Annotated in this window: 113 protein-coding genes (2 of these 113 running past the window's edge); 55 read left to right on the forward strand and 58 right to left on the reverse strand. The window is 58.4% G+C overall.

The annotated features are described in order from the left end of the window. Nucleotides 1–506, forward strand: partial view of an SH3 domain-containing protein gene (locus tag ACR0CZ_RS11875; protein ID WP_170396881.1) — the 3' portion only. It extends 172 nt beyond the left edge of the window; 506 of the gene's 678 nt are visible here — the last part of the coding sequence; the start codon falls outside the window, past its left edge; its stop codon occupies nucleotides 504–506. Here the strand turns inward: ACR0CZ_RS11875 and mfd are convergent. Both mfd and ACR0CZ_RS11885 read right to left on the reverse strand, forming a co-directional pair. Beyond that, nucleotides 503–3,958 (reverse strand): transcription-repair coupling factor, encoded by a 3,456-nt coding sequence (gene mfd, locus ACR0CZ_RS11880; protein WP_170396880.1) that lies wholly within the window; start codon nucleotides 3,956–3,958, stop codon nucleotides 503–505. The two genes, ACR0CZ_RS11875 and mfd, sit on opposite strands and share 4 nt — an antisense overlap. Nucleotides 3,959–3,979: 21 nt before the next feature. Continuing rightward, on the reverse strand, nucleotides 3,980–4,504 hold the full coding sequence (locus ACR0CZ_RS11885; protein WP_170396878.1) for a component of SufBCD complex: 525 nt from the start codon (nucleotides 4,502–4,504) through the stop codon (nucleotides 3,980–3,982). Between the two features lie 120 nt (nucleotides 4,505–4,624). On the opposite strand from ACR0CZ_RS11885, the gene hemB reads away from it, so the two are divergent. The 4 genes from hemB to ACR0CZ_RS11905 all read left to right on the forward strand — a co-directional run bounded on the left by hemB (nucleotide 4,625) and on the right by ACR0CZ_RS11905 (nucleotide 9,465). Continuing rightward, complete coding sequence (gene hemB, locus ACR0CZ_RS11890) at nucleotides 4,625–5,623, forward strand: porphobilinogen synthase (protein WP_170396876.1); 999 nt, start codon at nucleotides 4,625–4,627, stop codon at nucleotides 5,621–5,623. 143 nt (nucleotides 5,624–5,766) lie between these two features. Continuing rightward, a complete protein-coding gene (locus ACR0CZ_RS11895; protein WP_170396874.1) occupies nucleotides 5,767–6,339 on the forward strand; it encodes a lipid-binding SYLF domain-containing protein in 573 nt (190 codons plus the stop codon). A gap of 164 nt (nucleotides 6,340–6,503) precedes the next feature. Further along, nucleotides 6,504–8,966 (forward strand): penicillin acylase family protein, encoded by a 2,463-nt coding sequence (locus ACR0CZ_RS11900; RefSeq protein ID WP_170396872.1) that lies wholly within the window; start codon nucleotides 6,504–6,506, stop codon nucleotides 8,964–8,966. A 103-nt stretch (nucleotides 8,967–9,069) separates the two neighbouring features. Further along, nucleotides 9,070–9,465: a nuclear transport factor 2 family protein gene (locus ACR0CZ_RS11905; protein ID WP_170396870.1), complete on the forward strand. Its 396-nt coding sequence runs from the start codon at nucleotides 9,070–9,072 to the stop codon at nucleotides 9,463–9,465. Here the strand turns inward: ACR0CZ_RS11905 and hflX are convergent. The 4 genes from hflX to trkA form a co-directional block, all read right to left on the reverse strand. Then, nucleotides 9,462–10,733, reverse strand: a complete 1,272-nt coding sequence (gene hflX / locus ACR0CZ_RS11910) for a GTPase HflX (RefSeq protein ID WP_170396869.1) — start codon at nucleotides 10,731–10,733, stop codon at nucleotides 9,462–9,464. The two genes, ACR0CZ_RS11905 and hflX, sit on opposite strands and share 4 nt — an antisense overlap. Continuing rightward, on the reverse strand, nucleotides 10,733–10,972 hold the full coding sequence (gene hfq / locus ACR0CZ_RS11915) for an RNA chaperone Hfq (RefSeq protein ID WP_005982826.1): 240 nt from the start codon (nucleotides 10,970–10,972) through the stop codon (nucleotides 10,733–10,735). Before hfq ends, hflX begins: the two co-directional genes overlap by 1 nt. A gap of 131 nt (nucleotides 10,973–11,103) precedes the next feature. Further along, nucleotides 11,104–12,645, reverse strand: coding sequence for a TrkH family potassium uptake protein (locus ACR0CZ_RS11920; protein ID WP_170396867.1), 1,542 nt, complete (start codon nucleotides 12,643–12,645; stop codon nucleotides 11,104–11,106). Further along, nucleotides 12,645–14,021: a Trk system potassium transporter TrkA gene (trkA, locus tag ACR0CZ_RS11925; protein ID WP_170396865.1), complete on the reverse strand. Its 1,377-nt coding sequence runs from the start codon at nucleotides 14,019–14,021 to the stop codon at nucleotides 12,645–12,647. Before trkA ends, ACR0CZ_RS11920 begins: the two co-directional genes overlap by 1 nt. Nucleotides 14,022–14,117: 96 nt before the next feature. Here trkA and ACR0CZ_RS11930 point away from each other — a divergent pair, with 96 nt between their 5' ends. Further along, nucleotides 14,118–14,597, forward strand: coding sequence for a hypothetical protein (locus tag ACR0CZ_RS11930; protein WP_170396863.1), 480 nt, complete (start codon nucleotides 14,118–14,120; stop codon nucleotides 14,595–14,597). Here ACR0CZ_RS11930 and ACR0CZ_RS11935 read toward each other — a convergent pair. From ACR0CZ_RS11935 to dusB, 7 genes are all read right to left on the reverse strand, one after another. Continuing rightward, nucleotides 14,562–15,755: an MFS transporter gene (locus ACR0CZ_RS11935; RefSeq protein WP_170465308.1), complete on the reverse strand. Its 1,194-nt coding sequence runs from the start codon at nucleotides 15,753–15,755 to the stop codon at nucleotides 14,562–14,564. The two genes, ACR0CZ_RS11930 and ACR0CZ_RS11935, sit on opposite strands and share 36 nt — an antisense overlap. Nucleotides 15,756–15,798: 43 nt before the next feature. Next, the gene (locus tag ACR0CZ_RS11940; RefSeq protein ID WP_170465307.1) at nucleotides 15,799–16,389 is read right to left on the reverse strand and encodes a helix-turn-helix domain-containing protein; all 591 of its coding nucleotides are present in this window, start codon (nucleotides 16,387–16,389) and stop codon (nucleotides 15,799–15,801) included. Continuing rightward, entirely contained in the window at nucleotides 16,386–17,795 is a 1,410-nt protein-coding gene (ntrX, locus tag ACR0CZ_RS11945; protein WP_170396856.1) for a nitrogen assimilation response regulator NtrX, read from the reverse strand. The genes ACR0CZ_RS11940 and ntrX overlap by 4 nt, the downstream gene beginning before the upstream one ends. Then, a complete protein-coding gene (locus ACR0CZ_RS11950; protein ID WP_480453723.1) occupies nucleotides 17,792–20,017 on the reverse strand; it encodes a sensor histidine kinase NtrY-like in 2,226 nt (741 codons plus the stop codon). Before ACR0CZ_RS11950 ends, ntrX begins: the two co-directional genes overlap by 4 nt. 162 nt (nucleotides 20,018–20,179) lie before the next feature. Further along, nucleotides 20,180–21,547, reverse strand: a complete 1,368-nt coding sequence (locus ACR0CZ_RS11955; RefSeq protein ID WP_170396851.1) for a sigma-54-dependent transcriptional regulator — start codon at nucleotides 21,545–21,547, stop codon at nucleotides 20,180–20,182. Then, entirely contained in the window at nucleotides 21,547–22,626 is a 1,080-nt protein-coding gene (locus ACR0CZ_RS11960) for a two-component system sensor histidine kinase NtrB (RefSeq protein ID WP_170396849.1), read from the reverse strand. Before ACR0CZ_RS11960 ends, ACR0CZ_RS11955 begins: the two co-directional genes overlap by 1 nt. Beyond that, entirely contained in the window at nucleotides 22,623–23,552 is a 930-nt protein-coding gene (gene dusB, locus ACR0CZ_RS11965) for a tRNA dihydrouridine synthase DusB (RefSeq protein WP_480536971.1), read from the reverse strand. Before dusB ends, ACR0CZ_RS11960 begins: the two co-directional genes overlap by 4 nt. 233 nt (nucleotides 23,553–23,785) lie before the next feature. On the opposite strand from dusB, the gene ACR0CZ_RS11970 reads away from it, so the two are divergent. The 9 genes from ACR0CZ_RS11970 to ACR0CZ_RS12010 all read left to right on the forward strand — a co-directional run bounded on the left by ACR0CZ_RS11970 (nucleotide 23,786) and on the right by ACR0CZ_RS12010 (nucleotide 32,305). Then, a complete protein-coding gene (locus ACR0CZ_RS11970) occupies nucleotides 23,786–24,916 on the forward strand; it encodes a bifunctional 2-C-methyl-D-erythritol 4-phosphate cytidylyltransferase/2-C-methyl-D-erythritol 2,4-cyclodiphosphate synthase (RefSeq protein ID WP_170396845.1) in 1,131 nt (376 codons plus the stop codon). Beyond that, nucleotides 24,913–25,410: a phosphatidylglycerophosphatase A family protein gene (locus ACR0CZ_RS11975; RefSeq protein WP_170396843.1), complete on the forward strand. Its 498-nt coding sequence runs from the start codon at nucleotides 24,913–24,915 to the stop codon at nucleotides 25,408–25,410. The genes ACR0CZ_RS11970 and ACR0CZ_RS11975 overlap by 4 nt, the downstream gene beginning before the upstream one ends. Continuing rightward, entirely contained in the window at nucleotides 25,407–25,889 is a 483-nt protein-coding gene (locus ACR0CZ_RS11980) for a CinA family protein (RefSeq protein WP_170396841.1), read from the forward strand. Before ACR0CZ_RS11975 ends, ACR0CZ_RS11980 begins: the two co-directional genes overlap by 4 nt. A 330-nt stretch (nucleotides 25,890–26,219) precedes the next feature. Further along, a complete protein-coding gene (locus ACR0CZ_RS11985) occupies nucleotides 26,220–26,897 on the forward strand; it encodes an orotate phosphoribosyltransferase (RefSeq protein WP_170396839.1) in 678 nt (225 codons plus the stop codon). Between the two features lie 201 nt (nucleotides 26,898–27,098). Beyond that, complete coding sequence (locus ACR0CZ_RS11990; RefSeq protein WP_170396837.1) at nucleotides 27,099–28,589, forward strand: replicative DNA helicase; 1,491 nt, start codon at nucleotides 27,099–27,101, stop codon at nucleotides 28,587–28,589. Nucleotides 28,590–28,762: 173 nt separating this feature from the next. After that, nucleotides 28,763–29,701: an isopenicillin N synthase family oxygenase gene (locus ACR0CZ_RS11995; RefSeq protein ID WP_170396835.1), complete on the forward strand. Its 939-nt coding sequence runs from the start codon at nucleotides 28,763–28,765 to the stop codon at nucleotides 29,699–29,701. A gap of 47 nt (nucleotides 29,702–29,748) precedes the next feature. After that, nucleotides 29,749–30,783: an alanine racemase gene (alr, locus tag ACR0CZ_RS12000; RefSeq protein ID WP_170396833.1), complete on the forward strand. Its 1,035-nt coding sequence runs from the start codon at nucleotides 29,749–29,751 to the stop codon at nucleotides 30,781–30,783. Continuing rightward, nucleotides 30,780–31,562 carry an MlaE family ABC transporter permease gene (locus ACR0CZ_RS12005; RefSeq protein ID WP_170396831.1) on the forward strand — a complete coding sequence of 261 codons (783 nt, stop codon included), beginning with the start codon at nucleotides 30,780–30,782 and terminating at the stop codon, nucleotides 31,560–31,562. The genes alr and ACR0CZ_RS12005 overlap by 4 nt, the downstream gene beginning before the upstream one ends. Continuing rightward, nucleotides 31,559–32,305 carry an ATP-binding cassette domain-containing protein gene (locus ACR0CZ_RS12010; protein WP_170396829.1) on the forward strand — a complete coding sequence of 249 codons (747 nt, stop codon included), beginning with the start codon at nucleotides 31,559–31,561 and terminating at the stop codon, nucleotides 32,303–32,305. Before ACR0CZ_RS12005 ends, ACR0CZ_RS12010 begins: the two co-directional genes overlap by 4 nt. On the opposite strand, the gene ACR0CZ_RS12015 is transcribed toward ACR0CZ_RS12010, so the two are convergent. After that, nucleotides 32,302–32,694 carry a hypothetical protein gene (locus tag ACR0CZ_RS12015; protein WP_170396827.1) on the reverse strand — a complete coding sequence of 131 codons (393 nt, stop codon included), beginning with the start codon at nucleotides 32,692–32,694 and terminating at the stop codon, nucleotides 32,302–32,304. The genes ACR0CZ_RS12010 and ACR0CZ_RS12015 overlap by 4 nt on opposite strands. A gap of 145 nt (nucleotides 32,695–32,839) precedes the next feature. Here ACR0CZ_RS12015 and ACR0CZ_RS12020 point away from each other — a divergent pair, with 145 nt between their 5' ends. The 8 genes from ACR0CZ_RS12020 (at nucleotide 32,840) to ACR0CZ_RS12055 (ending at nucleotide 39,655) form a co-directional block, all read left to right on the forward strand. Next, nucleotides 32,840–33,292, forward strand: a complete 453-nt coding sequence (locus tag ACR0CZ_RS12020) for a paraquat-inducible protein A (RefSeq protein ID WP_170465294.1) — start codon at nucleotides 32,840–32,842, stop codon at nucleotides 33,290–33,292. A gap of 148 nt (nucleotides 33,293–33,440) precedes the next feature. Then, nucleotides 33,441–34,217, forward strand: a complete 777-nt coding sequence (locus ACR0CZ_RS12025; RefSeq protein ID WP_170465292.1) for a DNA repair protein — start codon at nucleotides 33,441–33,443, stop codon at nucleotides 34,215–34,217. Between the two features lie 121 nt (nucleotides 34,218–34,338). Beyond that, nucleotides 34,339–35,703 carry a DNA repair protein RadA gene (radA, locus tag ACR0CZ_RS12030; RefSeq protein ID WP_170406458.1) on the forward strand — a complete coding sequence of 455 codons (1,365 nt, stop codon included), beginning with the start codon at nucleotides 34,339–34,341 and terminating at the stop codon, nucleotides 35,701–35,703. A 40-nt stretch (nucleotides 35,704–35,743) separates the two neighbouring features. Beyond that, the gene (locus tag ACR0CZ_RS12035) at nucleotides 35,744–36,316 is read left to right on the forward strand and encodes a CvpA family protein (RefSeq protein ID WP_170396819.1); all 573 of its coding nucleotides are present in this window, start codon (nucleotides 35,744–35,746) and stop codon (nucleotides 36,314–36,316) included. Between the two features lie 472 nt (nucleotides 36,317–36,788). Continuing rightward, nucleotides 36,789–36,944 (forward strand): hypothetical protein, encoded by a 156-nt coding sequence (locus ACR0CZ_RS12040; RefSeq protein WP_170396817.1) that lies wholly within the window; start codon nucleotides 36,789–36,791, stop codon nucleotides 36,942–36,944. Between the two features lie 16 nt (nucleotides 36,945–36,960). Continuing rightward, nucleotides 36,961–38,481 carry an amidophosphoribosyltransferase gene (purF, locus tag ACR0CZ_RS12045; RefSeq protein ID WP_170396815.1) on the forward strand — a complete coding sequence of 507 codons (1,521 nt, stop codon included), beginning with the start codon at nucleotides 36,961–36,963 and terminating at the stop codon, nucleotides 38,479–38,481. Between the two features lie 238 nt (nucleotides 38,482–38,719). Beyond that, nucleotides 38,720–38,968 (forward strand): hypothetical protein, encoded by a 249-nt coding sequence (locus ACR0CZ_RS12050; RefSeq protein WP_170396813.1) that lies wholly within the window; start codon nucleotides 38,720–38,722, stop codon nucleotides 38,966–38,968. Nucleotides 38,969–39,010: 42 nt separating this feature from the next. After that, on the forward strand, nucleotides 39,011–39,655 hold the full coding sequence (locus ACR0CZ_RS12055) for an SDR family NAD(P)-dependent oxidoreductase (protein ID WP_170396811.1): 645 nt from the start codon (nucleotides 39,011–39,013) through the stop codon (nucleotides 39,653–39,655). Between the two features lie 61 nt (nucleotides 39,656–39,716). Here ACR0CZ_RS12055 and ACR0CZ_RS12060 read toward each other — a convergent pair whose 3' ends face one another. From ACR0CZ_RS12060 to ACR0CZ_RS12075, 4 genes are all read right to left on the reverse strand, one after another. Then, nucleotides 39,717–40,559, reverse strand: coding sequence for an ATP-binding protein (locus ACR0CZ_RS12060; protein ID WP_170396985.1), 843 nt, complete (start codon nucleotides 40,557–40,559; stop codon nucleotides 39,717–39,719). Nucleotides 40,560–40,674: 115 nt separating this feature from the next. Beyond that, nucleotides 40,675–41,553 carry a twin-arginine translocase subunit TatC gene (tatC, locus tag ACR0CZ_RS12065; protein ID WP_170396809.1) on the reverse strand — a complete coding sequence of 293 codons (879 nt, stop codon included), beginning with the start codon at nucleotides 41,551–41,553 and terminating at the stop codon, nucleotides 40,675–40,677. Beyond that, nucleotides 41,550–42,008: a Sec-independent protein translocase protein TatB gene (gene tatB, locus ACR0CZ_RS12070; RefSeq protein WP_170396807.1), complete on the reverse strand. Its 459-nt coding sequence runs from the start codon at nucleotides 42,006–42,008 to the stop codon at nucleotides 41,550–41,552. Before tatB ends, tatC begins: the two co-directional genes overlap by 4 nt. Nucleotides 42,009–42,014: 6 nt before the next feature. Continuing rightward, nucleotides 42,015–42,230: a twin-arginine translocase TatA/TatE family subunit gene (locus ACR0CZ_RS12075; protein ID WP_010440381.1), complete on the reverse strand. Its 216-nt coding sequence runs from the start codon at nucleotides 42,228–42,230 to the stop codon at nucleotides 42,015–42,017. 218 nt (nucleotides 42,231–42,448) lie between these two features. Between ACR0CZ_RS12075 and ACR0CZ_RS12080 the strand changes: the two genes are divergently transcribed. Then, entirely contained in the window at nucleotides 42,449–42,754 is a 306-nt protein-coding gene (locus ACR0CZ_RS12080; RefSeq protein WP_480536931.1) for a hypothetical protein, read from the forward strand. 21 nt (nucleotides 42,755–42,775) lie between these two features. Next, nucleotides 42,776–43,447: a helix-turn-helix transcriptional regulator gene (locus tag ACR0CZ_RS12085; RefSeq protein WP_170396803.1), complete on the forward strand. Its 672-nt coding sequence runs from the start codon at nucleotides 42,776–42,778 to the stop codon at nucleotides 43,445–43,447. 63 nt (nucleotides 43,448–43,510) lie between these two features. On the opposite strand, the gene ACR0CZ_RS12090 is transcribed toward ACR0CZ_RS12085, so the two are convergent. From ACR0CZ_RS12090 to ACR0CZ_RS12125, 8 genes are all read right to left on the reverse strand, one after another. Beyond that, nucleotides 43,511–44,674 carry a peptidoglycan DD-metalloendopeptidase family protein gene (locus ACR0CZ_RS12090; RefSeq protein WP_170396801.1) on the reverse strand — a complete coding sequence of 388 codons (1,164 nt, stop codon included), beginning with the start codon at nucleotides 44,672–44,674 and terminating at the stop codon, nucleotides 43,511–43,513. 58 nt (nucleotides 44,675–44,732) lie between these two features. After that, a complete protein-coding gene (locus ACR0CZ_RS12095; RefSeq protein WP_170396799.1) occupies nucleotides 44,733–45,383 on the reverse strand; it encodes a protein-L-isoaspartate(D-aspartate) O-methyltransferase in 651 nt (216 codons plus the stop codon). Next, nucleotides 45,380–46,162, reverse strand: a complete 783-nt coding sequence (gene surE / locus ACR0CZ_RS12100; RefSeq protein ID WP_170396797.1) for a 5'/3'-nucleotidase SurE — start codon at nucleotides 46,160–46,162, stop codon at nucleotides 45,380–45,382. Before surE ends, ACR0CZ_RS12095 begins: the two co-directional genes overlap by 4 nt. 118 nt (nucleotides 46,163–46,280) lie before the next feature. After that, nucleotides 46,281–47,366, reverse strand: a complete 1,086-nt coding sequence (locus ACR0CZ_RS12105) for an ABC transporter ATP-binding protein (RefSeq protein ID WP_170396795.1) — start codon at nucleotides 47,364–47,366, stop codon at nucleotides 46,281–46,283. An 80-nt stretch (nucleotides 47,367–47,446) separates the two neighbouring features. After that, nucleotides 47,447–48,493 (reverse strand): methyltransferase domain-containing protein, encoded by a 1,047-nt coding sequence (locus ACR0CZ_RS12110; protein ID WP_170396793.1) that lies wholly within the window; start codon nucleotides 48,491–48,493, stop codon nucleotides 47,447–47,449. A gap of 96 nt (nucleotides 48,494–48,589) precedes the next feature. Then, nucleotides 48,590–49,702 (reverse strand): hypothetical protein, encoded by a 1,113-nt coding sequence (locus ACR0CZ_RS12115; protein ID WP_170396791.1) that lies wholly within the window; start codon nucleotides 49,700–49,702, stop codon nucleotides 48,590–48,592. Nucleotides 49,703–49,704: 2 nt separating this feature from the next. After that, complete coding sequence (locus ACR0CZ_RS12120) at nucleotides 49,705–50,484, reverse strand: SDR family oxidoreductase (RefSeq protein ID WP_170396789.1); 780 nt, start codon at nucleotides 50,482–50,484, stop codon at nucleotides 49,705–49,707. Nucleotides 50,485–50,556: 72 nt separating this feature from the next. Next, complete coding sequence (locus ACR0CZ_RS12125; protein WP_170396787.1) at nucleotides 50,557–50,919, reverse strand: SnoaL-like domain-containing protein; 363 nt, start codon at nucleotides 50,917–50,919, stop codon at nucleotides 50,557–50,559. Between the two features lie 109 nt (nucleotides 50,920–51,028). On the opposite strand from ACR0CZ_RS12125, the gene ACR0CZ_RS12130 reads away from it, so the two are divergent. The 3 genes from ACR0CZ_RS12130 to ACR0CZ_RS12140 all read left to right on the forward strand — a co-directional run bounded on the left by ACR0CZ_RS12130 (nucleotide 51,029) and on the right by ACR0CZ_RS12140 (nucleotide 55,116). Continuing rightward, the gene (locus ACR0CZ_RS12130; RefSeq protein WP_170396785.1) at nucleotides 51,029–52,633 is read left to right on the forward strand and encodes a peptide chain release factor 3; all 1,605 of its coding nucleotides are present in this window, start codon (nucleotides 51,029–51,031) and stop codon (nucleotides 52,631–52,633) included. A 23-nt stretch (nucleotides 52,634–52,656) separates the two neighbouring features. Continuing rightward, the gene (locus tag ACR0CZ_RS12135) at nucleotides 52,657–53,580 is read left to right on the forward strand and encodes a glycosyltransferase family 2 protein (RefSeq protein WP_480503298.1); all 924 of its coding nucleotides are present in this window, start codon (nucleotides 52,657–52,659) and stop codon (nucleotides 53,578–53,580) included. Between the two features lie 183 nt (nucleotides 53,581–53,763). Further along, complete coding sequence (locus ACR0CZ_RS12140; protein WP_170396782.1) at nucleotides 53,764–55,116, forward strand: DEAD/DEAH box helicase; 1,353 nt, start codon at nucleotides 53,764–53,766, stop codon at nucleotides 55,114–55,116. Here the strand turns inward: ACR0CZ_RS12140 and ACR0CZ_RS12145 are convergent. Genes ACR0CZ_RS12145 through ACR0CZ_RS12155 form a run of 3 tightly spaced genes read right to left on the reverse strand, consistent with a single transcriptional unit; the run spans nucleotide 55,113 to nucleotide 57,135 of the window. Further along, on the reverse strand, nucleotides 55,113–56,015 hold the full coding sequence (locus ACR0CZ_RS12145) for a DMT family transporter (protein ID WP_170396780.1): 903 nt from the start codon (nucleotides 56,013–56,015) through the stop codon (nucleotides 55,113–55,115). The genes ACR0CZ_RS12140 and ACR0CZ_RS12145 overlap by 4 nt on opposite strands. A gap of 21 nt (nucleotides 56,016–56,036) precedes the next feature. After that, nucleotides 56,037–56,939, reverse strand: a complete 903-nt coding sequence (locus ACR0CZ_RS12150) for a fatty acid desaturase (RefSeq protein ID WP_170396778.1) — start codon at nucleotides 56,937–56,939, stop codon at nucleotides 56,037–56,039. Further along, nucleotides 56,932–57,135 (reverse strand): DUF2061 domain-containing protein, encoded by a 204-nt coding sequence (locus tag ACR0CZ_RS12155; protein WP_170396775.1) that lies wholly within the window; start codon nucleotides 57,133–57,135, stop codon nucleotides 56,932–56,934. The genes ACR0CZ_RS12150 and ACR0CZ_RS12155 overlap by 8 nt, the downstream gene beginning before the upstream one ends. Nucleotides 57,136–57,243: 108 nt before the next feature. Between ACR0CZ_RS12155 and ACR0CZ_RS12160 the strand changes: the two genes are divergently transcribed. Then, complete coding sequence (locus ACR0CZ_RS12160; RefSeq protein ID WP_170396773.1) at nucleotides 57,244–58,110, forward strand: helix-turn-helix domain-containing protein; 867 nt, start codon at nucleotides 57,244–57,246, stop codon at nucleotides 58,108–58,110. A gap of 76 nt (nucleotides 58,111–58,186) precedes the next feature. Beyond that, the gene (locus ACR0CZ_RS12165; protein ID WP_170396771.1) at nucleotides 58,187–58,369 is read left to right on the forward strand and encodes a hypothetical protein; all 183 of its coding nucleotides are present in this window, start codon (nucleotides 58,187–58,189) and stop codon (nucleotides 58,367–58,369) included. A gap of 1 nt (nucleotide 58,370) precedes the next feature. Here ACR0CZ_RS12165 and ACR0CZ_RS12170 read toward each other — a convergent pair whose 3' ends face one another. From ACR0CZ_RS12170 to bcoG, 3 genes are all read right to left on the reverse strand, one after another. After that, nucleotides 58,371–59,132, reverse strand: a complete 762-nt coding sequence (locus ACR0CZ_RS12170; protein WP_170396769.1) for an SDR family oxidoreductase — start codon at nucleotides 59,130–59,132, stop codon at nucleotides 58,371–58,373. Further along, nucleotides 59,129–60,610: a carnitine 3-dehydrogenase gene (locus ACR0CZ_RS12175; protein WP_480503301.1), complete on the reverse strand. Its 1,482-nt coding sequence runs from the start codon at nucleotides 60,608–60,610 to the stop codon at nucleotides 59,129–59,131. Before ACR0CZ_RS12175 ends, ACR0CZ_RS12170 begins: the two co-directional genes overlap by 4 nt. 63 nt (nucleotides 60,611–60,673) lie before the next feature. Next, on the reverse strand, nucleotides 60,674–61,591 hold the full coding sequence (bcoG, locus tag ACR0CZ_RS12180; RefSeq protein WP_170396765.1) for a 3-dehydrocarnitine:acetyl-CoA trimethylamine transferase BcoG: 918 nt from the start codon (nucleotides 61,589–61,591) through the stop codon (nucleotides 60,674–60,676). Nucleotides 61,592–61,723: 132 nt separating this feature from the next. Here bcoG and ACR0CZ_RS12185 point away from each other — a divergent pair, with 132 nt between their 5' ends. Further along, the gene (locus tag ACR0CZ_RS12185; RefSeq protein WP_170396763.1) at nucleotides 61,724–62,710 is read left to right on the forward strand and encodes a GlxA family transcriptional regulator; all 987 of its coding nucleotides are present in this window, start codon (nucleotides 61,724–61,726) and stop codon (nucleotides 62,708–62,710) included. A gap of 75 nt (nucleotides 62,711–62,785) precedes the next feature. Here the strand turns inward: ACR0CZ_RS12185 and ACR0CZ_RS12190 are convergent, their stop codons facing one another. The 3 genes from ACR0CZ_RS12190 to ACR0CZ_RS12200 are packed head-to-tail and all read right to left on the reverse strand — an operon-like array spanning nucleotide 62,786 to nucleotide 65,793. Further along, on the reverse strand, nucleotides 62,786–63,832 hold the full coding sequence (locus ACR0CZ_RS12190; RefSeq protein ID WP_170396761.1) for an aldo/keto reductase: 1,047 nt from the start codon (nucleotides 63,830–63,832) through the stop codon (nucleotides 62,786–62,788). Nucleotides 63,833–63,863: 31 nt separating this feature from the next. Next, complete coding sequence (locus ACR0CZ_RS12195) at nucleotides 63,864–64,322, reverse strand: DNA polymerase III subunit chi (protein WP_170396759.1); 459 nt, start codon at nucleotides 64,320–64,322, stop codon at nucleotides 63,864–63,866. A gap of 4 nt (nucleotides 64,323–64,326) precedes the next feature. Beyond that, nucleotides 64,327–65,793, reverse strand: a complete 1,467-nt coding sequence (locus ACR0CZ_RS12200; RefSeq protein WP_170396757.1) for a leucyl aminopeptidase — start codon at nucleotides 65,791–65,793, stop codon at nucleotides 64,327–64,329. A 219-nt stretch (nucleotides 65,794–66,012) separates the two neighbouring features. Here ACR0CZ_RS12200 and lptG point away from each other — a divergent pair, with 219 nt between their 5' ends. The 5 genes from lptG (at nucleotide 66,013) to rsmA (ending at nucleotide 72,409) form a co-directional block, all read left to right on the forward strand. Further along, complete coding sequence (gene lptG / locus ACR0CZ_RS12205) at nucleotides 66,013–67,113, forward strand: LPS export ABC transporter permease LptG (protein WP_170396983.1); 1,101 nt, start codon at nucleotides 66,013–66,015, stop codon at nucleotides 67,111–67,113. Beyond that, on the forward strand, nucleotides 67,113–69,278 hold the full coding sequence (locus tag ACR0CZ_RS12210) for an LPS assembly protein LptD (protein WP_170396755.1): 2,166 nt from the start codon (nucleotides 67,113–67,115) through the stop codon (nucleotides 69,276–69,278). The genes lptG and ACR0CZ_RS12210 overlap by 1 nt, the downstream gene beginning before the upstream one ends. Beyond that, a complete protein-coding gene (locus tag ACR0CZ_RS12215) occupies nucleotides 69,269–70,522 on the forward strand; it encodes a peptidylprolyl isomerase (RefSeq protein WP_170396753.1) in 1,254 nt (417 codons plus the stop codon). The genes ACR0CZ_RS12210 and ACR0CZ_RS12215 overlap by 10 nt, the downstream gene beginning before the upstream one ends. Then, nucleotides 70,519–71,484, forward strand: coding sequence for a 4-hydroxythreonine-4-phosphate dehydrogenase PdxA (gene pdxA, locus ACR0CZ_RS12220; protein ID WP_170396751.1), 966 nt, complete (start codon nucleotides 70,519–70,521; stop codon nucleotides 71,482–71,484). The genes ACR0CZ_RS12215 and pdxA overlap by 4 nt, the downstream gene beginning before the upstream one ends. Nucleotides 71,485–71,566: 82 nt before the next feature. Beyond that, a complete protein-coding gene (gene rsmA, locus ACR0CZ_RS12225; protein WP_170396749.1) occupies nucleotides 71,567–72,409 on the forward strand; it encodes a 16S rRNA (adenine(1518)-N(6)/adenine(1519)-N(6))-dimethyltransferase RsmA in 843 nt (280 codons plus the stop codon). A gap of 57 nt (nucleotides 72,410–72,466) precedes the next feature. Here rsmA and ACR0CZ_RS12230 read toward each other — a convergent pair whose 3' ends face one another. The 3 genes from ACR0CZ_RS12230 to prfA form a co-directional block, all read right to left on the reverse strand. Further along, entirely contained in the window at nucleotides 72,467–73,048 is a 582-nt protein-coding gene (locus ACR0CZ_RS12230; RefSeq protein ID WP_170396747.1) for a DUF4167 domain-containing protein, read from the reverse strand. Nucleotides 73,049–73,275: 227 nt separating this feature from the next. After that, entirely contained in the window at nucleotides 73,276–74,133 is an 858-nt protein-coding gene (gene prmC, locus ACR0CZ_RS12235; RefSeq protein WP_170396745.1) for a peptide chain release factor N(5)-glutamine methyltransferase, read from the reverse strand. Then, entirely contained in the window at nucleotides 74,130–75,185 is a 1,056-nt protein-coding gene (gene prfA, locus ACR0CZ_RS12240) for a peptide chain release factor 1 (RefSeq protein ID WP_170396981.1), read from the reverse strand. Before prfA ends, prmC begins: the two co-directional genes overlap by 4 nt. A gap of 62 nt (nucleotides 75,186–75,247) precedes the next feature. On the opposite strand from prfA, the gene ACR0CZ_RS12245 reads away from it, so the two are divergent. Continuing rightward, nucleotides 75,248–75,550 carry a hypothetical protein gene (locus tag ACR0CZ_RS12245; protein ID WP_170396743.1) on the forward strand — a complete coding sequence of 101 codons (303 nt, stop codon included), beginning with the start codon at nucleotides 75,248–75,250 and terminating at the stop codon, nucleotides 75,548–75,550. Here ACR0CZ_RS12245 and ACR0CZ_RS12250 read toward each other — a convergent pair. From ACR0CZ_RS12250 to ACR0CZ_RS12265, 4 genes are read right to left on the reverse strand one after another with little or no spacing between them, the layout of a single operon-like run. Beyond that, nucleotides 75,476–75,889, reverse strand: coding sequence for a DUF1499 domain-containing protein (locus ACR0CZ_RS12250; RefSeq protein WP_480503305.1), 414 nt, complete (start codon nucleotides 75,887–75,889; stop codon nucleotides 75,476–75,478). The two genes, ACR0CZ_RS12245 and ACR0CZ_RS12250, sit on opposite strands and share 75 nt — an antisense overlap. Nucleotides 75,890–75,934: 45 nt before the next feature. Further along, on the reverse strand, nucleotides 75,935–76,882 hold the full coding sequence (speB, locus tag ACR0CZ_RS12255; RefSeq protein WP_170396741.1) for an agmatinase: 948 nt from the start codon (nucleotides 76,880–76,882) through the stop codon (nucleotides 75,935–75,937). Nucleotides 76,883–76,941: 59 nt separating this feature from the next. Beyond that, complete coding sequence (speB, locus tag ACR0CZ_RS12260; RefSeq protein WP_170465288.1) at nucleotides 76,942–77,910, reverse strand: agmatinase; 969 nt, start codon at nucleotides 77,908–77,910, stop codon at nucleotides 76,942–76,944. A gap of 12 nt (nucleotides 77,911–77,922) precedes the next feature. After that, on the reverse strand, nucleotides 77,923–79,086 hold the full coding sequence (locus ACR0CZ_RS12265) for a M20 aminoacylase family protein (RefSeq protein WP_170465286.1): 1,164 nt from the start codon (nucleotides 79,084–79,086) through the stop codon (nucleotides 77,923–77,925). A 66-nt stretch (nucleotides 79,087–79,152) separates the two neighbouring features. Here ACR0CZ_RS12265 and mazG point away from each other — a divergent pair, with 66 nt between their 5' ends. From mazG to ACR0CZ_RS12280, 3 genes are all read left to right on the forward strand, one after another. Next, the gene (gene mazG, locus ACR0CZ_RS12270) at nucleotides 79,153–80,010 is read left to right on the forward strand and encodes a nucleoside triphosphate pyrophosphohydrolase (RefSeq protein ID WP_170465284.1); all 858 of its coding nucleotides are present in this window, start codon (nucleotides 79,153–79,155) and stop codon (nucleotides 80,008–80,010) included. 63 nt (nucleotides 80,011–80,073) lie between these two features. Continuing rightward, nucleotides 80,074–81,012 carry a nucleoside hydrolase gene (locus ACR0CZ_RS12275; RefSeq protein ID WP_170465282.1) on the forward strand — a complete coding sequence of 313 codons (939 nt, stop codon included), beginning with the start codon at nucleotides 80,074–80,076 and terminating at the stop codon, nucleotides 81,010–81,012. Next, nucleotides 81,009–81,458, forward strand: a complete 450-nt coding sequence (locus ACR0CZ_RS12280; RefSeq protein ID WP_170396732.1) for a GNAT family N-acetyltransferase — start codon at nucleotides 81,009–81,011, stop codon at nucleotides 81,456–81,458. The genes ACR0CZ_RS12275 and ACR0CZ_RS12280 overlap by 4 nt, the downstream gene beginning before the upstream one ends. Here ACR0CZ_RS12280 and ACR0CZ_RS12285 read toward each other — a convergent pair. The 6 genes from ACR0CZ_RS12285 to ACR0CZ_RS12310 all read right to left on the reverse strand — a co-directional run bounded on the left by ACR0CZ_RS12285 (nucleotide 81,455) and on the right by ACR0CZ_RS12310 (nucleotide 85,792). After that, nucleotides 81,455–81,622, reverse strand: a complete 168-nt coding sequence (locus tag ACR0CZ_RS12285) for a hypothetical protein (RefSeq protein WP_170396730.1) — start codon at nucleotides 81,620–81,622, stop codon at nucleotides 81,455–81,457. The genes ACR0CZ_RS12280 and ACR0CZ_RS12285 overlap by 4 nt on opposite strands. A gap of 102 nt (nucleotides 81,623–81,724) precedes the next feature. Beyond that, nucleotides 81,725–82,042: a hypothetical protein gene (locus ACR0CZ_RS12290; protein WP_170396729.1), complete on the reverse strand. Its 318-nt coding sequence runs from the start codon at nucleotides 82,040–82,042 to the stop codon at nucleotides 81,725–81,727. 122 nt (nucleotides 82,043–82,164) lie between these two features. Next, complete coding sequence (gene eno / locus ACR0CZ_RS12295; RefSeq protein ID WP_170396727.1) at nucleotides 82,165–83,442, reverse strand: phosphopyruvate hydratase; 1,278 nt, start codon at nucleotides 83,440–83,442, stop codon at nucleotides 82,165–82,167. Nucleotides 83,443–83,586: 144 nt separating this feature from the next. Continuing rightward, nucleotides 83,587–84,465, reverse strand: a complete 879-nt coding sequence (locus ACR0CZ_RS12300; RefSeq protein WP_170396725.1) for a DMT family transporter — start codon at nucleotides 84,463–84,465, stop codon at nucleotides 83,587–83,589. 136 nt (nucleotides 84,466–84,601) lie between these two features. Next, on the reverse strand, nucleotides 84,602–85,015 hold the full coding sequence (locus tag ACR0CZ_RS12305) for a Fur family transcriptional regulator (protein WP_170396723.1): 414 nt from the start codon (nucleotides 85,013–85,015) through the stop codon (nucleotides 84,602–84,604). Between the two features lie 72 nt (nucleotides 85,016–85,087). Beyond that, a complete protein-coding gene (locus ACR0CZ_RS12310) occupies nucleotides 85,088–85,792 on the reverse strand; it encodes an endonuclease/exonuclease/phosphatase family protein (protein ID WP_170396721.1) in 705 nt (234 codons plus the stop codon). Between the two features lie 152 nt (nucleotides 85,793–85,944). On the opposite strand from ACR0CZ_RS12310, the gene ACR0CZ_RS12315 reads away from it, so the two are divergent. Next, complete coding sequence (locus tag ACR0CZ_RS12315; protein WP_170396719.1) at nucleotides 85,945–86,340, forward strand: hypothetical protein; 396 nt, start codon at nucleotides 85,945–85,947, stop codon at nucleotides 86,338–86,340. A 62-nt stretch (nucleotides 86,341–86,402) separates the two neighbouring features. Here ACR0CZ_RS12315 and ACR0CZ_RS12320 read toward each other — a convergent pair whose 3' ends face one another. Continuing rightward, entirely contained in the window at nucleotides 86,403–87,821 is a 1,419-nt protein-coding gene (locus tag ACR0CZ_RS12320; RefSeq protein ID WP_170396717.1) for a protein adenylyltransferase SelO, read from the reverse strand. Nucleotides 87,822–87,907: 86 nt separating this feature from the next. Here ACR0CZ_RS12320 and ACR0CZ_RS12325 point away from each other — a divergent pair, with 86 nt between their 5' ends. Both ACR0CZ_RS12325 and ACR0CZ_RS12330 read left to right on the forward strand, forming a co-directional pair. Further along, nucleotides 87,908–88,327, forward strand: a complete 420-nt coding sequence (locus ACR0CZ_RS12325) for a cupin domain-containing protein (RefSeq protein ID WP_170396715.1) — start codon at nucleotides 87,908–87,910, stop codon at nucleotides 88,325–88,327. Between the two features lie 4 nt (nucleotides 88,328–88,331). Then, nucleotides 88,332–89,222 (forward strand): fatty acid desaturase, encoded by an 891-nt coding sequence (locus ACR0CZ_RS12330; RefSeq protein WP_170396713.1) that lies wholly within the window; start codon nucleotides 88,332–88,334, stop codon nucleotides 89,220–89,222. Nucleotides 89,223–89,286: 64 nt separating this feature from the next. Here the strand turns inward: ACR0CZ_RS12330 and ACR0CZ_RS12335 are convergent, their stop codons facing one another. Next, the gene (locus ACR0CZ_RS12335; protein ID WP_370644450.1) at nucleotides 89,287–90,366 is read right to left on the reverse strand and encodes an anhydro-N-acetylmuramic acid kinase; all 1,080 of its coding nucleotides are present in this window, start codon (nucleotides 90,364–90,366) and stop codon (nucleotides 89,287–89,289) included. A 650-nt stretch (nucleotides 90,367–91,016) separates the two neighbouring features. Between ACR0CZ_RS12335 and ACR0CZ_RS12340 the strand changes: the two genes are divergently transcribed. Together ACR0CZ_RS12340 and tyrS are read left to right on the forward strand one after the other, a co-directional pair. After that, a complete protein-coding gene (locus tag ACR0CZ_RS12340) occupies nucleotides 91,017–92,096 on the forward strand; it encodes a Hint domain-containing protein (RefSeq protein ID WP_170396711.1) in 1,080 nt (359 codons plus the stop codon). 297 nt (nucleotides 92,097–92,393) lie between these two features. Then, a complete protein-coding gene (tyrS, locus tag ACR0CZ_RS12345) occupies nucleotides 92,394–93,644 on the forward strand; it encodes a tyrosine--tRNA ligase (RefSeq protein WP_170396975.1) in 1,251 nt (416 codons plus the stop codon). 180 nt (nucleotides 93,645–93,824) lie between these two features. Here the strand turns inward: tyrS and ACR0CZ_RS12350 are convergent, their stop codons facing one another. Next, nucleotides 93,825–94,469: a hypothetical protein gene (locus tag ACR0CZ_RS12350; protein WP_170396709.1), complete on the reverse strand. Its 645-nt coding sequence runs from the start codon at nucleotides 94,467–94,469 to the stop codon at nucleotides 93,825–93,827. A gap of 352 nt (nucleotides 94,470–94,821) precedes the next feature. On the opposite strand from ACR0CZ_RS12350, the gene ACR0CZ_RS12355 reads away from it, so the two are divergent. The 3 genes from ACR0CZ_RS12355 to ACR0CZ_RS12365 are packed head-to-tail and all read left to right on the forward strand — an operon-like array spanning nucleotide 94,822 to nucleotide 97,854. Beyond that, nucleotides 94,822–96,372: a trimethylamine methyltransferase family protein gene (locus tag ACR0CZ_RS12355; protein ID WP_170396707.1), complete on the forward strand. Its 1,551-nt coding sequence runs from the start codon at nucleotides 94,822–94,824 to the stop codon at nucleotides 96,370–96,372. A 19-nt stretch (nucleotides 96,373–96,391) separates the two neighbouring features. Further along, nucleotides 96,392–97,123 (forward strand): SDR family oxidoreductase, encoded by a 732-nt coding sequence (locus ACR0CZ_RS12360; protein ID WP_170396705.1) that lies wholly within the window; start codon nucleotides 96,392–96,394, stop codon nucleotides 97,121–97,123. After that, nucleotides 97,120–97,854 carry an SDR family oxidoreductase gene (locus ACR0CZ_RS12365; RefSeq protein ID WP_170396703.1) on the forward strand — a complete coding sequence of 245 codons (735 nt, stop codon included), beginning with the start codon at nucleotides 97,120–97,122 and terminating at the stop codon, nucleotides 97,852–97,854. The genes ACR0CZ_RS12360 and ACR0CZ_RS12365 overlap by 4 nt, the downstream gene beginning before the upstream one ends. A gap of 12 nt (nucleotides 97,855–97,866) precedes the next feature. Here the strand turns inward: ACR0CZ_RS12365 and ACR0CZ_RS12370 are convergent, their stop codons facing one another. The 4 genes from ACR0CZ_RS12370 to ACR0CZ_RS12385 are packed head-to-tail and all read right to left on the reverse strand — an operon-like array spanning nucleotide 97,867 to nucleotide 102,339. Continuing rightward, on the reverse strand, nucleotides 97,867–99,207 hold the full coding sequence (locus ACR0CZ_RS12370; protein ID WP_480536930.1) for an NAD(P)/FAD-dependent oxidoreductase: 1,341 nt from the start codon (nucleotides 99,205–99,207) through the stop codon (nucleotides 97,867–97,869). Beyond that, a complete protein-coding gene (locus tag ACR0CZ_RS12375; RefSeq protein ID WP_480536929.1) occupies nucleotides 99,204–100,700 on the reverse strand; it encodes an aldehyde dehydrogenase in 1,497 nt (498 codons plus the stop codon). Before ACR0CZ_RS12375 ends, ACR0CZ_RS12370 begins: the two co-directional genes overlap by 4 nt. Before the next feature lie 3 nt (nucleotides 100,701–100,703). Next, complete coding sequence (locus ACR0CZ_RS12380; protein ID WP_170396697.1) at nucleotides 100,704–101,621, reverse strand: dihydrodipicolinate synthase family protein; 918 nt, start codon at nucleotides 101,619–101,621, stop codon at nucleotides 100,704–100,706. 7 nt (nucleotides 101,622–101,628) lie between these two features. Further along, nucleotides 101,629–102,339: a GntR family transcriptional regulator gene (locus ACR0CZ_RS12385; RefSeq protein WP_170396695.1), complete on the reverse strand. Its 711-nt coding sequence runs from the start codon at nucleotides 102,337–102,339 to the stop codon at nucleotides 101,629–101,631. Nucleotides 102,340–102,472: 133 nt separating this feature from the next. Between ACR0CZ_RS12385 and ACR0CZ_RS12390 the strand changes: the two genes are divergently transcribed. The 3 genes from ACR0CZ_RS12390 to ACR0CZ_RS12400 all read left to right on the forward strand — a co-directional run bounded on the left by ACR0CZ_RS12390 (nucleotide 102,473) and on the right by ACR0CZ_RS12400 (nucleotide 104,806). Then, nucleotides 102,473–103,423 carry a GlxA family transcriptional regulator gene (locus ACR0CZ_RS12390; RefSeq protein WP_170396693.1) on the forward strand — a complete coding sequence of 317 codons (951 nt, stop codon included), beginning with the start codon at nucleotides 102,473–102,475 and terminating at the stop codon, nucleotides 103,421–103,423. Between the two features lie 74 nt (nucleotides 103,424–103,497). Beyond that, nucleotides 103,498–104,253 (forward strand): 3-hydroxyacyl-CoA dehydrogenase, encoded by a 756-nt coding sequence (locus tag ACR0CZ_RS12395; RefSeq protein ID WP_170396691.1) that lies wholly within the window; start codon nucleotides 103,498–103,500, stop codon nucleotides 104,251–104,253. Nucleotides 104,254–104,263: 10 nt separating this feature from the next. Next, nucleotides 104,264–104,806: a sugar O-acetyltransferase gene (locus ACR0CZ_RS12400; RefSeq protein ID WP_170396689.1), complete on the forward strand. Its 543-nt coding sequence runs from the start codon at nucleotides 104,264–104,266 to the stop codon at nucleotides 104,804–104,806. A gap of 71 nt (nucleotides 104,807–104,877) precedes the next feature. Here the strand turns inward: ACR0CZ_RS12400 and ACR0CZ_RS12405 are convergent, their stop codons facing one another. From ACR0CZ_RS12405 to ACR0CZ_RS12415, 3 genes are all read right to left on the reverse strand, one after another. After that, entirely contained in the window at nucleotides 104,878–106,686 is a 1,809-nt protein-coding gene (locus ACR0CZ_RS12405) for an ABC-F family ATP-binding cassette domain-containing protein (protein ID WP_480503314.1), read from the reverse strand. A 68-nt stretch (nucleotides 106,687–106,754) separates the two neighbouring features. Further along, nucleotides 106,755–107,489, reverse strand: a complete 735-nt coding sequence (locus tag ACR0CZ_RS12410) for a GNAT family N-acyltransferase (protein WP_170396687.1) — start codon at nucleotides 107,487–107,489, stop codon at nucleotides 106,755–106,757. A 98-nt stretch (nucleotides 107,490–107,587) separates the two neighbouring features. Further along, nucleotides 107,588–108,064 carry an outer membrane protein assembly factor BamE gene (locus ACR0CZ_RS12415; RefSeq protein ID WP_170396685.1) on the reverse strand — a complete coding sequence of 159 codons (477 nt, stop codon included), beginning with the start codon at nucleotides 108,062–108,064 and terminating at the stop codon, nucleotides 107,588–107,590. Nucleotides 108,065–108,148: 84 nt separating this feature from the next. Between ACR0CZ_RS12415 and ACR0CZ_RS12420 the strand changes: the two genes are divergently transcribed. The 4 genes from ACR0CZ_RS12420 to ACR0CZ_RS12435 form a co-directional block, all read left to right on the forward strand. Beyond that, nucleotides 108,149–108,685, forward strand: coding sequence for a DUF177 domain-containing protein (locus ACR0CZ_RS12420; RefSeq protein WP_170396684.1), 537 nt, complete (start codon nucleotides 108,149–108,151; stop codon nucleotides 108,683–108,685). A 205-nt stretch (nucleotides 108,686–108,890) separates the two neighbouring features. Beyond that, a complete protein-coding gene (gene rpmF, locus ACR0CZ_RS12425) occupies nucleotides 108,891–109,097 on the forward strand; it encodes a 50S ribosomal protein L32 (RefSeq protein ID WP_170396682.1) in 207 nt (68 codons plus the stop codon). A gap of 24 nt (nucleotides 109,098–109,121) precedes the next feature. Beyond that, nucleotides 109,122–110,207 (forward strand): phosphate acyltransferase PlsX, encoded by a 1,086-nt coding sequence (plsX, locus tag ACR0CZ_RS12430; protein ID WP_170396680.1) that lies wholly within the window; start codon nucleotides 109,122–109,124, stop codon nucleotides 110,205–110,207. Nucleotides 110,208–110,231: 24 nt separating this feature from the next. Next, nucleotides 110,232–110,869, forward strand: partial view of a beta-ketoacyl-ACP synthase III gene (locus ACR0CZ_RS12435; RefSeq protein WP_170406350.1) — the 5' portion only. It continues 334 nt past the right edge of the window; the window shows 638 of its 972 coding nt (coding positions 1–638); it begins with the start codon at nucleotides 110,232–110,234; its stop codon lies off the right edge, out of view.

Below are 110,869 nucleotides of genomic sequence, written 5' to 3' on the forward strand. Positions count from 1 at the left end.
CTTGTCCCGACATCTATCTCAGTCACGGCACAGCAGGTGGACCGGAAGAGTTTCGCACCAACTTGACTGTGCCTCCGGAAACGCTTGGTGAAGAATTTCAGGACGAGGCTGCGGAGCTACGTGATTTTTACTGGTCGCAATTGCAGCAAACAGTTTCCCAACCGGGATATTTTGACGATCAGGGTGAATTCTGGATGCCGCACTATTGGCGGATCATTCTTCCCGCTACAGTGGACCCTTTCACCGCCTTCTACGTTTCGGGCGAAAGCATCACACTGCGTCAAGCACCGTCTCGTGGCGCGCCCATCCTCGCGCTGATCAGTCATGAAATCGTGATCGTCCCTGACTATCAACCTGATGAGGAATACCAGAAAATCAGACTGACCGATGGGACATCGGGCTACTTACTCAGCGATTTTCTGGCATCAATGGTCGGTTACCGCGCTGCGCTTGTAAGATCCGAAGCGGGTGACTGGCAGCTCTGCACTTTTGTGACAGGGGACTAGGCTTTCGCCTTTTTCTTCACAGCCACGACCTTTTCGGCCAGATCACGGGCGATGGCAAACGCACCTTTGATCTTGTCGCTGTCCTTCTTCCAGTCGCGCCGCACAACGATCTTGTTGTCCTTGACCTTGGCCAGCCCGCGTTGGTTCTGAATGAACTCGACCAACCCCTCGGGTGAGGCGAACTTATCATTGTGGAACTGTATCGTTGCGCCCTTTGGCCCGCCGTCCAGCTTGGCGATCCCGGCGCGTTTGCACATCGCCTTGATGCGCACGACAAGCATCAAGGTATTCACCTCTTTCGGCAGCGTACCAAAGCGATCGATCAACTCGGCGGCAAAGCCCTCCAGTTCCACTTTCGTCGACAGTGACGACAGGCGGCGGTAAAGGCCCAGACGCACGTCCAGATCGGGCACATAATCCTCGGGGATCAGAACCGGGACACCCAGATTGATCTGCGGCGCCCATTGGTCATCGGCATCCGATAGCCCCTCCATCTCGCCGGCTTTGATCTTGGCAATCGCCTCTTCCAGCATCGATTGGTAGAGTTCGTAGCCCACATCACGCATCTGGCCGGACTGTTCCTCACCCAGCAGGTTGCCCGCACCACGAATGTCGAGGTCTTGCGAAGCCAACGTGAACCCGGCCCCGAGCGTATCCAGCGAGCCCAGAACCCGCAGCCGTTTCTCGGCCGTCGCCGTCAGGCGCTGGCGCGGTTTGGTGGTCAGATAGGCATAGGCGCGGGTTTTTGAGCGCCCCACCCGCCCCCGGATCTGATAGAGCTGCGCTAGGCCAAACATATCCGCCCGATGCACGACCATCGTGTTGGCAGTCGGGATATCCAGCCCGCTTTCTACGATCGTCGTGGCCAGCAGAACGTCGTATTTACCGTCGTAGAACGCGTTCATCCGGTCATCAAGCTCACCCGCAGCCATCTGCCCGTGTGCGACCACGTAGGATAATTCAGGCAACTGCTCTTTCAGGAATTCCTCGATCTCAGGCAGGTCAGAGATGCGCGGCACCACATAGAAGCTCTGCCCGCCACGATAATGCTCGCGCAGCAGCGCCTCACGGATTGTTACCGCGTCGAATTCGCTAACATAGGTGCGGATCGCAAGCCGGTCGATGGGGGGCGTGCCTATGATCGACAGATCACGCACGCCTGTTAGGGACAGTTGCAGAGTTCGTGGGATCGGTGTCGCTGTCAGGGTCAGGACGTGCACGTCCGAGCGCAGCTGTTTCAGCCGTTCCTTGTGGCCCACGCCGAAATGCTGTTCCTCGTCGATGATCAGCAGACCCAGATTATTGAACCGTATCCCTTTGGCCAACAGCGCATGGGTGCCGATCACGATATCTACAGTGCCTCGCGCCAGCCCGTCACGGGTTTGCTGCGCCTCTTTGGCCGAGACAAAGCGCGACAGTTGTCGGACTTCAAGTGGGAAACCCCGGAAGCGATCTTTGAAGGACGCCGCGTGTTGCCGCGCGAGCAACGTGGTCGGTGCCACAATGGCAACCTGTACGCCCGACATCGCGGCGACAAAGGCTGCGCGCATGGCGACCTCGGTCTTGCCAAAGCCTACATCGCCACAGATCAGACGATCCATCGGCGCGCCGGAATGCATGTCTTCCATCACCTCGGAAATCGCGCGCAACTGATCGTCGGTCTCCTGATATGGGAAACGCGCGCTGAACTCTTCCCATGCATGCGGCGGTGGGTCCATGACCGGAGCCTTGCGCAAGGCACGCTCAGCGGCGATGCGGATCAATTTATCCGCCATCTCGCGGATGCGCTCTTTCAGCTTGGCCTTCTTGGCCTGCCATGCGCCGCCACCCAGACGGTCCAACAGCCCCTCGTCATGGCCATATTTCGACAGCAGCTCGATGTTTTCGACCGGCAGGTAGAGTTTGGACTGTTCGGCATATTCCAGCAGCAGGCATTCATGGGCGGCGCCAGCAGCCGTAACGACCTCCATCCCCTGATACCGCCCGATCCCGTGGTCAACATGCACCACCAGATCACCGGGGCTAAGCGACTGCGTTTCAGTCAGGAAGTTCTCGGCCTTGCGGCGTTTTTTGGGTTGGCGGATCAGACGGTCGCCCAGAACGTCCTGTTCCGAGATCACGGTCAGATTGGGCGCTTCAAACCCGTGTTCCAATGCCCAAACCGCAAGATGCAGGCCGCGCTTTCCAACCCGGGTTCCGTCGGTCACCGGGATCGCCTCGGCCAGGCCTTCATCTTCGATCAAGCCGGTCAGTCGTTCACGAGCGCCTTCGGAGTAAGAGGCAATGAGGACCGGCCCCGTGTCCATCTTTTCGGTGATATGCGCCGCCAGAGCGCCAAACAGGCTGATGCTTTCCTGCTGACGTTCGGGTGCAAAGTTGCGCCCGATCCGTCCGCCCGCATCGATCACGCCCGGACCACTCGCCTGCGGCAGCGGGCTGAACTGCAAAACGCGACGATCGCCCACTGCATCTTCCCATGCAGCATCGTCCATATAGAGCAGACCGGGAGGCGTCGGTTTATAAACCGTATCCATGCGCGAGCGGTTTTCCAAAGCGAGCTTTCGCGTCTCAAACTGATCCGCAATCGTATCCCAGCGCGCCAGCCGAGCAGGCGTGACCTGATCGTCAAGCGAGATTGAGGCCCCCGGAAGATAGTCGAACAGGGTTTCCAGTTTTTCATGGAAAAACGGCAACCAATGCTCGATCCCCTGATGCTTGCGACCTGCGCTGACAGCTTCGTATAAGGGATCATCCGTACCCGCCGCGCCGAATTCGATGCGATAGTTCTGACGGAATCGGGTGATGGCGGCTTCGTCCAGTATAACCTCGGACACCGGGGCAAGCTCGACCACCTCAAGTTTTTCAGTCGTTCGCTGCGAGACAGGATCAAACCGGCGTGCACCATCCAGAACATCCCCGAACAAGTCCAGCCGCACGGGACCGCTCTCACCGGGTGGGAAGATGTCGATGATACCGCCTCGGATAGCGTAGTCTCCGGGCTCCATCACCGTGGGGCTTTGGGTAAAACCCATGCGCACCAGAAAGTTGCGTAGGGCATCTTCGTCGATGCGCTGATCTACGCGAGCGGTGAATGCGGCCTCTCGCAACACTGCACGCGCGGGTACCCGTTGGGTCGCGGCATTGAGCGTGGTCAGCAGCACGAACCGCTGCGGCATCTGATGCACCAAAGCAGCCAGTGTTGCCACGCGGGCAGCAGAAATGTCGGCATTGGGCGACACCCGATCATAGGGCAAGCAGTCCCATCCGGGGAATACAAATACGGGCATGTCCGGCGCAAAGAATGCCAACGCTGCCCGCATCGCCTCCATCCGTTTGTCATCGCGGGCGATATGGCAGACTGGACCGCCCGAGCGCGCGATCTCATTCAGCACAAGCTGTGCATCAAACCCCTCGGGGCCGCCGCCGACTGTTACGTGGTTCGGAGCCGTCATTACCTTGCCTTTCAGGGGCTACTAACCCAGGACACCAATCGAAATGTTCTGATACATTCCCCAGAACGCAGTGATCAAGATCGAGAACATACCAATGATCTGAGTAAAGGTCCGACTGCGCGTCAGCGTTTTGGAAACATTTTCTACGGTCGCTTCTTGAGTCTGCAATCGACGCGCTGCCGCAATACTGATCATCATGACAAAACACATCGGGAGCAGAAGAAGGAATACGGCCTGTGCAAATTCCACGTCGTAGAAGAATCCCAACGTTGCAAGGCCTGTCAAAACAAAACAGCAAATTGCCATCAATACCAGACCCGAGGTTTCGACGATGTACAACACTCTGTTCGAGTTGATCCGCGCGACATCCAGAAGGTCTTGTTCTGATTGACCACCTACACGACGGGCGCGCATCACCAGATCATAGGGCACCCCCATCGTCCAGTGGCTGGCAGATGACCAAAGAACGGCCAGACCGATCCAGTACCACAGATTCGAAAAACTCCGCATGTCGATGAGTTCGAAAATCGAAGAGTATATGTCCAAGCGTCTGCCCTTTGTTCAACGTCCGCAGGGACCGTCATCGCAGCGATGCGTCCATTGTTACCCTTGAGACCACCGGGAATTCATGCCACCCAATGCGCAATTGTTCAAGGAGAGTGCGCCATGAAACCGACTATCGCCCCATATCCCCGGACCCGTTTCCGCCGGGCCCGCCAATCTGAGGCGATCCGGGGTCTGGTGCGCGAGAACACCTTGACCGTGAATGACTTTATCTGGCCTGTTTTTGTGCGCGACGGTGAAAATATCGAAGAACCCGTCCCGTCGATGCCCGGGGTCGTGCGACGCTCGGTCGACCTGATCGCCAAAGCCGCGGTTGAAGCGCAAGCCCTTGGTATTCCTGCAATATGTATTTTCCCGTACACCGATCCGAGCCTGAAAACCGAAGATTGTGCCGAGGCCTGGAACCCCGACAACCTGTCCAACCGCGCCATTCGTGCAATTAAGACTGCTGCGCCCGAAATCGCGGTGATGACGGATGTGGCCCTGGACCCCTACAACATCAACGGCCATGACGGCTATGTGGTCGATGGCGAGATTGTGAATGACCAGACTGTTGAGGCGCTGGTGAAAATGACGCTGGCGCAGGCCGAAGCCGGAGCTGACATCATCGGCCCGTCCGACATGATGGATGGCCGTATCGGCGCCATGCGCAGTGCACTTGAGTCGGCTGGTCACCACAATGTCATGATCCTGAGTTATGCCGCCAAATATGCCAGCGCTTTCTACGGCCCTTTCCGCGACGCCGTTGGGGCATCAGGCGCTCTGACCGGTGACAAGAAGACCTATCAGATGGACCCTGCCAACTCGGACGAGGCCCTCCGTCTGATCGAGCGTGACCTGACCGAGGGTGCAGATATGGTCATGATCAAACCGGGGATGCCATACTTGGATATCTGCCGACGGGTCAAAGACAGCTTCGGTGCGCCGACCTATGCCTATCAGGTGTCTGGCGAATACGCGATGATCCAAGCCGCTGCACAAAACGGTTGGATCGACGGCGAAAAGGTGATGCTGGAAAGCCTACTGGCCTTCAAGCGCGCAGGGTGTGACGGCATTCTGACCTATTTTGCACCCGAAGCCGCGCGCATCCTGCAGGGCTAACACTTCAGATTGTCGCAATTTTTCGCCGATTTGCTGCGTGCGCAGCACAGCTTTCCCGTGACAGGCCGGTGCAATCGGCGTATTCTTGCAGACAAGATCGGGAACACCCGACATATCAGGCACATACACAGAGACAGAGAAACATGAGCAGTTCAAACTCCCCCCGACTTAGCCGTCGCGGTTTTGCTTTTGGCATGGCCGGACTGACGCTGACCGCCGCCTGCGGCAACGGCGTTGGCAACTCCAACGCAGTCACACTCGACGCGCGCGTCGACGCGACGCTGAACGAGATGTACAGCAAGTATCCCAACACCGTTGAGATTGCCAACAAGGCCAACGGAATGTTGGTCATGCCACTGATTACAGATGCCGGATTTATCTTTGGTGGCGCCTATGGTCAGGGTGCACTGCGTATTCAGGGCGCGACGGTCGACTATTATTCCGCCATCTCCGGTACTGCGGGTCTGCAGATCGGCGCACAGCAATATGCGCATGTTCTGTTCTTTATGACCGAAGAGGCATTGAACGATTTCCGCCGCTCCAGCGGTTGGACGGCCGGTGCAGATATCGGATACGTCGTCGACGCGACCGGAGAATCCTTGTCGACCGACACCACTCAGTTGCGCAAACCCGTGCTGGCCGCAGTCTTTGGACAGGCGGGTCTGAAGTTCGGCGCGACGGTCGAAGGCACCAAATATACGCGCATCATCCCCTAAGACCCAAGATACCACCCTCCCCCTCTGACGAGCCCCGCTACATCTTGTGGCGGGGCTCCGAGTTTTCGCGGTTTTCCACAAATTCCAGTGGCATTCCTCTTTCGGTCGGGCGGAGGTTCCAGTAACCTTGGCGCAAATGACCGCATAGAATTCTCGGGGGACAGATGGGCCTGGTTTTTCGCTGGCTGGTGAGACTTACGACAGGCCTGATCCTGCTGGCAATCGCTGCTGTGGGGTTGGTCTACTTTCTGGCCAGCCAATCCCTGCCTGAATACAATCAAACCCTTGAAGTTGAAGGAATAACTGCCCCTGTCGAGATCGTTCGCGACACTGCAAATGTGCCGCATATACTGGGCCAGTCCGACCCGGACGTGTTCTTTGGTCTGGGCTATGCCCATGCACAAGACAGGCTGTGGCAGATGACCATTCTGCGTCGGACCGCACAGGGCCGCTTGTCCGAAGTGTTCGGCCAGCGCACGGTAGCCATCGACAAATTACTGCGTCGTTTCGATCTTTACGGGCTCGCCCATCGCTCAGTCGAGTTTCAGGACGACTATACCAAGGCCGCGCTTCGCGCTTATTCCGCAGGGATCAACGCCCGGCTTACCGAGATCAACGAACAGGCGCTTGGACGTGGCGCCCCCGAGATGTTCCTGTTCAACGCCCCCGTTCCCCCATGGCAGCCGGGCGACAGCGTAGCGATTATCAAGCTGATGAGCCTGCAGCTTTCCGGCCATCTTGCTGATGAAGTGTTGCGCGCACGCACATCGCTGATGCTGGATAATCCCGCACGGCTGGCCGACATTCTGCCCGACGTCCCCGGCCCCGGTATTGCCGCGCTGCCCGAGTATGCTGATCTGTTTCCAGACCTTCCGCGCTATGCCCAAGGCACCCCGATGCCCGACACGCCGCTGTCGCCTTTCCCGCAGCGCGGGCTGGCAGGTGCGTCAAATGCGTGGACCGCCGCGCCGTCCCGCTCGGCCAGCGGTGGCACGTTGCTGGCAAACGATCCGCATCTGGGCCTCACCGCCCCGGGTATCTGGTATCTGGCGCGGCTGGAACTGGCCAAAGGCGGCGTTATCGGTGCAACCATTCCAGGCGTACCGGCAATCTCAGCCGGACGGAGTGAGCGCTTGGGCTGGGGCCTTACCTCATCCTATCTGGACGATCAGGACGTTCACATCGAACAACTGAACCCCGACAATCCCGAAGAATACCTTACCCCAGACGGCTACAAACGCTTTCAGACCCGCCCTTCGATTATCGAGATCAAAGACGCCGCCCCAATTACCCTGACCCTGCGCTGGACCGAGAATGGCCCGGTTCTGCCGGGCACGCATTATGATCTGGAAACCATCACACCACCGGGCCATGTCGCGTCTCTGTCGTGGAGCGCGCTAAGCCCCCGCGATACATCCATGAGCGCCTCTTTGGCGCTGATGAATGCCGATTCAGTTCGAGACGCCATTGACGCGGCCGAGGACTATATTGCCCCTTCGCAAAACTTGTCACTTGTCGATAAAGACACGATCGGCATGAAACTGGTCGGCGCAATGCCCCGGCGCGATCTGAACAATCAAAGCCGAGGCCGCATTCCCACCCCCGGCTGGCTGGAACGGAACCGTTGGCAGGGCCGCCTGCCCTATTCAGACAATCCTGAATTCGTGGCCCCAGTCGGTGGAGTTCTGGGTAACACAAACAACAAGATTATCGACCGGCCCTTCCCGCGCCATGTGTCGTACGAGTGGGGCGACACCCAGCGGGTCAATCGCTGGGAACGCCTGATGCAATCGCGCGAGGTACATACGCGTGACAGTTTTATCGAAGCGCAGTTGGACACGGTTAGCTTTACAGCGCGATCACTGCTTCCTCTGATCGGCGCCGACCTCTGGTTTACCGGTGAGTCGGCACCCGATGGCACGCCCGAACGGCAGCGTCAGATCGCGCTGGATCTGCTGGCCAACTGGAACGGTGAGATGAACGAGCATCTGCCGGAACCCCTGATCTACGCCGCATGGTTGCGCGCGCTGCAAATCCGCCTGATCTCGGACGAACTTGGCCCGCTGGCTGCCGAATACAAGCATGTCGAGCCGCTGTTTATCGAACGGGTGTATCGCGATATCGACGGTGCCTCGGTCTGGTGCGACGTGGTTCAGAGCGCGCCCGTTGAAAACTGCACCGACATGGCACGACTGGCCCTGGATGACGCGATCATTTGGATTTCCGAGCGCTATGGCCCCGCACTCGAATCTTTACGCTGGGGCGATGCGCATCAGGCCACCCAGGACCACCCTGCGCTGGGCCAGGTTCCGGTGCTGCGGTTTTTCGTCAACATCCGCCAATCCACCAGCGGTGGCGATAACACCCTGCTGCGCGGGCGCACGTCAGGCGAAGGACCGGACCCGTTCCAGAATGTGCATGGCGCAGGTTATCGTGGCGTCTACGATTTTGCGGACCCCGATAGTTCGGTTTTCATCACCGCAACTGGCCAGTCAGGCCATTTCTTATCTCGCTATTATGACGATCAGGCCCAACTATGGCGGCGCGGGGAATACATCCCCATGTCGCTGGATATCGGGCTTGCCCGAGCAGCGGCAGTTGGTGTGACCGTCCTGAACCCGCGCTGATCTGATCGGCAAATCCCCGCCCCTTTTTGAACCTCGCGTGGCGCGCCCCTTCGTTATCGCCTAAACTCGTCTGGCCGTCGCATTGCACGAAGGGGGAAAATGCATGGGCAGCTTTCGAGACACCTTAAACAATCTCGCACGCGATTATGCGATCGCCTGGAGCTCGGGCGATCCCGACTTGGTCGCCAGTTTTTTCGCCCCCGAAGGTCAGATCAGCATTAATCGCGGTGAGCCCCTGCGTGGCCATGCCGAAATCGCCGAAATGGCCCGCGGGTTCTATGCAGAATTCCCCGATCTTGAGGTGCGTTGCGATATGATGCGTTGGGCCGGAGGGCATGCCATTTTTGTCTGGACCCTCGAAGGCCATCACGCCGAGACCGGCAACCGTGTCGTTACACGCGGCTGGGAAGAGTGGGAGCTTTCAAAGGACAACAAGGTGCTATCTTCGCTTGGGTGGTTCGATGCAGAGGATTACCAGCGTCAGATAGACGGTACCTAGAACGCCGCGAAGCGGGACGCCTGCTTGTCAGTCCAGAGCACCGTGATCTCGAACCCCTCTTCGGTCTGATCTTCAGACCTGACCACATCCTGACGATAGAGCCACGCGCGTTTGTCACCATCGGCAAAGCCCAGTTTCAGGATAGTCTCATGCCGCGCGCCCTGCAGGATCGTGGCGATTTCAGACAGCAGCGGATCAACACCTTCGCCCGTTACGGCCGATATGGCAAAGATCGCCGGATCACGCTCGGCCCGGGCAAGCGCGGCTTCGCGGTCTTCCGGGCTCAGCAGATCGATCTTGTTCCAAACCTCCAACCGGGGGCGACTGTCCTCGACACCCAGAGAGTTCAGGATAGCCTCGACATCCCGTGCCTGTGCTTCGGTTTCTTCGTGGCTGATATCGCGGACATGCACGACCAGATCAGCCCCCAGAACCTCTTCCAGCGTGGCGCGGAAGGCCGCAACCAGTTCCGTAGGCAGGTTCGAGATGAAACCCACGGTATCGGACAGGATCACCTCGGGGCCATCCGGCAGCTCAACCCGTCGCATGGTTGGGTCCAACGTGGCGAACAGCATGTCTTTTGCCATCACCTCGGCCCCGGTTAGGCTGTTGAACAGCGTGGATTTCCCGGCGTTTGTATAGCCAACAAGTGCAACAATCGGGTATGGAACCTTCGCGCGCGCTGCGCGGTGTAAGGTGCGGGTCTTCACCACTTTTTGCAATTGGCGGCGCAGGCGGACCAGTTGTTCATCAATGGCACGCCGGTCGGCCTCGATCTGAGTTTCACCGGGACCACCCACAAACCCAAGGCCACCGCGCTGACGTTCCAGGTGGGTCCAGGCCCGAACCAGTCGCGTACGCTGATAGCTAAGCGCGGCCATCTCAACTTGCAGCACACCTTCACGGGTACGCGCACGGTCGCTGAATATTTCCAGAATCAAACCGGTCCGGTCGAGGATTTTGACCTTCCACGCTTTTTCCAGATTGCGCTGCTGAACCGGAGTCACTGGCCCGTCGATCAGAACCAGCTCGATCTCATTGTCGTGGAGGCGTTCGGCCAGTTCCTCGATCTTGCCGCTGCCGAACAGAAAACCAGCCTGCGCGCGCGGTAGGCGCACTATTTCGGAACCGACCACATCCAGATCGGGCAAAGCGGCAGCTAGTGCCACCGCCTCTTCCAGCGCTGGTTCGGGCACACGGCGCTGTTCATCTGATTTGATTTCGGGATGCAGCACCCAAGCCCGGGTGCGCGCCCTCTCATGTTCCATCAAGAGGCGTCTTCGCCCTCATAAAGGTTGATCGGCTGTGACGGCATGATGGTCGAAATCGCATGCTTGTACACCAACTGCGACTGTCCGTCGCGGCGCAGCAGCACGCAGAAGTTATCGAACCAGGTGATTACACCCTGCAATTTCACACCGTTGATCAGGAATATTGTGACCGGGACCTTTGCTTTCCGTACATTGTTCAGGAACGCGTCCTGCAGATTCTGTCTGTCCGAAGCCATATTTTGTTATCTCGCCATTGTTCTTGCTACGCGCTGCGGACCAACGCGCTCCCTCCGGCAGAGTATGGAGTGCCGCGCACAGATATTCCAGATGAAAAATCAGGCAGTAACACCAGGTGCCTGACGCAGGGTCAATCGCGCCACAGCGTTGGCGTAATCAGTGCCACGATCGCCAGAGTTTCCAACCGCCCGATCACCATCGCCGCGCAGACCGTCAACTTGGCCCCGCTGGAAAGATCAATCAGACGTATGGGCACATCCGTTGCCAATTCTATCAACGGCCCCGTGGTGCTGAGTGCAGCAACGCTAAGCAGCATGGCCTGTTCAAAACCTACGCCCATGACGGCCAGCAACAAATCGAACAAGGCCAACGTCAGGGCGAACATCATCAGGAAGATCCAGGCGATGAAGGCACCGTCGCTTTGAATGCGGCGGTTGCCGCCACCCTCTCCGCTGACCGAAGAAGGATAGATCAGTCGATCAATCTCGCGCTTGCCATTCAGATAGAGCGCAAAAACCCGCAACAGCTTTACCCCACCCGCAGTCGTCGCCACGCCTCCTCCGACCAGGGCTAGCCCCATCAGAATCAGGCCCGGTGTGCTCAAGCCCGACAATTGCTGCGCGTCGTTCCAGTTGGCGCTTTCAAATCCGGCCGTGGTCAGAAACGACATCGCCGTAAACATGAACCCCCAAAAAACGCCAAGTGCTTGCCGCACTTCTACAGCAATGTTCAGTTCGGCCGTTCCAGCCAAAAACCGGATGAACAGCAGCACAGCGACCGCCAGCACGATGAAGATGCCAATCCGAAATTCTGGGTCTTTGTCCAGCCGCGAATACCCTGAGGTCGCTGTATCGGTCGAAAAGGTCAGCCGCGACAGGGCAAAGAACAGGAACAGGAACAGGATCGCCTCGCCAGTGATTCCTGCGGTCGATCCTTCCAATCCACCGACGGGTGATATGCCGGAAGTCGCAATCACTGACATCGCGTGGCTCACGGCAGTAAGCCCTTGCTCACCTGCGATCAACAGCAGGATCCAGATCACAGCTGTCAAACCCGCATAGACGGGTGCCAATGTGCGCGACACGCGGATCAGATGGCCGCGTGGATCGGACTTCTCGCTCTGTGCCACGCCCGAGACGGGACGCCCTGGTTGCCCCCGGGCTGTGACTTCGAAACCGCCCAACGACAAGGGTGCCAGAATCGCGGCCGCCGAGATCCACATCAGCAATCCGCCCATCCAACCGACCAACGCGCGCCATAAGTGCAACGGCGCCGAAAGGCGTGCGGGATCGGGGAACAGATCAGCGCCGGTTGTGGTCAGCGCGCTGACCATATCGAAATAGGCGTTCAGGAAGCTGGTTGTCCCCAGCGCATCATGAAACGGAATAGCAAGAAATATCGGCAGTACGGTAAAGGCGGCCAGCAGAACCGCCAATTGGCCAAGCGTTCCCCGCCGTGGTCGTCGGTTCGACATGGCCAGAGCTATGATCGACACCGCAAAAACACCCAGCAATCCGGAATAGAAGAATGACCGTGAGGTGGCGTGATCATCCAGCGCCAGCGCATAAACTGCGGGTATCCACATTGCCAGCGACACGATACCCCAGATCATCAGCAGCAGCGGCAATCGCCGCAATACTCCGATCCGTTGCTGTCCGCGTGCCTGCAACATCAGAAGAAATCGATTGAAACCTGCATCAGACGCTCAACCTCGGGCACGTCTTTGGCCATTGCAAAGATCGCCACCACGTCTTTCTCGTCGATGCGCAGGCTGCCGGTCGGGCGCAGAACCTCGTCACCTTTGCGTACTGCGCCGACCAGAACGCCTTCTGGGAAATCGATGTCGCGCAGCTTTTGTCCGGCCATGGGCGAGGTTGATAGCACTTCGGCCTCGATTACCTCGGCCTCGGCATCACCAATGGAATACACCTGACGCACGCGCCCGTGCCGAATGTGACGCAGGATCGAACTGACAGTGGTGGCGCGCGGGTTGATATATGCGTCAATCCCCAGCGGTCCCATCAAAGCGACCATGCTGGGATCGTTGATCAGGGCGATGGCCAGTGGACAACCCTCTCCCTTGGCGCGTACCGCGGCCAGCATGTTGGTGCGATCGTCATCCGTGACCGCCAACATCGCGTCGGCGCGCTCAATCCCTGCTTCGCTCAGCAAAGATGAATCTAGGCCGTCGCCGTTCAGAACAATCGTCCGCTCCAATGCTTCGGCAGCGATTTCGGCGCATTTGCGGTCACGCTCGATAATCTTGGCACGCACCCGGCTTTCGCGCTCTTCCAGTGTGCGGGCCACTTCCAACCCGACATTACCGCCGCCGACGATCACCACACGATCTTGCTTACGCTGAGCCTTGCCGAACACCTCCATCGTACGTTCAACGTCCTTGACGCTGGTGAAGACGTAGCATTCGTCGCCTACAAACAGCTGATCCTCGGATTCCGGTGCAAACAGCGTCCCTTCGCGGCGCACACCAACCACAATCGAGCTGAGCGTGGAAAACAGGTCGGTCAATTGTCGCAGCGGTGTGTTGACGATTGGGCAGTCTTCCTCGACCCGAATGCCCAGCAGCTGCGCCTTACCGTCCATGAAAATCTCGGTATCGAAAGCAGAGGGTGCCGAAAGACGGCGCATCGCTGCGGCGGCAACCTCGCGCTCGGGGCTAATTACGACATCGATGGGCAGATGATCACGACGGTACAGATCGGAGTGGATCGCCTCAAGATAGGATTTTGATCGCAAACGCGCGATCTTGCGCTGGATCGAAAAAACCGAGTGCGCCATCTGGCAGGTGACCATATTCACCTCGTCCGAATGGGTCGCGGCGATGATCATATCGGCGTCCCGCGCCCCTGCCCGATCCAGCACATCCGGATAACTGGCGAAACCGGCGATCCCCTGCACGTCCAGCGTCTCGGTCGCGCGACGTACCAGATCGGGATTGTTGTCGACCACCGTCACATCGTTCAGTTCGCCCGAAAGGTGACGCGCAATCTGCCAGCCGACCTGACCGGCACCGCATATGATGACCTTCATGCTCTTGGCCTTTCTGCCTGAAATCTTTGAATGACAGATGCCCCCAAAGCGGTCAATTGAATTGTCATGCCTCCTAAGCTGCGCCAAAGTAAGCATATGAAAACCATTCTGCCTGCCCTGATCTGCCTGCTGACGCTGTCCGCCTGTGGTCCGCTTTCTTTGTATTATCGCGAAGGTGAGAGCGTCTCGAGGATGCAGACCGAGACCACGAACTGTCAGGTGCAAGCCCTCAAGGACGCCCCTGTCGCCAATCAGGTCCGGCAGAGCCCGCCAGTCTATTGGCCTGGGCGCACCTATTGCGATGGCCGAGGACGCTGCTATCGCAACCCCGGATGGTGGGAGCCTGGGCGGGTCTATACCGTCGACGTGAATCAGGGGCTGAGAAACAAGGTCGAGGCGCAGTGCATGGCCCAAAAGGGCTATCGCCCGGTCAGCCTTCCGCCTTGCAAACAGGGTGTCAAATCGCGGGTCACGCCCACGCGCACCACGACGCTCCCGCCGCTGAACAGCGCGTCCTGTTTCGTGAAATTTGACGACGGGTCATTTCAGATCATCACTCCGGGACAAGCCAGCTGATTTGCGACGCCGCGCCAGCAGCAGATGCGCTATGATCGCGATGCTATAGAACGCGGCGACGGCTACAAACATGCCAGCCTCATCGACGCCCAGCAATATCGCCAGCAATACCGGGGTTCCAAGCAGGTTTCCGGCATTGCCCATCTGCGCCATCGCACCATAACTCAGAGCTTGGGCTTCGGTGGTATCGTTTAACTCTGGCACAGCGGCGAAGCTGCCGCCCTGTACAAGCCCGAGCACGGCAAACAAGGCGATACTTCCGAACGTAAGGGGCGCCCCCAGAAACAATGCGATGATCGTCGCGATCCCCAGCATAAAGCCCAGATTGACGACGCTGACGCAGGACAGGACGGTCAACAGCAAGGGCACCAGCAGCCATGACAGTACAAACCCTGCCAGGGGCATAAGTGCCGCAATCGATGCGCCCTGCCCTTCGGGTAAACGCCCCGGCAGGATCGCTAAAAGAGAAACAAATGTCAGCGTGTAAAAGAACCAGCCAATTGCCGGGGCCGAAATAAAGGGTGAGCGGTAGGTCCTGATATGCACATCAAGGAAGGCGGAGAGCCCCCACCCGGTACCCTCCGTCTGGCCTATGTCGGTTTTCAGATCGCTAAGCGAGATCAGCGCGGCGATCAGCAGCATCAGACCCCCGTGCATGGCAAAGTATGTGGGCAGTCCGAAACGATCGACGATGGGCAGCCCAACCCAAGCGTTTAATGCGAATGCAACGCCAAAGAATGTACTCCACAGCACCATGGAATTATACCGCGCCCGACCGGATGTGATCTGAGCAATCAGCGTCGGTGCCGCCACCACAATCGCAAGATGGGACAGCCCCTCGATCACCCGGCTGAGCAGCATCAGTTGAAAAACCGGCAAGCTTGCTTGCAGCAAAGATAACGCGCCACCGAGCACAAGCCCTAATAGCAATAGACGATTTGGCCCAATACGCGCTGTGATCGCTCCGGATATCGCGCCCAAAGCAGCCCCCATTAGACTGATAATGGACAGCAACCAGCCGATCACGGCAGCGTTGTCCGGGTACAACAGCCCCACATCAGAAAATGGTACGGCAATCTTTGCAAATTGGGTTGCCGCACCGAGGCCAGCAAACCAGATCAGCATGACCTGCAAGAATGTACGAAAAGAGTCACTCATGCAGCCGGTCTATCGCGCCTAACCTGCCAGCGGAACGCATAAATTATGCGGTGACTTCGCGCCGCCCGCTGACCAGACGGACCGGAGTGCCATCACCCAGATACAACCGCTCCCACACGATTTGCCCGGCGCTGATCCTGATTTGATCATGCACAGCCTCGGAAGTCAGAAACGCTTTGGGTGAAGGCGAATGCAAATCCCACCAGCCATCGTTCTGCAGTTCTGCTTCGGCTTGTCGGATCTCATCCGTTGCAAATTGCCAAAGCGACACGCCCAGCAAGGCGCGCTGTGAGGTCTTCCAATCCAGCGCCCGGCTGCCCGAATAAGCAAGGCAGATATGGCTGGCCTCTTCGACAAGGTGCAAGCACTCTGCCGAATGAACGACCAGACGTTTCAGCGCAGAATCCTGCACCCGAACCGGCCCCAACGCTGCAAAAACGGACTGTTGAATATGCGGCGATGGCGTTTGACCCCCGTTTTCCCACCGGGAAATCGTGGTTTGGTCGACTTCAATCAGATCTGCGAGGGCGGATTGCTTAAGTCCAACCGACCGCCGCAACCGCTTCAACCGTTTACCAAAGGCGGGAAAACCGATGGAAACGGCTACGGTCTTCTTATTCGGCGCGGTACTCACTCGGCTGGTTCGGGCTCGTCAATTTGAGCCACCCGCGCACCGGATTTGTTCGAGGTCACTACGCCCAGCGACTTGAGCTTGCGATGCAAGGCGCTGCGTTCCATGCCGACAAAACTGGCCGTGCGGCTTATGTTGCCGCCAAACCGATTGATCTGGGTCAGCAAATATTCACGCTCGAACGCTTCGCGCGCCTCACGCAGCGGCAGCGTCGCCAGTGCGCCAGACAGTACCACGCGCCCGGACTCGTCGGATTTCTCTTCTTCGTTGGGCAACTCGCGGGCCTCGATCGGGCCAGTGCTGTCGCCTAGGATCAGCACCCGCTCGATCAGGTTCTTCAGCTGACGCACATTGCCCGGCCATGTCATCGTTTGTAGCAAAGCAATAGCCTCATCCGACAGCTCGCGCATCGGCAGACCCTGTGTATCGTTGCACATCTCGATGAAATGTTGCGCCAGAACCGGGATGTCCTCTCGCCGTTCCTCCAGCGAGGGAACCGCAATCGGCACCACATTCAGCCGGTGATACAGTTCTTCGCGGAACCGTTCGGCGGCGATCTCTTCTTCCAGATCGCGGTTGGTCGAGGAAATGACCCGCAGATCAACCCGCACCTTGTCAGAGCCACCAACACGCTGGAATTGCTGATCAACCAACACGCGAAGAATCTTGGACTGCGTCCCCAGCGGCATGTCAGCGACTTCGTCGAAGTAGACAACGCCGCCATGCGCCTCTTCCAGCAGGCCTGACTCGATTCCGCGCTCAGACGATTCTCGTCCGAACAGAACCTCTTCAACCCTCTCAGGTTCAATCCCCGCACAATTGACCGTCACAAATGGGGCATTCGCCCGGTTGGAATGGGCATGGATATAGCGCGCGGCAATTTCCTTGCCCGACCCAGCCGGCCCGCTGAGCATAACCCGGCCATTCGACTTTGTTACCTTGTCCAACTGCCCCTGCATCGCGCGGAACGACGCAGAATTGCCAATCATGTCTGAACAGCTGACTTCCTGCCGCTTCAGCGAGGCATTCTCGCGACGCAGGCGCGAGGTTTCCATCGCACGGCGGATCACCACCATCAACTGGTCAATGTTAAAGGGCTTTTCGATAAAGTCGTAAGCCCCCTGCTTGATAGCCGCCACCGCAATCTCGATATTGCCATGTCCGGAAATGATCACCACCGGAACATCCGGGTTGTCCCGTTTTACAGCTTTCAGGATGTCGATCCCGTCCATTCGGCTGTCTTTCAGCCAGATATCCAAGATCAACAGTCCGGGAGGTTCAGCATTGATCGACGACATGCACTCATCCGAGTTTGCCGCCAACCGGGTGGAATAGCCTTCGTCCTCCAGAATGTCGGACACCAATTCGCGAATATCGCGTTCGTCATCTACGATCAGAATGTCGCTCATCTTTGGCCTGCTTTCAGTTTGTTTGTTTTAATCGCCTGTTTTTCCGGCGCATTTGTCGGGCCGCCTGAGGCCCCGGGTAGACGAATGACAGCCATTGCGCCGAAATGGTCCTGTCCGTCGAATGTGGGCGCGTCTTCCAATGTCAGCGCTCCGCCATGTTCTTCGATGATCTTCTTTACGATGGGCAGGCCAAGGCCTGTGCCTTCGTCACGCGTAGTCACATAAGGTTCGAACAGCCGTGCCCTGTCCTCAGGCAGACCGATGCCATTGTCCGCAATGGTGATCTGCGTTCCTGCATCGTCAGTGGAGACTACGACTTTGATCTGAGGTTTCAGATTGTCCGGTGCGCCTTTTTCTTTCAGCGTTTCAATAGCCTCGCCCGCGTTCTTGATCAGGTTCGTCAACGCTTGGCTCAACATGGTCGAATCCACATCCGCCAAAATGGGCTGTTCAGGTAAGTCCGCATCGATCTGAACATCAGGCTGACCCGCCTGCTGCAACAGAACCGCCTCACGCACTAGCGTCACGATATTCTCTTCGCGCCGTTCCGGTTCGGGCATGCGTGCGAATTTCGAGAACTCGTCAACAATCCGCCGCAGATCATTGGTCTGCCGCACGATCACGTCGGTCATCGATTCCAGGCTATCGCAATCGTCCTCGTCCAGCTTGCGCGAGAATTTGCGTTTGATTCGCTCGGCGCTCAGTTGGATCGGTGTCAGCGGATTCTTGATCTCATGCGCAATGCGACGGGCCACATCACCCCACGCCGCCATGCGCTGCGCGCTTACCAGATCGGTCACGTCATCAAAGGCTACAACGTAGCCTTCCAGCCTTCCATCCTCGCCACGCCGTGTCGCCATGCGTACCAGTAAGTTCTCCAACCGGCCTTTGCGGGTTACCTTGATCTCCCCCTGGACCGCCTCTTGCCCGCTGTCCTTAAGGGCTTCGAACAAAGGCAAAAATTCGGGAACAGCGATGCCGATAGCCAGGTTCTGCTCTCCACCAGACCAGCCCAGAAGACGTTCAGCGGATCGGTTCACGAAGGTCACACAACCCTCTGAATCAACGCCAACGACACCGGATGTCACCGAGCTTAGAACTGAATCAAATAGCCGCCTTCGACGTTCGATATGGCGCGTGTTTTCCAACAGCGTGTCGCGCTGCCCCTTCAACTGACGAGTCATCTGGTTGAAGTAGCGGCCCAGCATCGCGATTTCGTCATCGCTGGCCTCTTCGATGACCTGAACACTCAGATCACCAGCACCAACGCGCTGCGCCGCCGTTGTCAGCCGTCCAACAGGGCGAGAAAGACGTTCGGCGAACCACATGCCCAGCGACATCGCGGCCAGAATCAGGATCACAGCAAAGCCGAGATAAAGAAGGCCGAATTCGAACAGGACCCTGCCCCGCTCACTTTCCAATTGGCTGTAGAACTGTGCTGTCTCTTTGGTTTCATCAAGCAGGGTCAGAAGCTGCCCATCAACCTCGCGACTGACATAAAGATACCGGTCAAGATAGGCATGCAAAGGAACAAGCGCGCGGAATTCGCTGTTCTCCCAATCGGCAATGATGGCCACGCCCTGATCATTGGCCTCGATCATCTCTTCGGGAGTTGGTGCCTCGTAGTCGAACAGGTAGGACCGATCACCGCGCGATCGGATTTCGGCGCTGCCATCGATCACATAGGCCTCGCGCAAACCGCGTTGTATCTGGGCCTGCCCCTGGGCCAGAACCTCTCGCAATTCGGCGTCTGAGACAAAATAATCCAACGATCGCGCGTTATCGAGGAAACGCGCCAGAACAACCGCATCCTGCGTCAGGCCCTCGCGGTGTTCCTGTTCGTAAGCTTCGGCTGCAGTTAGTGACGACCCAACCACCTGCCGCACACGGTCCGAGAACCAACCTTCAAGGCCGATATTCACCGTCAGCCCGGCGAAAATCGCCACCGTGACCGTCGGTACCAGAGCCAACAGCGTGAAAGCGCCGATCAGGCGCAGGTGAAGACGGGAGCCCGCAGATTTTGCGCGACGCGCGGCGATCAGACTGAACAATTGGCCCAACACCAGCGCAGCTACGACCAGCACGTAGACCAGATCAGCCAACAAAATCAGCCGCAGTGTCGGTGCCGCCGCGCCAAGATCAAAAGGGCCAATGACGAGATAGGTTGCAAGCGCCAGAACCGGGCCCAGCATAACCAATCCTAATGTACTGAAATTGCGCATCCTCCGGGACTTGCGCCACCGGTTGATCGATAGGATCGGCCCGTTCTGTGCCCGGGTTGCCACCGTCTGCCCTCATTCTGATGTGCCGCTTGCGCGGCTTACCGCCATATATCGTGGTCGTTCCCGGGGTCGAACCCGAATGCCACTGTTTGTGTGGCGATATTACATCAGTTTGCGACGGCGTGTCACCTGAATATCGAGGTCAGTAATCTTTTTCCGCAGCGTATTCCGGTTAATCCCCAGGAGATCAGCACATTTTGCCTGATTTCCACCAGTCGCATCCAGCGCGATTTCGATCAACGGTGCCTCGACTTCGCGTAGAATACGTTGATAGAGGCCGGGAGGCGGCAGGATGTTTCCGTGCAGATCAAAATACCGGCGCAGGTGACGACCAACAGAAGATGACAGCTTCTCACGCTCGCCATCACCCAGAACTGGTTCGGCCTCGGGCTGGCTACCCAGCACCATCTCAACTTCGGTGCGCGAGATTTCATCAGAACGGCTGGTTAGACCAAGACGCCGGATCGCATTTTCAAGCTGTCGGACATTGCCGGGCCAGGAATACCGGCGCACCAACTCAACCGCTTCGGGGCTGAGGCGACGCTGCGCGCCACTTTCCCGCTCCTCCCGCGCCAGAAAGTGATCGGTCAGCAAGGTGATATCATCAACCCGCTCGCGCAACGCAGGCACGTGGATCGTCGCACCGCAGAGACGGTAATAGAGATCTTGTCGTACGCGACCACTTTCCATTGCGTCGGTCAGATCTGATTGACTTGTGGCCATGAAACGCGGCACGTGATCGCCCGGCGTGTCCATCATGCGCACGATACGGGCCTGGATCTCATCATCAATATCGGCAATTTCATCGATCAGCAGCGTACCACCACGTACGCGCGCCATAACCCGTGCCGGGCCTTCCAAATCGCTCAGATCGGCAGCTGTCACGGTGACAAAGGGCAGTGTCCTTCGGTCAGAGAAATCGTGAATAGCGCGTGCTATCAGAGATTTACCCGTCCCACTTTCACCAGAAATCATCACAGACAGATCCGTGTTCATCACCCGGGCGACCAGACGATAAAGCGCCTGCATCACGGGGGTGCGCCCGACAAGCGGCAGTTCATCAGGTCGGTCTTCGCTGGCCATCACCGGCTCAGCCTGTACCCGCTGCTTTTGATCCAGCGCCCTCGCGGTGCGCTTCATCAGATCGGGCAAATCGAAAGGCTTTGGCAGATAATCGTAAGCTTCCGCCTCAGCCGCCTGAATGGCTGTCATGATGGTGTTCTGGGCCGAGATCACGATGACCGGCAAACCGGGACGGTCCTGCGCGATCTTTGGCAGCATCTCCAACCCGTTTCCATCCGGCATTACCACATCCGAGATCACAACGTCGCCCTTGCCTTCGGCTACCCAGCGCATCAGCGTGGTCAGCGAAGATGTCGCGTGAACCTTGCACCCCGCCCGCGTCAGGGCCTGTGTCAGAACCGTGCGGATCGTGCGGTCGTCATCGGCAACCAGAACTGTGCCATCCATCAGATGCTCTCCTTTTCATACGCGTCGTTCGGTGCACGCCGCAGGGACAGTCGAAAACTAGTGCGTCCGGGCACAGATTCAGCCGAAATCCAGCCGTCGTGGTCGGAAACGATCTTGCTGACCAGCGCCAGCCCAAGCCCGGTGCCGTTCTCCTTTCCCGACACGAAGGGGTCGAAAATATCACTGCGAATATTTTCCGGCAGGCCCGGCCCATCATCAATAATCTCGATCTGCAGAGGCAGCGAATGACCCGAACCGTCACTGCGCCGCAGTCGGAATGAATGCTCAAAATAGGTACGCAGTCGGATTGTACCGTTGCCATCAGCAGCTTCCGAAGCGTTTTTGAGCAAGTTCAGAACCACCTGCAGGAACTGATCCGGGTCCCCATAGGCCAAGGGCAGCGAGGGGTCGTAATCCTCGATAATCGTCATATGCGCGCCAAAACCCAACAGCGCTGACCGGCGCGCGCGATCCAGTACATCGTGGATATTGACCGGTTTGAAATCGGGTTGAGACAGGTTGCCGAACTGTTCTACCTGCTCCAACAACTTCACGATGCGGCGGCTTTCCTCAACGATAAGGTCAGTGAGCTCAAGATCTTGCTGCGAAATATTCATGCTGAGCAATTGCGCCGCACCGGTGATCCCTGCCAAAGGGTTCTTGATCTCATGCGCCAACATCTCGGCCATGCCAATCGCAGACTGCGCTGCCGATTTCACAGTGTTGCCACGGGTCATCCGACCGGCCAGTTCGCGCGGCGAGATGATCATGATCATTGAACCGGGATGCCCCATCAGCGGTGCGATTTGCAGCGCACATTGCAGCGGCGCGCGATTGCCCGACCCAACGTCCACATCGTTCACGAACAGCGGTGTACCTTGTTGACGCGCGCGCAGAAACGCCTCTTCCAACGGCGCGTCAACCGCGAGTTGATCCCAGACCGGGTGTCCAATCACTGCCTTGCGGGAGGCGTTCAGAAACCCCTCACCCGAGGAGTTGACGTCCGATATCCGATCTTCGGCATCGATAATGAACGCCGGAACCGGAAGCGAGGTCCAGATGCTCTGGTCCGAGGTCATGCTGCTGCCTCCGCCGTGCCACGCAGCGCATCTGCCAAAAGCCGTAACACCTCATTGGTGTCGCGGGATGTCAGGACAGCCCGCCGCAAAGTGGCGGGTGTTCCGGCCTCATCCATGTACCAACGGAGATGTTTGCGTGCGACGCGCAGGCCCAGATCGGTACCGTAGAACTCAAGCATCGCCAGATAATGGCCACGCACCATCTCGATCAGTTCAGTGCCCGTGGGAATGGTTGGAGAAGCAGCGCCATAGAGATCATGGCAAATCTGCGCCAGCAGCCAGGGCTTGCCCTGCGCCCCCCGACCTATCATGACGCCATCGGCCCCGGATTGATTCAGCGCGATTTGCGCGGCCTCGGTATCGACGATGTCACCGTTTGCGATGACAGGGATCGAGACGGCTTGTTTCACCGCCCGGATCGCCCGCCAATCTGCCCTGCCTTTATAGAATTGACAGCGCGTACGCCCATGGATGGTGACCATCCGGATGCCTGCGTCCTGCGCACGCCGCGCCACATCCGGCGCGTTCAGCAGATTGTCATCCCAGCCTAGCCGCGTTTTCAGCGTAACAGGCACATCAACTGCACCCACAACGGCCTCGATCAGCGTCAGTGCATGGTCCGGAGTTTTCAACAAAGCCGAACCGGAATAGCCGTTGGTTACCTTCTTTGCTGGGCAACCCATATTGATATCGATCACGCGCGCGCCCCGGTCAGCGACTTGCCGGGCGGCCTCGGCCATCCAATGCGCCTCGCGTCCGGCCAATTGCACTGCGGTGTTTTCCACATCCGCCGACAGCTCGGCCCGTTCACGTATGCCTGGTTTGGCCTGCACCATCTCTTGGCTGGCGACCATTTCGCTGACAACCATGCCCGCGCCGAAGCGCATCACAAGGTCCCTAAAAGGCCGGTCGGTGATTCCGGCCATTGGCGCCAACAGCACCGGAGGGGTCAGATCCTTTTCAGCAAGACGCAGGGCCAATGTGCTTAATCCTTGAGCAGTTGCGCATTTGATATCGAAATTGCGGCATATGAACAATAAAACGGGAGCATTCAAGCCCGCAAAATCATCATATGCTTATTTTTTAAGCAAATTGACGCGGGTGATTGCCTCTGCATTCACCGACCCCTAAACAATGCCCCAATCAGGAGACCTTTCAGATGACCACAGCCGCCATCATCGTCGCCGCCGGGCGCGGCCAGCGCGCCGGAGGCGGAGTGCCCAAACAGTGGCGTGCCTTGGCTGGGCGGCGCGTGGCCGATTGGACGATTGATCGCTTCGAAGGGTTGGTTGATCACGTCGTTTTGGTGCTGGCCGAAGAGGACACAGCCGTTTGGGAAGAATTCAGCGCGACAAACCTGATCCTTGCATCCGGCGGTGCAGACCGCGCCGGATCAGTGCGCAACGGGTTGCAGGCTTTGGAAGCGTACAGCGTTGAAAAGGTTTTGATTCACGATGTTGCCCGCCCCTGCGTCAGCGCTCGGATAATCGGCGATGTTCTTAAAGCACTCGACACGCATGCGGCAGCTGCTCCAGGCTTGGCCGTCACGGATGCGCTCTGGACAGGCGACGGTTCGACGGTGACAGGAACGCAGGATCGATCCGGCCTTTACGCTGCGCAGACACCGCAGGGATTTCATTACGGCACAATCACCGCCGCCCATTCAGCCCATCCCGGAGGTGCGGCGGATGATGTAGAAGTCGCGCGCGCTGCAGGAGTCGAAGTCGCGATTATTCCGGGCGATGCGGATAACCTGAAAATCACACAGCCCGAGGATTTCGCCCGGGCCGAACGTACAATGGGTATGAATATGGATGTAAGGCTGGGCAACGGCTACGACGTGCACCGCTTTGGTGACGGAGATCACGTGATCCTCTGCGGTGTGAAGGTGCCGCACAATCGTGGGCTCCAAGGTCACTCCGATGCAGATGTGGGGATGCACGCGGTCACCGACGCGATCTATGGCGCCCTGGCGCGGGGTGATATCGGACAGCATTTTCCGCCCTCCGATCCGCAGTGGAAAGGTGCAGCGAGTGAAATTTTCCTGCGCCACGCAGTCGAATTGGCTGGGCAGTTGGGCTATGAGATCTCGAATGTCGACTGCACACTGGTCTGCGAATTTCCCAAGATCGGCCCTCATGCCGATACCATGCGTGCCGAAATGGCACGGATCATGGGCTTGCGCACCGATCAGGTCTCGGTCAAGGCCACCACATCCGAACGGCTGGGCTTTACCGGTCGCAGCGAAGGCATTGCCTCGCTCGCAACTGCCTGTCTGGTGAAGTCATGACAGCGGCTCGTCTAATCGGAACCGTCTGCGGCGTCGGTTACCTCCGCCCTGCCCCCGGCACCTGGGGATCGCTGGCTGCTTTGCCGCTGGCGTGGGTTCTGCATACGCTGGGTGGCTTCCCCTTGCTGGTCATCTCAACACTCGCGGTTTTCTTCGGGGGCCTGTGGGCCACGCGAGTGATGACAGCTGGACAAGATGACCACGACCCGTCCGAAATTGTCATTGATGAAGTCGCGGGCCAGTTCATCGCGATATGGGCGATTTCCTACCCGTCTTGGGCGCATGGGATCGACATCACAGCGCTCTGGCCCGGCTGGATCGCGGGTTTTCTCTTGTTCCGCCTCTTCGACATTACCAAACCCGGTCCCATTGGCTGGGCCGACCGGCGTGGAGATCCGATGGGTGTCATGCTGGATGATGTGATCGCTGGCGTCTTTGCGGCCATCGGTGTGATCGTCCTCGCCGGTATCTCACATGGAGTCATGGGTCTATGACCGTTGTCGACCTGCTGGATCGCGCCAAGGCGCAGGGCATGATGATCGCCACTGCTGAAAGCTGTACCGGCGGTATGGTCGCCGCTGCACTGACTGACATCCCTGGCAGCTCTGCCGTGGTTGAGCGCGGCTTTGTCACCTACACCAACACCGCGAAGCAAGAGATGCTGGGCGTGCGCGCCGATACGCTTGAGACATATGGAGCAGTTTCAGAAGAAGTCGCCCAGGAAATGGCCAATGGCGCCCTGCAGAATTCGCGGGCACAGTTGGCGGTCTCGATCACCGGCATCGCGGGCCCCGGCGGGTCCGAACACAAACCCGAAGGCCGCGTATGCTTTGGCCTCGCTGCACAGGGTCAACCGACCCGAACCGAGACCGTGGAATTCGGAGCGCAGGGACGGGATAACGTACGTCGCGCTGCGCGGGACCACGCTTTGACCCTTTTGAGAGACGCTCTTGCTGATCTGGCTCGGACCTAAGAATACCTGCAGTCTACAGCGCATCATTTCGAATACTGGGCGCTGTATACAGTTACTGCGCGGCAGCCTACGCATTTGTGACGGCAATGGTGGTTGCGCTTCTTACCTCGCCTCGCATACACGTCGATACCGAGATTGAAGGCACGGTCTTGCCGATTGCGGAAAGCGAGCCTGAGAAATGAGCAGTCAAGCCCACCTTGGCTGCTCTGCCCGCAAGGGCATCAAGCGGACCTCTTGGGGGTCCGCTTTTCTTTTGGCGTGCCCTCTCGACTCTGGGCCGGGGGTCAGGCTATCAGCCTGCGACACCCTTTCAGCCCAGAGGTTTGCGCCATGATCCCCAGTTCCTTCCCCGACAGCACCGAAATCGCCCGCCTGACCGCGCGGATGCTGCTGGAGATCAAAGCCGTACACTTTAATTCCCGCGAACCTTTCACGCTGGCCAGCGGTCTACCAAGCCCGACCTATATCGATTGCCGCAAGCTGATCTCGTACCCGCGCATCCGCTCGATCCTGATGGACTTCCTGACGGTAACCGTGATGCGCGACGCGGGGTTCGAAGCGTTTGACAATATCGCCGGTGGCGAGACAGCAGGTATTCCCTTCGCTGCAATGGTGGCCGAGCGCATGGCACTGCCAATGACCTACGTGCGGAAGAAACCCAAAGGCTACGGCCGGAACGCCCGCATCGAAGGCGCGATGAGCGAGGGTGAGCGGGTATTGCTGGTTGAGGACCTGACCACCGATGGAGGCTCAAAACTGTCCTTTGTCGACGCGATCCGCGAAACCGGTGCGACCTGTGGGCATACGGCTGTGATCTTCTATTATGGTATTTTCCCCGAAACCGAGAAAACGCTGGGCGATCACGGCGTAAAATTGCACTCGCTTTGTACTTGGTGGGATGTTTTGGCGGAAGCCAAAGCGCAAAAGGCCTTTGACGAAGAGACGCTTGATGGCGTCGAGGCCTTCCTGAACGACCCGCGCGGTTGGCAGGACGCACATAAAAGCTGACGTTGCGCAAACTGTTTTCAGAATGGAAACACTGACCGCTGCGTCGATCGCTTCATCCACAAGATGTTGACGCAACCCTGCCTCATCCTTCAATATGATGGGGCAGAGAGATATGCACAGCATATCCCCAGAAAACATACAATTTGCGCCGACTCACAGGGCCGCGCTATGGCCTCTGTCCAGGGGACAAAGAGAACAGCAATGAACGAGATCAGCAGTATCGAGCAGGCCGCCGCACAGATTCAGAACCCAGAAACAATGCCGCACTCCATCGAGGCCGAGCAGCAGCTTCTGGGTGCGATTCTGACGAATAACGATCTGTATGATCGGGTCGCATCGATTATTGGGGCCGAGCATTTCTATGATCCGGTTCATGCGCGCATCTACGAAGTCGCGTCGACCCGTATCGCTAAAAATGCGCTGGCTTCACCCGTCACGCTGAAGTCTTTCATGGCCGAGGATGAGGGCCTGAAGGATCTGGGTGGTCCGGCCTATCTGGTCAAGCTTGCCGGTGCCTCAATCAGTGCCTTTGCGGTGCATGACTACGCCCAGATGATCTATGACCTCGCCATTCGGCGCGAGCTGATCCGGCTGGGCCGGGACATTTCAGACAAGGCTGCGAGGGTCGATGTCAGCAGCGAGCCCAAAGAACAAATCGTCGAGGCCGAGCAACAGCTTTATCAGTTATCCGAGCAGGGCCAGACCGAACAGGGTTTTCAATCCTTCCTCAAGGCGGTCACAGAAGCCGTCAACGTCACCAACGAGGCGTACCAACGCGGTGGCGGCATGGCGGGGATTTCCACCGGTCTGGCCGATCTCGACAAGCAATTGGGTGGCCTGCACCCGTCCGACCTGATCATTTTGGCCGGGCGTCCGTCGATGGGTAAGACATCGCTGGCAACAAACGTCGCATTTAACGTGGCCAAGGCCTACAAGCGCGGCACCAAGCCGGACGGCTCTGAAGGTGCGATCGACGGCGGTGTGGTTGGGTTCTTTTCACTCGAAATGAGCGCCGAACAGCTTGCGGGCCGGGTTCTGGCCGAGGCTTCCGAGATCTCCAGTCACAAAATCCGCCAGGGCGACATGACCGAGGCCGAGTTCCGCCGCTTCGTTGACGCCGCGAAAGAACTGGAAGCCTGCCCGCTATTCATCGATGACACCCCCGCCCTGCCGATCTCGCAACTCGCTGCCCGTGCACGGCGGCTGAAGCGGACGCACGGGCTGGATTTGCTGGTGATCGACTACCTTCAGCTCTGCCGCGGAATGGCCGACAACCGCGTCAACGAAATCGCCGAGATTTCGATGGGCATGAAAGCCATCGCCAAGGAACTCAATATCCCGGTCATCGCACTGTCACAGCTCAGCCGACAGGTAGAAAGCCGTGACGACAAACGCCCGCAGCTGTCTGACCTGCGGGAATCGGGCTCGATCGAACAGGATGCCGACGTTGTGATGTTCGTGTTCCGCGAGGAATACTATAAGGAACGCGAAAAACCCGGCGATCACGAGCTGGAAAAGATGGAAGAATGGAAACAGGCCATGGAGCGCCTGCATGGCAAGGCCGAGGTGATCGTCGGCAAGCAGCGCCACGGCCCCATCGGCACAGTAGAGCTGTCGTTCGAGGCTCAGTTCACCCGCTTCGGCAATCTGGTCAAACCCTGGCAACAGGATAGCCAAATCGAGGGCTATTGATCCCTTGACCTGCCCGGTCCGATGTGTACGGATCGGGCCATGCAAGCTTGTCTCAATCCCCTACCCCGGCGCGTGATTCTGGCGCGTCATTTCGGGCATCGCCGCAAACGCTTTGCGGGATAGACCGGGGGCATTTTTGTCCCTGCAATCTTCCCCCTATAAGCGAGAGAGACATGACTGAATTCACAGAGATCCCCGTTATTCGTCTGGGTGCACGCCCTGATGAGGAAATCGCGGCCGAGTTTCGTTCGGCCTACGGCACGACTGGTTTCGGCTATATCGAAGATCACGGAATAGACCCGCAGCTGATGCGCGATGTGTTCGAAGCCTCAAAACAGTTTCACGCGCTGCCGCTGGATCAAAAGCTGGCAATCGCAGTCGACCACACGCATCGCGGATACATCGCCATCAACACATCGACAGATGTGAACTCAACACTGGCCGATGTAACAAAACCCAACCAATCCGCCAGCTTCATGATGATGCGCGAGGATGCTGGCGTTGATCCCGATATCTACCTCTCGGGTCCAAACCGATGGCCTGATCTACCGGATTTTCGCGACACCCTGGAAACCTACGTTAAGGCTATGTCGGCCCTTGGACGCAGATTGATGCATATCGCGCTGATCGCTTGCGACGCGCAGGATTTCTCGATCCTTTCCGCCTTTGATGAGCCTACATTCTGGCTGCGTCTGCTTCACTATCCTCCGCAAGCAAAGACCAGCCCCGATGATCTATTCGGCTCAGCCCCGCACACTGATTTCGGATGCCTTACGCTGCTTGCTCAAGATCAGGTGGGCGGCTTGCAGGTCAAAACACCGTCAAGGCATTGGGTTGACGTTCCGTCCCGTCCCGACGCTTTTGTCGTCAATGTCGGGGATATGCTGCACCGGATGTCGAACGGCCGCCTGCTTTCGACGCCGCATCGGGTCATCAACCGTTCGGGCCGTGAACGATATAGCGTTCCGTTCTTCTTTGATCCTCATGTCAGCACAATCATCGAACCCCTACCCGGGACCGGCCAACCTCAGTTTAGCCCCTTATTATTTGCGGATTTCCTGCGTTCCGAGCTGGAAGCGGCCTATGAGGCGCATAAACCCGCCAAGAATTAAGGTGCTCCCCCTTGACCTGGGCCAATCCTATGTGATGAACGGCGTTTATGAGTACCGCACATCTGACGATAAATCTGCACGCGCTCGCCCAGAACTGGCAGGCGCTTGACGCAATGACCCAGGTTGAAACCGGCGCAGTGGTCAAAGCTGACGCTTACGGGTTAGGTGCCGGTCCAGTCGCCTCTGCGCTGGCTGAGGAAGGCGTTGCAAAATTCTTCGTCGCCGTTGCCGAGGAAGGCGTGGCCGTGCGTGAGGCTGTGGGCCCCGGCCCGCTGGTTGCGGTGTTTTCCGGACATATGGAGGGTGACACGGATCTGCTGCGCCAGCATGATCTGACGCCGTTGATCAACTCGCCCGAACAATTCAAGCGTCATCGTCAGGCCCTGCCCGATCATGGCTTTGGTATCCAGCTCGACAGCGGTATGAATCGCCTTGGGCTTGAGCCTGCGGACTGGGCCGAACTGCGGCACGAAGCTCTTGCCCTGGACCCGCTGGTCGTGATGTCGCATTTGGCCTGCGGGGATGAGCCTGAACACCCTATGAACCGCCAACAGTTGAACACGTTCAAACAGATGACCGATGGCGTCGACGCGCCGCGCTCGCTTGCGGCGACGGGTGGTACTCTGATGGGGCCGGAATTCCACTTTGACTTTTGCCGCCCAGGGATTGGCCTGTACGGCGGGATGCCCTTTGCCGGGGCCAAGCCGGTCGTCACCGTCGATATGCCGGTGATTCAAGTGCGCGACGTCGCCGTGGGCGAGACCGTCGGCTACGGCAACAGCTGGAGCGCGCGCCGCCCGTCGAAGATTGCGACCGTTGCGGCCGGTTATGCCGATGGGCTGCATCGCGCCATTGGGGGCGGCATCGATACATTCGCTGGTGATCAGCCCTGCCCGGTGGTAGGACGTATCTCGATGGACCTGATCACCGTGGATGTGACTGACTTGCCGTATAAACCTGATCGCCTGCGTATCCTGAACGGGCACCAAACCGTCGATGATCTGGCCGAAGCCGCTGGCACCATCGGCTATGAAATTCTGACCTCGCTCGGCAGTCGCTTTTCGCGGGGCTACGTGGAATGAATCCCGTTTCATTGCTGGGTGAGCTGGGGCGTTCTATCCTGACCATGCTCGCCGCGTTTGGCCGCGTCGCGCTGTTCGCGCTCGACGCGGTTTCGCACATTTTTCGACCACCGTTTTACCCGCGCGAGTTCGGAATCGCCCTGCTGAATATCGGCTGGTTGTCCCTGCCCGTGGTCGGCCTGACCGCCATCTTCACCGGCGGCGCGTTGGCGCTGCAGATCTACGCAGGCGGCGCGCGTTTCAACGCCGAGGCCGTGGTGCCCCAGATCGTCGCCATAGGCATGGTGCGAGAGCTTGGCCCGGTGCTGGTCGGCCTGATGATCGCCGCCCGCGTGACGTCTTCGATCGCCGCCGAGATTGCGACGATGAAAGTGACCGAGCAGATCGACGCTCTGGTCACATTGTCCACCCATCCGATGAAATACCTCACCGCCCCACGCGTGTTGGCCGCCCTAATCACGGTTCCAGCGCTGGTCGGGGTCGGAGATATCATCGGGATCGCAGGCGGTTACACCGTTGCAACGCAAAATCTGGGCTTCAACCCGGCGGCCTATCTGAAAAACACCGTCGATTTCCTTGAAGCGCGGGATATCGTTTCGTCACTCGTCAAAGGTGCTGCATTCGGCGTGATCGCCGCCATTATGGGTTGCTATTACGGCATGTCCTCAGGCCGCGGCGCGCAGGGCGTGGGCCGCGCCACCAAGGGCTCGGTCGAGGCTGCTGCCGTGCTGATCCTCGCCGCCAATTTCGTTCTTACAGGGGTGTTCTTCTCGCTATGATCCGGATGGAGAACGTACATAAGGCCTTTGACGACAACCACGTCCTGCAAGGCATGAACCTTGAGATCCCCAAGGGCACCTCTATGGTCATCATCGGCGGTTCTGGAACTGGCAAATCCGTGGCGTTGAAATGTATCCTCGGCCTGATCAAACCCGACAGCGGCATGATCTACGTCGACGGCAAAGACGCCGCGAAAGGCGACCGCGATGCGTTTCTGGCCCGCTTTGGAATGCTGTTTCAGGGCGCGGCGCTGTTCGACTCGCTGCCCGTCTGGCAAAACGTCGCCTTCCGCCTGCTGCGCGGCTCGTTGAAACGCCCCGCTGATGAAGCCCGCGAAATCGCCATCGAGAAACTGCGCCGCGTGGGCCTGAAATCCAACGTTGCTGACCGGTTCCCGGCCGAGCTGTCGGGCGGCATGCAAAAACGCGTCGGCCTCGCCCGCGCCATCGCCGCCGAGCCCGAGATCATCTTTTTCGACGAGCCTACCACCGGCCTCGACCCAATCATGTCCGGCGTCATCAACGACCTGATCCGCGAAATTGTGACCGAGATGGGCGCCACCGCGATGACCATCACCCACGACATGAGCTCGGTCCGCGCGATTGCCGACAACGTCGCCATGCTGCACGGAGGCGTGATCCAGTGGACCGGCCCGGTCGGCCAGATGGACGCCTCGGGCGATCCCTATGTGGAGCAGTTCATCAGCGGGAGTGCCGAAGGGCCGATTGAGGCGGTGCGTTAAGCTCTCTCCTCTTCACGTTCCTGCTTTAACTGATCATACGCGCGCTTAGCGTAGTCATAGCGCAATAGATATTGCCCTGCGCTTATCACAAAGTCGGGGGTTTGAATGCGTATTGCATCAAACACTTGGCGAAGATGTGTTCCGGAAACCGGGATGTAGCCGGGATCTTCACCAGAAAACTTGTTGTATAGACGGCCACCAAGCCATCCGGCTCTTTTTCGTGCGCGATCCGTTTCGTAGAGTCGGAAATGCAAAACACCGAAAAGCTGCTCTCGGTCAAACGGTAATCTGTCTGCTGCAACACTCCCAGCAGAAAAGACAACATTCAAACCTCCTGTTATCGCTGCAGAGGTTCCTTTGCTCAACGCGGATGGGCCGTTTACGATCATTATTATTGGGTCAGACACTGCAATCTAAAGCTGATTAATTTATGACTTACCTAACCTTACACTCAACTCAAGCGACGGCAACTCAGAACTTGCCGCAGATACCTCCACTCATTAAGTATTCAATTGCCTTACCAAAATCTTGTTCATGATCCTCCGCCTTGCCACCCTATCCCTCCTGATCCTCTACCCCATCGCGTGGTTCGCCCCGCTGATGCGCGCCGGTCTGCTCCCGATCTTCGGCCTCAGTGAAATCAGCGTCATCACCGGGCTCCAGTCCTTGTGGAAGTCCGACATCTTCCTCGCGTTGATCGTTACCGTCTTCGCCCTCTTCGCGCCCTACGTCAAAACCATCGGCACCGCGCTGATCCAATGGAACCTGCTGGACCCGCGCGTTCAGCCCGCGCTCAACATCCTCGGCAAGCTGGCAATGGCCGATATCTTCCTCATCGCGCTTTACATCACGTTGGCCAAAGGCATCTCATACGCCACCATCGAAACCGCATGGGGTCTCTACCTGTTTACCGGCTGCATTCTGGCTTCACTTGCACTGGGCCATATTACAGAGATGACATTTGGATCACGAAAACCTCAGACCTAATTGATTGAAAACAGATTTCTGAGTATCATCTTAATATTTCGAGCAGTAAATTTTGTAGTTTATGGGTCCGTAGCGGATCACTTCGCGTCTGTTTAACCTTCCGCTTCGGCCCGGTTTTTGTACCGGTTGAAGAAGGAGAACGACGATCATGGCCGCCCTCCACACAATAACATTGCAATTTCAGAATACCTTATTAAGGCTCACTTTTTTCTTGATCTGCGCCGCAGCATTGTTCGCGGTGACGACCACCATTTTATCCGCGTTTGGTATCCTGCCCTGGCTCTCGTTGCAGGCCGGTCTCAGCAACGGTGCAACAATTGACGCAGGCATCTATATTCAGATCGGATTAACCGCCCTGATCCTGATGCTGGTCTTCTATCTGCCATCGAACGCCCGCATGATGGCGCTTGAAAACACCCATCGTAAGTTCACAATGAATATGCAGGACGTGGCCGGGGCCTATCAGGTCGCCCATGCCGCCGACCGCAGCGGCGCCTTTGCGCTGGCCTCCGAATTCGACGCGGTGAAAGAGCGCATGGCCTTCCTGCGCGATCACCCCGATTTGCAGGGGCTCGAACCGCAGGTGCTGGAACTGGCTGCTCAGATGAGCCAGATCAGTCAGGAACTGGCCGAGACCTATGGGGACACAAAGGTCGAACGCGCCCGTGCCTTCCTGCGGCAACGTCAGGAAGAGGTCGAACAATTCCAGCAGCGCATCGAGGAAGCCCAAATCATCCAGCACGAGCTGCGCCAATGGACCCGAGACATCGAGATCGAGGAATCCATCGCCAAATCGCAACTCGCGCGCCTCAGGGATGAGCTGTTCGATCTGCTTCCGGAACTGTCGGCGCAATTGCAATCCCCCACGGACGATCAAACACCGGGCAGCGTGGTCGCGATGACCCCGCCGCGTGCCGCGGAATAGGCGCGTCTAGCGCCCGCAGCGGACGATGGCCCGAAGGGCCTGAGGACGTGGCGCGCCACCGGCGGTGAGGAAAGCCCGCAAGGGCTTGAAGAACCGCCCTTCCTCGGGCACCAAGGGCGACATGGCAAAGACACAATCCTTCACCTGCTCCGCCTGCGGTGCCTCACATACACGATGGTCAGGCCGCTGCGACGGCTGCGGCGAATGGAACACCATCGTTCAGGAAGCCCCGCTCTCGGCGGGACCAGCCAAGAAGTCGCTCGGGGGCAAGCGCGGTCAATCCATCGCGCTCACCGACCTCTCGACCGAGGAAACACCCCCGCCCCGCACCCTCTGCGGTGTTGAAGAATTGGACCGTGTCCTCGGCGGCGGCCTTGTCCCTGCATCGGCGCTGCTGGTGGGCGGTGACCCCGGCATTGGCAAATCGACCCTCTTACTGCAAGCTGCAGCACGTTTTGCCCGCAAAGGTGTCAAAACCATCTACGTCTCGGGCGAGGAGGCCAGCGCACAGGTTAGGATGCGCGCGCGCCGGTTAGGTCTGGAAGAGTCGCCGGTGCAATTGGCCGCTGAAACCAACCTTCGGGACATCCTCACGACGCTAGAGGCAGAAAAACCCGGCCTCGCCATCATCGACTCGATCCAGACGATGTGGGCCGATAATGTCGACAGCGCGCCGGGCTCGGTGTCGCAGGTGCGCGCCGCAGCGCATGAGCTGACGACATTTGCAAAACGCCACGGCGTATCGATCATCATGGTTGGCCACGTCACCAAAGAAGGCCAGATCGCTGGCCCCCGTGTAGTCGAACATATGGTCGACACCGTGCTTTACTTCGAAGGCGAACGCGGGCACCAGTTCCGCATCCTGCGCGCCGTTAAGAACCGCTTTGGCCCAGCGGATGAGATCGGCGTCTTCGAAATGACCGGCAAAGGGCTGGCGCAAGTCACCAACCCCTCGGCCCTGTTCCTATCGGAACGCGGTAAGCCCAGCCCAGGTTCCGCCGTATTCGCAGGTATCGAAGGCACCCGCCCCGTGCTGGTCGAATTGCAAGCACTGGTGGCGCCGTCCCCCCATTCCCAGCCCCGCCGCACAGTTGTCGGATGGGATAGCGGGCGGCTCGCCATGATCCTTGCAGTGCTCGAAGCACGCTGCGGCATCCCCTTTGCCGGGCTCGATGTCTATCTGAACGTCGCCGGAGGGCTGAAAGTCAGCGAACCCGCCGCTGACCTCGCCGTTGCTGCTGCACTGCTCAGCGCTCGTGAAGACACCGCCCTGCCTGCCGATACGGTCGTTTTCGGAGAAATCTCGCTATCCGGGGCACTTAGACCAGCCCCGCAGACCGAAAACAGGTTGAAAGAAGCGCAAAAACTTGGTTTCACAGCGGCAATTGCTCCGGCAGGTGGCAAAACTGGCACTGTGGCAGGTCTGACACTCACCCGACCCTCTGATTTGGTGGGGTTTGTTGGCGAAACCTTCGGAGCAGGGTAAAGTCGCGCCTTGAGGGGCAGAAAACGAACAGGCGAGGGCCATGGAAGGTTTTACAATAATTGACGGGGCTGTGGCCCTGATCATCGTGCTGTCGGGCTTGCTGGCCTATTCGCGCGGTTTCATGCGCGAGGTTTTGGCCATCGCAGGTTGGGTCGCCGCGGCAGTTCTAGCATTCATCTTTGCGCCGCAGGCTGTGCCGCTGGTCAAAGAAGTGCCAGTGGTCGGTGAATTCCTGCGCGACAGTTGTGAGCTTTCGGTGATTACCGGCTTTGCCGCCGTCTTCGCCATTGCACTGATCGTAGTCAGCATCTTCACGCCGCTATTCTCTTCACTGGTGCAGCGTTCCGCGCTTGGTGGGCTGGATCAGGCGCTTGGCTTCTTCTTCGGCATCGCCCGCGGCATCCTGTTGGTTGCCATCGCGTTCTTTGTCTACGACACGGTGATGACCGGCCAGTCTTATACCATGGTTGATGAAAGCCGCTCTGCCAAAGTGTTCGAACAGTTCAGCGGACAGATCGAAGAACAAAACCCCGAGGCGGCGCTGGGTTGGGTTACCGCCCAGTACGAAGAGCTGGTCGCAAGCTGCACCGCCGACAACGCCTCTGAGGGCTAATCAAACCAAATTCCAACGAGAAGCCCGGTTTCAGCCGGGCTTTTTTTGCGTTTGGTTCGGAAAAATCAGATAAACCCTTCGCCACCACAAATATTGCAACGGATGGTCTTCAGGCCAAAGCATCCGTCACATCTGCTTGAGATCGGCTTGCCATACTGGTCTCGGCTCTTGATCACTTCACCGGTTCCCTTGCAGATCTCGCAGGGTGCGCGCCCTGCCCCACGACATCGGTGGCAACGCCGCTTGACAGGTTTGTCCTTCGGTGTGTTTTGCTTGTGTTGCCACATGGCGTCTGCTCCACCAGGTATTGCCGGACTGCATGCAAAAAACCTTCGTAATGATATGACAGCATAGGTCTGTACATTTGTCATCCTAAACCCGCGGCGTGTACAATTCGCACCTGCGTCAAATCGCGAATGTGATCCTTTGATGACACACGCATCGTTTGGCATTATGTGGAGGCCATACCGACATGGAATCGGAGCTGCCGACCTTGCTGTATCTGTTTTCTTATGCGCTAGCCGCTTTCGTGCTTGTGCCTGAGTCCCGTGCAAACGGACCAAAACACACCATTCAGATACCCGTCCGCACCCGATCCGACCTGAACGCCATCCTAAGCAAGTCATAGAAATTGGAGCCCGTGTATGTGTGGGATTTTGGGGATCGCAAGCCGGACACATGATGTCTTTGCGGAAATCTATGACGGCTTGCTGATGCTTCAGCACCGAGGTCAGGACGCCTCGGGGATCGTCACCTACAACGGCGAGTTCTTCCGTGAGAAGAAAGCAAATGGTCTCGTCAAAGACGTGTTCAATGCCAGTGACGCCGAAACCCTGTTGGGAAAGGTCGGCATGGGCCATGTCCGCTATCCAACCGCTGGCTCGCTCAGCGCGGCCGAGGCGCAACCATTTTTTGTGAACGCGCCTTATGGCATCTATCTGGTTCACAACGGCAACATCACCAATACCGAAGAACAACGCGAAAAGGTAACTGCCAAATACAGCCGCCACCTGCGCACCACCTCGGATTCCGAGGTTCTACTGAACGTGCTGGCCGACAAGGTCGCTGATGCGATCAAGGTCAATGGTAATGCTGATCCGATCCGCAACCTGTTTGCCGGTGTCAAAATGACGATGGAGCGGGTTCAGGGGGCGTATTCGGTGATCTGCCTCGTCGCGGGCGTCGGGATGCTGGCCTTCCGCGATCCTTACGGCATCCGACCTTTGTCTGTTGCCAAGCGTGCTGCAACTGGTGACGGCGATGATTATGCCTTTGCTTCCGAAGATGTGGCATTCGGCATCAACGGTTTTGACAAGCTGCGCGACCTAGGTCCCGGCGAGGCGATCCTTATCGACCTCGACGGCAATATGCACGAGTTCCAGGCCGTTGAAGGTAAACTGACACCCTGCATCTTCGAGTATGTCTATCTGGCCCGACCAGATTCGCTGCTGGATGGGGTATCGGTTTACAAAACCCAGATGCGCATGGGGCAGACGCTGGCCAAGCAAATTCAGGACTCGGGACTTGAGATCGACCGGATCATCCCTGTGCCAGATAGCGCCCGCCCTGTCGCGCTTGAGGCCGCAAAGATCACAGGCATTCCCTATCGCGAGGGGCTTGTTAAGAACCGTTATGTTGGCCGCACCTTCATCATGCCGGGCCAGGAAGAACGGCAGAAATCCGTGCGTCGCAAACTGAACGCGGTGCCTTTGGAGTTTGACGGTCATAACGTACTGCTGATCGACGATTCGATCGTGCGCGGCAATACAATCAAAAAGATCGTCCAGATGTGCCGTGAGGCCGGCGCCAAAAAGGTCTACATCGCCAGCGCCTCGCCACCGGTGAAATACCCCAATGTCTATGGCATCGATATGCCCACACGACACGAGCTTGTCGCGAATGGCAAAGAGATCGAGGAGATTCGCGAAGAACTGGGTGCGGATGCGCTGTTCTACCAACATCTCGACGATCTGATCTGGGCTGCCAAGGAAGGCAACCCCGAGATCGAAGCTTTTGACTGTTCCTGCTTTGACGGCAACTACGTCACCGGCGTCGACGAGGAATATCTGGGCAGTCTGGAAAACAGCAGTCGGGTCAGCAAAAAGCGTGAGGATATGCAGGTGGTCGGCAGTTCGTGGAACGCGGCGAAACTTGCCTCGGGGTGATCGGGCGAATCGCTTTGTCCTGAGGCGTCGGCCAAGAGACTTGCGCTAGCGGCCATAGGTCAGAATCCGCCGACAACCTATTGCTGAACAGGCTGCATTTGCAAAGGGTTCGGTATGCGGCATTCGAACCGCTCCGAACCGAGTGCTGCCGGCCTTTTGGTCCGGCAAAGCCCGTGTTACCCGAATGCCGAAAACCACTCACAAAACGGGGTCCGGGCGCGCAGCTCGGCCACAGATCATGGCAAACGCAACGGTGAAAAGCGCCGCCACACAGGCGGGGGCGCTCAAGAAGAACGCGGTCTCGGTATTGGGCATTTTTGGGCCCAAGGCGGACCTGCAAGCCCTGGTCCGCATGTCGTCGGGGCGCATTAAGAAAGTGAAACCCGGCAGTCGTGTCGGCCCGGGTAAGGTCGTCGCCATTGATGAAAATGGTGTTGTGCTGCGACAAAGCGGCCAGAACCGAAGGATCGACATCCCCGGCAGCTGATCCTGACTTGACGCCCTGCGCGTGCAGGTTCAAACCCCCCTCATGACCGATCAGACCAAAATCGCCCTTATCACCGGGGCTTCTCGCGGGTTGGGCGCGGCGCTGGCCGAAGCGCTGGCCCCCGACTATCACATCGTCGCTGTCGCTCGCACTCAGGGCGGGCTGGAAGAGCTGGATGACCGCATCCAGGCGAAGGGTGGCTCGGCCACTCTGGCCCCCATGGACATCACCGATCCCAATGCGATGGCGACCCTGTGCCGGGGCATTCACGATCGCTGGGGCAAGATCGATTTGTGGTTGCATACTGCAATCCATACCTCAGCCCTGACGCCAGTGCATTTCGTTGATCCGAAGGAATGGAACAAGGCAGTCAGCATCAATGCAAACGCCACCTCGGTTCTGATCCCGTATGTCTCGCCTTTGTTGGGCGAAACTGGCCATGCCGTGTTCTTCGATGACCCGAAGGCAGGCGAGAAGTTCTATGGCATCTACGGCGCCACCAAAGCGGCACAGATGGCGCTGGCTCGCAGTTGGGCGACCGAGACCGCACGGACGGGACCGCGCGTATCGATTGTTGAGCCTGCACCGATGCCGACCGCTGTCCGTGCACGTTTCCATCCCGGTGAGGATCGGGATGTATTAACCAGCACTGCGGATGAGGCGGCGCGGATTATAGCACTGTTGTGAGAATGGCCCTGACGGGCCATGCCTCCGGCGGAGGTATTTCTGGCCAGATGAAGCGCGCGGACTAACCGATATGGACGCCGTTTCGCCCGGCGAGGTCGACGAAGAATTGCCAGGCGACGCGGCCCGAGCGTGCCCCCCGTGTGGCTTGCCACTCGATGGCTTCGGCGCGCAGAGTTTCGGGATCAACCTTGACGCCATGAGCGGCGCAGTAGCGATCGATCATCGCTAGATATTCGTCCTGATCGCAGGGGTGGAACCCCAGCCACAGGCCGAAACGGTCAGAGAGTGAGACCTTCTCCTCGACCGCCTCGGACGGATTAATGGCGCTGGAGCGTTCGTTTTCGATCATGTCGCGCGGCATCAGGTGGCGGCGGTTTGATGTGGCGTAGAACACAACGTTTTCCGGGCGACCTTCGATACCGCCGTCCAGCACGGCCTTGAGCGATTTGTAATGCTGATCATCGTGGCTGAACGACAAATCATCGCAAAACAGGATGAACCTGTGCGGCGCGGCACGCAGGTGGTTCAGCAAACGCGCGACCGAGCCCATATCCTCGCGCTGCAATTCGACCAGTTTCAGGTCAGGATGCTCATCCTGCAACGTACCGTGCACCGCTTTGACGAGGCTGGATTTCCCCATTCCGCGCGCGCCCCACAAGAGCGCGTTATTAGCCTTGTAACCCGCAGCAAAGCGGCGCGTGTTGTCCAGCAACGTATCGCGGGAGCGGTTGATCCCCACCAATAGATCAAGGTCGACCCGATTGACCTGTGTGACGGGTTCCAGCCGGTCAGGCTCGACATGCCAGACGAAAGCCGGGGCCGCATTGAAATCAGGTGTCGCCAGCGGCGCGGGCGCCATGCGTTCCAACGCGTCCGCAATGCGATTCAGGGCTTGGTCGTCCATCTGCTCCTCCGGGATGTTCTGGCGGAGTTCAACCATGTTCCGATCAACACAACAAGAGTAGCAATTGAAAAAGGCGCGCCTACCTTGGGCGCGCCTTTAAAGCTATTGGAATAGGTTACTTGTTCTCTTCGTAATCCTGCATCACGTCTGCGTCGGCTTCGGCCTCTTCATCGTCGTAGTATCCATCGGCGCGCAACTGTTCTTCGCGCTTCTTCTCGACACGGGCGACCAGGAATATTGAAATTTCATAGAGCCCGTAAACTACGACAAAGAGGATGATCTGGGTGATCACGTCCGGCGGTGTGACAATCGCAGCCAACACCAGAATGCCTACCACCGCATATTTACGCACTGCCCCCAGACCTTCGGCACTGACAAGTCCGGCCTTACCCATCAGTGTCAGCAATACGGGCAATTGAAAGCACAGGCCAAAGGCCACGATGAACTTGATGGTCAGGTTGAGATATTCCTGCGCCGAACCCTGAAACACCACGCTCAAAGGTGCGGTTGCGCCTTCTGCTACAGCTTCCCCTTCCGCTCCAAATTGCTGGAAACCGAGGAAGAAGTCATAGGCCAATGGCGTGACTACATAAAAAGCGAAGCTTGCGCCCAGCAGGAACATGAAGGGAGAGGCCAGCATGAACGGCAGAAACGCGTTCTTTTCCGACTTATACAGGCCCGGCGCCACGAACCTCCACATCTGCATCCCGATATAGGGAAAGGCCAGAATGAACCCGCCCAGCAGCGAAACCTTGATCGCTACAAAGAACCCTTCCTGCGGCGAGATGAAGATCAGCCCGCAATCCTGTCCACGCTCGGTCAGCACCTCACATAGCGGTTGCGTGAGGAAGTTGAATAGTGGCGTGGCCACGGTGAAACAGATGATCATGCCGATCAGAAACGCCACAACGCAGTGGATCAGCCGCGTACGTAGCTCGGCCAGGTGCTCGATCAGGGGTGCCGAGCTGTCCTCGATCTCGTCGGTCTTGGTCATGTCTTGCTTTCGGTTTTCAGCGCTGCTTCGGCCTCTTCCGCCTTGGCCAGCGCATCCGCGGCTTCCTTGGCCTTGCGCTCAGCGGCAGCGCGGGCCGTTGTGGCTTGGATCTTCTTGGCTTGCTCTGCTCGCTCGGTGGCCAGCTTGCCGGTCTCGCTGTCAGGGTCGAACTTGGTTGGGTCGATGGATTTGGCCACGTCGCGCGCGGCTTCGTTGATCCCGTCCATCGCTGTACTAACCGGGTTGGTCGCCGCGTTCAGGCCCTTCTTGATCTCATTGACGCCTGCTTCGTCCGCAGCCTCGTTCATTGCAGTGCTGAATTCGCGCGCCATGCCGCGCGCCTTGCCGACGAACCGTCCGACATTGCGAAACAGTACAGGCAGGTCCTTTGGCCCCACCACGATCAACGCGACGATGCCGATGACCAGAAGCTCGGTCCAGCCCAGATCAAACATCTAGGCTCAGACCTTGTCTTTGTCAGTCTCAGGCGTGACGTCTTTGGCCAGCTCGGACGCATCCTGCTCCAGTTCTTCCGAACCTTCCTTGATGCCTTTTTTGAACGAGGTAATGCCTTTACCCACTTCACCCATCAGCGAGCTGATCTTGCCGCGTCCAAATAGGACGAGAACCACAACAGCAATCAGCAGGATACCCGGAAGGCCAATATTGTTGAGCATGACTTGTCTCCTTCTACGTCGGCGCAGCGCGCCGTGAATATGTCTGGCCCCGTGTCTACGCCCGTACGGGCATCAGCAAAAGTGCGACAGATCAAATCCGCGCGCAAAATTGAACGGATCATGCGTTTTTTGCGGACTCGCATTTCTCAACTGACAGGTTTATGTCAGTTGATATCACCTAGAAGGACGATATCGAAACCTGGTCTACGGAGAACCACATGACCCATGTCGCAGAAATCGTCACCTTTACCCTTGCCGACGGCACAAAGCCCGAACAGTTCGTCAGGCTAAGCCAAGCCTCCGAAACCTTCGTCCGCGCGGCTCCCGGCTTTACCCACCGCCAGCTAAGCCACGGCGAAGATGGCCGCTGGACCGACTATGTCGTCTGGACCGATATGAAATCCGCAAAGGATGCCGCTGCTGCATTCATGCAACAGGATTTTGCACCCGCTCTGATGGCGGTAATCAACCCCGACAGCGCCCAGATGCGTCACGAGACCGTGCTATGGAACATGACCGCCTAAGGGCGGCTCAGACGGCGTGTCATGCGCCGCACTGACCGCCTGTTCGACATCATACAGATCCTGCGCGATGGTAACTTGCACCGCGCGCAGGACATCGCGGACCGACTTGAGGTGTCGGTCCGTACGATCTATCGCGATATGGACACGTTGGTGGCCTCGGGCGTTCCTGTAGAAGGCGAACGCGGCGTAGGTTACATGGTGCGTGAACAGATCACGCTGCCCCCGCTAAACCTGACACCCGCCGAGCTTGAGGCTCTGAACCTCGGCATGGCGATCGTGGCCGAAGCCGCCGATCCCGATCTTAAATCCGCCGCGGAATCTCTGGCCGAGAAAATCGACGCCGTCTTGCCCACGCAGGTCATTGCCGAGGCCGACAGCTGGAAATTCGCGGTCTATCCCTTCGCTGATGTCGTACGCGGAATGGCACATATGGCCCCGATCCGCGCCGCGATCAAATCGCGCCAGAAATTGCAGCTCAGCTACCGTCGCATTGACGGCGCGCTGACCGAACGCACCATCCGACCGCTACATATGGAATACTGGGGCCGTGTCTGGACACTGACTGCCTGGTGCGAGCTGCGCAACGACTTCCGCGTCTTCCGCATCGACCTGATAGAAAACGTCACGCCTCTGCCGGAACTCTTTACTGACGAACCGGGTAAACGGCTCAGCGACTACGTTCCCAATGCGTGATCCGTCCTTCAACTGGCCCCAAATACCTCCGCCGGAGGCATGGCCCGGAACGGGCCATTTCGGTCACTTCAGGTAAGGCTCGGGATCAACCGACTCGAACCCTTTGCGCACTTCGAAGTGCACATATGCATTGTCGCCCCCGCGAAGCGAGGCGATCTTCTGTCCCCGTCGCACCCGATCACCTTTCTTGATGGTGATATTGTCGACATTGGCATAAACAGTCAGCAAGTCATTGTTGTGTTTCACAACGATGATCGGAACCTGATCCGCATCCGCGGTGATCGCAGCGACCGTGCCTGCCTCGGCCGCACTGACCGACGCGCCTGGCGCTGCGGCGATATCTATCCCCTCATTCTTACCCTTCTTGTAGGTCCGAATGATGGTGCCGCTCACCGGACTTGCCAGCGCCGAGCTTCCCGAATTGGTCGGGGCCTCGGCTGTGATATCCGGCGCAGGCGTTGCCGCGGCAACTTTCTCATCCGGCAATGGCTGCGTCGCGCTCGGCGGCGTAGGAGTTGGTGAGCCTTCGCCCGGTTGGGTTACCGCAGTTGCCGTGGCGGCCGGCGCTGCTGCCCGAGGTGCCGGTTGATTCTTGACCGGGATCAACAGGTACTGGTCTTCGCGCACCATAAAGTCTGGTCCCAAACCGTTCCATTCTGCCAGAGACTCCACAGGCACCTGATAGAGGCGCGAAATTGTATAGGCTGTCTCACCCCGCTTGACCTTGTGCCGGATCGGCTCAGGCCCCGTAGCAACCGGTGCCGGAGCCGCTGCAGGCTGCACGGGCTCCAATGTCGATGTCTGTACAGATCCTGTGTCCGGTGCCTCGTCAATCGCGGTTCCGGCAATGGTCGCAATATCAACATTGCTTGTCCCACCGACCGAGCGCGGCAAGGCCAAAACTTCACCGTCTCGCAGGCTGTCATTTGGCTGCAATCCGTTAAACCGGGCCAATTCGGCCACCGGCATGCCGATCCGGGTGGCGACATCGCCAACTGTATCCCCACGGCGGGCTACCGCGACCTGATAGTTCGGATAGGTGATCACGCCACGCGCATCCGGCGTCGGGCGGTTGGCGGTCGCTGCAAGGGCGGCATCTGCAGTGGAAAACCCGCCGACATTGCCGCGCAGGTCATAGTCATATGGCCCTTCACACCCGGCCAGAATTGCCAGCGCGGCAACACCTGTCGCATAGCGGCGCATTGCTGATTTGGAAACTGCTCTCATTTTACTGTCCTCAACACCTGCCCCTGTTCTCCGGGGTTCTGGCGCCTCTAATATACCTTCACGCTCCGTCTTTTCCCAGCCCCTCAAGCAAGGGCACAAAACGGACCGGCAACAATTCGTCATAGTCCAGACCGGTTTCAGTGCGCGTGACCCGGATTAGGGTCTGCACCGCGTCCGACTGGCCCACGGGTAACACCATGATACCGCCGATTTTCAACTGCGCCAAGAGCGGCCCCGGAGGATCTTCGGCGGCCGCGGTCACAATGATACGGTCGAACGGGGCCTGCTCGGACAGTCCAAATGATCCATCCGACAGCATCGCGGTCACATTCGTCAGCCCCAGCTCACGGAACAGTTCTCCCGTTTCGCGCACCAGCCTCTTGTGCCGCTCAACCGTGTAGACCCGGCGCGCCAGCTTGGATAGGATCGCCGCCTGATAGCCCGAGCCGGTGCCGACCTCTAGAACCGTATCACGCGGACGCACCTGCAGCGCCTGCGTCATCAGCCCCACAACCGAAGGCTGGCTGATGGTCTGGCCACAGGCAATAGGCAGTGGAGTGTCCTCATAGGCCCGGTCCGCGAACAGGCCTTTGACAAACCGCCCCCGGTCAACCTGCTCCATCGCTGCCAGTACACGTGCATCCGTCACCCCGCGCGAGCGCAGGGCAAACAGGAACTGCATTATGGTTTCTGCGCTTGGTTCAGTCATTCGATGACCTTTAGCGCCTCGAGCGTGTCATATGCTGTCAGATCAGCGCGCATCGGAGTGACCGAGATATATCCTTCCAGATTGACCGCCGCATCCGTGCCCGGAGCAGTCGGGTTATGTTGATACCCGCCCTTAATCCAAAGGAACCGGCGACCCGAGGGCGAGCTGTGCGGCTCGACAGAGAAATGTGTATCGCGCCGGTACCCCTGCGGGGCCACGCGCGTACCCAGCACCTCATCTGCGGGAACCGGAGGGAAATTCACATTATAGAACAGACGATAGTCGCCCTGCTGCTCGGGTGTCGCATCAAGAATGCGGCGCACCAGATTGGCCCCAAATTTGGCAGCCGCCTCAAACGGATCGTCCAGCCCCAGATTGCGCGGCCCGAAATACTGAGACAAGGCAATCGCGGGCACACCTTGCAACGCCGCCTCCATCGCGCCGCCGATTGTACCCGAATACAGCGTGTTTTCAGCCGAGTTGTTGCCCCGGTTCACCCCTGACAACACCAGATCGGGCGGGGCGTCCTTCATAACGTCGTGCAAACCGGCCAACACGCAATCCGCCGGAGACCCTTCGGCGGCATAGCGACGCTCACCCAGTTTGGCGACCATCATTGGGTGGGTATAGCTAATGCAATGGCCCACGCCTGACTGTTCAAAGGCAGGCGCGACGACCCAGACCTCGCCATCGGGACCGGCCAGTTCAGCCGCGATCGCTTCAAGCACAATCAGTCCCGGCGCATTGATGCCGTCATCATTGGTCAGAAGAATTCGCATGCCCGGTCCACCCCTCGTTTTGCCCTTGATAGACCCGCCTCAGCGCTGCGACAAGCAATGCACATGCGCAATCTGAGGCTTTCACGCACCACTTGGATGAAAATGCAGGATTTGAGCGTCAGGCCGGGAACACAAAACACCGGTCGCGGCGAATGGTCAGCCACATGACGCGGCCCTCTTTGGGCACAAAGACGTTCGGGACCGTCGCCTTCAGGATCGAGCCATCATAGTCCATGCGAAACTCGACAAGGCTTTCATTTCCCAAAAACCGAGCACGCTCAACCACGCCTCGGGCGGCAATGCCGTCTGTCGGCGTCGGCGCAGGCCCTTTGCCATTGCGGTCGAAGTCCAGCTTGACGTGCTGGGGTCGAAACACGATTTCAACATCGGTCGCGTCCGGCACACCGGGCGCAAGAAAACGGCCAAACGGAGTATGCGCCAACGCACCATTAACTTGAGCCTTCAACACATTGATATCACTAAAAAACGAAACTGCTGCCTTGTCTGCAGGCCGGGTATAGACATTGTATGGCGCCCCCTGCTGCACAATCTTGCCGCGCCGCATCAGCGCGATTTCATCAGCCATTCGCATCGCCTCGTCCGGCTCATGCGTGACCAACAGAACAGCAGCGTCCTCTTCTTTGAGGACTGCGAGCGTTTCGTCCCGAATGCCGTCGCGCAGACGGTTATCGAGGCCCGAGAACGGCTCATCCATCAGCATGATCCGCGGGCGTGGGGCCAACGCACGCGCCAGAGCAACCCGCTGCTGCTCACCCCCAGATAACTGATGCGGAAATCCATCGATGAACCGCATCAGATCGACCTTGGTCAGCAGTTCCTCGACCCGCGCGCGTTTCTGCTCTTTGCTGCCTTTCAGGCCGAACGCGACGTTATCCGCTACGCTGAGATGTGGAAACAGCGCAAAATCCTGAAACATCAGCCCAATCTCGCGCCGTTCGGGCGGTACGCGGAAAACCGTGTCACAGATCAGCTTGCCATCGACGTAAATCTCGCCCGAGGTCTGCATTTCGACCCCCGCGATCATCCGCAATGTGGTCGACTTTCCGCAGCCCGAAGGCCCCAGCAGGCAAGTCACCTGCCCCGCGTGTACGGTCAACGATACATCATCCACGACCGTCCGCCCGCCAAAGCGCGCAATCAGATTGCGGATTTCCAATCGAGGAGGAGTTGTCGTCACTGTCACCGATGGACCCCATTGCCTTTCCCGATCAAATCCATCGGGCTTAGGCGGGGATAACAACCCCGCCCATCAGGCGCAAGGGATCAGCAGCACCCGGTCGAGGCAGCTTCGCCCTGTACAACAAACGGGCTATCCCCGCCGCAGCCTTCGAATATCCCGTAATGGGTCGAAAAATCGCCGATGAACTCAAAATGCCGTGCAAAACGGGTGTCTTGCAACATCATCCATGTGTTGCCACAGACCGGGAATACTTTGCCGGCCTCGATCGTATGGTGGTCATCCAGTACAAATTCATGCGGCGCATGCGGCACTGTGCCCTTGTAGATCACAGCCTGACCGTAATCCTCGCACGCAGGCTCCAACTCCGGCAGCTTGAAAAGACGGTAGGTGGCCGAGATAAAGCTCAGCGGTGCGACCCGTTCTTCAAGAATTGGGTTTTCGATCGTCAAAGGACGATGCGTCACCCGACGGGGATCGCCAAATCCGGCAGCACGCGACATCGACAGAAAATCGTTCCAATAGAGCGCACCCGACAGGCATTCGCCATACAGGATCTCATCCTCGGCCATCGCCTTGGGCACCCGGCGGTCGGCATAGACGTCCGAGAAATACATCTCGCCACCCTCTTTCAGCAGCCGATGCGCACCGCGCAGCACAGCAGCCTTGTCGGTCGCCAGATTGATCACGCAGTTTGAGACGATGATATCGAACGATCCCAGTTCGAGGTCCAGCTCATCCAGCTTTTCGATATAGCCGTGGTGAAACTCGACATTGCTGGCCGAATGTCCGAATGCCATCGCGTGATAGTCCTGATGCGCACGCGCCACGTCGAGCTGCTCAGGCGTCATGTCAACGCCGACGACACGGCCCTTTTCACCGACCATCGCGGATAAAGCATACACATCGCGCCCCGCACCACAGCCCAGATCCAGGATACGCATTCCCACCAGATCCAACGGAGCAATCAGCCCGCATCCATAGTAACGTGTCAGCACATCATCATGAATTTGCGACAGAATTTTCTTGAAGTGATCCGGCATATCATCCGGAGTACAGCAGGCATTTGTTTGCAAATCCGCGCTGCCTTGCAACACCTCACCATAGTAGTTCTGCACAGCCTCGTGCTTCATCGGGGCAATCCTTTTGTCACTGGTCTTTTGCAGCTAGTGCAGCAATCCACACCACGCAATCCACCAGCGCCCGATCTGACGAAACCGTGACAGGGCTCAGGCGAGCAGGTCGAAATTCACGCCTGCGTGCACGCGGCCGTTCACTTGAATCTCCAACCGATGCGGCCCAGGAACCAACTTGAACGTTGTTGCATTGCCCTTCAGCTTGTGCCGCTTTCTAAGTGTCAACTGACCACCTGTAAGCGCGGCCTGTTTCAACTTGTGAACCTTGGGTGAGATCTTTCCGCCAGGTCGTTGGAAATGAACGATATAGTCGACCAAGACTGGCTGATCTTCTGCGCCGCTCAGGCGGGTTTCAAACTCCAGCGCTTCACCAATCCGGGCCGGACCGTTTACCTGAATCTCAACCGCAATATCTGCATCGGGATCGTATCCAAGCACCTTCATCGCCTTGGGATGCCCAGATTTCACAAGGCCTCGTAATGCATGAGATGTCATCCAGTTCAGTTCATCCTTGTCCTGCCGCCCTGCCTTGCCCCAATCCCGCAGACATTCCAGCACCAGATCGGGGTCTTTCTTGGTGATATCATTCAGATGATTGGCGACCGAGCGCGTCACATAGCGCGTCCGATCCCCGTGCAACCGGTCCAATAACGGCAATGGGTCTGACATTGCCAAGCCAACGGCCTGCCCCCACGGTAAACGAGGCCGCGTGCCCTCGCTGACCAGACGACGCACGTGATAGCTGGGATGGGTGCACCAGCCCTGCATCCGCGCCATGACCAGTTCGGAGTGGTGATTGAGGAACGGGCGGATCGCCCATTCCATCGAAAATCGCTGGGTCAGCTCTTCGAATACATCCAGCGCCAAAGCGGGATGATCCAGGCCGATTGCACAAACCCAATCACCCAAGGGCGCAAAGATAAAGTCTCCGAAGTCATCATCACTTTTGGCGGGGTCCAGCGGAGGCGGCAGCGCCCGCAGAATGATCGGTGCCACTGCCGGCAAATCGCCAGGCACCGATTCTTGCAGACACTCTGCAATCCACGCCATACGCTCTTTCAGTTCAAGCTCGGGCAAACGCGACATCACTTTCGCCGCGAATGCTTCTTCCTTGAAATCGGAATCAGCATTGGCGAACAAGCCCGCAAGAAAGCTTACCTTTTCCGCGTTGAACAACTGATCTTTCAGAGAAAAGTTCTGTGCCATACCTACATCGTCAGATTGGTGCCACCACCATCCAGCAAAATGTTCTGCCCGACAATGAACCCGGCGTGTTGCGAGCATAGAAACGCGCAGGTCGCCCCAAACTCTTCCCTCGTGCCATAGCGTCTCGCTGGGATGGTTGCAGCGCGTTCAGCCCGTGCCTCGGCCATCGAAATACCTTTCTGCTCTGACACCCCGCCATCCAGCGCGTTCGCGCGGTCGGTGGCGTGGATACCTGGCAGCAGATTATTAATCGTCACGCCATGTGGCGCCACCTGGCGCGATGTGCCCGCAACATAGCCGGTTAATCCAGTTCGCGCCGCATTTGACAGGCCCAGCACCGCAATCGGCGCGCGTACCGACTGCGAGGTGATATTCACCACGCGACCCCAGCCCTTATCCATCATGCCCGGCAGCAGAGCCTTCATGAAAGCTATGGGTGTCAGCATATTGGCATCCAGTGCTTTGATGAAATCATCACGCTCCCAGTCCGACCACATGCCGGGCGGAGGGCCACCCGCGTTTGTGACAAGGATATCAGCACCCTGCGCAGCACTTATCACCTCGGCCTGACCCTCTGGTGTGGTAACATCACAAGCCACTGTCTGCACGGCAACGCCATATGATGATCGCAAACGCGTGGCTTCAGCCTCCAACGTTTCGGCTCCGCGCGCGTTCATCACAAGATCAACGCCGGCTTCGGCCAACGCCTCGGCACAGCCCAATCCCAAGCCTTTGCTGCTGGCACAAACCAGCGCACGTTTTCCGCGAATTCCCAAGTCCATTCTGGCCCTCCCTATCTTCGGCACACATCTAACATCGGCCCGGCAAAGAAGACCAGAATGGGATCTTGCGGATTAATAAAAGAACTCTTCACGCACGATCTTGCCATCGGCGACGTGATAAACACCGACCTCACGCATATCAAAGCTTTCACCGGTTTCTTTCACCTTGCCCTGCACTTCAAAGATCACGGCAAAGCGGTCGTCACCATGCGGGTACGGGCCACTGACGGACGCGCCCGATACTTCATGAGCGCCTTCCCACCATTCGTGCTTGCCACGAATGGCTTCTAATCCGTGCGTCTCGCGCCCCATGCCCGCAAAATCCTGTCCCTCAACAGAAACAGCATCCGAGGCATAAAGCTTCTCGAGGTTCTCCTTGGCCCGGTTCTCGCGGCATCCAGCAACCAGTTCGTCTGCGATTTCTTTCAAATTCATTGGTCCACTCCATATTTTGTTCACTATATGTTCTTATTGCCACAGCCACATGATTCGAACCACCCCCTTTGTCTTGCCTCAGTTGGATTCCCCGCCTATACGCGCGCTTATGCTTGATACTTCGAACCAACCCACCCTGCCGCCCGAGATCGCTCGTCGCCGGACATTCGCTATCATCTCGCACCCGGATGCGGGCAAGACGACGCTGACGGAAAAGTTTCTGCTGTACGGCGGCGCGATCCAGATGGCTGGACAGGTACGGGCCAAGGGTGAGGCACGGCGGACGCGGTCGGACTTCATGCAGATGGAGAAAGATCGCGGTATCTCGGTCTCAGCCTCGGCCATGTCATTCGACTACGGGAACTTCCGATTCAATCTTGTGGACACACCCGGCCACTCGGATTTCTCCGAAGACACCTATCGCACCCTGACGGCCGTAGACGCCGCCGTCATGGTCATTGACGGTGCGAAAGGTGTGGAAAGCCAGACGCAGAAACTGTTCGAGGTCTGCCGCCTGCGCGATCTGCCGATCCTGACCTTCTGTAACAAGATGGACCGCGAAAGCCGGGATACGTTCGAGATCATCGACGAAATTCAGGAAATGCTGGCGATCGACGTCACGCCAGCCGCGTGGCCTATCGGCGTGGGTCGCGATTTCATCGGCTGCTACGACATGCTGCGCGACCGGCTTGAGCTGATGGACCGCGCCGACCGCAACAAGGTGGCCGAAAGCATCCAAATCAATGGTCTGGATGACCCTAAGCTGGCCGAGCATGTGCCCGCTGAATTGCTCGACAAGCTGCTGGAAGAGGTTGAGATGGCACGCGAATTGCTGCCCAAGCTCGACCCTCAGGCGGTGCTTGAAGGGCACATGACGCCGATCTGGTTTGGTTCGGCCATCAACTCGTTTGGCGTCAAGGAACTGATGGAGGGTATCGGCGCCTATGGTCCGCAGCCGCAGGTTCAGTCGGCTGAGCCCCGTCAGATCGCGCCCGATGAAAAGAAGGTCGCCGGTTTCGTGTTCAAGGTGCAGGCCAATATGGACCCCAAACACCGCGACCGGGTGGCCTTTGTCCGAATGGCCTCGGGCCATTTCAAACGTGGCATGAAGCTAACGCATGTGCGATCGAAGAAACCGATGGCAATATCAAACCCCGTGCTGTTCCTCGCCTCTGACCGGGAACTGGCCGAGGAAGCCTGGGCCGGAGACATCATCGGCATTCCCAACCACGGTCAGTTGCGCATCGGCGACACGCTGACCGAAGGTGAGGCGATCCGGGTAACCGGCATCCCCTCCTTCGCACCGGAATTGCTGCAAACGGTGCGCGCGGGTGACCCATTGAAGGCCAAGCATCTGGAAAAGGCCCTGATGCAGTTCGCCGAGGAAGGTGCCGCGAAGGTATTCAAACCTTCGATTGGGTCGGGCTTCATCGTCGGAGTCGTCGGTGCGCTGCAATTCGAGGTGCTCGCCAGCCGGATTGAGATGGAATACGGCCTGCCTGTGCGGTTTGAGGCGTCTCAGTTCACCTCGGCCCGTTGGGTCAGTGGCAACAAGGTTGAGATCGACAAATTTGTTAACGCCAACAAGCAGCATATCGCCCATGATCACGATGGAGATATCGTCTATCTGACGCGGCTGCAGTGGGACATCGACCGGGTCGTCCGCGATTATCCCGAGCTGAGCCTGACCGCGACGAAGGAAATGATGACCTGACGGATTCTACAGGCAATCCAGAAGTGACCACATGGGGGATTGTGTCCACGATCCGCGCCCCGCGTGAGGATATTTTGCGCTTTGCCGCCCACCACCTCGATATCGGCGCGGACCGGATTCACATCTTTCTGGACGAGCCGGTCCAGGGGGACATCTCAGCCCTGCGCGAGCATCCCCGGATCCGGGTGCGTACCTGCGATGCGGCGTTCTGGAAGCGTCGCAGGCGTGAGAGGCCGGACAAACATCAGGTTCGACAATCCTCGAACGCGAATTTGATCTACAACAGGACTGATCTGGACTGGGTCGCACATATCGATGTCGATGAGTTTCTGTGGCCGATGTCCCCGATCCCCGACCTGCTGCGCGACATCCCCGATGACATCCCCGCCGTCCGCGTCCGCCCGATTGAGGCGCTGGCGGGTGGCCAGGACCTCTACAAAGCGTTCATTCCCGAAGGTCAGAATCGACAACCGCTGGTCGAAGCGCTCTATCCCAATTTCGGCACTTACGTTCTGGCCGGTTTCATGAGCCACATTCAGGGCAAACTGTTCGTACGCGGCGGTTTGAAAAAACTGAGCGACCGTATCCACAACCTCTATCAGCACGGTGAGTTTCTGCCAGTCAGAACCGAGCTTCCTCAGATCGATCTGTGTCATCGCCACGCCCCGGATTGGGAGCATTGGCTGGCGCATTATCGTTTCCGCCTCGAACGCGGCTCGTACCAGGCCAGCCCGGATCGCCCGCGAAAGTTCGGTGCGCTAGACAGGTACGAATTGATCACCCTTCTGGAAACCGAATACGGGCTCGATGGCCTGCGGGAATTTTACGATGAAATCAGCGCTGCTGACCCGGAAGTGCTGGAACGGCTTGAGGATAACGACATGATCCGTCACCGGCCGCTTGATCTGGACCAAAAAGTCGCGAAACACTTTCCCGGAACCATCTGAATTGTTGCGGAAATCCTTGTTACCGGCAGATTTGCCACGGATTAAACCGACTTCATTTGACCCTGCCCCACGTTTTTGTTATGCCCGCGCCACAGCCGAAACGCGCATGGGGCGCATGGCCATCCGGGCCCGGCATTTTCAGACGCGCGGGCCAGGTCTAGTGTCCGCTTGAACCGGACATACATGACAAAGTTTAACGAACTGAACCTGAACCCGAAGGTCCTCAAAGCAATTGAGGAAGCCGGATACGAAACTCCGACCCCGATCCAGGAAGGCGCAATTCCAGCCGCGCTGGAAGGGCGCGATGTTCTGGGGATCGCCCAAACCGGCACCGGCAAAACTGCCAGCTTCACTCTGCCGATGATCACATTGCTGGCCCGTGGGCGCGCCCGCGCACGCATGCCACGCTCGCTGGTCTTGTGCCCGACGCGGGAACTGGCAGCGCAGGTGGCCGAGAATTTCGACACCTACGCCAAGCACCTCAAGCTGACCAAAGCACTGTTGATCGGTGGCGTTTCCTTCAAGGAACAGGATGCTCTGATTGACCGCGGTGTTGACGTGCTGATTGCCACTCCGGGCCGTCTGCTGGATCATTTCGAACGCGGGAAGCTGCTTCTGACAGGCGTTCAGATCATGGTGGTGGACGAAGCTGACCGGATGCTCGACATGGGCTTCATTCCTGATATCGAGCGCATCTTCTCGCTGACGCCATTCACCCGCCAGACGCTGTTCTTCTCGGCCACCATGGCGCCCGAGATCGAACGGATCACCGATACTTTCCTGTCGGCCCCCACCCGGGTCGAAGTTGCGCGTCAGGCCACCGCTTCGGAAACTATCGAACAAGGCGTGGTGATGTTCAAAGGTGGTCGCCGGGATCGTGAGGCCAGCCAGAAACGCAAGACCCTGCGCGCATTGATCGATGCCGAGGGCGACAAATGCACCAACGCGATCATCTTCTGCAACCGCAAGACCGATGTAGATATCTGCGCCAAGTCGCTGAAGAAATACGGCTATAATGCCGCCGCGATCCATGGCGATCTGGATCAGTCGCAGCGGATGAAAACACTGGACGGATTCCGCGATGGATCACTGCGGCTGCTGGTGGCTTCGGACGTTGCTGCGCGGGGTCTGGATATCCCCTCGGTCAGCCACGTGTTCAACTTCGATGTTCCCGGCCATGCCGAGGATTATGTCCACCGCATCGGTCGTACCGGTCGCGCCGGGCGCGAAGGCAAGGCAATCACGATCTGCTCGGGCCGCGATGAAAAGGCGCTGGCCGCGATCGAGAGCCTGATCCAGAAGGACATCCCGCGCATCGACAATCCGGTCAAGGCCGATGAGCCCAAGCCCGAGGCGCCAAAGCCAGAGAAGAAGGCCAAAGCGTCGGACAACAAAAAGAGCGAGAGCCGCAAAGAGCGAGAGCCCAAAACCCGTGGTCGTGGGCGTCGCGACGATGGCGGGCCAGCAGTTGTAGGCATGGGGGATCACCTCCCCAGCTTTATCGCTCTCAGCTTTGATGAGCGTCGCGCAGGCTAGATTGTCAGCACAAGCGCCAGTATCGACAAGCCAAGCAACGTCATCCCGGCGATCTCGCGCCGGGTGATGGTTTCACGGAAAAACAGCAGCGATGCGAACAGGCTGAGGATCAGTTCGATCTGACCCAAGGCCTTTACATAGGCTGCGTTCTGCAACGTGAAGGCGAAGAACCAGCAAAACGAACCACAGAGGCTGGTCAGGCCGACAAAAACACCGGTTCGGCGAGTCTCCCACACCGCGCGCAGCTCGGCCCTGTCTCGCCAAAGCAGCCACAGCCACATGCTGAGAAACTGAAACGTTACCACGACGGCCAGTGTCACAAGTGCCCGGAACCACGCATCGATGTCGCCCAATTGCAAAGAGGCGCCGCGATAGCTGACCGAGGAGAATGCGAATAACACGCCTGACCCCAGTCCAAGACGCGAGGCTTTGTTTGTCAGATGTTGCCACCAAGCGCCGCTGCCTCCGGGCGTTTTTGACAACAACAGGACGGCCAGCAACCCAAGCAGAATTGCCCCCAGCGCCCCGGTAGAGACCTGATCGCCGAGGACAAGGAACCCCACAATAGCGGTTTGAATCACCTCAGTTTTCTTAAACGTAATCCCTACCGCAAAGTTGCGCTGCTTGAACAATGCCACAACGCAGATCGTGGCCAATATCTGTGTGGTCCCGCCGATGACAGCAAATATCCAGAACTTCGCCGTCAGCGCTGGCAGTTCGTACCCCGTCGCGCCCAAAGCAATGAAAAGCCCCAGCAAGGCCAATGGCATGGAATAGGCGAATCGTGCAAATGTCGCCCCGGCAGCCGAAAGCTTCACGCTGCTCAGGGATTTCTGAAGCATGAACCGCACCGTCTGGAACGATGCGGCCGCGATGGTGACGGGAATCCATAAACTCATGGCTTCCCTTCTGTCGTTAAATCAAGGCTTTGGCCAGAGCGGATGCGCCACCGGATCTTTTGCGCGCCAGAAATACTCTCGGAATATCTGCCCGTACGAACGGTAGACATAAGCCTCGTTACAGGCCAAGTATCTTTCCTTGCCCGTGCGGTAGAGTGCCGGCAATCGGTACCAAGGTGCTGATGGGTTCATATGATGAACGACGTGCAAGTTATTGTTCAAAAACAGAAATGCAAGGATACCACGGTCTTCTACGATCACTGTGCGCGCGCGCGATTTCTCATGCGCGCGGTGTTCCAGGAATGTGCGGATCTTGACCAGTCCCAGCCCGATATATGCTGAAAGGGCGAAGGCCCAGATCGGCATTTGCGAAAGCGCGACGATCCAAAGAGTCGCGACAACGCCGGGCATATGCAGCGCCCATGCCAACAAAATCGCCCGATCTCCGCGAAGTGCACCACGCAGTTCATCCCTCAAGAACGCAACCTGCCCGATCGCAGGCCCCAGAACCATCCGCCCCAGCAAAGTATTGTTCACTTGATACATCCGTCTTTGCCATTGAGCCAGAGACGCCCAGACCTGCGGGTCGAGATAGTTGGTCTCAGGGTCATCATAGGGATCGGTTAGGTTCGCGTCACAGTGATGCGCCAGATGCAGGTCCCGAAACCGATTGTAGGGAATGAACAAAGTCAGCGGCATCGCCATCAGCGTCTCATTCAGCCACTTCTGGCGAAAGGGATGCCCGTGCAAAGCCTCATGGGTCAGCGAGGAATGCAGCGCAGCCACCAGCCCCATGAACGGGATCGCAAGCCAAAGCGATATGCCTGCCAACCAGAAAATCGCACCAATCCAGGCTAAATAGCACGCGATGATCAGGGCAAATGTCGCCCATTCAGGTGATTTGGGTGTGACCGGCTCAGCCATTGCGGCCCCACGTGATTCCGGCCCAGATACGCTCGTAAATTACATACATGGTCAAGCCAATGGCTGTATTGACCAGAGCAACCATCCCTCCAAGTGCTGCTGAACCCGTGGCGATCAAACCAACCAGCGTCATCATCGCCAGCCCCATCGCATTCCACACCAGCGCCTTCACGACCGACCTGCGTCGCGTTTCCATTCCAGACCCCATTCTTATTTTTGTAACACCAGCGTTACAGTCAGAGCCAAGGGTCGTGAATTCTGAATATGATTAACAATTCTCACCAAAGGTGATATTAATCACCATATGATTGATAAAATCGACAAACGGGATCGCGCCCTGCATTTTCGCCAGCGCCTGGCCCGAGCGATGCAAGAGCGCAACGTCAGCCAAAGCGCCCTGGCACGCAGCATCGGGGTTGACCGATCTACCGTTTCGCAATTGCTGACCGGGGCGGGGGCACGCCTTCCGAATGCTCATGTCGTCGGCAGCTGCGCCTCGGCGCTTGGGGTTTCCGCCGATTGGCTTCTTGGGCTTTCCAACCGACCCGAAAGCGCGGCAGAACTATTGGCCAGTTCCCTCACCCTAACCGAGGCCGCCCGGGCATTGGTTGATGAGCGCATTTTTGAATGGCATCAAGAGGCCGCCGGCTACAAGATACGCTACGTTCCGGCTACCCTGCCCGACATGCTCAAGACCCGCGCCGTGCTTGAATGGGAATACGCTCCGCATCTGGGCCGTACTGCAGATCAAGCCATTGGCGCCTCGGCAGACCGGCTGGCATGGATGCGCAGCGCCCAGTCCGATTATGAGATTGCCATGCCGTTGTACGAGCTTCACAGCTTTGCCTATGCCACCGGTTACTACGAGGGACTACCGCTTCAGGTCCGGTTGGATCAGATCGATCACCTGCTGTCGGTGTGCGAGCAGCTTTATCCACGTCTGCGCATCTATCTATTTGATGCAAAACGTCTTTACTCTGCCCCCGTCACGATATTCGGCCCACTTCTTTGCGTGTTCTATGCCGGAAGCCACTACATGGCTTTCCGAGACCGCGACCGGATTGAGGTCTTTACGCTCCATTTCGACCGGCTGGTTCGAGAGGCGGATATGACCGCGCGTGATTTCCCGGACCATCTGCAGCAATTGCGCTCAGAAATCTCTCAGACATGACCTGGGCTGAAAGCTGTAGTATAGTCACTTGGCGCGAAACTACAGACATTCCGATCTGAGATGGAGGATGACGGGAATGGACGCACTCAAAACCGCTGAATACGCACGTGCCCTTTATACGGCCCATGGCGATCGGGCCGAAGCCGAAGCTGCGCAGAAAATGCGCGAATGTGAAGCCGCCGGAAATCAGCAGGAGGCGCAGGACTGGCAAGCCGTCCGCAGCGCCATCCGCCAGATTCGGGGGCCAAATCAGGGCTGATTCACAGTTTCGGGTCAGGATTGACCGTATGGCCATCCACCGCGATTACCTGACCCGACACCAGCCTCGCTGCATCTGAAGCCAGGAATACAGCCATGTTCGCTATGTCCTGCGCCTCTACAAAGCGGCCCATGGACGTGCCCGAGGCATAGCCGTCGTAAACCTGATCCCGGGTCATGCCCTTGGCATCGGCCTCGCGCTGTAACACGCCCTCCATGCGTGGTCCTTCAACCGAACCCGGGCAGATCACATTGCAGCGGATACCGTGCGGCCCAAGCTCCATCGCCAGCGTCTTGCCCAATCCCACCATGCCCCACTTGGCCGCCGCGTACGGCGCGCGGTTGGGGTATCCGTACTGGCCTGCAGTCGATGAAGTGATCAAGATCGCCCCGCTGCGCTGCTGTTTCATCAGAGGTGCAGCGTATTTAGAGCACAAAAATGACCCCTCTAGATTGATGGAAAGGCATGACCTCCAATCCGTCAGGGAAACGTCCTCAACTGCTGCGGTGGGACCCGCTATCCCCGCATTCGCACAGAGCACATCAAGCCCGTCCCATTCGGTCTCAAGGTCAGTAAACGCAGCCGCGACAGCATCCTCATCCGACACATCAAGCTGGCTTTGCTTCCAATGCGCCGGGCAATCCGCCAACGCATCCGCATCAACATCCGCAACCCAGACCTGAGCCCCGGCAGCATCAAACGCTTCAGCCATGGCCCTGCCGACGCCAGAGGCGCCTGCGGTAATCAAGACCCGGCTGCTCATGCGGGCTTGCGGATCGCCGCGCCCGCGCCTTCGGGATAAGGCAACCCGGCCTGCGCCTCGGCAACCCGTGCCATCGCGGCCTCGATCTCGGGTGAAGGTCGGCTGGGGCGTCGGGTCTCAAGGCTGACATGCAGAAGAAAGCTTTCGCCTGTGGCCAACAGCGTTTCACCCTCGTACATGCTGTGGAAGACATGCAGCTTCTTGCCCTGCCCTAACAGCATCTGCGTACGGCATTCGATCCGCGACCCCGCATGGGTCTCCTGCATGTAACGGATGTGATTTTCGGCAGTGAAATAGCTGCCGCCTGTCGCGATATACTCCATATCGCAGCCAATGATTTCCATGAAACGATCCGTGGCTGCTGCAAAGGCCTCCAGATATTTAGCTTCATTCATGTGGCCATTGTAGTCGGTCCAATCCAGCGGAACGGCGCGCGACAGCGTGAGGATCGGCTGGCTCAGATCCGCCTCGTCCAGCGTCGGCAGCGCTCCTGGCTTCAAGGCCGCATCATGCTGGTTCAATACCGCCCCTGCACCATAGTTCTGGGCCTTCAGCGCCCGCATCATACCAACGAGGTTATTGTCCCGGATACGCTCCAACTCGCGGATCGAGTACTTGCCAGACTGCGCATCCGACTGATCCGCAATCATGTCGACCAACTCATCGGTGAACTCAGGCACGTCCATGAGCTTGGTCCAGGGCCATTTCAGCGCCGGGCCGAACTGAGCCATGAAATGCCGCATCCCGGCCTCTCCACCGGCCACGCGATAGGTTTCGAACAGTCCCATCTGGGCCCAACGGATACCAAAACCCATGCGGATGGATTCATCGATCTCTTCGGTCGTTGCGATGCCGTCTTTCACCAGCCAAAGCGCCTCGCGCCACACCGCCTCAAGAAACCGGTCGGCAATATGCGCATCAATCTCTTTCTTGACGTGTAGCGGGAAGAAGCCAACCGAGGTCAACAGCTGTTTGGCCCGCCCGATCAATTCGGGTGAATTCTTGTCGGTCGGAACCAGTTCGATCAGCGGCAACAGATAAACCGGGTTGAATGGATGCGTCACCACGATCTGCTCGGGCCGCAACGCAGCCTCCTGCAGCTCCGATGGCTTGAACCCGCTGGTCGAAGACCCGATGATTGCATCCCGATCGCAAGCCTCCTGCAGGCTTTTGTAAACCTTCAGCTTCAGATCGAGCCTTTCCGGTACGCTCTCCTGAATCCAGATCGCACCCTGAACTGCCTCACCGAGATCGTCATGAAAGCTCAGCGTCCCTTCGGGCGGCAGAGGTACATCGCTCAACCCCGGCAAAGAACGACGCGCGTTATCTAACACCTCACCGATCTTCCTCTCGGCTTCAGGGTCGGGATCGTATACCCGAACATCCCATCCGTTCAGCAGGAACCGGGCAGCCCACCCGCCACCAATCACTCCGCCTCCGATGATTGCTGCTGTTTTTGCTTGCTGTTCTTTGCCCACGATCCGCCTCTTCATCTGGCCAAAAATATCTCGGGGGTTTGGGGGCTGGCCCCCAATCCACGACTACTTCGCAACCGGAGCCCGCTTGGTAAGCCCCAGCTTCTCACGTACTTCCTGCGGCCCGATCACCCGCGCGCCCATGTTTTCGATGACGCTGCCTGCACGCTCGACCAACTGCCAGTTTTCGGCCAGAACACCCTTTTCCAGCCACAGGTTGTCCTCCAGCCCGACGCGTACATTACCGCCCGCCAGAACCGAGGCCGCAACATACGCCATCTCATTGCGCCCCAGCGAAAACGCGCTGAACGTCCAGTCATCCGGCACATTGTTCACCATCGCCATAAAGGTGTTGAGATCATCCGGAGCCCCCCACGGCACCCCCATACATAGCTGGACCAGAGCGTTCGGTTCCAGAACACCCTCTTTCACCAGCTGCTTGGCGAACCACAGATGGCCGGTGTCGAAGGCCTCGATCTCGGGCTTCACACCCAGATCGGTCATCATCTGCCCCATCGCCCGCAAGGCGCCGGGCGTATTGGTCATCACATAGTCGGCCTCGGCAAAGTTCATCGTGCCACAATCCAGAGTACAGATTTCAGGCAAGCACTCCGCTACATGTGCAACACGTTCAGTGGCACCAACCAGATCGGTTCCGGCCTCTGCCAAAGGCAGCGGATTTTCGATCCCGCCGAACACCATGTCTCCGCCCATGCCCGCCGTCAGGTTCAGAACCGCGTCTACGTCGGCATCGCGAATGCGGTCCGTGACTTCACGGTACAGCGCCAGATCGCGTGAAGGCGCACCGGTCTCGGGGTCGCGCACATGGCAGTGCACCACGGCCGCACCGGCTTTCGCTGCAGCAATTGCACTATCGGCAATCTGCTTCGGCGAACGCGGCACATGTGGGCTGCGATCCTGTGTCCCGCCCGAGCCGGTGACGGCACAGGTGATAAAGACTTCGCGGTTCATTTCCAAAGGCATGGCGTTATCCCCAGCTTATACCCGGTTTTACCGTGGGTTTTCCCCAGGCTTCTCCCCGGATTCCGATTTGCGTCAACGCCAACTCTGACGCAGCCTTGAGGGAACCACTTAGCAAAATGCGAATCAGACTTGATGAAATCCGCAAAAAACATACTGCAGCCCGAGCATCGCGCCCTGAAAACGGCGGTGCTGGTGCTGGACGAATGCAACACACTCAGCTTCGCCGCCGCCGTCGATCCGATGCGTGCTGCCAACCGACTGGCGGATCGGCCCGCTTTTGATTGGGACTACGTCACGGCAACCGCAGAACCCGCGTTGCTGACCAGCGCTCTGAATGTGCAGGGCATTCCCCTGGCCCGGTTGCAGGGCTGCGATCTCTTGATCGTAGTTGCCGGATTCCAATTGGCCCGTCATGCGACGCCCAGCCTGCTCGCCGGGCTCCGCAGGATCGCGGCCACCGGTGCAACAATCGCCGGGATAGATGGCGGCCCCTGGTTACTGGCTGAGGCTGGATTGCTCGACGGTCACGCGGCGACGACCCATTGGGAGGATTTGGAGAACTTCGCTGCGCGCTTTCCCAATGTCGATGTGCGCCCTGACCGATTTACCGTCTCCGATACACGCCTAACCTCTGGCGGCGCCGTCCCGGCGATCGATATGATGCTCCATATTATTGCTGCACGTCATGGCGCGGGCTTTGCCGCCCGCGTGTCCGGGCTATTCCTCTATGAAGGTGCGTCTCAGCCCTCAAAACCACAAAGCCGCACCGGTGCGCCGCACCGTCACACCGCGCTCACAGCCAAAGCCAACTCATTGATGGAATCCTCACTGGACGACCCCCTGTCCCTTGCGCACATCGCCGATAGACTCGGCACTAGTACGCGCACCCTGCAGCAGCAGTTCCGCCTGCGCCTGAATACAACTCCACAGGATCACTACCTGCAACTCAGACTGGCCGAGGCCCGCCGACTGGTTACCGATACCGACCTGCCGCTGATGGACGTGGCGCTGGCCACCGGCTTCGCCTCGCAATCCAGCTTCGCGCGCGCGTTCCGAACCGCCCACGGCCTCACGGCTCGCGACCTCAGGCAAGACCGTACGCAACCCACCCATCACTGACGCGATCCAACTTCATCTGGCCTAAAATACCTCGGGGGAGTCGCCAAAAGCGACGGGGGCAGAGCCCCCATCCCTTCAATATGGCATCGGAAACGCCCGGTGCGCCGCACTGATCTCGTCCATCACTTCGGACGACAGCTTCAAATCCTTACCCGCCAGAATATGTTCTAGCTGCGCTACAGTCGTCGCGCCGAAAATGGTCGATCCCATAAACGGCCGGCTGCAACACCACGCCAAGGACATGTGCACCGGGTCCAACCCGTGTCGCTGCGCGATTTCCAGATAAGCCGCCACGGCATCAAAAACGCGATCTGTTTTACGCCCGCCCATATTCGGCACCAGCGCCATGCGTGATCCTTCTGGAACAGCACCCCCTTGATATTTCCCAGTCAGGAAACCTGCCGCCAACGGTGAGAATGATAGTAGCCCGACATCTTCCAGAAGACACAATTCAGCCAGGTCGGTATCGAATAACCGGCAGAGCAAAGAATATTCGTTCTGGATCGACGCGACCCGAGGTCCACTAACCTCATCCGACGCCCGCAACCACTGAGCGGTACCCCAAGCGCTTTCATTCGACAGACCAAAGGCGCGGATATTGCCCTTGTCCACCTGCGCCTGCAGAGCGATCAGGCTTTCGCGCATCTCGTCCATAATCTCGTCCCGGTTGTGACCCGAGGGTGCATAGTCCCAGTTCTGTCGGAACATGTAGCTGCCACGATTTGGCCAGTGGAACTGATAGAGATCTATACAGTCAGTCTGTAGACGACGCAGTGAACCCTCTATCGCCTCAGGTATGGTCTCTTTCGAGATTGGGGCGCCATTGCGCGCATGCACGAACCCTTCACCAGAGTGTTTCGTGGCCAGCACATAGTCCCCGCGCCGCGAAGGATTGGCGGCATTCCAATTGCCAAGAATCTCTTCGGTCCGCCCGACCGTCTCTGCCGAGATCGGGTTCACCGGATACATCTCAGCCGCGTCGACAAAGTTGATCCCACCCGCAAGCGCCATGTCCATCTGGCGGTGCGCCTCAGTTTCCGAGGTCTGAGTACCAAAGGTCATTGTCCCAAGACATAAATCCGACACCATGATCCCGGTGCGGCCCAAAGGCTTCATATCCATTTGAAATCTCCTAAAATATATTTGTGGCCGATCAAGCCTCGGCCTTTTTCTCCCATCGTCCGGATTCCTCGGACCAATACTGTGCCGAACACCCCGCCCCGGTCAGAGCCTTCCACTGCCCGCGCGCATGTTGAACCGCCTCCGGATCATTCCCGTCGAACAGAATGCAGACACGCTCCATGGTCGAAACTTCCTCCGCCTCAACCGTTGCCCCATCGACAGCCATTACACAGGTCGCGCCATTTGCTGCCCCTTGGCCGGTCGTCAGCAGAACGGGCTGTGCCGCGTCGTGCGGGCCACCTTCGCGGCCATGCGGCAGGAACCCGTCCTCAGGTCCCAGCCACAACTTCTCATCCAGCCAGTCCATCCGCGCAGGGTCGACACCCCGCACGGCAATCCGCCATCCGGCCTGCCGTGCCTTGTCGAGCAGCACAGGCAATGTGAGCTCCAACGGCTGACGGGTCAGGTGGTAGAAATAGACGGCACCCATGCGCTTACTCGAAATTGTCCTGCACGAACCGGCTTAGCGCGCGGACGCCCCAGCCCGTGGCCCCTTTCGGCGCATAAGAGGTCTCGGAAGAGACAGAGGCCACACCTGCGATATCCAAGTGAATCCACGGCGTCTCTTCCTTGACGAAACGCTGCAGGAACTGCGCTGCGGTGATCGAACCTGCGGGCCGCCCGCCCACGTTCTTCATATCCGCAATGCGCGATTTAAGTTGTTTGTCGTAGCCTTCACCCAAGGGCAGCCGCCATGCGCCCTCGTCCTCGGCCTTGGCCGACTTCAGGAAGGCGTCGCAGAAGGTGTCATTGTTTGAAAACACACCGGCATTCTCATGCCCAAGACCAATGATGACCGCGCCCGTCAGTGTGGCCAGATCGATCATGCCCACCGGCTGGAACCGATCCTGCGCGTACCACATGACGTCACACAGAACCAAACGACCCTCGGCATCGGTGTTGATGATCTCGACAGTGTCGCCTTTCATCGAAGTGACCACATCGCCCGGGCGAGAGGCATTGCCCGAGGGCATGTTTTCGACCAACCCGACCAGCCCCACGACATTGGCTTTGGCGTTGCGCTTGGCCAACGCTCGCATGGTTCCGGCAACAACACCCGCGCCGCCCATGTCCATGGTCATGTCTTCCATGCCTCCGGCCGGCTTAAGCGAGATACCGCCGGTATCGAACACGACGCCCTTACCGACCAAGGCCAGCGGCGCGTCATCCTTGTCGCCGCCGTCCCATTGCATCACCACAACTTTCGAGGGGCTGACCGAGCCCTGCCCGACGCTCAGCAGCGTACGCATGCCCAGTTCGGCCAGCTTGTCCTCTTCCAGAACCTCGACCTTCAGGCCCAGCGATTCCATCTCGACCAACCTGTCCGCGAACTCAGTTGTCGTCAGCACATTCGCGGGTTCATTTGTCAGGTCTCGTGTCATGCGCACACCGTCTGCGACGGCATAGAGCGGCGCAAAGTCAGCTTCGGCCTCCTCCGGCTTTGAGTGACCGATGGTGATCTCACCCGCCGGGTCTGAGTCCTTGGATTTGTGGACATCGAAATCGTAGGCCCGCAGTACCATGCCCAAGGCTACCTCTTCGATACGCGCGTGATTGGCGGCCATGACCAGCACGGGTTTGCCCGCTGCAGCTTTCGCCAGATTGGCCCCGGCCTTGCGTGCCTCGTCAGAGTCGGGGCGACGCGGCAACACCAGAATATCCAGCGCCTCGGCCACCATTCCGGCAGGCCAGGCCAGCGAAATAACATTACCCGATTTGACCTTGCTGAACCGCTCGCTTTCGACCAGCCGCGCAACCGCGCCTTTGGTCAGGCGATTGGCTCGACGCGCGGCGGGGCTCATCTTGCCATCGGCGGGAATGAGTATGGCCACGCGCCCTTCGGTTTGCGCTATCGCATCAAGGTCAAAGGGGGTGAATCGGACGGGCACAAGACTGCTCATATCATTCTCCTAAAAAATGCATTGCCCAAGACCTAGCCCGCGCAGCCACCGTTGACCAGATAGCAGTTTTCCCCGCCGGGCAATTGCATTATGGTCGCGCGAAAATAACGGCAGGCTCGGGGGAGAGAACGTGACACCAATCGGCAGTTACAGGCCGTCGCGCATGATTCCATGCCCGATTGTGATTCTTGGATGCCGGGGTTTGACGGGGATGCCCAAGTGATCCTCGACCGCTATTTTGCCCGCCGCTTTATTCAAAGCTTTCTTGTAATCGGCGGTATTTTTCTGAGCTTGATGATCCTGATCGATCTGATCGAACAGGTGCGGCGGTTCGATGGTGTTGACCTATCCTTTGGCCAGTTGCTGCAACTGACGTTGCTGAACGCACCGGCCGCGATCAGCGAGATGTTGCCCCTGCTGATGATCCTGGCCACCATCGCGCTGTTTGTCGGCCTCGCCCGCAGCTCCGAACTGGTGGTGACCCGCGCAATCGGGAGATCCGGTATCCGAGCCCTGCTGGCGCCCGTGTTGCTTGCGCTGACCATCGGCGCACTTGCTGTTACTATGCTGAATCCCATCGCGGCTGCGACGTCGGAAGAGTTCCAACGCTTGTCTGATGGTTATCGCAACCAGGGTGGTTCAGCCCTGTCCATCAGCCGCGAGGGGTTGTGGTTACGCCAGAGCTCTGCCAACGGTCAGTCGGTGATTCACGCAACCGGCACTGTCAATGGCGACCGGTTTGCCCTGCAGAACGTGACCATCACAACGTTCTCATCCGACGGCAAGCCGAACCAGCAAATCTCGGCCCAGCAAGCTGATCTGGAGGATGGATTCTGGACCTTGCATCAGGCCAAAATCTGGCCCATTCAGGACGACCTCAATCCCGAAGCAAATGCCACCAGCCATGAGATCCTGAACCTCCCCACAACGCTGACCAGAGACCGGATTCTGGACACTCTTGGGCAAAAGGATTCGGTTTCGGTCTATGATCTGCCCCAGTTGATTCGTGATCTGGGCGAAGCGGGATTTTCAACCAAGCAATATGAGGTCTGGCTGCAGGTACAACTTGCGCGCCCCCTGTTTCTGGTTTCGATGGTTCTGATCGGGGCCGCCTTCACAATGCGCCATGTCCGGTTCGGCGGCACCGGCATCGCCGTGCTGACCGCCGTATTGCTGGGGTTCGGTATCTACTTCATCCGGAATTTCGCCCAAATCCTTGGCGAAAACGGGCAATTACCTATTCTGGTCTCGGCTTGGGCCCCACCCTTTGCGGGCATTCTACTGTCTCTGGGCCTGTTGCTCCATGCGGAGGATGGCTGATGCGCTCCGTCCTGTCTTTGTTGCTGTCGAGCGCACTGATCCTCTCGCTGCCAGCAGCAGTTGCCGCACAGTCCGAACCAGAAGGTGCCTCCAGCGAGGTTGACGCGACTGAACAGAATCAACCCGCGCTACTGGTGGCCGATGAGATATTCATTACCCCGGATCGCAAACTGGTCGCAGAGGGGAATGTCGAGGCCTTCCAAGGCGACGTCAAACTGACAGCGCAAAGCGTCACCTATGATCGCGAAACCGGCGAGCTGACCCTGACCGGCCCAATCCGGATCGATCAAGGCGGGAACAGCACATTGCTGGCCGATTCCGCGCAGTTGGACAGCGGGATACAGAATGGACTTCTGATGGGCGCGCGCATGGTCTTTGACCAGCAAGTGCAGATCGCCTCAGTCCAGGCCACCCGTGCGGCAGGTCGCTATACGCAATTCAGCAAGGTCGCTGCAACCTCATGTCATGTCTGCGCGAATGGCAGACCCCCGATCTGGCAAATTCGCGCCCGGAAAGTGACCCATGACCAGCTTGAACGGCAGCTCTATTTCGAAGGCGCACAGTTCCGAATACTCGATGTCCCGGTCTTCTACTTTCCCACGTTGCGCCTACCCGACCCGACACTTGAGCGGGCGACCGGCTTTCTCGTGCCGTCGATCCGCACCACTTCGCAACTGGGCACTGGCGTTCAGGTGCCGTATTTCTTCAAGATCGGAGATCACAAGGACCTGACTCTGACGCCCTATCTGTCGTCCAAGACCCGCACACTTGGGTTTCGTTACCGGCAGGCATTCAAACGCGGGCGCATTCGGCTGCGGGGCTCTTATACACGCGACGACCTGCAGCCCGGTCAGGATCGGGGGTATTTCTTCGCCGATGGCCGGTTCGGTCTTGGAAATGACTACCGGCTGACATTCGATATCAAAACAACTTCGGATGACTCGTATCTGGCAGATTACGGCTTGCCCGATTTTGACCGCCTGCGTAGCGAAATTGCACTTGAGCGGATCAAGCGTGATACGGCATTCAGAACCAGCTTCATCCACTACAAGTCCCTTCGGGATAGCGAAAATCAGGATGAAATCCCATCGCGTGTCTTCGACATCAACTATCGAAAGCGATTCTTCCCCAGCACCTTAGGGGGTGAAGTTGAACTAAGCCTCGATGGTCACACCCACACGCGAACCAGTGACGAAGATATTATTGGTCGCGACGTCGCCAGGGCAACATTCGATGCGGAATGGCTGCGCAACTGGACCTTTGCGACCGGATTACGTGCAGAGGCATTGGTGGGCGCGTCAGTGGATACGTTCAATATCCGCAATGACAGCGAGTTTCCGAACAATGTAACCCGCTCGACCCCGCGCGCAGCTTTTACCCTGCGCTACCCCATGCTGCGCCGCGAGCAGTCCGGTGCAACACAAATCCTTGAGCCAATCGCGCAAATTGGTTGGACGCATGTTTCGAACAATGACGTTCCCAACGATGAAAGTACCTTTCAGGAACTCGATCAGGGCAATCTTTTGTCCCTTTCGCGCTTTCCGGCCCCCGACCGCCGCGAAGACGGTGCAACCGCCGTTGTGGGCCTGAACTGGTCTCGGTACAATGCTGACGGCTGGCGGGCGCTGGCGACAATCGGACAGGTCTTCCGGTCCGATGCGGATCCGGATTTCACGCTCACATCGGGGCTGCAGGGTACCAAGTCCGACATTCTGCTTGCCGGGCAATTGAATAACGGCAAGGGGCTGACATTGGCCGCGCGTGGGCTTTTAAACAGCGATTTCAGTTTTACCAAAGCTGAAATTCGTGCAGGCTGGTCTAATGGAGATACGGCAATCTCCGGCGGGTACATCTGGCTCGAACCTGATCCTGCTGAAGCAAATAATGATGAAATCTCGGAACTACGGGTCGGTGGCCGCTACCGCGTAGACCAAAATTGGCTAACCCTTGCCAGCGCACGCTATGATTTCAGCGAATCCGAACCACTCCGCCTTGGGTTCGGCGTGACCTACGAAAATGAGTGTGTGCAGATAAATGTGAACGTCAACAGACGCTTTACCTCCACATCAAGTATTGAGCCTTCGACAGAATTCGGCTTTACCGTTGCCCTGACAGGGTATTCCGTCGAAGGCGATGGACAGAAGTTTAAGAGAAGATGCAGTTGATCTCAGGTTTCACAAAATCTCTCCGCTCTGGCTGCCGTAGATCGGTGCTGCCGGTGCTGGCTGCCGCGCTTGTTGCAATGGCCACACCACAGGTTCAGGCTCAAAGCCTGTTCTCGCCTGCAATCCGGGTCAATCAGGACATTGTCACCTGGTATGAACTTCAACAACGTCAGCAGTTTCTCGAATTGCTCGGCGTTCCGGGCAGTTCCGAGCGCGAAGTCCGCGAAGCCTTGATCGAGGATCGTTTGCGCAAACAGGCGATGCGCGATGCCGGCATCGAAGCCGCGCCCGAAGATATCCAGACCGGGATTGATGAATTCGCCTCGCGCGGCAACCTCAGCAGCGAAGAGTTTCTGCAGCTACTCAACGATGCGGGCGTATCAAAGGAAACCGTCCGGGATTTTGTCGCCGATCAACTGTCCTGGCGCGACTTTGTCAGTACCCGCTTTCTGTCGCAGGCTCGTCCCTCGGAAGATGAGATCAACCGTGCTTTGGGTCAGGGTGGCGGCGGCGGCCTACAGGTTCTGTTGTCCGAAATTATCATTCCGGTAACACCGCAGACCCTGGCGCAGGCTGAAGCCCTGGCCGATGAAATCTCACAACTTCCCGATCAAGACAGCTTTTCTTCGGCTGCTACGCAATACTCTGCCGCTGCCACACGCGAGAATGGCGGGCGACTGGATTGGCTGTCGCTCAACAACCTGCCTCCGGCCCTGCAACCCGTCATTCTGGGCTTGAAAAACGGTGAGATCACCGACCCACTGTCGCTCCCGAACGCCGTTGCTCTGTTCCAGATGCGCGGCATCCGCGAAGTTGCCGCAGGTGCCCCAACCTATTCCGAGATCGACTACGCGATCTACTACCTTCCCGGTGGCCGCAGCACCGAAACGCTTGCGAAAGCCGAAAAGCTCAAGGAAGAGATCGACACTTGCGATGACCTCTACGGCATCGCCAAAGATCAATCGCCCGACGTGCTGGAACGCCTTACCCAAAGCCCCTCGGCGATTCCACGCGACGTAGCGCTTGAGCTGGCCAAGCTTGATCCAAATGAGGCATCGGCCACGCTGACGCGCAACAACGGGCAGACGCTGATGTTCCTGATGCTGTGCAATCGCACCCGCAACCTGGGCGAAGACACCACCCGTGTGGACGTGGCAAACGCACTGACCCAGCAGCGGTTGCAGGCCCTTGCAAACAGCCTGCTGGAACAGCTGAGGGCCGACGCTGTCATCATCGAACAATGATCGCCCCAATCGCGCTAAGCTGTGGTGAGCCCGCCGGGATCGGACCCGAAATCGCAGCCAAAGCTTGGGCAGCCCTGCGCGATACCTGTCCGTTCTTCTACATCGGCGACGCATCACATTTGCCCGATGGAACACCCATTACCCGGATCGCCGACCCGTCTGAGGCCACATCGGCCAGCGCCTCGGCTCTGCCGGTGCTGCATTTCGACTTTCCTGCCCCGAACAGGCCCGGCCACCCCGATCCAGCAAACGCCCTTTCGGTCATCGATTCTATTGAAAAAGGTGTTGAGCTGGTGAGTTCCGGCGCAGCCACCGCACTGTGTACTGCCCCGATCCACAAAAAGGCGCTGATCGACGGTGCGGGTTTTGCCTTCCCCGGCCATACCGAATTTCTTGCGGCGTTGGCAGGCCGGTCGCGCGTGGTAATGATGCTGGCCAGCGAACAGCTCCGCGTGGTTCCTGCCACCATCCACATCCCGCTCTCCCAGGTCCCAAGCGCACTCACCCCGGATGTGCTGCGTGAAACCATCGAGATCACCGCCCAAGGCCTGCGAACCCAATTCGGCATCCCCCACCCTCGCATCGCCATCGCGGGGCTGAACCCCCATGCAGGCGAAGGCGGGAAAATGGGTACGGAAGAGCTTGACTGGATCGCGCCACTGATCGCAGACCTCAATCCAGTCGATTGCACCGTGACCGGACCCCACCCGGCAGACACTATGTTCCACGCCGCGGCGCGCACGCGATATGATGCCGCGATTGCGATGTATCACGACCAGGCCCTGATCCCGATCAAGACACTGGATTTCGACCGCGGTGTGAACGTAACCTTGGGCCTGCCCTTCGTCCGGACCTCGCCGGATCACGGCACCGCTCTGGACATCGCGGGCCAAAGCAGCGCGACCCCCAACAGCCTGATCGAGGCCCTGAAGCTCGCCCAGCGAATGGCGCAGTCCCGCTAATGCTTCATCTGGCCCCAAATACCTCCGCCGGAGGCAAAAAAATCTCTGGCGCTCCCCCTCCATTCCGAACAACGCTAAAGTCATGAGCGCCATCGACTCCCTCCCCCCGCTGCGCGAGGTTATCGCAACTCACCAGCTTTCGGCCCGCAAGTCGCTGGGCCAGAACTTCCTGCTCGACCTCAACTTGACAGCCAAGATCGCGCGGCAGGCGGGTGATCTGACTCAATGCGATGTCCTTGAAATCGGCCCAGGCCCCGGAGGTCTGACTCGCGGGCTTCTGTCCGAAGGCGCGCGCAAGGTCGTGGCCGTGGAAAAGGACACCCGCTGCATCGCCGCCCTGAACGACATCGCCGCCGCCTATCCGGGCCAGCTGGAAGTGATCAACGGCGACGCGCTGGAAATCGAGCCGCTGGCCCACCTGACACCACCGATCCGGGTGGCCGCGAACCTGCCCTACAATGTCGGGACCGAGCTTCTGGTCCGCTGGCTCACCCCGCCCGAATGGCCGCCCTTCTGGCAGAGCCTGACCCTTATGTTTCAACGTGAAGTGGCCGAGCGGATCGTGGCCCAACCCGGCAACAAGGCCTATGGCCGCCTCGCCATCCTTGCCCAATGGCGGGCCGAAGCGCGCATTGCGATGTCCCTGCCACCCGGAGCCTTCACTCCACCGCCCAAGGTCTCAAGCGCCGTGGTTCACCTGACTGCCCTGCCCGAACCCCGCTATCCCGCTGACGCCGCAACCCTGTCGCGCGTGGTTGCCACAGCCTTCAATCAGCGCCGCAAAATGCTCCGGGCCTCACTCAAAGGGGCAGCGCCAGATATCGAGGACCGCCTGATCGCAGCCGGAATCAAACCCACCGACCGGGCCGAGCAGATCCCGCTCGAAGCCTTCTGCGCGCTCGCGCGCGAAATTCGCAAACCCTGAACGAAAAACCCCAGGCCTTTGCCCGGGGTTTTCATTCAATTCATGATCGAAAAGCGCTTATTCAGCTGCCTCGGGTGCGTCGCCCTTGTCAGCGGGTGCATCCTCAGCCGCAGGGGTGGCAGCCTTTGGCTTCCGGGTGCGCGGGCGGCGCGGCTTTTCCTTACGCTCGGTCGCTTCGGGTTGCTCGGCATCCTTGCTTTCCGGCGTCTCGACCAGCCCTGTATCGGGCGCAGCCGCCTCATTCCCGAAATCCACAACGTCCGGCTGCGGAGCCTCGGCCGGATCGGCCTGACGGGCTGCTTCGCGTTCCTGACGCTCGGCGCGTTCACGATCACGCTCGGCCTGTCGTTCGCGGTTCTGGCGCTCTTGCTCTTCGCGGCGCGCTTCGATCTCGCGCTGCGCTTCGCTTAGCATGCGCAGATAGTGCTCGGCGTGTTGCTGAAAGTTCTCAGCTGCCACGCGGTCATTCGACAGCTGAGCGTCGCGCGCCAATTGGTTGTATTTGTCAATGATCTGCTGCGGTGTGCCACGCACCTTGCCTTCGGGGCCCGAGCTGTCAAAAACCCGGTTTACGACGTTTCCGCCAGAAGGACGATTGCGGTTGTTCTTGGCCCGCGAGCGGGATTTGGAAGATCTCATCTTACTTTACGTCAGCCTTATCAATTCACTGTCGATCAACCCGTATCTAACGCTGCTCAGTGGCTTGTGCCGTTACGCGCTATCGACTTTTTGGGCTTGGCGTCAGGGGTGCGCTGAAACAGCGTCAACCTCGCCGACTAATCCTGAGTAAACATGTCCTGAGCGTTCAGACAAGGGGATTCTCGAAAATGTCGCAGCTTTTTTACATCAATCGGCATTTTTCGGCCTCAGTTTCGCTTAGAAGGCGGCATTCTGGCCCCCACAACACGATCACGCCTGTCCAGATCGGGGATCACCTTTACGCCGGTCAAACCAGCGGCATCAAAAAGGGCAGAAACATAAGCGCCCTGTGTCGGGCCAATTTCAACCAAGATACGCCCGCCGGGCATCAGATAATCCGGAGCCGACGCCGCAATACGGCGATAGGCATCCAGACCGTCGCCCTCATCCGTCAGCGCCATGCGCGGCTCATGCTCGCGCACTTCAGGGGAAAGCGCGTGCATCTCGTCCGCTGAAATATAGGGCGGATTCGAAACAATCAGATCGAACCGACCTTCAATGTTTTCGAACCAGTCAGATTGCCGAATCTCGGCGCGCGCCTGCACCTGATGCTGTACTGCATTGGCGCTGGCCTGCAGGCAGGCAGCTTCGCTGAGGTCGGCGCCGACGCCCGAGGCACTCGCCCGCTCGGCCAGCAAGGTGATCAGGATACAGCCCGAGCCCACACCCAAATCGAGTACATGATCAAACGGCTCGCTCAGCGCCGCCTCGATCAATGCCTCGGTCTCCGGGCGCGGGTCCAGCACATCGCGACTGACCCGAAACCGCCGACCATAGAATTCACGCTCGCCCAGCAGATGCGATACCGGCACTCGGATGGCCCTTAGCGAGATCAATTGATCGTAGCGTTCCGCGATATCCACCGGCAGCTCCTCGGGCGCGATCAGCGTCACCCGGCTGGCCTCGATCCGCGCCGCATGCGCCAGCAGCACCCGCGCATCCCGCGCTGGATCAGGCACACCGGCTGCGCGCAAACGTGCGGTTGCAGCGACCATGGCCTGCGCGGCTGTCAGCGCCGCAATCATTGCGCCATTTCGGCCAGAAGCCGAGCCTGATCATCTGCGGTCAGCGCGTCGATCACCTCATCAAGATCGCCCTGCATCACCTGATCCAGCTTATAAAGCGTCAGGTTGATGCGGTGATCCGTCATGCGGCCTTGCGGGAAGTTATACGTCCTAATCCGTTCCGACCGGTCACCTGAACCGACCTGACTGGCGCGATCCGCCGAGCGTTCGCTGTCGATCCGCTGCCGTTCAAGATCATAAAGGCGCGTTTTCAGCACCTGCATCGCTATCTCACGGTTTCGGTGCTGGGATTTCTCGGAACTGGTCACCACGATACCGCTGGGCAAGTGAGTAATCCGCACAGCCGAATCCGTCGTGTTCACGTGCTGCCCCCCCGCGCCCGAGCTGCGCATCGTGTCAATACGGATGTCATTGGCATCGATCTGAATGTCCACATCCTCGGCCTCTGGCAAAACCGCCACCGTCGCCGCCGAGGTATGAATGCGCCCACCGCTTTCGGTTTCGGGCACGCGCTGCACGCGATGCACGCCGGATTCGTACTTCATCCGCGCAAAGACATTGTCGCCCTTGATATGTGCCACCACCTCTTTGATCCCACCAAGATCAGACGCTTGTTCCTCGATGATCTCGAACTGCCAGCCCCGCGCTTCGGCATAGCGTTGATACATGCGCAGCAAGTCTCCGGCAAACAGCGCGGCCTCATCCCCGCCGGTGCCGGGGCGTATTTCCAGCATTGCCGGGCGCGCATCAGCCGCGTCTTTGGGCAACAACGCCAGCTGCAAGGCATGCTCCGCCTCGGGGATACGCGCCTGCAGTTCTGGAATTTCCTCTTCGGCCAGCTCTTTCATGTCCGGGTCGGACAGCATTGCCTCGGCCTCGGCCAGATCAGAAACCAGCTGACGCCACGCCATGATCTGATCGACCACCGGCTTGAGGTCGGAATATTCCTTTGCCAAAGCTGCAATATCCCCGCCCGAGGCACCATCCGCCATGGCCGCTTCGAGGTATTGGAATCGCTGAGTTATCTGTTCAAGGCGTTCTTCGGGGATCATCCGCGCGGTGTCTATCATCCAGAGGCTTTGGTCAAGGCCCTGCCTTGTGCTAGGCTTGGGCCATGAAGCGACTGATCTTAGCCCTGACACTCATTGCGACGCCCGGAATGGCCGATGTTGTTGGCCCCGGAGGCAAAGTGCAAGACTGCTATTGCACCGACAAATCCGGCACCCGCATCGAGTTGGGAGAAATGATATGCCTGCAGGTCGACGGCCGCATGTTCATGGCCCAATGCCAGATGTCGCTGAACGTGCCCATGTGGCGCGAGGTGCAAGAGGGCTGTTTGTCGTCAGGGTTGCAGCAAAGCAAGCCACTGGGTGACCCGTTCCCGATTGACGCCGAAATCTCTCCGGCCAAATCTTAATCTGGCATAGATACGCAGCGTATCACCGTCTTGCTGCACGGTGGTGTAGTCGGGAAACCCGAACACCTTGGTACGGGTGATATAGGTGATCATGCCCTCTTCTAGAGATCCGGCCAGCACACTGGTGCGTGGTGTTGCGCGCGCAATTTTGTCGAGACGCGCCAGCCCATCAGGACCGGTTTCGACGACCCGAACGACACCACCCTTCAGGTCTCGTTCCGCGTCTTCATGGGCCACATGCCAGCGCACAGGATCTGAGGGCGCAAGTCGGATATAAGCACCCATTGCAAGGCCCACCGCAATCAACAGCCACAGCACCATTTTCATCTGCCCATTCATTCCCGCTATGCCCTGCTTACTCGGTCAGAGGATGGCGTCGCACCCCTATCGTGACGTCACTCCGGGCAGAATGCACAGCATCTCGAACAGTAGATTGGCTGCGGTCAGAGCCGTATTGCCCGACGGATCATAGGGTGGAGATACTTCGACCAGATCGCAGCCCACCACATTCATGCCTGCCAGCGCATGGATCAACTGCAGCGCCTGCGGAGTGGTCAGACCTGCGATCTCGGGCGTGCCTGTTCCGGGTGCATAGGCCGGATCGAGGCTGTCGATATCGTAGGTGATATAGACCGGGTGATCGTCAACAGTTTTACGGATCAAAGAGCCGATTTCGGTCAGGTTCTGTTGCCACAGCTCCCACGCCGGGTACTGACGGAACCCCCAACCTTGTGCCTCGGTAAAGTCGCTGGCGGCGTAACCCGAGCCTCGAATGCCGATCTGAAAGGTCTTGTCAGGGACAATCAGCCCTTCCTCATAGGCGCGGCGGAAGACAGTGCCGTGGGTTTCCTTTTCACCGAACATCTCATCATTCACGTCGGCATGGGCGTCCACGTGCACCAGTGCCACAGGCCCGTGCTTGGCTGCCATCGCCCGCAGGATCGGCAAAGTGATCGAGTGATCCCCACCCATCGCCACTGGGACAACACCTTGCGCCAAAATGCCGTCATAGCTTTCCTTGATGATCTTAAGACTATCGGCGAGCGAAAATGTGTTGATCGCCAGATCGCCGATATCTGCGATCTGCAGATGGTCGAAGGGCGCCGCGCCATTGGACATGTTATAGGGCCGGATCATCGCACTTTCACTGCGAATCTGCTTGGGTCCGAACCGTGTGCCCGACCGCCACGAAGTGCCGATATCCATCGGAACCCCCAGGATCGCCACATCCAGCCCGTCCAGCGACGACGCCTGTGGCAACCGCATAAACGTGTTCGGCCCCGAAAACCGTGCCAGATCATTGCCGCCAATCGGTTGGTTGTATTGGGTCATGTGATGTCTCCGATCCGGTGCCTCTCCAAGCAGATACCGGGATTATGCCTAACCAAAGGTTAAGGCTTCACCAGCTTGTTCCACCCCAAAAGGCAAATGATCTGTGTTGCCACATGAGCCCCCGCAATCGCCGTCGCACCAGAGGTATCGTATGGCGGAGATACCTCAACCACATCGCCGCCCTTGATGTTGATCCCGGCGATGTCGCGCAGAATGATCTGCGCCTGAATCGAAGTTAGACCGCCCCAGACCGGTGTGCCCGTCCCCGGCGCAAAGGCCGGATCGAGGCCATCGATGTCAAAGCTCAGATAGACCGGACTGTCGCCCAGAATACCCTTGATCTTCTGCGCCACGGCGGCGGGTCCGGATTCGTAAACCTCGCGCGCGTCGATGATGTTAACGCCCAACGTGTCTTCGTTGGTGGTGCGAATGCCCACCTGAACCGAGCGTTTCGGATCAACCAACCCCGATTTTACCGCCTTGTAGAACATCGTTCCGTGGTCCACGCGGGACATGTCGTCATCGGCCCAGGTGTCCGTATGCGCATCGAATTGCAGCAGTGACATTGGCCCATATTTCTCGGCATAGGCCTTAAGGATCGGGAAGCTGATATAGTGATCCCCTCCCAGCGTGACCGAAGCCACATCCGCCGCCAAAATGGTACGGATATGATCGGTCAGCGTGTCGGGAAAGGCCGGGATATTGGCATAGTCGTAGGCCATATCTCCATAATCCACGATCGCCAGCTCGCTGAGCGCGTCAAAGGGCCAGCCATAAGGCGCATCAGGCGATTGCAACGCACTGGCCTCGCGGATCGCACGAGGGCCAAGCCGGGTTCCGGGGCGGTTTGTCACCGCCTGATCGAAAGGCACGCCGGTTACAGCAATATCCACACCCGTCAGGTCTTTGGTATAAAGCCGCCGCAGGAATGAAGTCGCGCCGCCAAAGGTGTTTTCATAGGAAAGCCCCTTAAGATCGGGGTTGGTGAATGCCTCATCCACCTGGTTCTTTGCATCTTCCAGTGCCATGTCTTTTCCCTGTCAGCCCAACGGCTGTGCCTTTTCGACGATCCGTGCGAAGAAGGACGCTCCGATCGGCGCGACGTCGTCATTGAAGTTGTATTTCGGATGGTGCAGCCCCGCGCCATCTCCTTGCCCCATGAACAGGTAAGCACCGGGTCGGGCCTGCAGCATGTAGGAAAAATCCTCTGCCCCCATCTCACGCCCAGCATCATCTTTCACGCGTTCCGCGCCGGATACATCCCGCGCCACTTCAGCCGCGAATGCCGCCTTGTCGGCGTCGTTGATAGTGGCGGGATAACCCTCCTGATAGTCCAGTTTGGCCTCGACACCGTACGAGGCCGCCTGCCCCGCCACGATCTGCGCCATTCTCTCTTTGACCATCCTTTGCACGGCCGGATCAAAGGTGCGAACGGTGCCGTTCAGATAAGCGGTATCAGGGATCACGTTATTCACTGTTCCGGTGTGTATCTGCGTCACCGACACCACCAGATCGTCCAGCGCATAGTGGTTGCGGCTGACGATGGTTTGGATCGCCTGCGCCATCCCGCAAGCTGCCATCACCGGGTCGCGCGTCTCATGCGGCATTGCCCCGTGGCCGCCCACGCCCTGAATATGGATCTCAAACGTATCTACTGCGGCCATCAGCGGCCCCGGCGTGGTTTCGAACAGCCCCTCGGGCCGACCCGGAGTGTTATGGATACCGTAAACCTGAGAGATATCGAACCGATCCATGATGCCTTCTTCAACCATCACGCCCGCGCCGCCGCCCTCTTCCTCGGCAGGCTGAAAGATCAGCGCAACCCGGCCCGCAAAATTACGCGTTTCGGCCAGATAGCGCGCAGCACCCAGTAGCATGGTTGTATGCCCGTCATGACCGCAGGCATGCATCTTACCGGGGTTTTTCGAGGCGTAGTCCACGCCCGTCTCCTCGGTAATCGGCAGAGCATCCATATCGGCACGCAGACCAATAGTCGGTCCCTCGCCCTGCCCGGTGATGATCGCGACCATGCCGGTTTTGGCGATTCCCTCATGCAGTTCATCCACCCCAAACTCGCGCAGACGCTCGGCCACATAGGCGGCGGTCTCATAGCATTCGAATTCCAATTCGGGGATGGTGTGAAGGTACTGGCGCCACTTGGCCATATCAGCGGCGTAATCGGCAATTCGGTTGACGACGGGCATCTGGGGTGGACTCCTGATCCTGACTGCGGGATGGATGCATCTGACACCGGAACGAAAGGGTTCGCAATGGCCGAAAATCCTCTGATCCACGACACGGACGCAGGTATCGAGCGTTTGCTGGAAATCATGCGCCGCTTACGCGACCCTCAATCCGGTTGCCCGTGGGATATCGAACAGGATTTTTCGACCATCGCGCCCTATACGATCGAAGAAGCCTATGAAGTCGCCGATGCCATCGAACGCGAGGCTTATGACGAATTGAAGGGAGAGCTGGGCGACCTGCTGTTCCAATCCGTCTTCCACGCGCAAATGGCTGAAGAGGCTGGGCATTTTACCTTTCAGGACGTGGTGCGCACCATGTCGGACAAGATGGTTAACCGTCACCCACATGTCTTCGGTGATGAGTCCCGAGACAAGTCGGCAGATCAACAGACAAAGGACTGGGAAACCATCAAAGCCGCCGAACGTGCGGGCAAAGAACAAAAAGGTGCACTAGACGGTGTCGCCGCGAACCTGCCCGCCTTGCTACGCGCACATAAGCTGCAGAAACGTGCCGCGCGCGTAGGGTTCGACTGGCCCGACGCCAGCCATGTGCTCGCCAAGATCACCGAGGAAGCCGCTGAGCTGGAAGAGGCGCGCGACAGCATGGATGCCGACGCGCTTGAGGATGAATTCGGCGATCTGCTGTTCGTGATTGTCAACCTCGGCCGCCACTTAGGCATCGAACCCGAGGCCGCCCTGCGCCGCACAAACGCCAAGTTTACTCGTCGTTTTGAGAAGGTCGAAGCCCGGCTGGCCGAACGCGGAAAAACGCCCACCCAAAGTGATCTGGCCGAAATGGACGCGCTGTGGGACGAGGTGAAAATCGAGGAACACCGCGCCAACGGCAAACTCCCGCCGGTGGATGCTCCGGCAGGCACGTAATTCGGCTAGACAAGTCCCGCGACACTTGCGAGTGTCCGACCTTCACGGCCCCCGGAGACCCCCATGCCCCGCAAGATCATAATCGACACCGATCCCGGACAGGACGACGCCGTCGCCATTCTTCTGGCGCTTGCCAGCCCCGAAGAGATCGAGGTTCTGGGTATCACCGCCGTCGCTGGAAACGTGCCTTTGGAGCTGACCGCCAAAAACGCCCGCATCGTGTGCGAGTTGGCAGGGCACACCGAAATCCCCGTCTACGCCGGATGCGATCGCCCCCTGAAACGCCCGCTCGTCACCGCCGAGCATGTGCATGGTAAAACAGGGCTCGACGGCCCTGTTTTGCCAGATCCTGAAATGCCTCTGGCCGAAGGTCACGCGGTCGATTTTATCATCGATACCCTACGCGCACATGAGCCCGGCACGGTGACGCTCTGCCCTCTGGGGCCGCTGACGAACATCGCCACAGCGTTCCAGAAAGCGCCCGACATCATCAACCGGGTGCAGGAAATCGTGCTGATGGGTGGTGCGTATTTTGAGGTTGGAAACATCACACCAGCAGCCGAATTCAACATTTATGTCGACCCGGAAGCCGCTGATATTGTGTTTAAATCCGGCATTCATGTCGTCGTAATGCCATTGGATGTCACACATGATGCGCTTGTCACGCCCCATCGCAACGATGCATTCCGGGCATTGGATAGCAAGGTTGGTCATGCAGTGGCAGAGATGACCGATTTCTTCGAACGCTTCGACAAAGAAAAATACGGATCGGAGGGCGCACCGCTGCACGACCCCTGCGTCACCGCCTATCTAATCCGACCCGAGTTGTTCTCGGGCCGCCACATCAATGTTGAGATCGAAACCCAATCTGAATTGACATTGGGCATGACAGTGGCCGACTGGTGGCGGGTCACTGATCGCGCACCAAACGCCATGTTCATGGGTGACGTGGATGCCAAAGGTTTCTTCGACCTGCTCACAGAAAGACTTGCCCGCCTATGACCGCCGCACTCCGCCTTGCCCGCCCCGACGATCTGGACCGACTGATGGCGCTGGTCGCGGCGTTTCACTCGGAATCCGGCATCGCGCAGGATGACGAGAAACGTCGCAACGCGCTGACCCCTCTACTGGATGGAATTCCCCATGGGTGCATATATCTGATCGGTCCGGGCCGCGCACCGCTGGGCTATGTCATCCTCACCTTCGGCTGGTCGGTCGAGTTTGGTGGCATGGATGCCTTTGTAGATGAGATTTACATCCGCCCCGCCGTCCGCGGACGCGGTATCGCCACCGAAGTGCTGCATGATCTCCCCAAGGCGCTGGCCGAGGCCGGTCTGACCGCCCTGCATCTTGAGGTCGACCGGACCAACGAAACCGCGCAGAAACTATATCTGCGGTCAGGTTTTAAACCGCGCGATCGCTACATGCTGATGAGCAAATCGCTTTAGCGCGATTCCCCCCGGAAGATTACCGCCGGATTTGCCATTTCCTGCACCGGATCATCCTGCGAAACCTGCATCCCTGTGATCGGATAGGTCCCAGGCTCTGAACATGCGGCCAGCATCCCCGCGCAAAGCATTGAAATTACGAGAAAGACCTTTGAAGCAGACATATCGTCCCCCTTTCTGCAATGCTTGCAGACTATCGGGAGTCACAGCGCCGCAATAGGAACAAGTTCACACATAACGACATTTAAGTTTGTTTAGCTTAACGATCAGCGGCAGTTCTTATTGAACGTCTGCTCCATGGTCTTGAACTGCCGGGGCACGCGTTTGGGTTTGGGCAGCGCATTCAACTGTTCAGTTATGTTCTCACCGGTGTACCAGGACTCGAACAATAATTCTTTGATGTCATCGTCCAAAACCGTGCTGGCGACGTTATAGGTGCACAGGCATTCCTCCATCGTGACCTGCCCGCTGGGATCGCCTTCCACCATTTTCTGGCACACTGCCTGAGGCGGACGATCAGCCCCTGCAAGCTGAGGCAGGATCAATAGCGCCCCAGCGCCAACGATGCGTTTGAATGTTGTCATAAATCGCCCTCTCCCATGTTGGCCTTCGATGCCCAGCTTAGACGGATCGGTAATGACGCAAAGAAAAAAATGGCCCCGGCGTTCTGCCGGGGCCTGATCTGGTTTTATCAAGTACGCCAAACTCAGCGCTTTAGGATCGACGCGCCGGCGTATTCTGCGACCTCACCCAGCGATTCCTCGATGCGGATCAGCTGGTTGTATTTGGCCAACCGGTCCGACCGCGCCAGCGAGCCGGTTTTGATCTGCCCGCAGTTGGTCGCCACAGCCAAATCGGCAATGGTGGCATCTTCGGTCTCGCCCGAGCGATGCGACATCACGTTGGTATACCGTGCACGGTGGGCCATATCGACGGCGCGCAGGGTTTCAGTTAGTGATCCAATCTGGTTCACCTTAACCAGCATCGAGTTGGCACAGCCACGATCGATCCCCTCTGCCAGACGCTCTGGGTTGGTTACGAACAGGTCGTCGCCGACCAGTTGTACTTCGTTGCCGATGGCTTCAGTCAGCGCTTTCCAGCCATCCCAATCGTCCTCGGACATGCCGTCTTCGATCGAGATAATTGGGTAATCTTTGACCAATGTCGCCAGATACTCAGCGTTTTCCTCTGAGGTCAGCGAGATGTTTTCACCCGACAGAACATATTTTCCGTCGCGGTAGTATTCAGTGGCGGCGCAATCCAGCGCCAGATGGATCTCTTCACCGGGTTTGTAGCCCGCTTTTTCTACCGCCTGCAGGATGAAATCCAGTGCCTCACGGGTCGAAGCGATGTTAGGGGCAAAACCACCTTCGTCCCCCACTCCGGTGGCCAGTCCGGCAGCCGACAGTTCGCGCTTGAGCGTATGGAACACCTCCGACCCCATGCGCACGGCTTCGCGGATATTCGCGGCCGAGGTCGGCATGATCATGAATTCCTGAATGTCGATCGGATTATCGGCGTGCTCACCCCCGTTGATGATGTTCATCATCGGAACCGGAAGAACGCGCGCCGAAGTACCGCCAACATAGCGATACAGAGGCTGCGTGGTGAAATCCGCCGCCGCCTTGGCCGTCGCCAGCGAGACACCCAGGATAGCGTTCGCGCCCAGACGGCGCTTGTTCTCGGTCCCGTCGAGTTCAATCATCGCCTGATCGATGGCCACCTGCTCGGTCGCGTCAAAGCCCACTAGTTCTTCGGCGATCTCGCCGTTAACGGCAGCGACCGCTTCCAGCACGCCCTTTCCCATGTAACGGGATTTGTCACCATCGCGCTTTTCCACCGCCTCGTAGGCGCCGGTCGACGCACCTGAAGGCACTGCGGCGCGGCCCATGGTGCCGTCTTCCAGAATCACGTCCACTTCGACCGTCGGGTTGCCCCGGCTGTCCAGTATTTCGCGTGCGTGGATGTCGATGATCGTGCTCATGATACGGGTCCCAATGATGCCAACGGTTGCATGCCTCATACCAGCACGCGGCGAAAAGTAAACCGTTTCCGTTATCGCTAACACTTATATTTTTCGGCCTTTAGGGCTAACAGTTTGCTGTTTGCGCCAACAGGTCGCGGGCGCTTAGGCCACTGCCAATGCCCGCGCCAGCTGGCGTTCTCGAATGAAAGTATACAGACCTGATCCGATAATCAGACCGGCACCGGCCAACGTCATGCTGTCGGGGCGTTCGCCAAACATCAGCATCCCGGCCGTGATCGAGAACACCAACCGAGTATACCGAAATGGCGTCAGCGCTGAAGCTTCGCCAATCCGCATAGCGGTTACGATGCCGTAATAGCCCAAAACGCCGAACCCGATGGCACCCAGATAAGGCCCGATCTGCGCAGCTTGCAGCGGCACAACGGGCTGTGCTGTGAACACCATAAGGGCCGCACCAGCCAGCGCCACTCCGATATAGGCCTGCAATGCGACGACCGACGAGGCCACACGAACATCCAACCTACGCGTGATCAGATCGCGCGCGGCAATTGCAACGACCGAGACCAAAACAAACAATGATTCCGGCTGGAATCCATCGAACCCGGGGCGGATGATCATCAAGACGCCGACAAAGCCGATGCCGATGGCGCTCCAACGACGCCAACCGACCTGCTCACCCAGAAACAGTGCTGCCCCCATCGTGACAAATAGAGGCATCGCTTGAAAAACCGCCGCCACAGTCGACAGATCAACAAGTGACAGCGCGGTCACAAAGCTGAGCGCACCAAAGGCTTCGGTCCCGGCACGGATCAGTGGCAAAGGTTGCCACGCGACCGGGTCGAAGATACGTTTACGTGTCGCCATAGACATAAGCGTAAACACAGCCCCGCAGATCAGACCCAATGCGATCATGATCTGCCCGGTCGACACACTGACCGAGAGATGCTTGATGAACATGTCCTCAAGCGCGAAGGCCGCCATCGAGCCGATGATCAGCAAAATGCCGTTTACGTTGTTCATGCGCGTTTCCATTGGAACAGGCCGCTGACAGGCGGACCTTTCCGGCAGCAAAACCGCAACCTTTGCGACGTCGCAAGCAGTATTACGACATGTTCGATGAAATCGCGTTCACCGACCGATCGATTTTCGTGATGTGTCAGTCTTTTTCCAACGGTACGCCGTACAATTCTAGGCGATGGCCTTTCAGCCTGTAGCCAAGCTTGGCTGCAATCTTTTCTTGCAGCGCTTCTATCTCAGGGTCGACAAACTCGATCACCTCGCCTGACTGCATGTCGATCAGGTGGTCGTGGTGATCACGCTCTGCATCTTCGTATCGTGCGCGCCCGTCGCCGAACTCCAGCCGCTCAAGTATCCCGGCCTCTTCGAACAACTTCACGGTACGATAGACTGTCGCGATCGAAATTCCCGCATCTTCGGCTGAAGCACGGGCATAAAGCTCTTCTACATCCGGGTGATCTTCGCTTTGCTGCAAGACCTGTGCAATGGTCCGCCGCTGGCCGGTCATGCGCAGGCCCTTGGCTTCGCAACGGGCGATAATCGTGTCGGACATGGTGACCCCCGGGACTGTTCGGTGTTCTGTCTTAATATGTCTACGCGCCCTGCGCCACAGACGATTTTGCGGTCAGGCGATGCGTCGCAGATCGGCCCAGACGGGTAAATGATCCGAGGCGATATGCGCGGGCCGCGCATCATGCACCCCGTGCAGTGCAGCCTCAAGCCCCTGCCCCACCGCGATTCTGTCCAGTGCCCCCAATGGCTGCGCGGCCGGGAAGCTTGGAACCGGAGGAAGAAACCGCATGTCCGGGGCCAAATGATCTAGAACAGGCTGGCGTGACCATTCGTTGAAATCCCCGGCCCAGACGGTGGGCATGTGTTCCAGATCAGAATCACATCGACGGATATGACTGATCTGTTGACGTCGCGACGCCGGCAAAAGCCCAAGATGCATCCCCATCACCCGCAAAGGCCCGATCTGCGTATCAAACTCGACCCGCACGGCGCCGCGGGGCTCCAGACCCGGCAAATCATGATGACCTGCCTGGCGCACCTGAATGGCGTCCCCACGCCAGATCACCGCGTTGCCATGCCAACCAAGACTACCGGCACCGCCCAAGTCCACGATCTGCCACCCGGCCTCATCCAACATGAAATGTGGCAAAGCGGCAGGACGGGGCGGCAATCGTTTGTCCGCCTCCTGCAGAACAACGATATCGGCCTGCATGCTTTCGATGACCTGCAATATCCGCTGCGGCTGCCGCCGGAAATCGAGTCCCACGCATTTCTGAATGTTGTAACTGGCAAGGCGCAGGGTCGAGCGGTAGGTCATCGGCACACTTAAACTGATTTAACCCAAGATCGCCAACTGGTCGGACAAGTGCAAGCCGAACCCAGCGCTGAATGGCAACGCGCCGCTTGCTCCGCTAACATTTGTGCAAAACGGCCTTGAGCCCGCGCAGCCTCTCGGCCACCTTCACGATCATGTTCATAAGGTTTGTCCACCCGATCAAGATAGAAGATATGGACGCGCGTCAGGGGTTCTTCTGCGCGGCCTACGACCTGCGCGACACCACCGCTCTGGATAAATACACATTCGATCGAATTGAGGCGCTGCTGGCTTGGTTCCGGGAAAACCTTGAAATCCCCTATCGTTTCAACAGGACAAAATCTAAAGGCGCCTTTCAGCGCAACACCAAAGGCCTCAGCTGGTTCAAACCCGAAGCCAATGAGGTTTTGGGCAAGTCGTATGAGATGGTCGCACTGCTCAAAGAAAACGGATATCAGATCGACACTCTGCGATCAGACCGGATCGGCTACGTTGTCTATGAAGATGCGTGTCAGGTGATCGCCGAACCCTTTGCAGACACGCCCCGATAGCCTCGAAACCTGAGACTTCAAAAGTTTCAGGCTCGGTTTCTTCATAAGAAACCGTCTCTTTGTTACGTACCGCAGAATGTCGCGTGTACGACCTCGTTCTTCGCCGGAGGGCGCATCAGGTCAGCTGATTCTGGTTGATCCTCATACGGCCGTGACAGCACTTCATTCAGTCGATTGAACGGTGCGTAATCGCCCTGCACCGCAGCCTGAATCATCTGCTCCACCCGATGATTGCGTGGAATGAAGGCCGGATTGGCCGCATCCATCACGTCCAAAGGCGCATCCTCACGCGCCAAGCGTTCCTGCCACCCCTTTGCCCATTCGTCAAAAGCCGCCGGGTCGGCAAACTGGTCTCGCGCGCGGTCGCTGCCCAGCGCGCGGAACGTGTTTGTGAAATCCGCCTGATTCTGCGCCATCCGCGTCAACAGGTCCGAGATCATTTCAAGATCCCCCTCCTCTGCCCGAACCAATCCGATCTTGGCCCTGAAACGTTCCAGCCAATGTGCCTGCATCAACGCAGGCATGGCATGGACAATTTCGGTGGCCTCTTCGACAGCTGCGTCCTTGTCCTCAAACTGCTGAATTAGGGCCGTTGCCAGCTGCGCCAGATTCCAAACCGCAATCTCAGGCTGGTTCGAGTAGGCATACCGCCCCATCCGGTCGATCGAGCTATAGACTGTATTCGGGTGATAGCTGTCCATGAACGCACATGGGCCATAGTCGATCGTCTCACCGGCGATCGAGCTGTTGTCAGTATTCATGACCCCGTGAATGAAACCCACGCTCATCCATCGAGCGATCAACCCGGCCTGCGCATCCCGAACCGCGCGCAACAAACCCATGGCCCCGTCCGCCTCAGGATAGTGGCGCTGAACGGCATATTCAGTCAGCCGTTGCAGGCTCTCTATCTGCCCTCGCGCTGCAAACACCTGAAACGTGCCCACCCGCAAATGGCTCTGCGCCACACGTGTCAGTACCGCCCCGGGCATCGGACCCTCGCGCAGCACGATCTCTCCGGTTTCAACCGCTGCCAAGGCGCGCGTGGTGGGAATGCCCAGCGCATGCATCGCCTCGGAAACCACATATTCGCGCAAAACCGGCCCCAGCCAGGCACGTCCATCTCCCTGGCGCGAGAAAGGTGTCTGCCCTGAGCCCTTCAATTGAATATCCCGCCGAATCCCGTCGGATCCGACCGTCTCACCTAACAAAACCGCGCGCCCATCTCCTAGCTGAGGGTTATAGGTGCCGAACTGATGCCCGGAATATAACTGCGCCAGCGGCTCGGCCCCCTCGGGCACGGTATTGCCTGCAAAAGCCTGCGCCATCTCTTCAACGTCGCCCGGCGCAATCCGCAACAGTCGCGCCAGATCTCCATTGAAGGCAACAAGCTTCGGTGCACGCACAGGCACAGGCCCCTGCCGCGCAAAGAAAGTGTCCGGCAGGAGAACATAGCTGTTGTCAAACGGGATCATCAAAGTCATGCGGCAAACATATGCTCTGCATACACAATTGCCATAGCAGATCGTGCGCGTGCGTGCATAATCCCACAAACAGACCCGAGGCTTCCATGACCGCGCAAGACATCATCCAACACCTGAACCTGCAGCAGCACCCCGAAGGCGGCTGGTTCAAAGAGACCTGGCGTGCCGACAATCCCGGCCGTGCCACCGGCACTTGCATCTACTTCCTACTGGCAGAGGGTGAGCGCAGCCACTGGCACAAGGTAGATGCGACCGAGATCTGGCTCTACCATTCCGGCGCTCCGCTGATCCTCTCGCTCAGCGCCTCCGATACAGGCCCTGCCAAAGACCACATCCTGACACCTGATCTGACCCAAGGCGCACCGCAGCTTATTGTACCCAAGGGCCATTGGCAGGCGGCGCGCAGCAGTGGAAACTACACGTTGGTCAGTTGCACTGTTTCACCGGGATTTGAATTTGACGGGTTTGAACTCGCGCCACCCGGCTTTGATATTCCAGGAGTGTAATTCCATGGACCACCGCGCCCTGATCGCCGCGATCCCGCCCGAGACCAAGGACAGGCTGCAACAGCGGTCAGACACGGCAGGTCTCAGACATCTAGCGATCTATTTCGGCGCTTTGACAGCAACCAGCACCGGTATCATCCTACAGGTTCCCCTCTGGCCACTACTGCTCCTGCCGCAAGGCCTATTGCTGGTTTTCCTCTTTACGCTCAGCCACGAATGCACCCACAAGACGCCGTTCAAAACCCCTTGGATCAACGAAGCGGTTGGGCACCTTGTCTCAATTCCCATCTGCCTGCCGTTCACATGGTTTCGCTACTTTCATCTTGCCCATCACAAATGGACAAACCACCCAACCAAAGACCCGGAACTTGGCGGCAAACCTCGCCCCGAAAACTGGCGCAGCCTTGCGATATATCTCAGCGGCTGGCCATATTGGACGGGTATGGCCCGTGTGTTGACCGACAACGCGCGCGGCAGGATTGACGCCGCTTACCTGCCAACCCGCCAGCACAACGCCATACGAACCGAAGCCCGAATATTGTCCACACTATATGCCCTGGGCGCACTCAGCCTGTTCTTCAGCCCCTTGTTGTTCTGGCTCTGGCTTCTGCCCGCCCTTATCGGCCAGCCTTTCCTGCGCCTATACCTGCTCGCCGAACACGGCCTCTGCCCGCCGGTGGCAAATATGCTCGAAAACTCCCGTACCACCTTTACCAATCGAATGATCCGATTTCTGGCCTGGAACATGCCCTACCACGCGGAACACCACGCCTTTCCAAACGTGCCTTTCCACCACCTTCCAGCCTTCCACCGCTGGACCCAGGCACACCTGCAATCCACCTCGGACGGCTACACCGAATTCACCCTGGATTACGCCCGCGCCCTAAATCGCTAGATCCGTCCCTTCATCTGGCCAAAAATACCTCGGGGGAGTCGTGCAGCGACGGGGGCAGAGCCCCCTACCCGCTCACCACGACACCCCTCGCCGGAGACGACACGACACCGCCCCCGACCAGCGCACTTACCCCGGTGGTACCCGGGCATGAGGTCGGCAATCCCCGCGCCACACGCACGGCGAGATAGGCAAAGGCCTGCGCCTCCAGCATATCGCCATCCAGCCCAACCGCCTCAACCGGCTCGACCGGGCAATCCAGCGACACGCGCAGCATTTCCATCAGCACTGGGTTGTGACGTCCGCCACCGGTAACCAGCATGCGCACAGGCGGCTTGGGACAATGCTCCATCCCCTGCAGCACACCCGCAGCGCTCATCCCGGTCAACGTGGCCACCGCATCCGCATCGCTCAGCTCGGTCACAAGACCGATCATTTCCGAGAAATCATTCCGGTCCAGCGATTTGGGCGGCATTCGGTTGAAATAGGGCTCGGCCAGAAACAGCTCCAGTGCGCCGGTCTCGACCGTACCCTCTCGGGCCAGCGCGCCGTCCCGATCCATCGGCAACCCCAACCGCGCCTGCATCAGATCGTCAACCGGCGCGTTGGCGGGTCCGGTGTCGAAAGCCAGCAACGCCCCTGGCGCTTCTGGCCCGTCAAAAGACGGGTCAACATAGGTCAGGTTCCCAACACCGCCCAGATTGAGGAAACACAGCGGCTCTTCCGCCCCGATCCATTTGGCGCAGGCGAAATGAAAGAACGGGGCCAGAGGCGCACCCTCTCCGCCCAGCGCCACATCATCGCTGCGAAAATCCCAGACCACCGGCAGCCCCAAAGCCTGCGACAGGCCCAGCCCGTCACCCACCTGCAACGTGCCACGCCCACGCGGCTCATGCGCCAATGTCTGACCGTGGAAGCCGATCAGGTCGACCTCTTCGAACTCTGAAAGAACCTCGGCATGTGCCCGGGTCACCAACTCAGCCGAGATATCAACCTTTGGTCCATGCCAAAGCCCCAGCGCCGCGCGCAGTGTGGCACGCTCTTCTTCGGAATAAGCGCGATACCCGCTGGGACCAAAGCCGAATATCTGCTGCCCATCAGTTTCAACGACCGCAGCGTCCACACCGTCCAGCGATGTGCCCGACATGGCCCCCAACGCTCTGATCGCCCCCGATTTGCTGATGACCCTGCCCACGCCGACCTCGTATTGCGTCTCTCCACCCGTTTCGCCGGGTTCTGAGCACAACCTGCACGGTAATGCAAAGCCAAGGCAAGACACATCATGCGCGAGCTTCATTTTTCTTGGAAAAGGTGCCTTTTCCTCGCCCCTGCCCCCGCCTATACAGTGCCCCGCTACAGTGTACCGAAAGGCATGAGACCGCGAATGAAGGCAACAGGGCGTTCTCAAACGCAGCGCAGTTCCGAGTGCTCATGAAAGAGCTGTACAAAGTCCATTACCACATGTTCGCAGATCGCTACAGCAGGTGCCAAGCTCTCCCAAGAATGCCCGTCGCCGGTTTCAGTGTTCCACTTGATCTGAAGCACCTACGATCATTCCATATAGCTCAGCTTCGTCAGATTTTCATTGAATCAAAGCGACTGAATAATGGCAGGTACTTTGGGATGTTCAGTGCAATAAAAGCGCAGGCTCAAAACCCCGGATATTCGCAAATGTTGCACCAATGCTTATAGATGAGATATTAATATGCAGCAAAGCACAGACAACAAATTGAGGACGGGTGAGTAGGTTTATACCGCTTAGTAAAAAGCGGCAGTGAATTGGCCTGAACAGGGTTTATGCCAAACATATACGGTGCATTTCGGACGGACACGACTCTGACCACGAACCAGGCCCAATTCGGTGGCGTTGGAACGACATTTCAGATCTCCGCGTACAATACGATCGAAATTACTGATGGTGTTGACCCCAACACCATCGAAGGAGACGGTGTAAACAACGAATTCCCAGACGACCCCACGCAAACCTATCTGGGGAATGCAATTGCCTGGGACTACAATTACATAGTCACGGATGGCACCAACACCTATACGATTGGTGTTTTCGACTATGATTCCAGCGGCAACGGCGCGTTTGGCGGCGGAGCCGAGCAAGGATTTTTCATCGGCTTTTTGGGGGATGTCCCCCCGCTCAACACAACACTGACGATCACGGCGCTGGGTGACGGTGCCTTCGCCAGTCCAGTCGTAAATCTGCCCGTTGACGACTTTGTTCCCTGTTTCACCAGTGGCACGAATATTCGGGTAAGGGGTGGCCATAAGGCGGTCGAGGATCTGAAAGCCAGCGATGAGATCGAAGTGTTTGATCCCACAGGTGATGGGCCCGGATTTGCCACCCTGCTGCGGGTGTTTCGCCGTACGATATCTGCCCCGGAACTGGCCGCAAACCCCAAACTGCGCCCGGTTCGTATCAGCGCCGGAGCGTTAGGTCTCGGCTTGCCTCAGCGTGATCTTGTGGTGTCCCGGCAGCACCGGATGCTGGTGTCTTCGAAGATTGTCGAGCGGATGTTCAGGACTTCCGAAGTTCTGGTACCCGCCGTCAATCTGACTTCGCTGCCCGGTATTTTCATCGACCAGGATGCCCAGAGCGTCGAGTATTTTCACCTTCTTTTTGGACAGCACGAGGTAGTCTATGCCGAAGGCGCACCATCGGAAAGCCTGTTTACCGGACCGGAAGTGCTCAAGGCCATCAGTCCAGAAGCACGAACAGAAATCCTAAGCATATTCCCCGAGATAGCAGAACTGGAATTTGCCCCCAAGCCCGCCTGCCCGATCCCATCCGGGAAGCTGCAAAAGCAACTGATTGAACGCCACATCAAGAATGAAAAGCCGCTTCTGTCCAGACACACTGCACGCTAGAACCAGAGGTTATCCGGCAGGACTTGGTACGTTCAAAGACTGACGCGATATTCTGTGTTTCGTTATGGGTTGTTTCTTCGCGTTTCCCTCATAAAGCTCATCCGCAAGATTCTTTCAGTGCGGACTGCACTTGCTCGCCAATGACTGGACATTCCGCGAGACTTAGGGAATTAGAAGGCCAGTCGCATGAATGTACCTTCCGTCGTGCGACCAAGCGGGTCTGGTTTTGAAATTACTGACCTATGACTTACACCAGCCCTTGCAGAGAGGGCCAGAACACAAGGCCTGTTGAGCGTCATGACCTACCACCCCAAATCGGATTTCATCGCCACGATGATCGAGCGCGGCTTTCTCGCCGACTGCACCGATTATCAAGGCCTTGACGACGCTCTGATTTCTGGGGTGCAGACGGCTTATATCGGCTATGACGCCACCGCGCAGTCGCTGCACGTGGGTCACCTGATGAACATCATGGTGCTGCGGTGGCTGCAAAAGACTGGGCACAAACCGATCACCCTGATGGGTGGCGGGACGACCAAAGTGGGCGATCCCTCGTTCCGTTCAGACGAACGCCCGCTACTGGGCCCTGAACAAATCGACGCCAATATCGCAGGCATGAAGCAGGTGTTCTCGAAATACCTGTCTTACGATGACAGCGAGACTGGCGCGTTGATGCTGAACAATGCCGAATGGCTCGATAGCCTGAACTACCTCGATTTCCTGCGCGATATTGGGCGGCATTTCTCGGTCAACCGGATGCTCAGCTTTGAATCGGTGAAATCGCGGTTGGATCGTGAACAGTCGCTGAGCTTTCTCGAATTCAACTACATGATCCTGCAGGCTTATGACTTCCTCGAACTGAATCGCCGATATAACTGCGTTCTGCAGATGGGCGGCTCGGACCAATGGGGCAACATCGTCAACGGCATCGACCTGACCCGCCGGGTGCTGGATCACGAGATCTATGGCCTCACGACCCCCCTGCTGACCACCAGCGATGGCCGCAAGATGGGCAAATCACAGGGCGGTGCGGTTTGGTTGAACGGCGACATGCTGAGCGCCTATGAGTTCTGGCAGTTCTGGCGCAACACGACTGACGCCGATGTGGGCCGTTTCTTGAAAATCTTCACCGAGCTTCCGGTAGACGAATGCGACCGCATGGCCGCGCTGCAAGGGTCCGAAATCAACGAGGCCAAAATCCGCCTCGCCAATGAGGTCACCACCCTACTGCACGGGTCCGAAGCCGCTGCAACCGCCGAGGCGACCGCGCGCGAGGTATTCGAGAAAGGCGGCGTAGGTGGCGACCTCCCGACTTTGACGCTGAGCGCCTCGGAACTGGGTGAAGGCATGTCCATCGTGCAGCTGATCGTCAAATCCGGCCTCGCCAAATCCGGCAAAGAGGCCAAGCGCCTGATCGCCGAAAACGGCGCCAAACTGGACGATGCTCCGCTGACTGATACGGGCCTGATGATCGACGCAAGCACACTGTCCTCGCCCATCAAACTCAGCGCGGGCAAGAAACGCCACGCGCTGGTTCAGTTGGGCTGAGCCAATCGAAGGGCTGCCTTCGGGTGGCCGCGCTCCATGGTAAATCTTGCAGATCGAGTAACTCGAACTGCAACACTTTTTTGGTGCATACTTGGCGAACCTGGCGAAGGTCTGCCTTGAGCCCAAAGTGTTGAATGTTGTGATTGAAAAGAACGTCAGCTTTCAGGTTCGCGTTTTTTGTCACTGCTCGTTTCGCCAAACCATCATTGCGAAGTGCTTCCCGTCACCCAGGTAGTTCGGCAAGGCTATTTCATGTTCAAAGCCCGCTTGGAAGGCGATGCCGAGAGGCCGTAGCCCCGACCGCTCCAACGAACCCTTGTCGTCAATTGTCGTCCTTTGAAACTCGGTCGTCCCCGACCGTTCGCAGAACCCAGAGAAGCGTGTAGGGAAAGCAACGCCTTGTAATTTTAGCCTCACGGCTAATTCTTGCAGGGACACAAGGAGCGGACCTATTTCCTTCGATACGTGAGCATGCCCAGGTCCTGCTGTATTTGCAAGGCGACTGACATATAACCACGCTCCATTTTTGTCGTGATTTAAAGTCGCTCCATCACCTGTTGCATCCGACCAAACTATTGGCTCTTGTATTGGCTTGCCAGATGTTCGGATCGCACATGCAAAACTGATGATTTGGTCTTCCTCCTCGCTCACAAACATCGCTTGTGGGAAAGTTCCAAAATAAGTCTCGAGCGTTTCTCTACTGTGATTTGGATGGCAGAAAGCTAAGCTTCTCTTGCCTACAGAATTGTGCCCCGGCTTTTTAGGCAGTTGCAACATCGGCTCAAGGTCAACCAATTTTGCCCTTCGAGCTGCTTTGTACTTCAACGGCGTCAATCTCCACTGCTCTTGATGATGCTAGCCTTAGCAAACCGATTTACGGCGCTCTTGAAAACAGACCTTGGCGCAGATGCAGCGAAAGTTCACTTTCGCCCCGCTTACCTGCCATTGAACAAAATCAAACGCAAAAACCCTCACCGAGGCGTTTTCCGTATTGTCTTTGTCTGGACGTACCAAAGCCCAAGTGGCTGACAGATCAATAGTACTTCTCTCAAGGGGCGCCCTCCTGTGGCGGTTTTTCCGTGTGCCAACTCAACGTCGCATTTCGCAACAGTCTTTCGCATTCCTGCATGTGCACCCCACCCTTTCCGTTCCACTCTGAACCGGAAGGAGGCACCATATGACCAGAACTGCCACAGCCACACGTACCGGAGGGCGCTCTGCCCGGCGCGCCATGCGCACCGCTCCAAACTTCGAGATGCTGCCAGGGCTGACCCGCGGCATTCCGTTATGCGAAGTGATGGACGGCGCACAGGTTGAACGCATTGATGCGGCCTCGATGGATATTCTGGAAAACGTAGGCGTTCAGTTCCGTGACCCCATCGCGCTGGAAGACTGGAAGAAGGCTGGTGCCAAGGTAGAAGGCGAGCTCGTCTATCTGGATCGCGGTCTGGTGCGCGAGTTGATCGCGACCATTCCGTCAGATTTCACCTACCACGCGCGCGATCCGAAAAAGAACGTGCGGCTGGGCGGTAAACACTCGATCTTCGTGCCGATGACCGGTGCGCCCTTCCTGCGCGATCTGGAAGATGTGCGCCGCAACCCGACGCTGGACGATCTGGCGATGTTCCACAAGCTCAGCCATATGTTGCCCGCGCTGCATTCCTCGGCCCATCACATCGTGGAGCCCTATGATCACCCGATCAGTCAGCGGCATCTGCGGATTACCTATTCGTCAATGAAGCACTCTGACAAAACCTTCATGGGCATGACCACCAGCCCCAAGAATGCCGAAGATGTCATGGAGATGTGTGCGATCCTGTTCGGCGAGGATTTCCTTGAAGATCACCCGGTCACCACTGGTAATTGCAACGGCAATTCGCCGCTGGTTTGGGATGAAACCATGCTGGGCGCGATGCGTGCCTTCTGTCGCCGAAAGCAGCCGGTGTTGTGCTCGCCCTTCGTTCTGGGCGGGGCCAATACGCCTGCTAGCGTTCCGGCGACCGTGGCGCAACTGAATGCCGAGGCGCTCAGCGCGCTGGCCTATACGCAGGTGATCCGCAAGGGCGCGCCCGCGATCTACGGGCACTACCTGTCGACCGTCTCGATGAAATCCGGCGCGCCGATGGCAGGCACGCCCGAGATCAGTCTGATGAACTTCATGATTGGACAGATGGCCCGGTTTTACGAAGTGCCTTGGCGTACCTCAAACACTCTGGGCGGAGCCAAGACGTTCGACGCGCAGGCAGGCTATGAATCCGCAACCACTTTGCAGGCCGTGATCCATTCCGGCGCCAACTACATCTGGCATTCGGCGGGCTGGAACGAGGCCGGGATGCACTGCTCGACCGCCAAGTTCATCGTTGACGCAGAACAATGCGCCATGGCCTATCGCATGGCCGAGGGCCCGAAATGGGGCGATTTCGATCAGGCCGTTTCGGCAGTCGGTGATATCGGTCCGGGCGGGCATTACCTTGGGCATCCGCATACGCAGGACAATTTCCAGAGCGCATTCTTCATGCCGGATATGTTCGACAACAACTCGATCGAACAATGGCAGGCTGAGGGTTGTGTTGAAATCACAGAACGCGCCCTGAAACACGCCCGCAAGCTGCTGGCCGAGTATCAGGAACCAACGCTCGATATCGCCAAGAACGAAGAGCTGCTGGATTACATCGCCCGGCGCGAGCGTGAAATACCGGCCGCGGATGAGCTTAATCAATCCTACTAGATCCCGGGGAGGTAAACGAATGAGGTTCGCTGAAAAAACCGCACTCGTCACAGGGGCGTCGGGCGGGATCGGCGGCGCCATCGTCAGCCAGTTGCGGGCCGAAGGCGCGCGTGTAGCTGTTGCTGACCGCGATGTGGGCAGCATTGAAGCCGAGGCGCATCTGCCCGGCGATCTGCGCGATCCCGACTATTGCGACGGGCTGGCCTTGGCCGCGCATCAGGCGCTGGGTGGTCTTGATATCGTGATCAACAATGCAGGCGTGATCACCCGCGGCCCGGTGACTGAAACATCCGATGAGGATTGGGCCCTGTCCGTCGGAGTGAATGTCGAGGCCCCTTTCCGTATCTGCCGCGCTGCGATTCCAATCATGGCGGCGGCGGGTGGCGGTGCTATTGTGAACACTGCCTCGTGCTGGGGCCTTCGACCTGGCCCGGATCATGCGGTGTACTGCATGACCAAAGCGGCCATTGCCAGCCTCACCCAATGCATGGGGCACGATCACGCCCATCAGGGCATCCGCATCAACGCCGTTTGCCCGAACGAGGTGAACACACCGATGCTGCGTTCGGGCTTTGCCAAACGTGGGTTCGATCCTGATACGGCGATTGCCCAGCTTGGGAAGTCGGTGCCTTTAGGGCGTATCGCCGAACCCGAAGATATAGCCGAAGTGATCCTTTTTCTCGCCTCGGATTCGGCGCGCTACATGTGTGGTGCTCTGGTCGAAGTGAATGGGGGCAAGCCGGTGCAATGAAAAGATTTGCAGGAAAAACAGCGCTCGTGACCGGTGGCCGCAGTGGCATCGGACAAGCCATCGCCCGGCGGCTGCGCGAAGAAGGGGCTAATGTCTACACTGCGCAGCGCGGTAAGGATGATGAGTTCCCCTCTATCCCGGCGGATTTTGCCAACCCGGAAAGCCCGGCGCAGATCATCAAGCAGGTTGTGGACAGCGCGGGCCAGCTGGACGTACTGATCAACAATGCAGGCATGATGCAGGAGGCCTCCGTCAACGACATGCCGCTTGAAGATTGGCAACGCAACCTCATGGTCAACCTGACCGCCCCGTTCCTGCTGATCCAGGCTGCACTGCCACATCTGCGCAAAACCAAGGGCAGCATCGTCAATATCGGCTCGGTCGAGGGGTTGGGCAGCAACCCCGGCCACGCCGCCTACTGCGCCTCTAAGGCCGGGCTGCATGGGCTGACCCGCGCGGTTGCCGTGGATCACGGAGCAGAAGGCATTCGCTGCAATGCGGTGGCACCGGGCTGGATCGACACAGACCTCAACATCGATTTCATCGAGAGCATGAACAACCCCGGCGCATTCCGCCGGGATATCGCCCGCATTCATCCCGTAGGCCGCACCGGCGACCCGAAAGAAGTCGCCGCACTGGTCGCGTTCTTGGCAGCCGAGGAAGCGGGTTTTGTCACCGGTCAAATTTACACGATCGATGGCGGACGGATGGCAAAGCTCAGCCTGCCCTGACCAGCCTGCAAGCTATTCCGCCCCTGATCGCCACTCTTTCCAGCGCAGATACGCATTGGCCCCAACCGATGCGAAGGGCTCGGGTGGTAAACGCGGTGGCATCGGTTGCGCCAGAAAATGATCTGCAATCTGGGAGTCTTTCCCCTGCACAAGCTCTGCCACGCCCATTCCCTGCAGTGTTCCTCGCGCTATACCCAATCCGTTTTGACAGCAGGCGGCATATACACCCTGCTCGATCTCGCCGAACGCGGCCGAGCCATTGCGGCTAAGACACAGCATCCCAGCCCAACGGTGCTGCATCTGTACATTCGGCAAGTTGGGAAATCGCTCCTGAAACTTACGATCGTGCACCGCGCCTGCCCGTTTCAAATGGCTGTCGCCGCTGTGGATTTCAGGATGAAAGCTTGAACAGGTCCGGATCAGAATGCGATCCCCATAACTGCCCGAAACCCGCCGGACCGAAGTGCCCATCGGATCCGCTGGCGTTACTGACCAGCGTGGCTGTCCGCCCAGCGTGGCGAACTGATCTGGCGTCAGTGGTTCCGTTATCGACGCGTAGAGGCAGATGTGCATCAGACGCCGCTGGTAAAATCCAAAGCTTTCCAGATGACCATTCGTTGCCATCACGATCCGCCCCGTCGAAACCCGCGCCTGTTCGGTCTCGATCACCCAGCCACCGCCTTGTTTGCGAAACCCGGTCACGGCAGAGTTTTCATAAACACCGATCCGCCCAGCCAGATGCGTTGAGAGAGCCCGCACATAGGCTGCAGGCTGGATCATCACCGTCCCGGGCGCAAACAGACCAGATGTGTAATGCGGGCTGCCTGTCAGCGCCTGCATCTGCTGTGCATCATAAAGCTCGTGGGGCTCTCCCAATCGCGCCAGATGCACTGCGTAGTCTGCGTTGTGCCGATCACCCGCTGCGGTCGCAGCAGCGTTGATCTTGCCGCACGGGTCGAACATCTCCGGCGACAGGTCGCACTCAGCGGCTACCCGGGTCGCAAAGGAAATCGCCTGGCGATTCAGCGCGATTGTGGTCCGATCTGCGTCCAGCCCATCGCTGGCGTAATTGTCCGAGGCCAATTCATGAGGCAGATCGATCATGAACCCCGAGTTGCGCCCGGCAGAGCCTTCCGCAAAGCGCCCAGCCTCAAGCACCACAACCTTCAGCGCCGGATCAAGCTGATGCAGCCTCAGCGCTGCGGACAGCCCGGCAAAACCACCGCCGATGATGGTCACATCTGCGGTCTGGTCTTGCTCAAGCCGAGGCAGGTCTTGCTGCAGAGGCAGGATGGCGTTCCATCCTGCCACGCCGGTTTGCCGGGGCAAACGTTTGGCGGTGTAGATCGTCAATCTACCGCCTCATCTTCGTCATCGGCCAGATCAATCCAGATGGTTTTCAGCTGGGTATACTGATCATGGGCGTGAACCGAGTTGTCCCGGCCACCAAACCCAGACTGCTTGTAGCCACCAAAGGGTGTGGTGATATCCCCTTCACCAAAGCTGTTGATCGTGACGGTACCCGCCCGGATCGCCCGCGCGCCACGGATCGCGCGTTTGGCGTTGGCCGTGAAGATCGAGGCGCACAGCCCATACTCGGTGTCATTGGCAATGCTGATCGCCTCGTCAAAGCCCGAAACTTCGATCACCGACAAAACCGGGCCAAAGATCTCCTCGCGCGCCAGCGTGGCATCGTTTCCGGGCACCTCGACCACCGTGGCTTCAACAAACCCATTCTCCGCCTTGCCACCAATCAGCACAGTCTCGGCCTGATCCAGATAGCCGCACACCTTGGAATAATGCCCCTCGCTGACAAGCGCGCCCATGCGGGTCTCTGGGTCCAACGGGTCGCCGACATTCCAGTGCTTGGCATGATGCGCGATCCGTTCCAGCAGTTCTGCCTTCACGTCCTTATGCACGATCAACCGCGACGAGGCCGAGCAATTCTCGCCCATGTTCCAGAATGCGCCATTGACGACATGCGCCGCCACCCGATCCAGATTTTCCGCATCGTGCAAGACGATGGCCGGGTTTTTGCCGCCCATTTCAAGCACAACTTCCTTGGCATTGCTTTCAGCGGAATAGCTCAGGAACTTCTTTCCGGTTACGGTCGAGCCGGTAAAAGACACCATGTCGATGTCCATATGCCGCCCGATGGGTTCGCCCACCTCGGCGCCACCACCTGGTACCACGTTCAGCAGACCGCGCGGCAACCCGGCCTCAGACGCCAGCTCCGCCACCTTTAAAGCGGTCAGAGAAGTCTCGGCCGCCGGTTTCACCACCACCGAACAGCCCGCCGCCAGCGCCGGCCCGATCTTCCACGCCAGCATCAGCAAGGGGAAGTTCCACGGCAGGACCAGCCCAACCACGCCGATGGGCTCACGCACGACCATGGCGATGTGGTCATCACTGGCCGGGCTGACCTGATCATAGATCTTGTCGATTGCCTCGGCATGCCATTTCAGGCAGTGGATCATCTCGGGCACATCCACAGTTTCGCAATCAAAGATCGTCTTGCCGCTGTCGATGCTCTCCATCACCGCCAGTTCCCGCGCGTTGCGGGTAAGCAGCTTGCACAGGCGGATCAGAATGTCCTTGCGATCCGAGGGGTGCATCTTTGACCAACGACCGTCTTCAAAGGCCTCTCGCGCCTTTTCGACCGCAAAATCCACATCCTCCGATCCGCAGGCAGCAATGCTGGTCAGCACAGCCCCGGTGGCTGGATTGATAGTCTCGAACACCTGCCCTGAGGTCGCCGGGCGGTAGCCGCCATCGATGAAAGCGCCCGTCGGCAGATCCAGATGCGCAGCGATGGATTCGTATTCGTCTTTCGTCAACAAGCCCATGCCTTAACCCTCCGCCAAAATATCTGCGATTTTGCGTTTCAGAACGCGCGTCACCTGTTCCAGCGCGCGTTTGTCATCTTTGTTCAAACCTTTCAGAGGCGGCCTCACCACGCCTGCATCGATCCCGTTCATGGTGACGCCATGCTTGATCGTCTGGATGAATTTGCCGCCCTGCTCCAGAACCCGCATCAGCGGCATCAGCGCGCTCATGATGCGACGGCCCTTGGCAAAGTTGCCCTCGATCACACAAGCCTGATACAGCGCCACGTGTTCGGCAGGCAGAAAGTTCGACCCACCACAGACCCAGAACGGCGCTCCCCAGGCGAAGAACTCCAGCGCCTGATCATCCATGCCACAACCAAGTTGGATATGCGGGTAGTCCCGCGCCAGCAGATGCACCCGGTTGATATCGCCCGAACTTTCCTTGATGCCACAGAAATTCCGGCTGCGGCCTACGCGGTCCAGGAACTCTTCCCCCATCATCGTGCCGGTCCGGTGCGGATAGTTGTACAGCATCACCGGCAGGTCAGCCGCCTTGTCGATTGCCAGCGCATTCAGCGCATTCTCGCGGTCGGTGGGCACCGAATACGGCGGGCTGGCCAACAAGATCGCATCTGCGCCTAGGTCTCGCGCACCTGAGGCCAAAGCGACGGAATCCCCGGTCAGCATCGCCCCCGTTCCCACAACCAGAGGCACACGCCCCTTCAGTCGTTCATGCGTAAAGCGCGCCAGTTCCAGCCGCTCATCGACGGTCTGCGCATAGTTTTCGCCGGTGGACCCGCCCGAGATCAGCCCGTGCACACCATTCTCGATCAGGTACTCGATCACCTCGGCCAACGCGTCCCAGTTCACGCCACCATCCGCCGCGTAGGGTGTCACCACCGGCGTATAAATACCCTCAAATCTGAAGATCGGAGTCATGTGTCCCTCATGCAGATGTCTTGCCGGGGACCTGCCCCAGCGGAAAATCCAACCCCTCGGGCATCACGAACAGCTCGATCTGATCGCGTGACAGGGTCCAGTGGTCGTCGGCCAGCTGCGCAGCAGCCGCCTCATCGCCCGCCTCGATGGCGGCGATGATGGCGTCATGCTGGTCGCTCGCCTCTGAAAGGTTCTCAGCCATTCGTGCGGTCTGCGGGCGATAAAATGTCATCCCGATCCGCGCGTGATCGATCAGCAACCGGTTGAACGATGGGGATAAATAGACATTCCCCGCCATCTCTCCGGTCACCTCGTGAAACCGGGTATTGGCCAGCGTCCGCTCCTCAGCCGAGCCTGTACGCAAGGCTTGCCGAAACGTCTCTTGCGCCTCTTTCAACTGATCGATCTGATCGTGCGTCGCATTCGCCGCGGCCAGACGCAGCACCGCGCCATAGACCATCGGCGCAACCAGAAAGAAATCGCGTAGCGTGGTATGAGACATCTCTGACACCCGCGCCCCGCGATGGGTGCGCAGGTCCAGATACCCCTCACCGGCCAACTGCCGGAACACTTCGCGCAAAGGCGTGCGCGACAGGCCGAAGGCCTGCGACAGCTGCGCCTCGTCCAAATCCTCTCCGGGACGCAAACGCAGGGTCAGAACCGACATCTTCAGATGCTCAGCCAACGCCTCTTTCGGTGATTTCCCTTCGTCCCTCATCCGATCCCCTTCATCACGATCCTGCGAATCGATAACTTGCCCTCTGGTATCGTATAAAAATACATGTTGTATACAGTTAGTTTTCGTGCAGCATGCAGAAAACTGTCAGAACGCCCTGATTCCGGTCCTATCGATGAGCCAAACACAGCACTACGCCTTCATACTGGTCGAGGAATTCTCGCATCTCGCCTTCTCCTGCGCGGTCGAGCCATTGCGGATCGCAAATTTGCTGGCCGAGGAAGATCTTTATCGATGGTCCTTCCTGTCCGAACACGCAGAGCATGCGGTCTGTTCAAACGGATCGGTCACTTTGGTGCATGGCGGATTGGGATCTATCCCAAAATGTGACCAACTGTTTGTTCTGTCAGGAATAAACATGCGCAATCACGTCTCGCGTCCGCTGCTCGCAACCCTGCGCCGAGAGCGGGCACGGGGCACCAATATCAGCGCCTTGTGTTCCGGTGCATGGCTGCTGGCCGAGGCCGGATTTTTGGATGGGATGCAGGCAGCGATCCATTGGGAATACCATGATGCTTTCATGGAGGCCTTCCCCGAGATAAACCTTGTTCGCAGCGTCTTTGTCGCCGACGAAAAACACATGACCGCCTCGGGTGGCACCGCAACCGCCGATCTGATGCTGCACCTGATCGAACGCGACCACGGTCACGATCTATCTGTCGCAGTGGCCGATCAAATGGTCTATAACGCCGTGCGCAACGCCACCGCCGATCAGCGCGTTTCGCTGCAATCGCGCAACGGGATGCGGAACGCGCATCTGGCCAAGGCGATCCACATCATGACCGACAATATTCAAAGTCCACTGTCGCCCTCGGTCATTGCCAGCGATATCGGTATCTCAACCCGACAACTGGAGCGTCTGTTTGGGAAATTCCTGAACACCTCGCCTAAGAAATACTTCATGGAATTGCGGCTGGACCGCGCCCGCAATCTGTTGCTGCAGACCGAATCTTCGGTGACCGAGGTCGCCTTTGCCTGTGGCTTCGAAAGCGCCGGCCACTTCTCGCGTGTGTACCGGGCTGCGTTTGGCGTCACGCCGATGCAGCAGCGCAGCAGGCTTGATTGATCAAAGCTGTGACTGGACAGAGGGCCATGGTTGGGATTATCTGAACAAGTGTTCAGATCAGGAAGGAACCCGCCATGCAACTCTCAACCACAGCTGCGGCGATCACCGGCGGAGCCTCCGGCCTGGGTGAAGCCACAGCCCGTCACTTTGCCGAGAACGGCGCGCAGGTCACAATCCTTGACCGCGACGCCGAGCGTGGCCCGCAAGTCGCGGCTGAAATCGGCGGACATTTCGCACAAACCGATGTGACGGATGAGGCCTCGGTCGCTTCAGCGATTGCACATGCGATGGACAAGATGGGTCGCATCACCGCCGCAGTGAACTGCGCCGGAATCGCGATTGGAGCTAAGACTGTGGGCAAAGACGGCCCCCACCCTCTGGAGGCGTTCCAGCGTACCATCGACATCAATCTGGTCGGTTCCTTCAACGTCTCGCGTCTTGCTGCCGCAGAGATGGCAAAGAATGACCCCGAACCGGATGGCGCGCGCGGCGTGATTATCAACACCGCCTCCATCGCCGCCTTTGACGGGCAAAAGGGTCAGGCGGCCTATGCAGCCTCGAAAGGCGGCGTGGTCGGCATGACCCTACCCATGGCACGCGATCTGGCCTCGACTGGTATCCGTGTGATGGCCATCGCACCGGGCATCTTCATGACCCCGATGCTGGCCGGCCTGCCTGAAGAGGTGCAGCAACAGCTTGCGGCGGACGTCCCCAACCCTGCTCGCCTCGGCGACCCGCGCGAATACGGTCGTCTGGCCGGGTTCATCGTTGAGATGGGCTACCTGAACGGAGAGGTCATCCGCATCGACGGTGCCCTGCGGATGCGCTAAGACGGGTTTCATGACCGAGCGGCAGAAAATGGCGGCAGGCGAGTGGTATTGCTGCCTCGACCCCGAACTGGAAGTGCTTCGCATGAAAGCACGCCGCGCGGTTCATGCTCACAACACCTGCCCGCCCGATGACCGAGGGGCTATAGCTCCCGAATTGGCGACGCTCTTTGCGGGGATCGGGCAAGATTGCTATTTTGAGGCTCCGTTCCACTGCGCTTATGGAATGAACCTGTCGCTGGGCGACCGGGTTTATCTGAATGCGGGCTGTGTCATTCTCGACACCGCGCCTGTTCGCATCGGCAGTGACTCGATGCTCGGCCCCACGGCACAGATCTATTGCGCCCAACACGCCAAAGACCCAGCCCGGCGCGCACAGGGTCTGGAAATCGACCACCCGGTGACAATCGGCGAAAACGTCTGGATCGGCGGTGGCGCGATCATCATGCCCGGCGTCACGATCGGAGACCGCGCCATCGTCGGTGCAGGCAGTGTCGTCACGAAGGACGTCCCCGCCGGAGCAACTGTTGTCGGTAACCCTGCCCGCCCCATTTGAGCACGCGCAAACCGGTGCATAGGTTTGTACAACTCAGACAATCTAGTCGATCGAGGTTGTACAACTCGGACTCAACCGGCTTCGGCCTTCTCTTCAAGCATCAGCCACTCTTCCTCAGCCGCTGACAGTTTTTCCTGCCGTTCGACCAGGGCATCGGTTGCCTTCTGGAACTTGATCGGTTCGCGTGTGAACAGCTCAGGATCAGACATCAGATCTTCGAGCTTGGCGATCTCGGCTTCAAGGCGCGCGATCTCTGCTGGTAGCTTCTCAAGTCGGTGTTTCTCCGAAAATGAAAGCCCCGCCTTCTGCTTCGCCTCTTGCTTCACTTTCGGCTTTGAAGGCCTTGCTTTTTCTTCCTTTTTCGCAACTACATCACCTCGCTGCGCGATGTAATCGGACCAACCACCAGCATAGACGGTCGCGCGCCCGTTGCCCTCCATGGCGATGGTTGTGGTCGCAACACGATCCAGAAAATCCCGATCGTGGCTAACGAGCAGCACCGTGCCATCATAGTCGTCCAGCAATTCCTGCAGCAGATCCAGCGTTTCGACATCCAGATCGTTGGTCGGTTCGTCCAGCACCAGCAGGTTAGAGGTTTTTGCCATCAGTTTCGCCAACAGCAACCGGGCTTTTTCCCCTCCGGACAATGACTTAACAGCCGCTCTTGCCTGCGCATCATCAAACAGAAACTCTTTGAGATAGCCCACCACATGCTTGGGCTGCCCGCCGACCATCACCTGATCGGCCTTGCCCGAGACCCGCATCTCGGGATCGCCGGTCAAGCTGTCCCACAGGCTCATTTCCGGGTCCAGCTGTGCCCTCGCCTGATCGAACACGGCGATCTCAAGGTTAGTACCCAGCACCACCGAACCCTTGTCCGGTTCGACCTGACCTAGCAGCATTTTCAGCAACGTGGTCTTGCCCACACCGTTCGGCCCAACAAAGGCCACACGGTCACCGCGCTGAACCAGAAGATCGAAATTGCGCACGATCTGCTGAGAGTCAAATGCCTTTGAAACGCCATTGGCCTCGATGACCTTGCGGCCTGATTTCGGACCGGATTCCAACGTCATGGCAGCCGATCCCTGACGTTTGATCTGCGCTGCACGCTCGGCGCGCAAGGCTTGTAGCGCCCGAACACGACCCTGATTGCGCTTGCGGCGGGCGCTGATACCCTCGACGGCCCATCGCGACTCGGACTTGATCAAGCGGTTCAGCTTGTGGCGCTGCTGATCCTCCTCTTCCCAGACCTTGTCCCTCCAGTTTTCAAAGGCCGCAAAGCCCTGTTCCTGCCGCCGCACAACTCCGCGATCGATCCACAGCGTCGCAAAGGTCAACGCACGCAGGAATGCGCGATCATGCGAGATCAGAACATAGGCTGCACGGGTCGAGCCCAACTCACGCTCCAACCACGCTATCGCCTCGATATCCAGGTGGTTCGTCGGTTCGTCCAGCAACATCAGGTCCGGCGCTTCGGCCATCAGCTTGGCCAAGGCGGCGCGTCGCCTTTCCCCACCCGAAGCGGTTTCGACCGCACGCTCAGGGTCGAATTTCAGCCCTTCGCCCGCGCGTTCGACCTTATACAGCTCACCCGGTTCCAACCCGCTTGAGGCATAGTCTCCAAGCGTCGCGAATCCCTGCATTCCGGGATCCTGCTCCATGTAACCCACTGATTTACCCGGAGGGATGACGATTTCACCCTGATCGGCCTCAACCAGCCCTGCCATCACTTTCATCAAGGTGGATTTGCCAGACCCGTTCCGCCCGACCAGCGCGACGCGATCACCGGGTTGAACCACAAGGTCCAGATCGGAAAACACCGGATCACCCCCGAACGTCAGAGAGATACCGGACATCTGCAATAAAGGAATTCTCGCCATACCCGCCAGCTAAACCGGCCAAAGCAAGGCGTCAACGCCCCAACTTCACCTTTTCCCAGATACTCAAATCACCCAGCCACCGCGCGCAGCAACCGTTTACGAGCTGGGGGAATTGCTCCGATTTCAAGGCCAGTGAACACATGCAGGGTGTTCATGTGCCTGTCCACCACTGCATGATCGCTGACCCACCCCCCCATCATCAGATAGGTGCGCAACAAAGGCGGCATCCTAAGCATCGCCTGTTTTACATCAGGGCGTCTGCGCAAGCGCGCCGCAAAGCGAAACACATCCGGCGCCTTGACTCGCGGCAACCATCGCCTTGGTGCCAGATGTCGGTGTTTGAGCATCGCAAAAGCGTCAAGATATTCGGCAGTTTCTGTTCCAGCGAAGGACGAGCATCCGAAAAGCATTTCGATCCCGTTCTGATCGACATAAGCCGTCATTGCGCCCCACGCGACACGCAAGATATCCGGATCATTGTAGTCCGGGTGGATACAGAACCGACCCATCTCGACCATCGGTCCCGTAAAATCGCATAGCGCCGACAGGTCATAGAACTGTGCCGAGTAGCTGAGTCCGATTTCAAAGCCGCCCTGCATTGTTAGCATACGGAAACAGCACACCAACGCCCCACCGGCCTGCAGATCTTCGACCAGAACATGGGCGCAGCGTTCGTCAAAAGCATCACAATCCTGACCATCAGTAGCAAAGGTCAGCATCCTCAGCGTCTGCGCCGCCGCCACGTCTTGCTCGGTTTGCGCCAAGCGGGCGCGATATCGGCCCTTGTCCAACAAAACCGCCATGGTCGCATCCTCCTGCGGTTGCTGACCGGTCACATCTGTCTGGTTCTTACTACAGAATGTGTGACTGTCCTGTGACCACTGCAAGAGAATTGGTCGCTTTAGTTGTTTGCGCCAGGAATATTTGCCGGGTTGAAGTTGCCGATGTTACCCAGAAGCTGACGCAGGAAGCCTTTGTCTTCCACGTTGGAATCGGTCACGCGACGATCCAGCACGATGACATAGCCGTCTTCCAGGCCGAACCGCTCGATATTGCGAACGACGCCGCGCTGATCAAAGCTGATCGCGACCAGTTCACGTGAAACGACCTCGGGTCGTTTGGGCCCATAATGACGGACGCGCGAGGCGACATAGTAATAGCCCGAATCCCGCACCACGCCCGCCGAGCTGGGCGCGCCGATGGTTTCTTCAACACTATCGCGGGTATCGACGCCGACCTTGATTTTGGCCAGATCCTCTGGCGGAGGCACGTAGCCGTGATTCTTGAAGATTGGTGAACATGCGCCCGCGACCGCCAGACAGGCCGCAAAGACAAGCGTTTTCGACGCTGGTTTCAACCTGTTCAAACCCTTCAACATGCACATCCTCTTGCCATGGCCCCTTGCGGACCCTATCCGATTACAGAAACCAAGGCTCCGGTTCAACACAGGAAAACCTCACGAATGAGCAACCAGACATCTTTACGCGTCGCAGACCTGCCGCAAAACGCTCCGACCCCGTTTGAGTTGCGCCCGACCGGCGACGCGCTGGAGGCCATAAAACAAGAGCTCGGACTGCTTGGCCTGCGCAAGCTCAGCTTTGTCGGCGAATTACGCGCGCAGGCCAAACGGGATTGGATGCTTTCTGGCAAGCTGGGCGCAACGGTGATCCAACCTTGTGTCGTGACGTTGGAACCTGTGACCACACGCATCGACACCCCGGTGAGTCGCGTCTTTCTGGCCGATTGGAGCGATCCGGAAGAGCCCGAGTTCGAAATCCCCGAGGATGACGAGACCGAACCGCTTGGGCCCGAGATCGATCCTGCGCTGATCATGGTTGAAGCGCTGTCGCTGGCCCTGCCCCAATATCCACGGAAGGATGGAGTCGAGCTGGGCCAGATAGACTATACCGAACCGGGCAAACAGGCCCTCACAGATGAGGATGTAAAACCCTTCGCTGGTCTGGCGGGGCTGCGGGATGCGATGAAAAAAGACGAGTGACAGGCGAGGGATTTCCTGTCATAGCAGGCCGTCAGAAAAACCGCTTGAACATGACGAGAATCGCAGTATTTTCGCGCGCTCATTGGAATTTGGGTTGGACATTGCGGGGCAAGCCCCTTAAACGCGCGTCAAACCACGAGAAAACAAAGTACGTAACCCGGCTGACAGCGAATCTGTCAGCCCATATCAGACAAAGGTTGAGACCATGGCCGTCCAACAGAACAAAGTTTCCAAGTCGCGTCGCAACAACCGCCGCGCACACGACGCTCTGGTTGCTGCAAACCCGAACGAATGCCCGAACTGCGGCGAGCTGAAGCGCCCACACCACGTTTGCGCATCTTGCGGCCACTATGACGATCGTGAAGTCGTCTCTCAGGCCGACGAAATCGACCTGGACGAAGACGCGGCCTAAGCCTGATTGGACGCAGGCCAAGGCATGACGGATCAGCCCACGCAGACCGGACGGATCATCATCTCGGTTGACGCTATGGGCGGAGATTCGGGCCCTGCCGTCGTTGTGGCGGGCATTGCAAAATCTGCGGACAAGAACCCGAAGATCGGGTTCATCCTGCACGGTCAGGAACAGGAACTACGCAAGCTGGTTGCCAAACGGCGTGTCCTTGATGGGCGCGTCGTTTTTCGTGATTGCCCGGACGTGGTCACGATGGAAGACAAACCAAGCCAGGTTGTCCGCAGCGGCAAGAGCACGTCGATGTGGTCCGCTCTGGAAGCGGTGCGTGCAGGTGAAGCGCACGGCGCAGTGTCCTGCGGCAATACGGGCGCGCTGATGGCCATGTCCATGTTGCGGCTGCGCAAGCTGCCCGGCGTGAACCGCCCTGCCATCGCGATCCTGTGGCCCTCGCGCAATCCGCATGGGTTCAACGTGATGCTGGACGTCGGCGCAGATGTGCGCGCTGATGCCAAGGACCTTTTGCAATACGCGCTGATGGGGGCTTCATATGCGCGCAACGGTATGGCGCTCAGCCGCCCTAGGATCGGGTTGCTGAATGTCGGCACTGAAGAACACAAGGGCCGCGCCGAACTGAAAGAAGCCCACGCGATGATCTCGGACTTTGCCGATCAGGCGAACTTCGAGTTTGTGGGCTTTGTCGAGGGCAGCGATATCCCCGGCGACAAAGCTGACGTGATCGTGACCGACGGCTTCACTGGAAATGTCGCCATTAAAACCGGTGAAGGCACCGCTAACCTTATCGGTGATTTGCTGCGTGAGGCGTTCAAATACTCGCCTCTATCCCGGCTGGCCTCGATCCTGGCAATCACCTCGTTGAATCGTCTGAAAAAGCGGATAGACCCGCGCCGCGTCAATGGCGGCGTGTTCCTGGGACTCAACGGAACCGTGGTGAAATCCCACGGCGGAGCGGACGCAACCGGCGTTTCCGCAGCGGTTAAGCTGGCCTTCACTCTGGCCGAATCCGGTTTCGCCGAAAAATTGGCGGCACGGGTTGCATCAACAGCCGCACTTGCACAAGATGCGGCCCATTCCGTGTCTCAATCGGAATAATAACAAAAAAGGCAGTACCCCAGCATGGCAGGCCGCTCAGTTGTTGTAGGTGTCGGGCATTATTTGCCAGAGCGCGTTGTACCGAACTCTGAGTTCGAGAAAACGCTGGATACGACGGACGAATGGATTCGCACCCGGTCCGGGATCGAGCGGCGACATTTCGCGGCCGAGGACGAAACAACATCCGATCTGGCCACCAAAGCGGCCGAAGCTGCACTGGCTGATGCCGGACTGACGGCGGATGATATCGACGCGATTGTGCTGGCAACCTCCACAGCTGATTTGACCTTTCCTTCGGCGGCAACCATGGTTCAGGCCCGGTTGGGCATGACCAAAGGTTTTGCCTTCGATGTACAGGCGGTCTGCGCTGGGTTTGTCTTTGCGCTCAGCAACGCCAACGCCCTGATCCTGTCCGGTCAGGCGAAGCGCGTACTGGTGATCGGCGCCGAGACCTTTTCACGAATCATGGACTGGACCGACCGGTCCACCTGCGTGCTGTTTGGCGATGGCGCGGGCGCACTGGTTCTGGAAGAGCAAGAGGGTCAGGGCACTTCGGATGATCGCGGTATTCTTGCGACCGACTTGAATTCGGACGGACGCTACAAAGACCTGCTCTATGTTGATGGCGGGGTTTCGACCCAATCCACCGGCCACTTGCGGAT

It is taken from the genome of Ruegeria sp. H9, assembly GCF_056532915.1.

What these genes read in the sequence shown, in the direction of transcription:
- ACR0CZ_RS12130 (WP_170396785.1), top strand. Translation starts at nt 51,029, where the DNA reads ATGCTTGATACTTCGAACCAACCCACCCTGCCGCCCGAGATCGCTCGT.
- ACR0CZ_RS12355 (WP_170396707.1), top strand. Translation starts at nt 94,822, where the DNA reads ATGACCAGAACTGCCACAGCCACACGTACCGGAGGGCGCTCTGCCCGG.
- eno (WP_170396727.1), bottom strand. Translation starts at nt 83,442, where the DNA reads ATGAGCACGATCATCGACATCCACGCACGCGAAATACTGGACAGCCGG.
- ACR0CZ_RS12200 (WP_170396757.1), bottom strand. Translation starts at nt 65,793, where the DNA reads ATGAGCAGTCTTGTGCCCGTCCGATTCACCCCCTTTGACCTTGATGCG.
- ACR0CZ_RS12115 (WP_170396791.1), bottom strand. Translation starts at nt 49,702, where the DNA reads ATGGCACAGAACTTTTCTCTGAAAGATCAGTTGTTCAACGCGGAAAAG.
- ACR0CZ_RS12170 (WP_170396769.1), bottom strand. Translation starts at nt 59,132, where the DNA reads ATGAGCAGCCGGGTCTTGATTACCGCAGGCGCCTCTGGCGTCGGCAGG.
- ACR0CZ_RS11935 (WP_170465308.1), bottom strand. Translation starts at nt 15,755, where the DNA reads ATGAGTGACTCTTTTCGTACATTCTTGCAGGTCATGCTGATCTGGTTT.
- ACR0CZ_RS12250 (WP_480503305.1), bottom strand. Translation starts at nt 75,889, where the DNA reads ATGAATGGGCAGATGAAAATGGTGCTGTGGCTGTTGATTGCGGTGGGC.
- ACR0CZ_RS11995 (WP_170396835.1), top strand. Translation starts at nt 28,763, where the DNA reads ATGACTGAATTCACAGAGATCCCCGTTATTCGTCTGGGTGCACGCCCT.
- ACR0CZ_RS11895 (WP_170396874.1), top strand. Translation starts at nt 5,767, where the DNA reads ATGAGCAGTTCAAACTCCCCCCGACTTAGCCGTCGCGGTTTTGCTTTT.
- ACR0CZ_RS12305 (WP_170396723.1), bottom strand. Translation starts at nt 85,015, where the DNA reads ATGTCCGACACGATTATCGCCCGTTGCGAAGCCAAGGGCCTGCGCATG.
- ACR0CZ_RS11990 (WP_170396837.1), top strand. Translation starts at nt 27,099, where the DNA reads ATGAACGAGATCAGCAGTATCGAGCAGGCCGCCGCACAGATTCAGAAC.
- tyrS (WP_170396975.1), top strand. Translation starts at nt 92,394, where the DNA reads ATGACCTACCACCCCAAATCGGATTTCATCGCCACGATGATCGAGCGC.
- ACR0CZ_RS12150 (WP_170396778.1), bottom strand. Translation starts at nt 56,939, where the DNA reads ATGGCTGAGCCGGTCACACCCAAATCACCTGAATGGGCGACATTTGCC.
- rsmA (WP_170396749.1), top strand. Translation starts at nt 71,567, where the DNA reads ATGAGCGCCATCGACTCCCTCCCCCCGCTGCGCGAGGTTATCGCAACT.
- ACR0CZ_RS12110 (WP_170396793.1), bottom strand. Translation starts at nt 48,493, where the DNA reads ATGAAGCACGAGGCTGTGCAGAACTACTATGGTGAGGTGTTGCAAGGC.
- ACR0CZ_RS11980 (WP_170396841.1), top strand. Translation starts at nt 25,407, where the DNA reads ATGACCGTTGTCGACCTGCTGGATCGCGCCAAGGCGCAGGGCATGATG.
- ACR0CZ_RS12415 (WP_170396685.1), bottom strand. Translation starts at nt 108,064, where the DNA reads ATGTTGAAGGGTTTGAACAGGTTGAAACCAGCGTCGAAAACGCTTGTC.
- ACR0CZ_RS12245 (WP_170396743.1), top strand. Translation starts at nt 75,248, where the DNA reads ATGAAGCGACTGATCTTAGCCCTGACACTCATTGCGACGCCCGGAATG.
- ACR0CZ_RS12390 (WP_170396693.1), top strand. Translation starts at nt 102,473, where the DNA reads ATGAGCCAAACACAGCACTACGCCTTCATACTGGTCGAGGAATTCTCG.
- ACR0CZ_RS12160 (WP_170396773.1), top strand. Translation starts at nt 57,244, where the DNA reads ATGATTGATAAAATCGACAAACGGGATCGCGCCCTGCATTTTCGCCAG.
- ACR0CZ_RS12185 (WP_170396763.1), top strand. Translation starts at nt 61,724, where the DNA reads ATGAAATCCGCAAAAAACATACTGCAGCCCGAGCATCGCGCCCTGAAA.
- ACR0CZ_RS12230 (WP_170396747.1), bottom strand. Translation starts at nt 73,048, where the DNA reads ATGAGATCTTCCAAATCCCGCTCGCGGGCCAAGAACAACCGCAATCGT.
- ACR0CZ_RS12375 (WP_480536929.1), bottom strand. Translation starts at nt 100,700, where the DNA reads ATGGGCTTGTTGACGAAAGACGAATACGAATCCATCGCTGCGCATCTG.
- ACR0CZ_RS12085 (WP_170396803.1), top strand. Translation starts at nt 42,776, where the DNA reads ATGCGCCGCACTGACCGCCTGTTCGACATCATACAGATCCTGCGCGAT.
- ACR0CZ_RS12410 (WP_170396687.1), bottom strand. Translation starts at nt 107,489, where the DNA reads ATGGCGGTTTTGTTGGACAAGGGCCGATATCGCGCCCGCTTGGCGCAA.
- tatC (WP_170396809.1), bottom strand. Translation starts at nt 41,553, where the DNA reads ATGACCAAGACCGACGAGATCGAGGACAGCTCGGCACCCCTGATCGAG.
- ACR0CZ_RS12035 (WP_170396819.1), top strand. Translation starts at nt 35,744, where the DNA reads ATGGAAGGTTTTACAATAATTGACGGGGCTGTGGCCCTGATCATCGTG.
- rpmF (WP_170396682.1), top strand. Translation starts at nt 108,891, where the DNA reads ATGGCCGTCCAACAGAACAAAGTTTCCAAGTCGCGTCGCAACAACCGC.
- ACR0CZ_RS11900 (WP_170396872.1), top strand. Translation starts at nt 6,504, where the DNA reads ATGGGCCTGGTTTTTCGCTGGCTGGTGAGACTTACGACAGGCCTGATC.
- ACR0CZ_RS12005 (WP_170396831.1), top strand. Translation starts at nt 30,780, where the DNA reads ATGAATCCCGTTTCATTGCTGGGTGAGCTGGGGCGTTCTATCCTGACC.
- ACR0CZ_RS11930 (WP_170396863.1), top strand. Translation starts at nt 14,118, where the DNA reads ATGAAAACCATTCTGCCTGCCCTGATCTGCCTGCTGACGCTGTCCGCC.
- hflX (WP_170396869.1), bottom strand. Translation starts at nt 10,733, where the DNA reads ATGGAACATGAGAGGGCGCGCACCCGGGCTTGGGTGCTGCATCCCGAA.
- ACR0CZ_RS12340 (WP_170396711.1), top strand. Translation starts at nt 91,017, where the DNA reads ATGCCAAACATATACGGTGCATTTCGGACGGACACGACTCTGACCACG.
- speB (WP_170465288.1), bottom strand. Translation starts at nt 77,910, where the DNA reads ATGGCACTGGAAGATGCAAAGAACCAGGTGGATGAGGCATTCACCAAC.
- ACR0CZ_RS12010 (WP_170396829.1), top strand. Translation starts at nt 31,559, where the DNA reads ATGATCCGGATGGAGAACGTACATAAGGCCTTTGACGACAACCACGTC.
- ACR0CZ_RS12040 (WP_170396817.1), top strand. Translation starts at nt 36,789, where the DNA reads ATGGAATCGGAGCTGCCGACCTTGCTGTATCTGTTTTCTTATGCGCTA.
- hfq (WP_005982826.1), bottom strand. Translation starts at nt 10,972, where the DNA reads ATGGCTTCGGACAGACAGAATCTGCAGGACGCGTTCCTGAACAATGTA.
- ACR0CZ_RS12120 (WP_170396789.1), bottom strand. Translation starts at nt 50,484, where the DNA reads ATGGACTTGGGAATTCGCGGAAAACGTGCGCTGGTTTGTGCCAGCAGC.
- purF (WP_170396815.1), top strand. Translation starts at nt 36,961, where the DNA reads ATGTGTGGGATTTTGGGGATCGCAAGCCGGACACATGATGTCTTTGCG.
- ACR0CZ_RS11970 (WP_170396845.1), top strand. Translation starts at nt 23,786, where the DNA reads ATGACCACAGCCGCCATCATCGTCGCCGCCGGGCGCGGCCAGCGCGCC.
- speB (WP_170396741.1), bottom strand. Translation starts at nt 76,882, where the DNA reads ATGACCCAATACAACCAACCGATTGGCGGCAATGATCTGGCACGGTTT.
- surE (WP_170396797.1), bottom strand. Translation starts at nt 46,162, where the DNA reads ATGCGAATTCTTCTGACCAATGATGACGGCATCAATGCGCCGGGACTG.
- dusB (WP_480536971.1), bottom strand. Translation starts at nt 23,552, where the DNA reads ATGGCCGGAATCACCGACCGGCCTTTTAGGGACCTTGTGATGCGCTTC.
- ACR0CZ_RS12400 (WP_170396689.1), top strand. Translation starts at nt 104,264, where the DNA reads ATGACCGAGCGGCAGAAAATGGCGGCAGGCGAGTGGTATTGCTGCCTC.
- ACR0CZ_RS12025 (WP_170465292.1), top strand. Translation starts at nt 33,441, where the DNA reads ATGGCCGCCCTCCACACAATAACATTGCAATTTCAGAATACCTTATTA.
- ACR0CZ_RS12420 (WP_170396684.1), top strand. Translation starts at nt 108,149, where the DNA reads ATGAGCAACCAGACATCTTTACGCGTCGCAGACCTGCCGCAAAACGCT.
- ACR0CZ_RS12145 (WP_170396780.1), bottom strand. Translation starts at nt 56,015, where the DNA reads ATGAGTTTATGGATTCCCGTCACCATCGCGGCCGCATCGTTCCAGACG.
- ACR0CZ_RS12050 (WP_170396813.1), top strand. Translation starts at nt 38,720, where the DNA reads ATGGCAAACGCAACGGTGAAAAGCGCCGCCACACAGGCGGGGGCGCTC.
- ACR0CZ_RS11975 (WP_170396843.1), top strand. Translation starts at nt 24,913, where the DNA reads ATGACAGCGGCTCGTCTAATCGGAACCGTCTGCGGCGTCGGTTACCTC.
- ACR0CZ_RS12380 (WP_170396697.1), bottom strand. Translation starts at nt 101,621, where the DNA reads ATGACTCCGATCTTCAGATTTGAGGGTATTTATACGCCGGTGGTGACA.
- ACR0CZ_RS12325 (WP_170396715.1), top strand. Translation starts at nt 87,908, where the DNA reads ATGACCGCGCAAGACATCATCCAACACCTGAACCTGCAGCAGCACCCC.
- prfA (WP_170396981.1), bottom strand. Translation starts at nt 75,185, where the DNA reads ATGATCCCCGAAGAACGCCTTGAACAGATAACTCAGCGATTCCAATAC.
- ACR0CZ_RS12320 (WP_170396717.1), bottom strand. Translation starts at nt 87,821, where the DNA reads ATGACTTTGATGATCCCGTTTGACAACAGCTATGTTCTCCTGCCGGAC.
- ntrX (WP_170396856.1), bottom strand. Translation starts at nt 17,795, where the DNA reads ATGAGCGACATTCTGATCGTAGATGACGAACGCGATATTCGCGAATTG.
- prmC (WP_170396745.1), bottom strand. Translation starts at nt 74,133, where the DNA reads ATGATTGCGGCGCTGACAGCCGCGCAGGCCATGGTCGCTGCAACCGCA.
- ACR0CZ_RS11920 (WP_170396867.1), bottom strand. Translation starts at nt 12,645, where the DNA reads ATGTTGCAGGCACGCGGACAGCAACGGATCGGAGTATTGCGGCGATTG.
- ACR0CZ_RS12140 (WP_170396782.1), top strand. Translation starts at nt 53,764, where the DNA reads ATGACAAAGTTTAACGAACTGAACCTGAACCCGAAGGTCCTCAAAGCA.
- ACR0CZ_RS12090 (WP_170396801.1), bottom strand. Translation starts at nt 44,674, where the DNA reads ATGAGAGCAGTTTCCAAATCAGCAATGCGCCGCTATGCGACAGGTGTT.
- ACR0CZ_RS12195 (WP_170396759.1), bottom strand. Translation starts at nt 64,322, where the DNA reads ATGGGTGCCGTCTATTTCTACCACCTGACCCGTCAGCCGTTGGAGCTC.
- ACR0CZ_RS12365 (WP_170396703.1), top strand. Translation starts at nt 97,120, where the DNA reads ATGAAAAGATTTGCAGGAAAAACAGCGCTCGTGACCGGTGGCCGCAGT.
- ACR0CZ_RS12080 (WP_480536931.1), top strand. Translation starts at nt 42,449, where the DNA reads ATGACCCATGTCGCAGAAATCGTCACCTTTACCCTTGCCGACGGCACA.
- ACR0CZ_RS12285 (WP_170396730.1), bottom strand. Translation starts at nt 81,622, where the DNA reads ATGTCTGCTTCAAAGGTCTTTCTCGTAATTTCAATGCTTTGCGCGGGG.
- ACR0CZ_RS12280 (WP_170396732.1), top strand. Translation starts at nt 81,009, where the DNA reads ATGACCGCCGCACTCCGCCTTGCCCGCCCCGACGATCTGGACCGACTG.
- ACR0CZ_RS12290 (WP_170396729.1), bottom strand. Translation starts at nt 82,042, where the DNA reads ATGACAACATTCAAACGCATCGTTGGCGCTGGGGCGCTATTGATCCTG.
- ACR0CZ_RS11950 (WP_480453723.1), bottom strand. Translation starts at nt 20,017, where the DNA reads ATGCGCAATTTCAGTACATTAGGATTGGTTATGCTGGGCCCGGTTCTG.
- ACR0CZ_RS12265 (WP_170465286.1), bottom strand. Translation starts at nt 79,086, where the DNA reads ATGCCCGTCGTCAACCGAATTGCCGATTACGCCGCTGATATGGCCAAG.
- ACR0CZ_RS12095 (WP_170396799.1), bottom strand. Translation starts at nt 45,383, where the DNA reads ATGACTGAACCAAGCGCAGAAACCATAATGCAGTTCCTGTTTGCCCTG.
- ACR0CZ_RS12395 (WP_170396691.1), top strand. Translation starts at nt 103,498, where the DNA reads ATGCAACTCTCAACCACAGCTGCGGCGATCACCGGCGGAGCCTCCGGC.
- alr (WP_170396833.1), top strand. Translation starts at nt 29,749, where the DNA reads ATGAGTACCGCACATCTGACGATAAATCTGCACGCGCTCGCCCAGAAC.
- ACR0CZ_RS12385 (WP_170396695.1), bottom strand. Translation starts at nt 102,339, where the DNA reads ATGAGGGACGAAGGGAAATCACCGAAAGAGGCGTTGGCTGAGCATCTG.
- radA (WP_170406458.1), top strand. Translation starts at nt 34,339, where the DNA reads ATGGCAAAGACACAATCCTTCACCTGCTCCGCCTGCGGTGCCTCACAT.
- trkA (WP_170396865.1), bottom strand. Translation starts at nt 14,021, where the DNA reads ATGAAGGTCATCATATGCGGTGCCGGTCAGGTCGGCTGGCAGATTGCG.
- ACR0CZ_RS12315 (WP_170396719.1), top strand. Translation starts at nt 85,945, where the DNA reads ATGTTCATAAGGTTTGTCCACCCGATCAAGATAGAAGATATGGACGCG.
- pdxA (WP_170396751.1), top strand. Translation starts at nt 70,519, where the DNA reads ATGATCGCCCCAATCGCGCTAAGCTGTGGTGAGCCCGCCGGGATCGGA.
- bcoG (WP_170396765.1), bottom strand. Translation starts at nt 61,591, where the DNA reads ATGCCTTTGGAAATGAACCGCGAAGTCTTTATCACCTGTGCCGTCACC.
- plsX (WP_170396680.1), top strand. Translation starts at nt 109,122, where the DNA reads ATGACGGATCAGCCCACGCAGACCGGACGGATCATCATCTCGGTTGAC.
- ACR0CZ_RS11985 (WP_170396839.1), top strand. Translation starts at nt 26,220, where the DNA reads ATGATCCCCAGTTCCTTCCCCGACAGCACCGAAATCGCCCGCCTGACC.
- mazG (WP_170465284.1), top strand. Translation starts at nt 79,153, where the DNA reads ATGGCCGAAAATCCTCTGATCCACGACACGGACGCAGGTATCGAGCGT.
- hemB (WP_170396876.1), top strand. Translation starts at nt 4,625, where the DNA reads ATGAAACCGACTATCGCCCCATATCCCCGGACCCGTTTCCGCCGGGCC.
- ACR0CZ_RS11905 (WP_170396870.1), top strand. Translation starts at nt 9,070, where the DNA reads ATGGGCAGCTTTCGAGACACCTTAAACAATCTCGCACGCGATTATGCG.
- ACR0CZ_RS12055 (WP_170396811.1), top strand. Translation starts at nt 39,011, where the DNA reads ATGACCGATCAGACCAAAATCGCCCTTATCACCGGGGCTTCTCGCGGG.
- ACR0CZ_RS11960 (WP_170396849.1), bottom strand. Translation starts at nt 22,626, where the DNA reads ATGACCTCGGACCAGAGCATCTGGACCTCGCTTCCGGTTCCGGCGTTC.
- ACR0CZ_RS12125 (WP_170396787.1), bottom strand. Translation starts at nt 50,919, where the DNA reads ATGAATTTGAAAGAAATCGCAGACGAACTGGTTGCTGGATGCCGCGAG.
- ACR0CZ_RS12015 (WP_170396827.1), bottom strand. Translation starts at nt 32,694, where the DNA reads ATGATCGTAAACGGCCCATCCGCGTTGAGCAAAGGAACCTCTGCAGCG.
- ACR0CZ_RS12190 (WP_170396761.1), bottom strand. Translation starts at nt 63,832, where the DNA reads ATGGATATGAAGCCTTTGGGCCGCACCGGGATCATGGTGTCGGATTTA.
- tatB (WP_170396807.1), bottom strand. Translation starts at nt 42,008, where the DNA reads ATGTTTGATCTGGGCTGGACCGAGCTTCTGGTCATCGGCATCGTCGCG.
- ACR0CZ_RS12405 (WP_480503314.1), bottom strand. Translation starts at nt 106,686, where the DNA reads ATGGCGAGAATTCCTTTATTGCAGATGTCCGGTATCTCTCTGACGTTC.
- ACR0CZ_RS12075 (WP_010440381.1), bottom strand. Translation starts at nt 42,230, where the DNA reads ATGCTCAACAATATTGGCCTTCCGGGTATCCTGCTGATTGCTGTTGTG.
- ACR0CZ_RS12215 (WP_170396753.1), top strand. Translation starts at nt 69,269, where the DNA reads ATGCAGTTGATCTCAGGTTTCACAAAATCTCTCCGCTCTGGCTGCCGT.
- ACR0CZ_RS12335 (WP_370644450.1), bottom strand. Translation starts at nt 90,366, where the DNA reads ATGTCGGGCACATCGCTGGACGGTGTGGACGCTGCGGTCGTTGAAACT.
- ACR0CZ_RS12275 (WP_170465282.1), top strand. Translation starts at nt 80,074, where the DNA reads ATGCCCCGCAAGATCATAATCGACACCGATCCCGGACAGGACGACGCC.
- ACR0CZ_RS12165 (WP_170396771.1), top strand. Translation starts at nt 58,187, where the DNA reads ATGGACGCACTCAAAACCGCTGAATACGCACGTGCCCTTTATACGGCC.
- ACR0CZ_RS12060 (WP_170396985.1), bottom strand. Translation starts at nt 40,559, where the DNA reads ATGGACGACCAAGCCCTGAATCGCATTGCGGACGCGTTGGAACGCATG.
- ACR0CZ_RS12310 (WP_170396721.1), bottom strand. Translation starts at nt 85,792, where the DNA reads ATGACCTACCGCTCGACCCTGCGCCTTGCCAGTTACAACATTCAGAAA.
- ACR0CZ_RS11955 (WP_170396851.1), bottom strand. Translation starts at nt 21,547, where the DNA reads ATGGATGGCACAGTTCTGGTTGCCGATGACGACCGCACGATCCGCACG.
- ACR0CZ_RS12020 (WP_170465294.1), top strand. Translation starts at nt 32,840, where the DNA reads ATGATCCTCCGCCTTGCCACCCTATCCCTCCTGATCCTCTACCCCATC.
- ACR0CZ_RS12155 (WP_170396775.1), bottom strand. Translation starts at nt 57,135, where the DNA reads ATGGAAACGCGACGCAGGTCGGTCGTGAAGGCGCTGGTGTGGAATGCG.
- ACR0CZ_RS12360 (WP_170396705.1), top strand. Translation starts at nt 96,392, where the DNA reads ATGAGGTTCGCTGAAAAAACCGCACTCGTCACAGGGGCGTCGGGCGGG.
- mfd (WP_170396880.1), bottom strand. Translation starts at nt 3,958, where the DNA reads ATGACGGCTCCGAACCACGTAACAGTCGGCGGCGGCCCCGAGGGGTTT.
- ACR0CZ_RS12330 (WP_170396713.1), top strand. Translation starts at nt 88,332, where the DNA reads ATGGACCACCGCGCCCTGATCGCCGCGATCCCGCCCGAGACCAAGGAC.
- ACR0CZ_RS12210 (WP_170396755.1), top strand. Translation starts at nt 67,113, where the DNA reads ATGCGCTCCGTCCTGTCTTTGTTGCTGTCGAGCGCACTGATCCTCTCG.
- ACR0CZ_RS12300 (WP_170396725.1), bottom strand. Translation starts at nt 84,465, where the DNA reads ATGAACAACGTAAACGGCATTTTGCTGATCATCGGCTCGATGGCGGCC.